This window comes from Litorivivens sp. (assembly GCF_041624475.1).
GTDB lineage: Bacteria > Pseudomonadota > Gammaproteobacteria > Pseudomonadales > Spongiibacteraceae > Litorivivens.
This window is the reverse complement of sequence record NZ_JBFJUX010000005.1, coordinates 57,672-172,183: the sequence shown is the minus strand read 5'-3', so window position 1 is coordinate 172,183 and position 114,512 is coordinate 57,672. Positions and strand designations below refer to the sequence as shown.

The following is a 114,512-nucleotide window of genomic DNA, read 5'->3' as shown; positions in this document are numbered from 1 at the left end:
TCATAGACCCAGGCTTCGTCGTTGTTTGCCCGCCCGCGCAACAGTTCGACGTTTTCGTTGGGTTTGTCGGCATTGAGTTGAGTTAACAGTTCGCGGGTATAGGTGGCAATGTCGGCGGATTCAAGGCGAACGTCGTCGAGAATGGCCTTGATAGCAGAATTGTAGGGTTCGGGATAAAAGGGCGCCTGGGGAAAGGGCGGTGTAGAACCGGCCAGTTCATTGCTGTTCTGGTCGCGGGCAATACTGATACGGTAGTACAGGGTTTGCGGACCGTTGGCGCGCCTTACTGCCCAGTTGGCCCAGCGGTTTTCGCGGTTATCTTCTGTGGCCAGCCCGTAATTGCCGGAAATAAAGTCTTCGTCCAGCGTCACAAAGCCGGGGGTCTGATGCGGTACGGCAAATTGCACCTTGGTGGGCTTGCCGGAACCTTTGAACGAGATGCGAGCCTGAACCGTCCAGACTTCTTCATCCTGTCCTGGTTGCAGCGGCAGGCCGAACACGTTGACTTTGTAGATGCAAAGGCCAAGCCCTAGGGCAAACAGCACAGCGGCCACTACTCGTAACTTTAAATCTCGCATCAGTTATCCCCAGAGCGACGACATGGATTCAGTCGTCTTTGTCAGCTGTCGCGTCGCGACAGTGGTCTTTGGTCAGGTAGGTCTCGTCGGGGTCAATGACCGCGACGCCTTTCATAAAGCGGCGACCCAGCAGAATACGGTAATTGAAACCGCTGCGATCACTTAAGGTGAACTGGGTTTTGTGTACGCGACCATCAAAACACATATCCAATTCAATCACAGGACGCCGGTCAGCGCCGCCGCCAAGATCCTTGATCTTCACGCCACGGACCATGGCTCGCTCCAGCTCCTTTTTGGCGCCATCCTTATCGACAAAGGTAAAACGCACCCAGTCGTCGCCGTCTTGTTCAAACTGCTCGACATCAATGGCGTGAATCGACGAGGTGTTGGCGCCGCTGTCCAGCTTGGCTTTGATGGGCTCGTCGCGAATCAGTGGCACCGTGACCTTTTCTATCCAGCCCGCGATGACTTTGCCACCAGCGTCCATGTCTTTGTCTTTCTTGCCCGCATAAGTTGTGGCGGGCGCTACCGCGATAATCAATAGACTCAGTATGGCTGATTTCAGGCGCATGCCTATCCTCCTGTGGTTATTCCGGGTGTTCGTCGGGTTCCGAGATACGCTGTTCCTGCTCGGAAGTATCCTCGCCTTTGGCATCGACGGGTAGTTCTCTGGAGATAACGGATTGGGTGGCTTCCTCGGCGGCCTTGCGCGCCGCCTCATTCACGGCCTGTGGGTCATCGCCGCTCTGGCTGGCACTCTCAGCGGCTTCCTTGGCCACTTCCTGTACCGCCTTGCGAACGGTTTCGAGAGCCGCATTGGCGGCGCCTTCGGCGGCTTTTTCAACGGCGGCACCCTCGGCCTTGGCCAGCCCCAGGTGGTAAGCCGCGAAACCGGGCATCACCATCTGGTTGAGCGCCATACCGATAATCGTGCCTTTTGCGCTGGAGCGAATCAGCGTACTGCGGTTGGTAATGGGGTCGGTAACCGAGCCCAGAATATCGCCTTTTTCGACCGCATCGCCGATTTTGACCTCACTGAACAGGACCCCGCCCTGATCGGCGCGCAACCAGACGGATTCATAAAACACCTGCTGTTCACTGGCAATCTTGTTGGCGTCGCCCATCAGGCCAAAACCGCGCAGGGCAGAGAGCACCCCGCGAACGCCCTGTGCTACCTCTTCCGGCTGCAGGTACAGAGGCTCGCCGGCCTCCAGTGTTACTGCGGGGATTCCGGCCTCAACCGCTGCTCGACGCAGCGTGCCCACCGCGCCGAGACTGTGCAGCACGACAAAATCGTCGAACAACTGGCTGAGTCTGGCGACGCTGGCGTTGCTGAGGTCGGCCCGCAGCTGCGGCAGATTGGTGCGATGAAAAGAGCCGGTGTGAATATCAATCAGGGCGTCGCAGTGACTGATCACGTCCTGAAAAAAATGGTGGGCGATTCGGGCGGCCGAACTGCCCCGAGGGTTGCCGGGGAAGTAGCGGTTCAGATCCCGGCGATCGGGCAGGTAGCGGGAGTTTCGCTGAAAGCCGTAGAGATTGACGATGGGCACGGCGATCACCGTGCCGGTGAGGGTTTCCGTGTCCAGGGCGAACATGATGCGGCGGATGATCTCCACGCCGTTGAGTTCGTCGCCGTGCACAGCGCCGGTAAGGCACATGGTCGGTCCGGGCGCATTGCCGGCGGCGATCAGTACCGGCGTGGGCAGGGCCAGCCCGGACAGTGGCTGGCCGGCGGACCAGGCGCGACGGTCGAGAATACCGCGTTTGATCGACTTGCCCAGAAAGCGCTCAACCGGAGGGCGCTCGGCGGGCAGTTCCGTCTTTAGCGGCGCGACATCGCGCACGCGCTCGGTGGCATTGGCCAGACTGCCGGCCAGCAGACAGGCTCCGAAAATGGCAAGCATCGAACGACTCTGTGGCAGTGACATAAACCTGTCGGTGCTCCTTTTGCCCGGGTTCCCTGTGGATGCGCAATGAGTGCGCACTTTATCTTAAGTGTTATAGGCTTGCTGTGAAGAATTTGGGAAATTATCCCAAGCTGGACGGGAACTTTCGCGATCTCGCAGCGATAATCACCCCCGGCTACTCTGAGTGTGCCTGTACTCTGATTTGTCGGCAATCTGTGTGAGAATAGGCCACATTCAGGATGTGGAATTCAGGAGTCCCCCCATGGCTAAGGACCAGCTGGTCATTTTTGATACAACCCTGCGCGACGGCGAGCAGAGCCCGGGCGCGTCCATGACCCGTGACGAGAAGGTCCGTATCGCCAAAATGCTGGAAAAAATGGGCGTGGATGTGATCGAGGCGGGCTTCGCTATTGCCAGTCAGGGCGACTTTGAGTCGGTGCGGGCGGTGGCCGAGGCGGTGAAGCACAGCCGTATCTGTTCGCTGGCGCGCTCGTCGAAGAAGGATATCGAGCGGGCGGGGGAAGCGCTGAAGCCGGCGGCGCTGTCACGCATTCATACCTTTATTGCCACCTCGCCGATCCACATGGATTACAAATTGCGGATGAAGCCCGACCAGGTGGTCGATGAAGCCGTGCGAGCGGTGACCACAGCCCGCAGCCTGGCCGACGATGTGGAGTTCTCCTGCGAAGACGCCTCGCGCTCGGAATTCGACTTTCTCTGTCGCATTATTGAGCAGGTCATCAAGGCCGGCGCCACCACCATCAATCTGCCGGACACGGTGGGTTATGCCGAGCCGCAGGAATACGGCGCACTGATTTATCGCCTGATGAACACCATTCCCAACGCCGACAAGGCGGTATTTTCGGTGCACTGCCACAATGACCTGGGGCTGGCGGTAGCCAATTCCCTGGCGGCCGTCCTGCAGGGTGCCCGGCAGGTGGAATGCACCATCAACGGCTTGGGAGAGCGCGCCGGCAATGCCTCGCTGGAAGAGATCGTGATGGCCGTGCGCACCCGCGCCGACGTATTCCCGGTAGAAACCAGCATTGATGCCACCCAGATCGTGCCCACCTCGCGGCTGGTGTCTACGGTGACCGGTTTTCCGGTGCAGCCCAACAAGGCCATTGTCGGTGCCAATGCCTTTGCCCACGAGTCCGGCATTCACCAGGACGGCGTGCTCAAATACCGCGAAACCTACGAAATCATGCGTGCCGAAGATGTGGGCTGGAACACCAACAAGCTGGTGTTGGGCAAGCACTCCGGCCGCGCGGCCTTCAAGGCGCGCTTGACCGAACTGGGTATCAGCTTTGACAGTGACGAGGCCTTTCACGACGCCTTTACCCGCTTCAAGGATCTGGCGGACAAGAAACACGAAATCTTCGACGAGGACCTGCAGGCGCTGGTGAGTGACGTGGTTGCGCCGGATTCAAACGAAAAATACCGCTTGTTGGATTTGGAATCCCACTCCCAAACCGGACGCAAACCCAAGGCCCGATTGCGGCTGCAGGTTGATGGCGAGGAGCGATTCGTAGAGGCTGAAGGTGATGGCCCGGTGGATGCGGCTTTTACTGCGGTTGAGCAGGTCGCGAACAGCGGCGCTACTCTCAAACTGTATTCGGTCAATGCCATTACCCAGGGCACGGATTCTCAGGGTGAGGTGACGGTGCGGTTGGAAAAAGACAATGTCATCGTCAATGGCAACGGGGCGGATACCGATATCATCGTCGCGTCGGTTAAGGCCTACCTGAATGCCCTGAATCTGTTGGCTTCCGGCGCCATGCGCACCCACCCTCAGAAAGAAGGCGTTTAAATGTTTGAGGCGTTGCCCGAGGCCAAACGACTGGCCTACCTGCAGGCGATGGGGGTGGAAAGTTTCTTTCCGCGTTTTCGCCTGCCCGGTGCGCCGGAGCCGGTATTGTGTCGGACTCTGCCCGAACCTGAGGTTGTGTCGACGCCAGCGGCAGACAGTGAGATGCAGAGCCAGCCGCGCACCGCCAGAGAAGCGCCTGAGTCGGCCCGCAATCTGCTGCGTGATCTGGTTGGCACGCCTGCTAAATCGGAATCACCCAAACCGGCACCTGCCGCCGAGACTCAGCCCAAGCCGGAAAAACTGCAGTTTATTCTGCGCTTTTATCTGGTGCCGGGGCTGGCCCTGCTGGTGGATGCCTCTCCCGAGCAGGTGCCGGAAACGGCCTTGAAACAATTTGCCGCCAACCTGATGCTGGCCCTGTCGCGACGCCAGGAAGGCTGGCAGGGCAGTATCAAGCAAAGCCTGCAGCAGCACCTGTTCCGCTGGCCGGTGGTGGGAAATCAGGCCCTGGCTCAGGGAGAAACCGAGGCGCGTGAGGCTGTGAACGCGGCAATTCTCGCCAACTGTGAACGCAATGCCCTGCCGCAGGTTCTGTTGATGGGTGAACAGGCACAGCGCTTTGCCGGTGAGCTGGGCGAACTGAGCAGCATCGCGACCGAGTCGATGGCGCATTACCTGCAAACACCTCTGGCCAAGCGGACCTTGTGGGCACAACTGACAAAACAACAATGAGGGTTGAGCGTCTCCCGGGCGAGGCCCTGGATCGGGTGCTCGCCCTGGAGGCCGAATCCGGCCCCTACTGCTGGAGTCGTGCCGACTGGCAGAGTAGCCTGAAGTCCGACGACTGTTTTGAATTGCTGTATGAAGGGCAGACAATGGCGGTGGTGGCTTTCTCTGTGGTTTTCGACGAAGCCAATCTGCTCAATATCGCGGTGCCGGTGCAGACGCAAAGACGAGGTTATGCTCGGCAATTACTGCAATACTGCCTGAATCACTATGCAAAAAACGGTATCAAACACTGCTTTCTGGAAGTGCGACGCTCCAATGTGGCAGCTATCGCCCTCTATGAAAAACTGGGTTTCAGTGTGATCGGCGAACGTAAAAATTATTATCCGGTGGCGGGCGGTCGCGAAGACGCGCTGGTCTATATTTGCCGGTTGCAGCAAGGGGAAAGTGAAGATGCGTGAACTGGAAACGGACTGGTGGTTTCTGTCTCTGCCGGAAGACTGGCTGGTTGACCAGGATGACGACAGCATTGTGATCACCGACCCCGATGAAGTGGGGGTTATCACATTGACCTCGCTGATTACCGAGAGTGAGCGCGATATCGAGGCCGGGTTGGGCGAACTCATGGAAACGCTTGGCGTTGATAAAAGCCAGTTGGAAGCGACGGTGCTGGGCGACTTCGATGGTTATTATCAGGAATTTCAGGACGGCGAAGACTGGGTGCGCGAGTGGTACCTGGGCAGCGAACACTGTCTGCTACTGGTCAGCTACGACTGCGACCCCGAAAATAAAATGATGGACCGGGAATTGATTGACGACATTCTCGATACCCTCTCGCTGAAAGGTTAGTGCCGATGCCGACAGCCAAAACCTTTAAGGTTGAAATAAGTGATCAGGCGATAGTCGATCTGCAGCAGCGCCTGGATATGACGCGCTGGCCTGATCAGCTGACGGACGCCGGCTGGCAGCAGGGCACCGAGATTGGTTACCTGAAAGAACTCGTGGACTACTGGCGTCATGAGTTTGACTGGCGTGCGCAGGAGCTCAAGCTTAACGCGCTGGATCAGTTTACGCTGGAGTTTGACGGCCTGCGCACCCACTTTATCCATCAGCGTTCGCCCCATGCCGATGCGCAGCCCCTGTTGCTCAACCACGGCTGGCCGGGGTCTGTGGTCGAGTTTCTGAAGCTGATCCCCCGTCTGGTCGAGCCGGAAAAGTTTGGTGGTCGAAAAGAAGATGCGTTTCATGTGGTGGCGCCGTCACTGCCCGGTTACGGGTTTTCCGAACCGGCCCACGAAACCGGCATGCACACCCGCGCCATCGCCGCCCGCCATATCGAATTAATGCGGCTGCTTGGTTACGAGCGCTTTATCTGCCAGGGCGGCGACTGGGGCGCCATGATTACCCGTCAGCTAGCCGATCTTGCGCCGGAGCGTTGTGAGGCCATACATCTGAATATGGTGCTTGCGGCACCGGCTGATCCCAGCGAGCCCTACGCTAATGTCACTGCGGCGGAGCAGCAGCGGCTGGAAGAAGACGCAAAGATTTCCCGCGACGGCATGGGCTACTACAAAATTCAGGCGACCAAACCCCAGTCGCTCGGTTATGCCCTGCACGATTCCCCGGTGGGGCTTTGCGCGTGGATTGCCGAAAAGTTTCAACGCTGGACCGATTGTGACGGTGAAATCCGCAATGCGGTGAGCTGGGATACCCTGCTCACCAATATATCCTGGTACTGGTTCAGCGGCTCGATTACCTCGTCGATGCGCCTGTACTACGAGCACCGCCAGCACAAGGATCCGGTGCGCCGTATTGAGGTGCCAACCGGTGCGGCGATCTATCCCGTTGAATTGCTGCGTCCACCCAGGGCATGGGTGGAAGCGTCCTACAATCTGGTGCACTGGTACGAGGCAGGCAGCGGTGGGCATTTTGCGGCGCTGGAAAAGCCGCAGGATTTCGCCGAAGATCTGTGGCGTTTTCGACAGGCACTGATCGGTTAGCAACGGCTGTGTGTTCTTGCGTTATGTCTTCACGATAAGTCGTTCGGGCGAGTCTCTTTCCGCTCACAATCCACAGGCAGTTAAATTACACTAGCCGGGTAGGAGGGCCAATGGACAAGCCGGCTAAAATCATGGCGAGTATTTTTTCGCCGTTACAGCACGCCACGTTCCGCAATATGTGGCTCAGCAATACCGGATCGGGGTAACGAGGCGCTCAATGTACAGGGGCAGGGTAATACCGCCTGAATTTGGGTTGGGGAGGTAGTCAGCGATTCGCTTGCAGAAAGTTTCTGGCGCCGCAGCCTGCGGCCATTCCGCTGGCGAAACAGGCGGTGAGAAGATAGCCGCCGGTGGGCGCTTCCCAATCCAGCATCTCTCCCGCGCAGAACAAGCCGGGATATTGGTGGCACATCAGGGTGTCATCAAGTTCCGAAAAACAGACACCCCCAGCGGTGCTGATAGCCTCGTCCAGTGGGCGTGTCGAGTGAAAGGTTTGTGGCAGTGCTTTTATCAGCGCCGGCAACTGGCGGCGATTCAGCATCTGCCGTTTTTCGCTCAGAGCCTTTAGTAGCGCCAGCTTGCCGTCGGCAACGCCCAGTTTTCGCAGGATGTTGCCGACGGAGTCGCCTTTGCGGGCGTTGATAATCGATGTCAGCTCGCTTGTGCTCCGATCGGGCAGTAAATCCCAGTAAACCGTGCAGGCGCCGTGTTGCTCAATGGCGTCGCGCAGCAGGTGTGAGGCGGCGTAGATCAGGCCGCCTTCAATTCCGTAGCGGCTGATCAGTGCATCACCGCATCGCTGCCAGCCCCCCAAACTAAGCCCGATATGTTTGAGTGGGCTGCCGAAGCTCGCGCTTGGCATGTGGGCGGGCCAGGGGTAGTTAAAACCACAGTTGCTTGGGCGCAGCGGCGCGCAGCGAATGCCGCGAGCGTGCAGTAGTGCCTGCCAGGCGCCGTCCGAGCCCAGTGAGCGCCAGCTGCCGCCGCCAAGGGCAAGCACCGTTACGTCGGCGCTGACTTTGAGTAAATTCGCCCGGTTTTCAAAAACCGCGTTGCCGAATTCATCCCAGCCGAGCCAGCGCTGTCGGGTATGAAAACTAACCCCATTTTGTTTTAAGCGCTCAAGCCAGCGACGCAGCAGCGGTGCTGCTTTCATCTGTTCCGGGAAGACGCGGCCGGAGCTTCCGACAAAGGTTGCTATCCCAAGCTCTTCACACCACTGACGCAGATTAGCGGGCCCAAAGTGGCGCAGAAGCGGCTCTATGTCGCGGTTGCGCTGGTAGTAGCGCTCTGTGAAAGTCTCGTAGGCTTCGCTGTGAGTAATATTCAGGCCGCCAATACCGGCGCGAAGGAACTTGCGGCCTACCGTGGGCATCCGCTCGAACACAGCGACGCTGAAACCGTTGCCGGAAAGTTGTTCCGCCGCCATCAATCCGGCGGGGCCGCCCCCAATGATCAGGGCATCGTACTGTTGGGTGGAAGTCACGGGCAGCGTTACCGGAGTTTCACGTTAGTTGGGAAAAGGTTCACTATCATACCCGTCTACGCAATAAGACGCAGGAGAAAGCGCTATGACTGCCGGACGAATAATCGGGCTTCAGCATCTGGCTATAAATGTGATCAATCTTGATGCAGCCAAAACATTTTATGCGGAAATGCTGGGTTTGCCGGAACTGCCACGTCCTGCTGCGGTAGCTGATCAGTTTCGCAGCGTTTGGTATCTGCTGGGCAACGCAGAATTACATGTTGTCGAGAACCCTGAATTCAAACCACTAAAGTCGCCGCTGGGGCCACATTTTGCGGTGGCCTGTGACGATTTCAATCAGGCCTGTGAGCGCATCAGCAAGCAGACTGACGCGATTGTTTTTGGTCCGGCTCGCGGCGTCGATGGCATTGAACGCATGGTGGTGCGCGATCCAACGGGCAATATCGTTGAAATTATTGACCTTCCCCTGCACGGAAACGGATCTTCCGTCACGGCTCGTTAGGCGCCGAATGTCACATTTTTATCGAGAAATATAGGCAATTTTGACTTTATGCCGGGCAGATGCTGGTCATGTCCTGCTGCCCTGCGTAGCCTCCGCGCTAATGGTTGTGCAACTTCTCGTCTGACTGTTGTCGGAGTGAGTTGAGACACTTATTCAAACGGAGAAGGAGGATTATCGTGAGCTTTACACTGCCAGACCTTCCGTACGAAAAAAACGCGCTTGAGCCCCATATCTCAAAAGAGACTTTGGAATTTCACTATGGGAAACATCATCAGAAATACGTCGATACCCTGAATGATCTGGTGAAAGACACAGACGATGAAAAGCGCGATCTTGAAGATATTGTTAAAAGTGCCGATGGAAAATTGTTCAATCAGGCGGCTCAGGTCTGGAACCATACTTTTTATTGGCACTGTCTTAGCCCGGAAGCTGGGAGCGGGCCGAGTGGCGAACTGAAATCGTGTATCGAGCACTGCTTCGGTTCTATTGAGAAATTCAAGGAAGAGTTCAACGCCAAGGCTGCGGCCAATTTCGGTTCGGGCTGGACCTGGCTGGTGAAAGTTAATAGTCAGGACAAAAAGCTCGAAATCATCAATACCGACGATGCAGATACGCCGATAGCCGGTGACCGATATGTACCTCTGCTGACCGTTGATGTCTGGGAGCATGCCTACTACATAGACTACCGCAATGCGCGGCCGAAATATCTCGAGGCCATCTGGAATATCGTCAACTGGAAATTTGTAGAAGAAAACTTTGCCAACCCCGAGCGGGCGGCGACTCAGTTTAAGTTTGCGGCCTGATGGGCGATCGGTAGCATAGGTCAGTAAAGGGGAGCGTGACTCCCCTTTTTTTTTGGATGTGTTTCTAGCGCATCTTTCGTGGGGTAATTCACAAGGAGGACAAAGGACCAAATTGTAAGGAGAAACTATGCAAGATGCTTACCCTACGCGGCGCGGAGAGCCGCTGGAACCTTTTCCCAGGCTTGACCCGGTCGTACATTCAAGTGCACGTTTTCGCTGGCACGGCCCTTTGGATGAATGCGCACTGTCGCGCTACGAGCGCGATGGGTTTTTGTGGTTTGAAGGCTTTTTTGGACGCGAGCGAGTAGAACCGTTTTTTGATGAGCTGGCGGCGTTAGCACGTGACAGCGAGGCGATGAATTCTGATCGCGTAATCGCCGATCCCGCCAATGGCGAACTGCGCTCCGTTTTTTCCATGCACACTCTTTCCCAGCGTTTTTCCAATCTGACACGCGACCCTCGTATTCTAGGCATGGTGCAGCAATTGCTGGGCAGTGATGTCTATCTGCATCAGTCGAGAATCAACGACAAGTTTGGTTTTCAGGGAGGTGGCTTTGACTGGCATTCGGATTTCGAAACCTGGCATTCTGAAGACGGGATGCCGCGGATGCGTGCCGTGTCGGCGTCTATTCTGCTTACAGAGAACAACGAATTTAATGGTCCGCTTATGCTGATTCCTGGGTCGCATCAGTTCTTTGTGCCTTGCATTGATAGAACACCGGAAGATAATTGGAAAGACTCTCTTAAAAAACAGCGCCTCGGTGTGCCGGAAAAATCAGCGCTTCGGTGGTTGGCAAATCGAGGCGGGATACAGGCACCGAAAGGTCCACCTGGTTCGTTGTTGCTGTTCGAGTGCAATACCCTGCATGCCTCCAATATGAATATGTCGCCCTGGAGTCGGGCGAATCTGTTTTTTGTCTACAACAGCGTAGAAAACCAGATGCAAAAACCTTACTGCGGGTTGCAGCCGCGGCCGGAATTTCTGGCGACCCGTAACCGCGCCAGCCCCCTGACAATGCGTGACGACGCAGTGGAGCCAGCGGTGCCAGCGCCAATAAACGGTGAGGCGCCGTACGAACCAGAGATGGAGCACAACGTTTTCACAAACTGAATCTGAAGGAGAACTGAATGTTGCCTCGGACGATGAAAGCCGTGTTGCTGAAAGGGCACGGCGAACTGGATCAGCTGGAATACCGTGACGACGTCGCCGTGCCGGCGCCGGAGGCGGGTGAAGTGCTTGTAGAGGTCAGTGCCTGTGGTATGAACAATACCGATGTGTGGGTGCGCAAGGGGGCTTACGGTACGGAAACCGATCCCAATTCGGTTTCTACCTGGCGTCGGGGCCGTTCTACCCTGACCTTTCCCCGGATACAAGGAACTGACACGGTCGGTTACATCGCTGCCGTGGGTGATGGAGTGCCTGAGTCCAGAATCGGCCAGCGGGTTGTTGTAGATTTCAGCCTGTATAACAGGCCGGAAGGCGATGACAGCCTTGCTGATATTGACTATATCGGACATGGCCGGGACGGCGGCTATGCTGAGTACACGACGGTGCCAGCGGAAAATGCCCACACCATCGACAGTGATCTGGATGATGCGCAGTTGGCGACCTTTTGCTGTGCTTACCTGACTGCAGAGCACATGCTGGATCGGGCCCGGGTTGCTGAGAATGAGCGAGTACTGATTACAGGCGCTTCCGGCGGTGTTGGCTCCGGGCTGATCCAGCTGTGCCGGGCACGCGGCGCTATCCCCTACGCGGTTACCGCATTGGGTAAAGAAAAGGCCATGACGGCGATTGGCGCGGAGGGGGTTATTACCCGCAATGGCGGCGACTTGGTTGATGCGGCAAACGAAGTAAGTCAAGGAAAGCCCATTGATGTGGTTGCCGATCTGGTGGGCGGTGATATGTTCAACGACCTGCTGAGAATTCTGCGGCCGGAAGGGCGCTATACCACTGCCGGGGCCATTGCGGGGCCGGTAGTACCACTGGATTTGCGTACCATGTATCTAAAGCAGCTGGAGTTGCACGGATCATCGCAGGGTACTCGCAAGGCCTTTCGGCGCTTGCTCAAATACATTGAAAGCGGCGAGATAAAGCCGCTGTTGCATCGCACCTATCGGTTGTCTGAATTCCATCAGGCGCAGAAAGATTTCATGGCAAAAGGTTTTATCGGCAATCTGGTTGTCGTACCCGATTCAAAATGGGAACGAATAGGAGCGCCCTATGCAGCAGAGTCGGATTAGAACGCTTGAGTTAATCGATATGCACAGTGGCGGCGATGTGAGTCGCATCGTGGTTGGCGGCGTCGGTGACTTGCCGGGGCAGTCGGTGCGAGAGCAGATGCGCTATATCGAGAGTCACGGCGATGGCTTGCGCCGGCTGTTGTTGTCGGAGCCCTATGGCGATCCGCATATGTCTGTCAATTTGGTGACGCGCCCTTGTTCTCCCAAGGCAGCTGCCGGCTACATCATCATGGAAGCGATGGGTTACCCCATGTACTCCGGGTCCAACACCATATGCACTGCTACCGCAGTGCTGGAAAGTGGCTTAGTACCCATGAAGGGCGATGGCGAGCAGCCTCTGGTGCTGGAGTCCCCGGCAGGCCTTGCCCATATCAAGGCGCGGATAAGAAACAGCAGAGTGGACTCGATTACGACTCAGGGCGAACCGGCCTTTGTAGCTGAACGTGATTGCAGGGTTAAGCTGCCGCACTTTGGCGAGATTCGCTACGACCTGGTATGGAGCGGTGCGTTTTATGCGCTGGTGGATTCCGAGCCGCTAGGATTTGAACTCCAGCGCGAAGAGGAGGTGGAGCTGGCAGCCTTTGGTGATCGCTTTGTTAAAACGGTGAATCAGGATTTTCAGCTGGCCCACCCGGACTTTGACGATAACCCGACGCTTTCCTTTTTACACTTCTGCGGCCCGACCCGTGCTAAGGGCAAGGAGGGTTTCGAATCGCCCTCAGCTACCTATGTGCATCCGGGTGTTATCTGTCGCAGCCCAACCGGTACTGGCACATCGGCCCGACTAGCGCAGTTGGACGATCGTGGCGAAATCGCGCAGGGGCAGTGGCTGGAAACGTGCTCGCCGCGGGGCAGTGTTTTTTGTGGCACGGTGTTGGGCGAAGCCAGAGTTGGTTCGAACAAAGGTTTGCACAGCCATATCACCGGCAGGGCAAGAACCCTGGCACATTCGAGAATTGTGGTGGATCTGGATGATCCCCTGATTGAAGAGGGCGATCTGGGGCTGGTGTTGTCGACCGAGGCCGCGTGAGGCGGCCTCTTGGCAGTTTGAGCTAGCTGATATTGCCGGTAACCCGCACTCGGCGGCTCTCCTTGGGTTGCCCTGCGGTACGCGCCGCTTCGCGCTTTTTGATACCGTCGTCGATCATGTTTTTTACGGCGATAATAAGCCCGGTAACGATAAAGGCACCGGGCGGCAGAATGGCCACCAGAAACTGGTTGTAGTCTTTGAAGAAAACAATTTTCCAGCTTTTAGCGCCTTCACCGAACAGCAGATCCATATTGGCAAACAGTGCCCCGGTACCGACCAGCTCGCGCAGGGCACCCAGTACCACGAGAATAACGCCAAAGCCCAGCCCCATCATCAGCCCGTCTACCATCGCCGGGCCAAGGCTGTTCTTGCTGGCGAAGGCATCGGCGCGGCCCAGAATCAAACAGTTGGTTGTGATCAGTGGCAGAAAAATCCCGAGGATCTGAAACAGCTCGTAGGTATAGGCTTGCATCAGCAGTTCGGTGCAGGTCACTGCCGAGGCGATGATCATGACGAAGGCAGGCAGACGCACGGCATCCGACACAAAGCCGCGAATCAGCGAGACCGAGGTGCTGGAGGCCAGCAACACAAACAGCGTTGCCAGCGCCATACCGAGTGAGTTCACCACCGTGCCGGTGACCGCCAGCAGGGGGCACAGGCCCAGCAGTTGAACGATGGCCGGGTTGTTTTTCCACAAGCCGTTCAGGGACAGGTCGCGGTAGTTTGTGTCACTCATCGCCGCTTATCTCCTTTTCCGCGCTCGCAATCAGATGGTCGCGGTTTTGATCGAAATACTGCAAGGCTTTATATACTGCGCCAGTCACCGCACGCGGAGTAATGGTGGCGCCGGTAAAGGTATCGAATACACCGCCGTCTTTCGTCACACCCCACTGAGCCGGTTGTGGATTGTTCAGACTTTTGCCGATAAAGCTGTCAACCCAATCGCTTTTCTTGCGCTCCACCGCGTCGCCCAGCCCGGGCGTTTCACGGTGGGATAATACCCGCACGCCGGCGATGCTGCCGTCGCGATTGACGCCGACAATCAGGTCGATATCGCCGGTGTAGCCCTCACGGGAGGTAGCGGGAATGATCGCGCCGACGAACTGGCCGTCTTGTGTTGCGAGGTAGATGTCCTTGCTTTCACGCAGACCCAGCAGCTCGACATTGTCGGTAGCGACCGTATTGTCGAGCATGGAATTATCGTGGCGATCTTCGGAAATAATCTGCAGCAGAGCTTTTTCTTCGGCGGCGCGAATGTTGGCCTTGATCTGGTCGCGGCTGCCGAGGTAGGTGCTTGCAATAATGGCACTGGTAAAGGCCGCGAAAAGACCCAGCAGAAGGCTGTTGCGGCTAATTGATTGTCCTAACATCAGTCAGCCTCCTTCTGCAGGTTTTTCTTCTTGTGTCCATAGGTGCGCGGCTGGGTGTAGTGATCCAGCAGCGGAGCGGCGAAGTTCATCAGCAGCACCGAGAAGGCGATGGCGTCGGGGTAGTTGCCCCAGACGCGAATCAGGTAGACCAGAATACCGATACAGGCACCGTAGATAATTCGGCCTTTGTTCGATACGGCAGACGTTACCGGGTCGGTGACAATAAAAAAGGCGCCGAGCATCGTTGCACCGCTGAACAGGTGAAACAGGGGCGAACCGCCGGAGGCGGAGCTGCCGCCGTCGTAAAACAGGGCCGACAGCAGGGTAAGCGACATCAGCATGCTGATCGGCGCGTGCCAGGTAAAAACCCGGCGATACAGCAGGTATAGCCCGCCCAGAAGGAAGCCGACATTGGCCCACTCCCAACCGACACCGGCCAGTGTGCCAAACTGGCTGTTGCTCGCCCACAGGTCTTCAACCAGCAGCGAGTTATTCTGTTTGAGCACATCGAGCGGTGTTGCCATGGTGACCGCATCGACCCCACTGAAACTGAAGGTGCGCATCAGCGCGTCGATGGGGCCGAGCACTTCTCCGTTAAAGGTGCCGATGGGCGCGACCCAGCTGGTCATTTGCACCGGGAAGGAAATCAGCAAGACCACATAGCCGACCATCGCCGGATTAAAGGGGTTATAGCCCATGCCGCCGTAGAGGTGCTTGGCAAAGACGATGGCAAACAGTATGCCGACGGCTAGAATCCACCAGGGCGAGGCCGGGGGCAGGGCAATGCCCAGCAGCACGGCGGTCACCAGTGCGCTGCAGTCGTTCAGGTAAAAACCGATGGGACGTTTGCGAATTTTCAGTATCAGCGCTTCCATGCCCAGTGCGAGCAAGGAGGCCAGCAAAATATTGCTGAGGGTGCCGAAGCCGAAAAAATACGTGAGAGCGAAGACGCCGGGCAGGGTTGAGAGCAGCACCAGTCGCATGACGGTGGCCGTACTCATGGGCCCGTGGGCGTGGGGTGAGCTGACGGTTAACAAGGCCATATTTTATCCCTCAACTCCTGCATCCTTGCGCGCCTCGGCCAGCTTGTCTTCGAGCTTGGCGAGGGTATCGCGCAGTACTTCAACGGTGTCGGCACCACTTTCTTCGGCTTCTGCCAGTTTGGCGCGGGTTTTTTCCACGCGTGCTTCAAGCGACTCCAGTGCCTTTCGGGCTTTGTCTTCCGGGCTCAGCTTGGCGGCCGCTTCCCGCGCGGCCATGGCTTTTTCGATGGCGAGCTGGGCCGGATCGTTGGTGGAGGCCGCTGCGGCCACCGGTGCTTCGCTTTCGGATATCTGCGCCAGCTCGGCGCGGGCGGCATCGAGTTTTTCGCGCAGTTTGGCGGTGGATTGCTCCAGCACCTCGGCGGTGTCGGAGCCGCTTTCCTTGGCTTCAGCCAGTTTCTGCTCGGATTTGGTGAGGCGTTTTTCCAGCGACGCCACCTGCTCCTGGGCTTTTTCCAGCGGGCTTTTGTCTTCCTTGCTGGCGCGGGCTGCCTGGGCACGGGCAATGGCTGCAGCCGCAGGATCGTTAGTGTCCGAAGCGCCGGAGGAGACCTGCTGGTGCTGTTGCAGTTCTTCTTTTGCCTTGGCCAGCTTTTCGGTCATGCGTTCATGGGCGGTTTGCAGGGCACCCAGGTTCGGCGCGTCGGCGGCTTCTGCTTCCTTGAGTTTAGCGCTGGCGCTTTCGAGGCGCTTTTCGGCAGTTTCTACGGCTTTTTGCAGGCGCGCCAGTGTTTCCTCACTGCTTTCCTGCGGAGCCTCGCCGCTGCGCTTGGCCATGGCTTTCTCAATAGCAGCTTGTGCCGGGTCGACCGCAGGCGCGGCAGCTTTTTCCTGTGCTGCCTTGATCGGGTCTTTGCCAGCGGCGGCTTTTTTCTTGGCGGCTTCCTGGCGGGCTTTGCGGCGGGCTTCTTTTTCCGCCTCTTCGCGTTCGATGCGCAGCTGCCGTGCTTCAAAGCGCGCCTTGGCGTGTTCGGATTTCACCTTTTCCTGCTGCTGCTTGCGAATTTCCGCTTTGGAAGCGCGGTAGTACTGCACCAGCGGAATATTGCTGGGGCAGGCGTAGGAGCAGGCGCCGCATTCGATGCAATCAAACAGGTTGTGGTCTTCGAGCTTTTCGTATTCCTTGCCACGGGCGAACCAGTACATCTGCTGGGGCAGCAGTGAAACCGGGCAGGCCTCTGCGCACAGGCCGCAGCGAATACAGGCCTGTGCCGGCGGTGGTGGCGGCAGCTCTTCTGTTGTCGGCGCCAGCAGACAGTTAGTGGTTTTCACCACTGGCACTGAGGTGTCTTTCAGGGTGAAGCCCATCATCGGCCCGCCCATCACTAGGCGAAGACACTGCTGCTGGTTAAAACCGCCGAGTTTGAGCAGGTAATCTACGGGGGTGCCCAGCAGCACTTCAAAGTTACCGGGAGCGCTGCACGCCTCTCCGGTTACCGTGGTGATGCGGGAAATCAGCGGCTCGCCGAACTGTACCGCCCGATGAATGGCGACGGTGGTGCCGATGTTCTGGCAAACAATGCCCACGTCTGCCGGCAGGCCGCCGGAAGGTACTTCACGGCCCGTCAGGATCTGGATCAGCTGCTTTTCGCCGCCCGAGGGATATTTGGTGGGAAACACCACGATTTCAATATTGCTGTCTTCGGCCGCTTGGCGCAGTGCGGCGATGCCTTCCGGCTTGTTGTCCTCGACGCCTATCAGCGTTTGCTCGGTGGGCTGAATCAGATGCTGGAGGATTTTAATGCCGGCAATGATCTGATCCGCGCGCTCACGCATCAGCATGTCGTCGGCAGTGATATAGGGCTCGCACTCTGTGCCATTGATAATCAGCGTATCGATCACCGCATCATCGCGGGTGCTGAGTTTTACTGCAGAGGGAAAGCCGGCGCCGCCCATGCCGGCAATGCCGCAATCGCGAATCCGGTGCAGCAGGTCGGCTTTCTCCAGCGCAGTGTAGTCGTCTACCGGATCGAGTTCGATCCACTCGTCTTTGCCGTCAGTGTCTATTACGATGCAGGGCGCAAGCAGACCCGAAGGATGTGGAATTTCCCGATGCTCAATGGCGCTGACGGTGCCGGAACTGGCGGCGTGCACGGGTACGCTAACAAAGCCCTTGGCTTCGGCGATCATCTGGCCTTTCAGCACGCTCTGGCCCACTTCAACGATGGGCGCTGCCGGTGCGCCGATATGTTGGGACAGCGGGTGTACCAGAACGGGTGGAATGCCCGCATTTTCAATGCCGCGCTGCAGCGATTGTGTCTTGTTTTCCGGCGGGTGAACGCCGCCGTGAATATCCCAGATTTTTCTCATGCGGCCTGATCTCTATCCTTGCTGTCTTCACCGGAATTGCCGCGGTCAGTCGCAATCAGGTCTTCGGTAATGGCTTCTTCGGCAGAGGGGGGCAGTTCCCAGCTCCAGTTCTGCACGGTGGTGGGCAGCGGAATCATGTCGATGCAATCCACCGGGCAGGGCTCCACGCAGAGATCGCAGCCGGTGCATTCGCTGGCGACCACGGTATGCATGTGTTTGGCGGCGCCAACAATGGCGTCTACCGGGCAGGCCTGAATGCACTTGGTGCAGCCGATGCACTCGTCTTCGCGGATATAAGCGACCGAGGGCACGCTTTCTTCTTCGGCGTCCAGCGGCAGAGCTTCCACATCCAGCAGGTCGGCCAGCGCGTTGATCGTCGTTTCGCCGCCGGGGGGGCATTTGTTTATAGCGTCGCCTTGAGCAATGGCCTCGGCGTAGGGGCGGCAGCCGGGGTAGCCGCACTGGCCGCACTGGGTCTGCGGCAGCAGGGCTTCAACCTGGTCGGCAATCGGGTCGCCTTCGGTCTTGAATTTGACCGCAGCAAACCCGAGCAGGGAGCCAAAGGCGAGGCCGAGCAAGGCCAATGAACCGAGGGCGGCGATAAAGGGGTGTTGGGACAGCAGTTCAATCATCACAGCCTCCTACACCAGACCCGCAAAGCCCATAAAGGCCAGCGACATCAGGCCAGCCGTTACCATGCCGATGGCAGGGCCTTGAAAGGGTTGGGGCACGTCAGCTACCGCTAGGCGCTCGCGCATGGCGGCAAACAGCACGAGAACCAGCGAAAAACCGGCGGCAGCGCCAAAGCCGTAGAGGGCAGACTCGACGAAGCTGTGTTCTTTGTTGATGTTGAGCAGGGCGACACCCAGCACCGCGCAGTTGGTGGTGATCAGGGGCAGAAAGACGCCGAGCACTTTGTAGAGCAGGGGGCTGGTTTTGCGGACCACCATTTCGGTGAACTGCACCACTACCGCGATAACGAGAATGAAGGAGATGGTGCGCAGGTATTCCAGCCCCAGCGGCACCAGCAGCCATTCATAGGTCAGCCAGCTGCAGATGGAGGCCAGCGTGAGCACGAAGGTGGTGGCGCTGGACATGCCGATGGCGGTTTCCAGTTTGTTGGAAACGCCCATGAAGGGGCACAGTCCCAGGAACTGTACCAGTACGAAATTGTTGACCAGAATGGCGCTGATCAACAGAACAGAATAGTCCGCCAACATCGTGGGCCTCGACGATGAGTGTGTAAGTTGTGCGCGCGGTGGGTAAATACCCGTAGAGGCACCGCAGACCAAGTGGGCAGCATCTCAGCGAAACCCAGCCACACGCTGGCAAGGCGCGCAGCGAAGTGCAAGGCTGGGTGCCCTTGCCAAGCTGCGCAACGCAGCCAGCGTGTGGCTGGGGTTCGCCCGAAGGGGCATTGCGTGTGATGCCCCTGCTTCGTTGCTGTCGCTGGAAAGGCAACCAGCCTTCCTGCACAACAGCGTCTCGCAGGTGAATCACACGCAATGCCTGAGATGCCGCCCACTTGATCTGTGGTGCCTCCAGTGAGCAAAGCTCAAAAAACAGGCGGTTAGTCTATTTTATTTCGAACAAGCGTTCAATTTAAAAGTCCTTGAAAGGACTGGCAAAATCGGCCGTTTGGGGAGTGTTAAAGCGCTTCTGGCGTAAAAACTCCCTCACCCTGTCCCTCTCCCAGAGGGAGAGGGTACCCTCCTTGTTGAATCGGTGGCCCCCTCTCCCTCTGGGAGAGGGTTGGGGTGAGGGCCTACTTCACCTGCATCCCCGGCTTGGCGCCCTCGTGCGGCTCCAGCAAGTATATATCTTTCCCACCCGGCCCGGCTGCCAGCACCATACCCTCTGAGATGCCAAAACGCATTTTACGGGGTTTCAGGTTGGCGACCAGCACGGTGAGCTTGCCGATCAGCTGCTCGGGCTCATAAGCGCCGCGAATGCCGGAAAACACCTGACGGGTCTCGTTGCCCACATTCAGGGTCAGTTTCAGCAGCTTGTCTGCGCCTTCAACGTATTCGGCATTGGCGATTTCAGCGATGCGCAGGTCCACTTTGGCAAAGTCGTCGAACTCAATTTCTGCGCTGGCTGACTCGGTTTTCCTGGGCGCTTTTTTCGGGGCGGCCTGCTGGACGGCGGCTGCTTCTTCGCGGCTCTCTTCCAGCATTTTATCGACGGTGTCACTGTCGACCCGGGTCATCATCGCCTTGAATTTTTCGATCTTGTGATCCAGCAGCGGCGCAAATTCGCCGTCCCAGCGCAGTTCGCAATTCAGGAAGGCTTCGGCCTGCTCGGCCAGTGCCGGCACCACCGGTTTCAGATAGGTCATCAGAACCCTGAACAGGTTCACGCACTGGGAGCTGACGGCGACCGCCTGCTGAGCGGTATCTTCGCTTTTCGCCGTTTTCCAGGGCTCTTCGGCGTCGAAGTACTCGTTTACCGCATCAGCCAGCGCCATGATCTCGCGCACGGCCCGGCTGTACTCGCGCTGGTCAAAAAAGCCTGCAATTTCGTCACTCTTGCCGGTGACGCGCTGCCAGAGCTCGGGATTATGCAGCTCGCTGCTCAGTTTGCCGTCGTTGCCCTTGTGAATAAATTTGGCGCTGCGGCTGGCGATATTGACCAGCTTGCCCACCAGGTCGGCGTTTACGCGCTGGGTAAAGTCTTCCAGGCTCAGATCGATGTCGTCGACCCCGCCGGACAGTTTGGCGGCAAAGTAGTAGCGCAGGTATTCCGGCTGAAAGTGCTTGAGATAAGTGGCTGCCTTGATAAAGGTGCCCCGACTCTTCGACATTTTCTTGCCGTTGACCGTCAGAAAGCCGTGTACATAGACTGAGGTCGGTGTTCTGAAACCTGCCGACTCCAGCATTGCCGGCCAGAACAGGCCGTGGAAGTTGATGATGTCCTTGCCGATAAAGTGATAAAGCTCGGCCTTGGAGTCCTTGGCCCAGAACTCGTCAAAGCTGCGACCGTTCTGCTGACACCAGTTGGCGCAGCTGGCCATATAGCCGATGGGGGCGTCCAGCCACACGTAAAAATATTTGCCGGGCGCGCCGGGTATCTCAAAGCCGAAGTAGGGGGCGTCGCGGGAGATATCCCAGGATTGCAGGCCGGCTTCCAGCCATTCGCCCAGCTTGTTGGCTATCTGCGGCTGGAGGCTGTCGGAGCGGGTCCACTGTTTCAGAAAATCGGTGAATTCACCCAGTTTGAAGAAGTAATGGGTGGAGGCCTTTTCAATCGGCGTGGCGCCGGAGATTACCGAGCGCGGGTTGATCAGGTCGGCCGGGGTATAGGTGGCGCCGCAGGCCTCACAGTTGTCGCCGTACTGATCGTCAGTTTTGCACTTGGGGCAGGCGCCCTTGATATAGCGATCGGCCAGAAACAGGTTTTTCTCGGGGTCGAACAGCTGGGTGATTTCCCGCTTTTCGATATGGCCGTTGGCGTCCAGGCGTTGATAGATTTCCTGAGCGTAGTGCTCGCACTCGGGGGAGTGGGTGGTGTAGTAATTGTCGAAGTTGATCAGAAAACCATCGAAATCCCGCTGGTGATCCGCCTGAACACGCTTGATCTGCTCTTCGGGCGTAATGCCCAGCTTCTCGGCTGTCAGCATGATGGCCGTGCCGTGGGCGTCGTCGGCGCACAGGTAGGTGCAGTCGTGGCCGCGCAGTTTCTGGAAGCGCACCCAGATATCGGTCTGGATGGTTTCCAGCAAGTGGCCGAGGTGGAGCGGGCCATTGGCGTAGGGCAGTGCGCTGGTGACCAGTATCTGACGTTTCGACATTTTTACCTGACATTGGCGGTTTTCGGGGCGGCGTACTATAGCCTTTTTGCGGCGTCCCTGCATCTCGTGTGCGTTGAGGGGGCTGGCGTGAGGGCGTATACTCGCCCTCCAATTTTGACCTCCTGACACGCAACCATGCCTGATATAGAACAAAGTACGCGCGAGCAGCTGCTTGCCTGCCATCTGCCCGGCATCAATCTGCCGCTGAGTCTGGTGGGGGCGGTGGAAGCCTTGGGCCTGTCTGCCAGTCGTGCTGAGGCGGTGGTCGCCCTGCATTTTCCGGCCCGCTCACGGATGGAAGCTATTGAGATGGCGCTCAACGAGTGCCTGCAGGCGGCGTCTGGGGTAAATAAGTGCAAACTTACCGTGAAAACTGCGATTCAGGCGACCGCTGCAGTGGGCGAAACCCAGAATCTGGAGCGGGTGAAGAACGTTATTGCCGTGGCCTCGGGCAAGGGCGGGGTCGGCAAATCCACTACCTCGGTCAATTTGGCGCTGGCGCTGGCGGCTGAGGGGGCGAAGGTCGGTATTCTGGATGCGGATATCTACGGCCCCAGCCAGCAATTGATGTTGGGTGTGAAAGAGGGGCAGCGCCCGGAGCAGCACGGCACCAACTATTTAAAGCCCATCGTCGCTCACGGCCTGCAGTCCATGTCGATGGGTTATCTGGTCACAGAGAAAACGCCGATGGTGTGGCGCGGCCCAATGGCCAGTGGCGCCCTGCAGCAGCTCTTGTATCAGACCTATTGGGATGAGCTGGATTATCTTGTGATTGATATGCCGCCGGGTACCGGTGATATCCAGTTGACCCTGTCGCAGAAAGTGCCGGTAACGGGGGCCGTGATCGTGACCACACCGCAGGATATTGCGCTGCTGGATGCCCGCAAAGGTATCGAGATGTTCCAGAAAGTGGATGTGCCTGTGCTGGGTATTGTCGAAAATATGTCAGTGCATGTGTGTACTAACTGTGGGCACGTTGAGCATATCTTTGGCGAAAAGGGCGGTGACAATATCGCAGCCGACTATAAAGTGCCGATGCTCGGCGCGCTGCCTCTGACCCTGAAAATTCGGGAGCAGGCTGACAAGGGCCTGCCGGTGGTCGCCGAAGCGCCGGAGTCAGAGACGGCGATGATTTACCGCGATGTAGCCATTCGTCTGGGCGCTGAATTGGCCCGGCGTCAGGCCAGCGGGGCGAACAAGGCTTTTCCGAATATTGTGATCAAGAACGATTGAAAACGGGGCGGACGTCTGACGCTGGACGTCTGACGCTAGCAGCGATTATCTAAGGAAGTCTGACAATGAGTATAAAAGCCGACAAATGGATTCGCCGGATGGCGGAAAGTGAGGGCATGATTGAGCCCTTTGAAGCGGGCCAGGTTAGAGAAAACGAAGGCGGAAAAATTATTTCCTACGGCACCTCAAGCTACGGCTATGATGTGCGTTGCTCGGATGAGTTCAAGGTCTTTACCAATATCCATTCAGCGACGGTTGATCCTAAAAATTTCGATGAAAAAAGCTTTGTCGATATCCGCGGTGAGTACTGCATTATTCCTCCTAACTCTTTTGCTCTGGCGCGAACCGTCGAATACTTCCGCATTCCGCGCAATGTCCTGACAGTGTGTCTGGGTAAGTCCACCTACGCCCGCTGCGGCATTATCGTTAATGTCACGCCGCTGGAGCCGGAGTGGGAAGGCCACGTGACATTGGAGTTCTCCAATACCACTAACCTGCCGGCGAAAATCTACGCCAACGAAGGGGTGGCGCAGATGCTGTTCTTTGAGTCGGATGAAATCTGCGAGGTGAGCTACAAGGATCGTGGCGGCAAGTATCAGGGGCAGCGCGGGGTTACCTTGCCGAAAACCTGATGGGCTTCCTGATCAGGAGCCTATTTTCAGTGATTCAGGTTTGAGCTGCATTTCTATGCGCTCATCGTCGTCATCCTGCTCCATTTTGATAATCAGGTAATCCAGATCCGGGGCGACCCAGATAAAGGTCTCCCGGTCTTTGCCCTCTCTTGTCTGGCGCAGTTTGACGGTCTGCATCTGGCGCTGACCAAGGGTTAGAATTTCTTCCCCTACTTTTTCGACCCGGTATTGCTTGTGACGGCCTCGGTCCACCAGCTTGTAGGTGCGCGGCTGCTGCAGCCGCCCGGCCAGCAGATCCAGCCGCAACTGCAGTTGATAGCTGAGTTTGTCAAAGGTGTCGGGCTCCAGTTCGGCGCGGCGCTGGCCATCGTCCAAATCAAACGTCGCCTGCTTTTTCTTCCAGTTGTAGCGAATGGTCTGGTCTTTGCTTTTGCCGGGGTTCTGGCGATAGCGGTACTTAACGGGTTGTATATTTTCCCCGTCAAAATCGACAACGGCGGTTTCTTCGAGGCTGAAGAAGAGAATCCGTGCGGAGTCGTGGAGCTGCCAGCGCGACTCGCCGCTGCGCTCCAGATGGCGTTCAACTTCCGCCGCCAGTCCGCCTTTAACCAGGTGGTAGGTGGCGCTGTAGGGTGTGAGCAGTGGTGCGGGTTCGCCTAGAAGGGCCTGCGACGGGAAGGCGCTAGCCAGAAGTGCCGTTAAAAGGAAAGCCTGTAGCCGAAAGTGCTTTGCCATCAAGTTCTGCTCGGTTGCCGTTGAGAATCAGTCGCCCCTGGGCATACCACTGGGCCGCCAGCGGGTAAATGCGGTGTTCCAGTTCGAGTACGCGGGCGGCGAGAAGTTCCGCCGTATCTCCCGCCTCTATAGGCACGCGAGCGTGGATTACTGGTGGTCCGCCGTCAAGCTCTTCGGTCACAAAATGCACAGTCGCGCCGGCTTCGGCATCGCCCGCATCCAGCGCGCGCTGGTGGGTGTGCAGACCAGGATATTTGGGCAGCAGCGAGGGGTGGATATTGAGCATGCGGCCGCGATAGTGGCGCACAAAGTCGGCGCCGAGAATGCGCATAAAGCCGGCGAGAATCACGAGGTCGGGTTGATAGCTGTCGATAACTTCCCGCAGAGCGGCGTCAAAGTCATCGCGACTGGCATAGGCGGTATGGTCTACGGCGGCCGTTGCAATGCCCGCTTCCCGTGCGCGCTCTAAGCCCTTGGCGGCTGGCCGGTTGCTGATAACGGCACTGAGGGTGGCATCGAGCTCGCCGTTCTGGGCGCTGTCGATAAAGGCCTGCAGATTGGACCCACTGCCGGAGATCAGGATGACGGTATTGCAGGGCATTTACAGCCCCTGCAATACGACGCGCTCGCCGTCCTCGGGGCAGGACTGAATTTCGCCGATCAGGGCGGCAGTTTCGCCCTGCTGCTTGAGCATATCCATAACGGATTCGGTCTGTGAGGCATCGACGCACAGCACAAAGCCGATGCCGCAGTTGAAGGTGCGGAACATTTCGCGGGTTTCGACATTGCCCTGCTGCTGCAGCCAGTCGAAGATTTCCGGGCGCTGCCAGCTGTTCAGGTCAATCGTGGCGCGGGTGCCTTTGGGCAGTACCCGGGGAACGTTTTCCAGTAGGCCGCCACCGGTAATATGAGCCATGGCCTTGATCGGGTACTCCTTGATCAGGCGCAGCACCTGTTTGGCGTAGATGCGAGTGGGTGTCAGCAGAGTCTCACCGAGGGTGCTGTCGCCAAAAGGCTGAGACAGGTCGGCACCGGAGACCTCAATGATTTTGCGAATCAGTGAGTAGCCGTTGGAGTGGGGGCCGGAGGAGCTGATGCCAATCAGCTGGTCACCCACTCTGACGGTGAAACCGTCGACAATCTTGGATTTTTCCACAACGCCAACGCAGAAACCCGCCAGATCGTAGTCTTCACCTTCGTACATGCCGGGCATTTCAGCGGTTTCGCCGCCAACCAGTGCGCAACCGGAGAGCTCGCAGCCGGCGCCGATGCCTTCAACCACCTGTGCGGCGACATCCACATTGAGCGCGCCGGTGGCGTAATAATCCAGGAAAAACAGGGGTTCGGCGCCGGTTACCAGCAGATCATTGGCGCACATGGCCACCAGGTCGATGCCGATGGTGTTGTGAATGCCGAGATCCATGGCCAGGCGCAACTTAGTGCCCACGCCGTCGGTGCCGGACACCAGAACCGGTTCCTTGTAACCACTGGGAATCTGACACAGTGCGCCGAAACCGCCGAGGCCGGACATCACTTCCGAGCGGCGGGTTTTCTTGGCGACATGTTTGATTCGCTCAACCAGCGCATCTCCCGCGTCGATATCGACACCGGCATCTTTATAGCTGAGGGGGCGGGAGGATTCGGTCATGTTGGGGCACCTTAATTCGAGGGCGGCTATTCTAGCGTGAATAAACGTCAAATTCAGCAGTAAATTGGCGTGAGCGCGCCTGAATATTCTCCGGCTGATTCGCCGGGCTGGCCTTGCTACAATGCCACGCTGCTATCTTGCGGGTCTGCGGGAAGATGATGAAAAGAATGCTGGTGCTTCTGGTGTTTGGCCTGATGTGTTCGGGGCTGTATGCGGAAGTGATGAAGACGCTGTACGACGTGCGGGTGCCGGTTAGCCAGCGCGGTGAGGCGGAGCTGTCCGGGGCGGTGGTCGAAGGCCTGAATACCGTGCTGGTGCGGGTAAGCGGTCGGGCCGATATAGGACAGTTTGATTCCGTTCGCCAGGCGCTGCGGCAGGCGCGGAACCTGTTGCTGCAGTACCGCTATGACCGGGAATTCGTGGATGGCGAGGAGCAGCTGCTGGTGGCGCTGAGTTTCAGTGAGCCGGAAGTGAATCGTCTGTTGCTCCAATCCGGCCTGCCGGTGTGGGATAAAAACCGCCCGCAAACGCTGGTCTGGCTGGTGGTCGACGATGTCAGTGGTCGGCAGTTTGTCAGCGAGGAAACGCATCCGGAGATCGTGGCGGCACTGCGCGAAGCGGCGGCGGCACGTGGCTTGCCGCTGGCTTTTCCGGTACTCGATATCGACGATCGGATTCAGCTCAATATCGATCAGGTCTGGTCCATGCAGCTGGATGCGGTGCGTCGCGCCGCCGAGCGTTATCGCACCTCACACGTCCTTACCGGGCGCATTACACGCCTGTCGACTCGCTGGTTGGGCAATTTCGTTTATCTCAGGGCAGGCGACGAGGCCTTTGTTGATCATCAGGCGCCGATGGTTGCGGAGATTCTGACGCCGACTGTCAATACGATTGCCGATGAGCTGGGTGCGCGCTACGCGGTGCTGCGCTCGGAAGGGGGCTCGCTGAATGCCAATATTGTGGTCAGCGGAGTCGATGATTTTCGCGATTACGCTCGTCTGCTGACCTACCTTGAAGGCGTTGCGGTCATCGAGCACGCTAACCCTGTCTGGGTGGACGGGTCACAACTGATTGTGCAGCTTCACCTGCAAGGCAGCATCGACAAAGCCCGTCAGTTTTTTCAGCTGGATAAAAAATTGCTGGAAGATGAAAATCCCGGCCTGGCGTTCTCGGATTCACAGCTGCCACTTGATCAGATACACAGTTATTACCGGTGGCAAAACCTGCCATGAACCCGTTGAACGAAGCTCCGAACACGCGTCTTTTGTTACTGGCGGCAGCAGTGTTTGCGCTGGCGCTGCTGATCCACCTGCTGAAACCTATTCTGGCGCCCTTTCTGGTCGGAGCCTTGCTCGCCTACCTGGGCGATCCGCTGGTTGATCGGCTGGAGGCCCGCAAACTTGGCCGTACCTCGGCGGTGTGCGTGGTCTTTCTGGGCTTGAGCCTGATGGGCCTGGTCGCACTGTTGATTGCGCTGCCGCTGTTGATCGACCAGTTTCAGCTGCTGAATGTGCGCCTGCAATCGCTGGTGCAGTGGTTGCAGGGTAATGTGCTGCCGGAATTGAAAGCGCGGTTCGGCGATGGCGCCTCCCTGTCGCAGGCCGGGCAGGCCTTGGGCCAGAATATCGGTACTGCGGGGGATGTCATTCTGCGGCTGTGGTCGCGCATTACCGGCTCAAGCCTGGCCATTGTCGGCTGGCTCAGCACCTTGGTATTGATTCCTGTGGTGACGTTTTATCTGCTGCGTGACTGGGACATTCTGGTTGCGAAGATCGGCGATTTACTGCCGCGCCGGGTAGAGGGTCGGGCGACTCTCATTGCCCGCGAGTGCGACGAGATTCTGGGCGCCTTTATTCGCGGTCAGCTACTGGTGATGGCGGCACTAGCGGTTATTTATACGGCCGGGTTGTGGCTGGTTGGGCTTGAACTGGCGCTGGTACTGGGTTTGCTTGCCGGCCTGGCGAGTATCGTACCCTACATGGGCTTTGTGGTCGGTATCGTTGCGGCCGTGATTGCGGCCTGGTTTCAGTTTCACGATATCTGGGTGCTGCTGCAGGTGGGGGTGGTGTTCGGCATTGGGCAAATGCTGGAAGGTATGGTCTTGACCCCTCTGCTGGTTGGTGACCGCATTGGCCTGCATCCTGTAGCGGTGATATTCGCCCTGCTGGCGGGCGGGCAGCTGTTTGGTTTTGTTGGAATACTGCTGGCTTTGCCAACCGCAGCCGTGGTTATGGTGATGCTGCGGCACGTGCACACCAGTTACCTCGGTAGTGATTTTTACTCGGCGGGCCGCCAGCTGCCGGAGCAGCCGTCGCCGGAAACTTCGCGAGACAGTACACCGAATGAGTGAGCAGCTGGCGCTGGGGCTCGGCCCCGACAAATTTTTGACCTTTGAAAACTTCTACGTCATTGGCTCCAATCGCTTGCTGGTCAATCAGCTGGGCCTGCAGGCCCGTGGCGAGGGTGAGCAGTGGGTTATGGTGCACGGTGGCGCGGAGAGTGGCCGCAGCCACCTGTTGCAGGCCAGCTGTCAGGCGGCGGCCGCCGCCGGTCGTGTCGCGTCCTATCTTCCACTGAAGGAGATGGGCGATTATTCGCCGGCAGACGTGCTGGCCGGAGCGGAAAGTCTCGACCTGTTATGCCTGGATGATGTGGATCTTGTTATGGGGCGGGCCGACTGGGAAGAGGCTCTGTTTCATCTTTATAACCGGGCAGTGTTGAGCGGCACGGCGCTGTTGCTGTCGTCCCTGCGGCCTGCCAGCGGTATGGACTGTGCATTGCCAGACCTGCGGTCGCGTTTGGCCAGCTTCAGCGTCTACCAGCTGCACGCTTTGAGTGATGAGGAGCGTTTGCAGGCGCTTGTTTTCCGCGCGGAAGGTCTGGGCATGGAATTGACCGCCGAGGTGGCGGATTATCTGTATCATCGGGCGGCAAGAAACCTCGCTGCTCTGTTTCAGATTCTGGAGCAGCTTGACCGGGAGTCTCTGCGTCATCAGCGCGCTCTGACCAAGCCCTTTGTGAAATCGGTGTTGGGCTGGTAATTCCGGTAGATCAATTGTTAATTTATTCACTTAAGCCTTTAATTAGACTGGCTTTACCAGTTTTTTTGCGCTATACGTATGCCAGTTGAAAAAAATAACGACTGAGCGCGAGAAAAGCTCGCCACTGTCAGAGTGAAAACTCAGGTCTCAGTTATTCAAAATCCAGTTACTGGATCAAAGTAAGGCGTTCACGCAAGGGGAGTTAATAATGAACAAAACTATTGCCGTATCGATTCTGGCTGCCGCGGCAGCAGGTCTTTCGACAACGGCCGCAGCAGAAGGCCCATGGCGGGCCAGTCTGTCCGTCGGTCAGCAAACTTTCGGTTCCGACCGCGACCTGGATGATGCCACTACCGGCATTTTGGGTATCGAGCGGCAGCTGTCTGAAGACTGGGGTGTCGAATTCCGCTACATGAATTCAGCTCCGGATCACAAATATCTCAGCAACGTAGACGCTGACCTGAACCAGGGAAGCCTGGATCTGCTGCGCTACTTCGGTGGCGAGCGCTGGAAGCCCTACGCGGCTATCGGCCTGGGTCACGCTGAGTTCAATTTCGACGGCGCAGCCAACAGCACAGAAACCCAGGCCAACATCGGCGGCGGGGTGCGTTACCTGTTCGATCAGAACTGGTCTGCGCGTCTCGACGCCCGTGTCATTAACGGCCTGGACGTTGAGCAGACTGACGGCCTGATCAGTTTGGGTGTGGCTTATGCCTTCGGTGAGTCGAAGTCTAAACCCGAGCCCAAGCGCACGCCGATGAAGCCAATGGAAAAAGACACTGACGGCGACGGTGTGGGTGACACCACTGACCGTTGTGCCAATACGCCCGTTGGCGTGGTAGTCAATGCCGCAGGTTGCCCGCTCGATACCGACGGTGACGGCGTAGCTGACTACAAAGACAAGTGTCCGCAGACTCCAGCCGGCCGTCAGGTTGACGAAACCGGTTGTAAATTCGTGCTGACCCGCACCGAGCAGGTCCGCATGGAAGTGAACTTTGCGTCCAACTCAGCGGACATTCCTGCGCAGTACATGCCGGAAATCGCGAAAGTTGCCGAGTTCCTGAAGAAGTTTGGCGGTGTCAGTGCAGTGATCGAAGGTCACTCTGACAGCTCCGGTGCTGACGCTTACAACAAGACCTTGTCTCAGCGTCGCGCTGATGCAGTGAAAGCTGCACTGGTAACTCGCTACGGCATTGATGCCTCACGCCTGACTGCTATCGGTTACGGTGAAGAGCGTCCGATCGCTTCCAACGATACCCGTGAAGGGCGTCGTGAGAACCGTCGCGTTGTTGCTGTACTGAAGGCTGAAGTTTCCGAGTAAACCAAGCGCTTCTTTAAAAGGCCTCCCACGCGGAGGCCTTTTTTTTGGTTAAATATCCCTGATGACAAAAATAATCAGGTGAACAGTGAATTCCAGTTACCCTCGCCCTGCCACCGCCAACTATGTTCTTGTCATGTTGGTGCTGGCCTACATATTGTCCTTTATCGATCGCAATATCCTGGCTTTGCTGGTCGGGCCGATACGGGCTGAATTCGAGCTGAGTGATTTTCAGTTCAGTATTCTGCACGGCTGGGCGTTTACGCTGTTTTATATTTTCCTCGGGCTGCCCATTGGCTGGTTGGCCGATCGCTTTTCCCGCAAGTGGATTATTACCAGTGGGATTTTTCTGTGGAGCCTGATGACTTGTCTGTGCGGTTTCGCCAAAAACTTCGGCTCACTGTTCGCGACTCGCATTGGTGTTGGGGTGGGTGAGGCGGCCTTGTCACCGCCGGCCTATTCGCTGATGAGTGACTACTTCGAGCCGAAGCGGCTGCGTTTTGCCACCGCTATTTATACCGCAGGAATAACGGTGGGTAGCGGTACCTCCTACATGATTGGCGGTTGGCTCTATGAAAAGTTCGACGCCATGGGCGGCTGGCAGGTGCCGGCACTGGGCTGGGAGTTCAAGGCCTGGCAGCTGACCTTTATTACCGTTGGTCTGCCGGGCGTGCTGGTGGCTGCCCTGTTTTTACTGGTGCGCGAGCCGGTCAGGCAGAAAACGGCGCTCGACAAGGATGAAGGCGCGGATTTGGCTGATGTCGGCCAGCATTTGCGAAACCATTGGCAGGCCTATACCTCACTGATTATGGGAATGTCGATGATGGCGGTGATTGGCTACGGCATGCTCACCTGGCTGCCCGAATTTTTGCTGAGAACCTACGGGATGGACAAGACCAGTGGCGGCGCCTGGCTCGGCGGCATTTTTATTATCGGAGGCACTGCAGGGACATTTTCCGGTGCCGTCTTTGCCGAATTGCTACAACGCCGCGGTTATGAGGATGCCAATATGCGGCTTATCGGTCTGGTGGCTGCCATCGTGGCGATCCCGGCCGCCCTTGCGGCGCTTATGCCGGAGGCCGGGCTTGCTCTGGCTCTCTACGCGCTGGTGACCTACCTGCAGTACACCCACTTCGGGGTGGGGATTGCGGCCCTGCAGCTGATTACGCCCAATCAAATGCGCGCCCAGGTTTCGGCCCTGATGCTGTTCGCTACCAATCTGTTCGGGCTGGCTCTGGGAGGGAGCTTTGTTGCTTTCTTTACCGACTTTGTCTACCAGAGCGATAGCGCCTTGAATCTGTCGCTGGCTTCGGTGGCGGCCATTGTTTATCCGGTGGCTGCGCTGGCTATTTTCTGGGGTTTGCGCCATTACAGGGCGGCCCAACAAGCCATTGAATAATAAGGATAAAAAATCCTTGAAGTCATTCAGGCTCGATTGGCACAGATATTGAATTGTCTTCCATGGCAAGCGGGCTTTTACTGGTGCAACCCTGTTTTGGTGCACATCTTCCAGTAAAGCCTGATTTTGCCCGCACCAAGGTGGTGCTTACGCATTATTGGGAGACATTTCATGCTGTTCGGGCGCAAAGACCGCAAACCGATCAAAATCACCGACAAGAAAGTGGTGGACTGGAAGTACGCCGTGTGTGGCTACTGCTCCACCGGTTGCTCGATAGAGGTCGGGTTGAATGCGGACGGCAAACCCGTCGCCAGCCGGGGCAAAGGCAGCGCCCCGGTCAATCAGGGCAAGCTGTGCATCAAGGGCATTTTCGAACACGAGCTGGTGACCACGGCGGGCCGGGGCACCGAGCCCTTAATGCGCGACAAGATTTATAACCCCTATCGGAGTGCAAGCTGGGACGAGGCTCTGGACCGCACGGCCAGCGAATTCATGCGCATCCAGGAAAAATACGGTCGCGACAGCGTCGCCGTCGTCTCCACCGGTCAGCTGCTAACCGAAGAGTTCTATACCCTGGGCAAGCTGGTGCGGGGGGTGTTGGGCACCAACAACTACGACGGCAACACGACCTTGTGCATGGCGTCGGCCGTGTCCGGCTACAAGCGCTCCTTCGGGTCTGACGGCCCGCCCGGCTGCTACGAAGATTTTGAAGAAACCCACTGCCTGATGGCCTTCGGTTCCAATTTGCCGGAGCAGCATCCGATTATTTACTGGCGTTTGAAAGAAGCGCTGGAAAAGCGCAAGTTCCCGCTGATTGTGGTGGACCCCCGGGTAACCATGATGGCCCAGTTTGCCGACATCCACCTGCCTATCACGCCGGGGACCGATCTGGTGCTGCTGAACGCCATGGCTCACGTGATCCTGAAGGAAGGGCTGCAGAAGCAGGACTACATTGACGCCCACTGCAACGGCTGCGACGAGCTGAAAGCCACGGTTGAAAAATACGACCCGGAATCCGCTTCTCGGATCTGCGGAATAGATGCCGATACCATTCGCCACGTCGCCCGGCTTTACGCCAAAGCCCCTTCGGCCATGAGTATCTGGACCATGGGTATCAATCAGAGCACCCACGGCAGCGACGGTGTCTGCGGTATCAATAACCTGAACCTGATTACCGGCAATATCGGTATTCCCGGCGGCACTTCGCTCTCCATTACCGGTCAGTGCAATGCTATGGGCACCCGGGAATGGTCCTCCTGTTCCGGCTTGCCAGGCTACCGCATGCTGGAAAAAGAAGAGCACCGCAATGAGGTCGGCGCCTTCTGGGGCGTCGACCCGGAGTTTTTCCCGAAGAAGCGCGGCCTGCAGCAGACCGATATTTTTCCGGCCATCGAATCCGGCGAGATCAAGGCATTGTGGATCGTGGCGACCAACCCCTTGACCTCCATGCCCAATCAGCCGCGTATCAAAAAAGCGCTGGAAAAGCTGGAGTTCATGGTGGTGCAGGACGGCTACGCTGATTGCGAAACCGCCAAATATGCCCATGTTTATTTGCCCGGCGCGGTCTGGGGTGAGAAAGAAGGCGTGCAGACCAACACCGAGCGGCGGGTTAATCTGGTGCGCAAATTTGTCGAGCCGCCGGGCCAGGCCAAGCCGGATTTCTGGGTATTTAACGAGCTGGCGAAACGCTTTGAGCAGGGTCGAAAAATCCGTTTTCCCGAAACGACCTCGGAAATCTTTGATGAAATGAAGCAGCTCTCCAAAGGTGAGGGCAGAACGCTGGATATTTCCGGTATGAGTCACGATGCCATTGAAGCCCAGCGCGGCATTCAGTGGCCCATGCGTGAAGGCGAGGCGACGGGTAATCCGCGTCTGTACAGCGACGGCAAGTTCCAGACCCCGAGTGGCAAAGCCAACCTGCTGGCGATGGATTATATCGAGAACAATGAGGTTCCCGACAACCAGTTCCCCTTCTGGTTGAACAGCGGTCGTGTGGTAGAGCATTTTCACACCCGCACCAAGACCGGCAAGATCGGCAATCTGAATAAATTCAGCCCAACCCCTTATATGGAGATGAATCCCGACGCGGCGCGCGAACTGGGGGTGCAGCATATGAGTTACGTGCGGCTTGTGTCTCGACGCGGTGATGCGGTGGTGATGGTGCAAACCACCCAGCGGGTGCCGCGCAATATGGTGTTTATTCCCATGCACTACCACGACTGTGTAAATCGCTTGTCGCTTGGCCTGCTCGATCCGTATTCGCGGCAGCCGGCCTTCAAGCAGTGCGCGGTGCGTATTGAACACGTAGATCAGAAAGAAGCAGCGCGTTTGAACGTTGAGCGCAGGGCGTTTTAAGAGACAAAGGTTTTCAATATGTGGCAAGTAAGAGACGACGAACCCGGATACGCTTTCCTGAAAGAGCCGAAAGCGCCCGAGGTTAATTATTACGAAGCGCCGATCGACCTGATTGCGCGCTCGGGTGGTGCGGCTGAGCCTGGCCGGGAAATGTTTATCAACGATGAGCCCGGTGTGGGCAGCAATCCCAATCGCAACAAGCAGCATGCCTTTCATTTTACAGCGGACAACTGCATTGGTTGTCACGCCTGTGAAGCAGCCTGTTCCGAGAAGAACGATAACCCCGCGCATATCAGTTTTCGCAGTGTCGGTTACGTGGAGGGAGGAACCTATCCGGATTTTCGCCGGATGAATATCTCCATGGCCTGTAATCACTGCGACAACCCGGTATGCCTGAAGGGCTGCCCAACCCGGGCCTATACCAAGCACGCGGAGTATGGCGCGGTGCTGCAGGATCCGGAAACCTGCTTTGGTTGCGGCTACTGCACCTGGGTGTGCCCCTACAACGCGCCGCAGCTCGACCCGATCAAAGGTCAGGTGTCCAAGTGCAATATGTGTGTGGATCGGCTCGAAGTGAATCTGAAGCCGGCGTGCGTGTCGGCCTGTCTGGGTAATGCCCTGAACTTTGGGGTGGTGGAAGACCTGCCTGAGAACCGCGAGCAGGGCAAGGTATCTATCCCCGGATTCCCCGACCCGGAGATCACTCACCCGAATATCCGTTTCCAGCAGGTCCAACATATGCCGGATGAGGTGACCCGTCCGGACGGCATGCCGGTGAAGTATCACAAGGATGAGGACGGCCAGTACCGGCCGGTGGTGGATCAGAAAAAAGGTGTGGAGCGGCACTGGAATATCAAGCGGCTGAGCTCGCGGGAGAATCCGCTGGTTATCTTCACTCTTTCAAGTCAGGCGGCGCTGGGTTTGTTCTTCAGCCTGTTTCTGGGCACTCAGGCGGGTATCGAGCCGCTTCAAATACTGCGCGACTCCGTGATGTATGTGCCGCTGGTAGCCTTGGCTGTTGCCTTTGCCGGACTGGGCATGCTGATGTCTGCGACTCACCTGGGCAAGCCACTGCGTTTTTACCGAGGCTTTAACAACCTGCGGCACTCTCCGGTGTGTCGCGAGGGTTTGGGGGTTCTGCTGTTTATGGTGTTTGGCGGCTTGCATCTGTTGGCGGCGCTGCCGGAAAACAGTGTATTCCAGTCGCTGCTGGGTGATTGGGGGCGCTATCCCACGCTCGCCAATGTATTTGGCTGGTTGGCGATTCCCTGCGGTGCAGTAGGGCTCTACTACATGTACCGCTGCTACCGAATCCCGGCGCGCCCCTTCTGGGACCACTGGCAGACAGGCAGCAGTTTTGCCGGCACCAGCCTGGTATTTGGCGGTCTGCTGCTGGGGCTGATCGGCGTGCCGACGCTGCTGTGGCTGGCGCAGCCTGCTGACTCGCTTATTGTACTGTGCGCTGCCCTGGTCTGTGTGGGCACGGTACTGGAAGCCGTTGGTTTGTGGCGCCATGCTACTGATATGAACGTGGGCAATAACGAGGGGAGTGCGTCGCACTATGTGCAGAGCACCGTGTTTGGCAAGAGCTACACACTGCGTAACGCCCTACTGGGTATTAACCTGGCGCTTTCAGTAGCTCTGCTTAGTGGCGCGGTCAGTGGTTGGGCTGTTCTGCCGCTGGCCTTGCTGTTGGGCGTTACCGCTCTGACCGTCGCGTTGATAGGCAGAGCCCTGTTCTATGTGCTGGTCATACCCACTACCATGCCCGGCGCCTTTTTCTGGAAGAACAAGGATTTTGAAGAGCATGCCCGTGAGATCGGGCTGGCCCATATGCCGCAGGTGGGGGTGGTTTACCACAACCACTGAGTATCAGGCGTCTTGGCAAAAGTGCCTCAGGCGTAATCGCGCAGTCTCGTTGTCGTTGCTGCGCGATCTTGTTTTAGCTCGTCATAAACCATTGCGGATTTCTCCGCGCGCATACGTTCGATAATGGTGTTGAGTACCTGTTGTTTGCGGGCGCGAAAAGCACTGGCTTGCTTTGGGTTCGACGCAGGCTGGCTATCGACGTGTTCGCGAGGGATATAGTCACCTTGCAACACGGTTTGTCGTGCGATCCGGGTTATTTTTCTATTCATGCGGCTGATACCTGATTTTATTATTTTGTTTTTTTAATGGTACAGCAAAATAGAGCGAAAATGCCTTCGCGGCTAAAATGGCTTGGTTAGTTAAAAACAAAAAACCCGGGCAAGCCCGGGTTTTTAAAGCAAATTATGGCTTATACAAATTGCAGCAGAGCCAGAATTACCACAGTCAGACCAATGCTGCAGTGAATAACACCTTTCACTGTCGTCATTGGTCCGGTTTTGCCGAAGATGGCGTTCAGCTGGAGGGCGGCAATCAATGCCAGTGCGATCCACAAGCCCAGCGGCAGGCTGCTTGCGCCGTAGCTGGCAGCGCCAGTGCCGTGGAAAGAACCCATCATGCCAAGCAACATCGGGCCGGAGAACAGGGTGTTGGTGCGCGAAGCCAGGCCGGCTTTCGGCGCTGCAGTCGCTGCGTCACCTTCGGTGATGCCACAAACAATCTTCTGGTTCGGCCAGATGATCAGCCAGACGTTGAGGAACATCAGCGTGCCCAGGGTAGCGCCTACAATAATGTAGGAATCCCAGCCGTGGGCCTGACGAACCAGCTCGAGCAGCACAACACCGGTCAGGAAGGTAAACATGGCGCCCCAGCGGAACCACCACAGCGCACGCGGCGCCAGCTTTTTAACGGCGTCGGCTTTGGCGCCCGCTTCGGCTTCCTTGAAGTACTCGGTCTGAACAAAGTTGAAGTAGTAGAGCAGGCCGATCCACGTAATGCCGAACAGCACGTGCAGCCAACGGAACAGAAGGTCGGTGGTAATAACGTTTTCCATAGCGGTCCCTATCAATTGTGGCAAATTGAACTTTTATGACTCCTCGCCCTCTGACGATCTGCGAGGAAAGCTTGTTGTGGCCGCAGTATAGCAAAAAGATTGAAAAGCTAGAAATATCGATGGTTTGCGTTTGCCTCTAAGTGTTCGATGTAAACGCTAACTGCAGCACTTTTGTCTGTGACAGGCAACTGTCATAATGCTGGCCGCGCACTGCATCCAGGAGTAGCCATGACCCACCCCAGTAGACCCGACGGAATCAAGCCGGACGCCGACGATATTCAGGCCTTTCAGCGCGAGCGCCGGACCCGTATTGTGGATCGGATTGGGGATGTGCCAGACGTCAAAGGCGGCGGTGGCGGGGCCATCGGCGGCGGCTGGTTGCAATGGCTGCTTATTCTGCTGTTACTGGGTGGCGCCTACTACCTCTACCAGCAGCTGGATCTGGCGAAAGCCCAGCTGGTGCTGGATGAGCAGCGCATTATGCGCCTTGAAAAGCAGCTCAATATCACCGACGAGAGCGTCTCGGAGTCCAGTGATCAGTTTCAGAAGCAGATGGAGTTCCTCGATACCGAAATTCGCAAGCTGTGGGACAATGTCTGGAAACGCAGCAAGGAACAGCTGGCCGAGCACGAGACCAAGATTGGCAAGCTGGAAACCAGTCTGGCATCGATCAACAAGCAGTTTGAAAGCCTGAACGCCAAGGTGGCCGCGGTAGAAAAAAACACGGCCGCAGACAAGAAAGAGTTGGCTTCGCTGAAGGTGCAGCTGCAGAAAACCCGCGATATGGCAGAGACCAACTGGAGCGAAATTGCCGACCTGAAGGCGGGTGGTAATGTGGCAGAGAAAGTGGCGAAGCTGGAATCGCGGGTCAAGGCCAACGAAGAGTGGCTGGAGTCAGTCAACGCCTTTCGCAAGCAGGTGAATCGCGACATTACCAATCTGCGCACCGCCATGCAGGGCTATCATGGCAGCAGCGCGCCCTAAGCGGCAGCAAGCGATGAAAGCCGCTCCACACTGAGGTATACTGCCGCCCCCGATTCTCGCGGGTGGGGCGGCTGGTGACGATTACCGGAACGCTCGGCTCGCAGTACAGTGAGGCAGCCGATGACCGTAATCCGTAAAGACGACCTGATCAGCACCGTGGCTGATGCCCTTCAATATATCTCCTATTATCACCCCGTCGATTTTATCCAGGGCGTTTACCAGGCCTACCAGCGCGAGCAGAACCCCGGCGCCAAAGACGCCATGGCGCAGATTCTGATCAATTCCCGTATGTGCGCCGAGGGCCATCGCCCGATCTGCCAGGACACCGGTATTGTCACTGTCTTCCTGAAAGTGGGCATGAACGTGCAGTGGGAGAGTGATATCTCGGTGACTGACATGGTCAACGAAGGGGTGCGCCGCGCCTACAACCATCCGGATAACGTGCTGCGGGCGTCCATCCTGTCCGACCCAGACGGCGCCCGTCAGAACACCAAGGACAATACCCCGGCGGTAATTCACTACGAAATCGTGCCAGGCGACAAAGTCGAGGTCTATGTAGCGGCCAAGGGCGGCGGCAGTGAAGCCAAATCCAAGTTCGCCATGCTTAACCCCTCAGATTCAGTGGTGGACTGGGTGCTGGAGCAGGTGCCGAAGATGGGCGCCGGCTGGTGTCCACCCGGCATGCTGGGTATCGGTATCGGCGGTACTGCCGAGAAAGCAATGCTGGTCGCCAAGGAAGCTCTGCTCGACCCCATCGATATCCACGAGCTGCGTGAGCGCGGCCCGTCCAATCGCTCTGAAGAGCTGCGGCTGGAGCTGATGGAGAAAGTTAACAAGCTGGGTATCGGCGCCCAGGGTCTGGGCGGCCTGACCACCGTGCTGGATGTGAAAGTTAAAGACTATCCGACCCATGCCGCAAACAAGGCTGTTGCCATTATCCCGAACTGTGCAGCAACCCGTCACGCCCATGTCACCCTCGATGGTTCAGGCCCGGCTTCGCTGGCGCCGCCGTCGCTGGAAGACTGGCCGGAAATTACCTGGGAAGTCGGCGAAGGCGTTCGCCGTGTCGATCTGAACACCGTAACGGCAGAAGACGTAAAAGCCTGGAAGCCCGGTGAAACCATCCTGTTGAACGGCAAAATGCTGACCGGTCGCGATGCCGCTCACAAGAAAATGGTCGACATGCTGGCCAAGGGCGAAAAACTGCCGGTGGATATGACCGGCCGCTTCATCTATTACGTGGGCCCGGTTGATCCGGTACGTGACGAAGTGGTTGGCCCGGCTGGCCCCACCACCGCGACCCGCATGGACAAATTTACCCGCACCATGCTGGAAGAAACCGGTCTGCTGGGCATGATCGGCAAGGCCGAGCGCGGTGACATTGCCATCGACGCGATTCGCGATAGCGAGGCGGTCTACCTGATGGCGGTGGGTGGCGCGGCTTATCTGGTCGCTCAGGCCATTAAACACGCCGAAGTGGTTGCCTTCCCCGAATTGGGTATGGAAGCGATCTACGAGTTCGACGTGGTGGACATGCCGGTAACCGTTGCGGTGGATGCCCATGGTGATTCGGTCCACAAATCCGGCCCGGCCAAGTGGTCGAAGATTATTGAAGAGCAGGCGATAGAGGTAGTTTGACCTGGGGGCGGTAGGGTTTTTCGGTCGGACGTCGGATGTCGAACGTCTGACGCTAAACCCTCTATTGCAGCATCGCGCGGCAAAGCCGCGCCCGCTTTTACGTCGGGTGTCCAGCGTCCGACGTCAGACCGCCGCCCAATACCGGCCAAAGTCAGGTGCCCCAGCTATCTCCGCCAAGCGTCACCCCATTTGCATTCCACTCCCCACCCATGTGAAATACCGCAAACCCCAAGCGGATACCTGAGCCTTGCCCAATCACACCTTCTACTGGCACGACTACGAAACCTGGGGTGCCAACCCTGCCGTTGATCGCGCCTCTCAGTTCGCTGGAGTGCGCACAGATGCCGAGCTGAACATTATCGGCGAGCCGTTGGTGATTTATAACCGGCCGACCCCGGATATCGTGCCCCACCCGGAAGCCTGTCTGGTGACCGGCATTACCCCGCAGGAAGCCCTTGAAAAGGGTGCCAGTGAGCGGGAGTTTATCGGCGCTATTCACCGCGAGCTTTCACAGCCCGGAACGATTGGTGTGGGTTACAACAGTATTCGCTTTGACGACGAAGTTACCCGCCATACCTTATATCGCAATTTTCTCGACCCCTATGCCCGCGAGTGGCAGAACGGCAACGCGCGCTGGGATCTGATTGATGTGGTGCGGCTGTGCTGCGCTTTGCGCCCGGAGGGGATTGAGTGGCCGCGCCGTGACGACGGTGAGGTCAGTTTCAAGCTGGAGCTACTCACTGCGGCCAATGGTCTGTCCCATGAGTCGGCTCACGATGCCTTTTCCGATGTGCTGGCGACTATTGAGTTGGCCAGAATCGTAAAAACCCGTAAACCGAAGCTGTTTGACTACGCCCTTTCCCTGCGCAAAAAGCAGAACGTTGCTCAGTTGCTCGATCTGAACAAACAAAAGCCTCTGCTGCATATCTCGTCGCGCTACCCCGCCAGCCGGTTTTGCGCGGCGCTGGTGATGCCACTGGCGATGCACCCGGTGAACAAGAACAGCGTTATCGTGGTGGACCTGATGGCGGACCCGGAGCCGCTGCTGGAACTGCCGGCGGCGCAGGTGGCTGAGCGGATTTTCTCGCGCAGTGAGGATCTCGGCGAGGGGGTGGAGCGCATCCCTATAAAGGAAGTACATATCAATCGCTCACCGATGCTGGCGACCTCGAACCTGCTGGATCAGGCGGCACAAGACCGCTTGCAGATCGATATGGCGCGCTGCGAGGCCAACTGGCAGAAACTCAGCCGGGTGGATTTGCGCAGTAAACTGAACGATATCTTCACCCTGCGTGAATTTGATGAGCACACCGACCCGGAGCGGATGCTCTACAACGGCGGTTTTTTCAGCAATGAAGACCGGCGGCTGATGAATGATGTTGCCAGTGCCTCGGGTGAGCAGTTGGCAGAGCGCACCTTTCCCTTTGCCGATAATCGGTTGCCCGAACTGTTGTTTCGCTATCGGGCGCGCAATTTTCCGCATACCCTGACTGCGGATGAGCAATCCCATTGGCGGGAATTCTGCCAGTTGCGGCGCCATTCCGAGGACGAAGGAGGGCTGACGGTTGAGCAGTGCCTGGAACGCATAGAGACGCTTCGCCCCGAGCAGGATGCCGACAAACAGACGGTACTGGACGCCCTGGCGAGCTATGTGAAAGGGCTGTCGTGAGCGCGTGGTGGGTTTACATCATTCGCGCGGAGAGCGGCAAGCTCTACACTGGCATCAGTACCGATGTGGAAAGGCGCTTTCGCGAACACGCCGGCGAACTGGGTAACGGCGCGCGTTTCTTTCGGGGCGACCCACCGGCAGCCATTGAATACCGCGAAAGGGCAGACGATCGCGCCAGCGCCTCCCGGCGCGAGGCCGAAATCAAAAAATTGCGGCGGGCAGACAAACTGCTACTGATCGCCCGCCACCAACAGGAAGTATCTCTTGGCTGAAGTAACTGAAAACCGCGACCCCAGTAAAAATATTGGGGTACTTAAAGCCATGCTGCGGTTTCTGCGGCCCTACCGGGCCCAGGTCATTGGCGCGAGTATTGCGCTGGTCTTTACCGCCGGCATCACGCTCTCCATAGGACAGGGCATTCGCCTGCTGGTGGATCAGGGCTTTGCCAGCGGCACCCCGGCAATGCTCAATCACGCCCTGCTGGTGTTTATGGGCCTGGTGTTTTTGCTGGCAGTGGGCACCTTTACCCGTTTTTATCTGGTGTCGTGGATTGGCGAGCGGGTGAGTGCGGATTTGCGCAAAGCGGTGTTCGACCACGTGGTCACGCTGCATCCGGGTTTTTTTGAAACCAACCTCTCCGGTGAAATTCAGTCGCGCATTACGACGGATACCACCTTGTTGCAGACGGTCATCGGTTCGTCGGTATCCATCGCCCTGCGCAATGCACTGATGTTTGTCGGCGGGATTATCTGGCTGATTATCACCAACCCAAAATTGACCGGTATGGTACTGCTCAGCGTGCCGCTGATCGTAATTCCTATTCTGGTATTTGGCCGCCGTGTGCGGGCGCTGTCACGCAGCTCCCAGGACAGCATCGCCAGTGTCGGCAGCTTTGTTGGCGAGGCGCTGAAAAATATCAAGGTGCTGCAGGCCTTTAACTATCAGGAGCGGGACAAGGCCCTGTTCGGTCGACACGTAGAAGACGCCTTCCGCATTGCCATTCGACGGATCAATCAGCGGGCCTGGTTGTCGACGGCGGTCATTCTACTGGTGCTCGGCGCCATTGCCGCCATGCTCTGGGTGGGTGGTCACGATGTGCTGGCTGGGCGGATCAGCAGCGGCGAGCTGGCGGCCTTTGTGTTTTATGCCCTGATGGTGGCGGCTTCGGTCGGAGCAATCTCCGAAGTCTACGGCGATTTGCAGCGGGCGGCAGGCGCAACGGAGCGATTGTTGGAGCTGCTTTCCGCGCGCAGCCTGATTGTCTCGCCGGAAAATCCCCAGGCGCTGCCCGCAACGGTGCAGGGCGAACTGAAGCTCGATGGCGTGTGTTTTGCCTACCCATCACGGCCAAACTATCTGGCGATCAATGAGCTTACCCTGCACGTTCCAGCCGGGACGAGTATGGCGTTGGTGGGCAGCTCCGGTGCGGGAAAGTCAACGCTGGTGGATCTGCTGCTGCGTTTTTACGATGTGCAGTCGGGCAGCATTACTTTTGACGGCGTTGAACTGCGGGATCTCGCGCCGGAAACCCTGCGCGCCCAGATCGCGCTGGTGCCGCAGCAACCCGTGCTGTTTACCGGAACCGTGGCCGACAATATCCGCTACGGCAACCCGGAAGCCAGCGAAGCTCAGCTGATTGAAGCGGCAAAAGCCGCCTACGCCCACGAATTTATTGAGCGCCTGCCAGAAGGCTATGACAGTTTTGTCGGTGAAGGCGGAGTGCGCTTGTCTGGTGGTCAGCGCCAGCGCGTGGCCATTGCCAGGGCCATCCTCAAGGATCCAAAACTGTTATTGCTCGACGAAGCCACCAGCGCACTGGATGCGGAAAGCGAATTTCAGGTGCAGCAGGCCCTGCAGCGACTGATGAAAGGGCGAACCACCATTGTTATCGCCCATCGCTTGGCCACGGTGGTGAAGGTGGATAAGATAGCGGTGCTTGATCACGGCCAGCTCGCGGCGCTGGGTACGCACGGTGAATTGATTAAAAACTCGCCGCTGTACGCCCGCTGGGCCAGCCTGCAGTTTGATCAGGCCGACGATACAACCAACTCCGAGGAAACCCCGTGACGTTTACCGGTAGCCATATTCTGTCCATCACCCAGTTTGAGCGGGAGCAGATTGAACAGCTGTTTTCGGTGGCGGACCGGATGGAGCCTTATGCCCATCGGCAGCGGGTTACCCGGGTGCTGGACGGCGCCATTCTCGGCAATATGTTTTTTGAGCCTTCCACCCGAACGCGGGTCAGTTTTGGCTGTGCCTTTAACCTGCTGGGTGGCGAGGTGCGGGAAACCACTGGCTTTGAAAGTTCGGCCCTGGCCAAGGGTGAATCCCTTTATGACACCGCCCGGGTGCTGAGCGGTTACAGTGACGTGATTGTTATGCGCCACCCTACATCGGGCTCGGTTGCCGAATTTGCCCGCGCCAGCCGGGTGCCGGTGATCAACGGTGGCGATGGTTCCAATGAGCACCCCAGTCAGGCCCTGCTCGATCTTTACACTATCCAGAAAGAACTGCGGCACAAGGGGCGTGAAGGCATCGATGGTCTACGCATCGCATTGATTGGCGATCTGAAATACGGCCGCACGGTGCATTCTCTGTGCAAACTGCTTTGTCTGTTTAAAAACGTAACGGTCACGCTGATATCGCCGGACGAGCTGCGCATGCCCGGCGATATTGTCGAGAACCTGCGCGCTGCGGGTGCGACGGTGGTGGAAAGCGACGCCATGGAAGCCAGTATCAGTCATGTGGATATTGCCTATTCCACCCGTATTCAGGAAGAGCGCTTTGCCAGTAAGGAAGAGGCCAATCTCTATCGCGGGCGCTACCGTTTGAATCAAACGATTTACACCCGCTACTGCGAGCCCAATACGGTGATCATGCACCCTTTGCCGCGGGATTCGCGCGCCGAAGCCAACGAGCTCGACAACGACCTTAACGAGAATCCCAATCTCGCCATTTTCCGGCAGGCCGACAATGGCGTGCTGGTGCGTATGGCGCTGTTTGCCCTGATATTGGATGTGGCTGACCAGGTAGATCGGCACGCCCGCGACGTTAACTGGTATACCGAGCGTCGATTCTGATGAGTTTTTCCCGCGACGATTTTACGATTGAATCGGAAAAACGCCTGTGGAAAGGCTTTTTCGAGGTGGTTGATGTCAGTCTGCGCCACCGGCTGTTTAGCGGAAAGTGGAGCGGTGAGGTCCGCCGGGTGGTGGCGCGGCGTCGCGAAGCGGTCGGTGTGCTCATCTACGACCCGGCAATGGATGCACTGGCGGTAGCTGAACAGTTTCGTATTGGCGCACTGAATCGCCATCCTTCCCCTTGGTTGATGGAGTTGATCGCCGGCTTGATGGAGCCGGGAGAGTCGCCGGAGGATGTGGCGTACCGGGAAAGTATCGAAGAAGCCGGGGCGCAGCTCACGGCTCTGGAGAAAGTCGCCTCCTATTATTCGTCGCCGGGCGGCAGCGATGAGTATTTTCATCTCTACTGCGGCTGCGCCGATCTCTCCCGTTCCTCTGGCATTCACGGCTTGCCCGAAGAAAACGAAGACATCCGTTTGCACGTGCTGCCGGTTGACGAAGTGCTGGCGATGATGGATGCCGGCGTTATCGACAACGCCCACTCGCTGGTGGCATTGAACTGGTTTGCCCGTCACCACGCGCGTCTGCGCGAACACTGGGGTTAAATCTTGAGCGCAACTCCTCCCAAGGCCAGCGGTCTGTTGCGATCCAGTGCGGTGGTGGCCGTGATGACCCTGCTGTCGCGGGTGCTGGGTCTGGCGCGGGATATCGTGATTGCGGCGATGGTCGGTGCCACGGCCAACGCCGACGCCTTTTTTGTCGCCTTTAAAATCCCCAACTTTCTGCGCCGCCTGTTTGCCGAGGGCGCCTTTTCCCAGGCTTTTGTGCCGGTATTGGCGGAGTACCGGGAAAAGGGCAGCATGGCTGCGGTGCAGCACCTGATCGACCGGGTGGCCGGCGTACTGGGCGGTATCCTGCTGTTGGTGACGACGCTGGCGGTAATCGGTGCCCCAGTGGTGGCGACCCTCTTTGCGCCGGGTTTTTACAATGACCCGCTGAAGTTTGCCCTCACGGCAGACATGATCCGTATAACTTTTCCCTATCTCTTTCTGATTTCCATGACCGGCTTTGCCGGGGCGATTCTCAACAGCTACGGTCGTTTCGCTGTGCCGGCGTTTACCCCGGTACTGCTTAACCTCAGTCTGATCGGGGCGGCGCTGTTTATCTCTCCGCTAATGGAGGAGCCCGCCGTGGGTCTGGCCTGGGGTGTTATGATCGCCGGGGTTTGCCAGCTCACCTTTCAGCTGCCTTTTTTGCAGCGCATCCACTTGCTGCCAAGACCACGCTGGGCCTGGCATGACGAGGGCGTGCAGAAAATCATTACCCTGATGATTCCTGCCCTGTTCGGGGTGTCGGTGAGTCAGATCAATCTGTTGCTGGACACGGTGATTGCGTCCTTCCTGCCCACCGGCAGCGTGTCCTGGCTGTATTACTCGGACCGGCTGGTGGAGCTGCCGCTGGGTGTGTTTGCGATCGCCATCGGCACCGTGATTCTGCCCAGCCTGTCGCGTCATAATATCGGCAGTGACAAATCGGCTTTTGCCGGCACCCTGGATTGGGCCATTCGCGCGGTCCTGTTGTTGGGGGTGCCGGCGGCGGTTGCCCTGTTTATGCTGGCCGAGCCGGTATTGATCACCCTCTTTAAATACGGCGAGCTGGCCATGCGCGACGTGGAAATGGCGGCCTGGAGTCTGCGCGCCTATACCGCCGGCCTGCTGGCTTTTATGCTGATCAAGGTGCTGGCGCCGGGTTATTTCGCCCAGCAGGACACCAAAACCCCGGTCAAGATCGGGGTGATCGCCATGGTCGCCAATATGGGGCTGAATCTGCTGTTTGCCATTCCCCTGCACCACTATTATCAGCTTGGTCATGTCGGGCTGGCACTGGCCACCGCCTGTTCGGCTTGGCTGAATGCGGCTCTGCTGTTTCGGGGCCTATATCGCAGTGGCGCCTATCAGGCTCGCAGCGGCTGGGGGCTCTACGCAGTGCGCCTACTCAGTGCCACGGCGGCCATGGCCGGCCTGTTGTGGCTCTTGTTGGGGCGGGTTGAGGCCTGGGTAGCGCTCAATGCCGCTCAGCGGGCGCTGGAAATGGCTCTGCTCTGCGGGGCAGGCGGTCTGACCTACGCCGGTGTTCTTGGTCTGCTGGGAGTTCGTCTAAGACATTTCAGAGGCCAGACGACTAAGTTATAATCACGCGCTTCTTTATGCAGCGGGCCCCTCATGGAGTTAATCCGAGGTTTTCACAACATTCGCGATCGGCACCGGGGTTGCGTGGCGACCATTGGTGCTTTCGATGGTGTTCACCTCGGCCATCAGGCGGTGTTGAAGCAGTTGATGGCCAAGGGCCGCGAGCTGGGCTTGCCCACGGTTGTGGTGGTCTTTGAGCCGCTGCCGCGCGAGTTTTTCTCGCCGCACGAAGCGCCGCCCCGGCTGATGAGCTTTCGCGAGCGCTTTGTGGAGCTGGATAAGCTGGGTATCGATCGGATCATGCGTATCCGTTTTACTCCCAATTTCCGGCAGCTGGGCGCGATGGAGTTTATCCGCAAGTTGTTTGTGGATGGTCTGGCAGCCAAGTTTATTGTGGTCGGTGACGATCTGCGTTTCGGCCGGGATCGCAGCGGCGGTTTTGGCATGCTGAAAAAGGCCGGCGAAACCTACGGTTTTGAGGTAATGGATACCGCCACTCTGACCCAGAGCGACGAGCGGGTCAGCAGCACTCGAATCCGCGAAGTGCTGGCCGAGGCGGATTTCGCCGAAGCCGAGCGTCTGCTGGGCCGGCCCTACAGCATTGCCGGCCGGGTTATTGTAGGCCAGCAGCTGGGTCGCACGCTGGGGGTGCCCACAGCGAATATGGAGCTGCACCGGCTGCGCTCACCATTGGCGGGCGTGTTTGCGGTGGAAGTGGAGTGCCCGGACGGGGTTACCCGCAAGGGTGTCGCCAATGTTGGCACCCGGCCCACGGTGGATAATCTGCCCAAGGCCATTCTGGAAGTTCATGTGCTGGATTACAGCGGCAATCTGTACCGGCGCAATATCAAAGTCCTGTTCCGCAAGAAGTTGCGCAATGAAATTCGCTTTGACGGTCTCGAAGCCCTGAAAGCGCAGATACACAACGATATTGAAACAGCGCGTCACTATTTCGCTGAGCGCGGCGATGATTGATTTTTGGATGCTATGAGCGACTACAAACACACATTGAATCTGCCTCAGACGGCTTTTCCCATGAAAGCCAACCTGGCTCAGCGCGAGCCGGGCATGCTGAAAAAATGGCAGGAAGGCAAACTCTACGAGGCCATCCGCAAGGCCCGGGCCGGTCGTGAAAAGTTTATCCTGCACGACGGCCCCCCTTACGCCAACGGCGATATTCACCTCGGGCACGCGGTCAATAAAATCCTCAAGGACATGATCGTTAAATCCAAGACGCTGGATGGGTTTGACGCTCCCTATGTGCCCGGTTGGGACTGCCATGGCCTGCCCATTGAGCTGAATGTTGAGAAAAAGGTCGGCAAGCCCGGCCACAAGGTCGACGTGCGTACCTTCCGTCAGAAGTGCCGCGACTACGCCAGCAAGCAGGTCAAAGGTCAGCGCGACAGCTTTGAGCGCCTTGGCGTTCTGGGCGATTGGGATGAGCCCTATCTGACCATGAATTACGCCTTTGAGGCGAATATCATTCGGGCATTGGGCAAGATCGTTGACAACGGCCACGTGCACAAGGGTTTCAAGCCCGTGCACTGGTGTACCGACTGTGGTTCGGCGCTGGCGGAAGCAGAAGTCGAATACCAGGACAAAACCTCGCCGGCCATTGATGTGGCTTTTGCAGTGGTCGATGCGGCGGATTTCTCGCAGCGCAGTGGTGTTGCGGTAAGCGCAGTTGATCTGGTGATCTGGACCACTACGCCCTGGACCTTACCCGCTAACCAGGCGGTGGCCCTGCACCCGGAACTTGAGTATGTGGTGGCCTCTTATAACGGTCGCACTGTGGTACTGGCGCAGGAGCTGCACGAAAAAGCACTGGCTCGTTTCGGTGCGCAGGAGTTTGAATTGCTCGGCAGCTTCAAGGGCGCCGCGCTGGAAGGCTTGAAACTACAGCACCCCTTTTACGATCGGCAGGTGCCGGTGATACTCGGTGACCACGTCACGGTCGATGCGGGTACTGGCGCGGTGCATACCGCGCCCGGCCACGGCGCCGACGACTTTGTGGTGGGCAGCAAATACAATCTGGACGTGCTGAACCCGGTGGGCGGCAACGGGGTGTTTCTCGAAGAAACCGAACTGTTTGCCGGTCAGTTTGTACACAAGGCCAATCAGCCGATTATCGAGCTGCTCGAAGAGCGCGGCCGTCTGCTGCACAACGAAAGCTACGAGCACAGCTACCCCCACTGCTGGCGCCACAAATCCCCGATTATTTTCCGCGCCACACCGCAATGGTTTGTCAGCATGCATCAGAACGGTCTGCTCGATACTGCGCTGAAAGCCGCCGACGAAGTGCAGTGGCTGCCGGAGTGGGGCAAGGCGCGCATTGAATCCATGATGCAGGAGCGCCCGGACTGGTGTATTTCCCGACAGCGAACCTGGGGTGTGCCCATTGCCTTGTTTGTGGATAAGCAAACCGCCGAACTGCATCCCGATACGCCCGCGCTGATTGAGAAAGTGGCTGAGCGCGTAGAAAAAGAGGGCATTGATGCCTGGTTCGAACTCGACGCCAGTGAACTGCTGGGCGCCGACGCCGAGCGCTATGAAAAAGTCACCGATACCTTAGATGTCTGGTTTGATTCCGGGGTGACCCACTACGCGGTGTTGAATCAGCGCGAGCAGCTGCAATACCCGGCGGATCTCTATTTGGAAGGCTCGGATCAGCACCGGGGCTGGTTCCAATCCTCGCTGCTGTCTGCGATTGCCGTAAATGGTAGTGCGCCCTATAAGACCGTGCTGACCCACGGTTTTACCGTGGACACTAACGGTCACAAGATGTCGAAGTCGCTCGGGAATGTGATTGCGCCCCAGGAGGTCATGAACGATCTCGGCGCCGATGTGCTGCGCCTGTGGGTGGCCACTACGGACTACCGCGGCGAGATGACGGTGTCCAAGGAGATTTTCAAGCGCACCGCAGATCTTTATCGCCGTATTCGCAATACCGCCCGCTTTATGCTGTCCAATATGGCAGGCTTTGATCCCGAGAATGATCTGGTGGCCAGCGCCGATATGCTGAGCCTGGATCGCTGGATTGTGCATCACGCCGCGCAATTGCAGGATGAAATTCGCGGCGCCTACGATCGCTATCAGTTCCATCAGGTTTATCAGAAGCTGCATCATTTCTGTGTGGTGGAGTTGGGTGGCTTCTATCTGGACGTCATCAAGGATCGCCAGTACACCACGGGTGCTGACAGCCTGGCCCGTCGCTCGGCCCAGACCGCGCTGTACCATATTGCCCAGGCCATGATTCGCTGGATGGCACCGATTCTCAGCTTTACTGCTGACGAGCTGTGGGACAACCTGCCCGGCGAACAATCCGGCAGCGTGTTTACTGCCGAGTGGTATGAGGGGCTGGAGCGCTTTGACGACCCCGAGCGCGGCGATGCCTTCTGGACCCTGGTTCAGGAAGTGAAAACCGCGGTCAACAAAGCGATGGAAGAAGCCCGGAATAATAAGGTGATCGGCGGCAGCCTGCAGGCCGAAGTTACCCTGTTTTGCGATCAGTCCCTGCGCGGTGAACTGGAAAAGCTGGAGGATGAACTGCGCTTTGTGCTGATTACCTCCAAAGCCCGGGTGGCGGATCTTGCCGATAGCAAAGATGCGGTTGCCACCGAGCTGGATAATCTCGAAGTTTCAATTCGAGCCAGCGAAGGCAGCAAGTGTGTGCGTTGCTGGCACTACCGCGAGGATGTGGGCAGCGTAGAGGCTCACCCCGAGCTGTGCGTGCGTTGCGTAGACAATATAGAAGGTGATGGTGAACAGCGCAGTTATGCATAGTCGCCGGATTGTCCGGAACCTGGTGGAGACCGGAGTCATGCGCTGGTATCTGCTGGCCTTCGCCATGGTCCTGCTGGATCAGTGGACCAAGCACCTGGCCGACACGTACCTGTCCTACGGGCAGCCGGTGTATGTGCTGCCGGTGTTCAATCTCACTCTGCACTACAATACCGGGGCCGCCTTCAGCTTTCTGAGTGACGCCGGTGGCTGGCAGCGCTGGTTTTTTATTGTGGTGTCGCTGGGTGTGAGTCTGGCCCTGATGGTGTGGATGGCACTGATCAAAAACCAGCAGAAATTGCTGACTTTTTCACTTTGCATGATCCTCGCCGGTGCTGTGGGTAATCTGGTTGACCGCGTGGCATTGGGTTACGTGGTGGATTTTATTTCCCTGCACTGGAACAACTATTACTTTCCGGCTTTTAACTGGGCCGATACCTGCATTACCGTCGGTGCCGCCAGCATGCTGCTGGATATGGTGCTGCACCCGGAAAACCGTTGATATGACTATTGATAGCCAATCCCGCATTACGCTGCATTTCGAACTGGCGATGGAGGACGGTTCCGTCGTGGATTCCACTTTCGACCGCAGCCCCGCCACCTTTACCTACGGTGACGGCAGTCTGTTGCCGGGGGTGGAGAAGAAACTGCTTGGTATGCAGGCCGGTGAGAAAAAAGATTTTGAGCTGAAGCCTGAAGATGCCTTTGGTCAGCCCAATCCCGCCAATATCCAGCATTTCAAGTGCGATCAATTTGGCGCCGATATGGAATTGAATGAAGGCATGGTGATTTCCTTTGCCGACGCTCAGCGCGCCGAGCTGCCGGGGGTGGTGCAGTCGGTCAGTGAAGACGAAGTCATTGTGAACTTTAATCACCCGCTGGCGGGGCGTACACTGCGCTTTACTGCAGAAATTCTCAATGTGGAAGTTGCCGGGAAATGAGCGCTATCGAAATCAAAATGGCCAATCCGCGCGGTTTTTGCGCTGGAGTTGATCGCGCCATCGAAATCGTCAATCGCGCCCTGGATGTCTTTGGTGCGCCCATCTACGTGCGCCACGAAGTCGTGCACAACAAATTTGTGGTCGACAACCTGCGCGATCGCGGGGCGGTGTTTGTGGATGAGCTCCACGAAGTACCGGACGATGTGATTGTTATTTTCTCCGCTCACGGTGTTTCCCGTGCAGTGCGGGAAGAGGCCGAGCAGCGTGGCCTGAAAGTGTTTGATGCCACCTGCCCGCTGGTGACCAAGGTGCATATGGAAGTGCTCAAGTACAGTCAGGAGGGCCGCGAGTGTATTCTGATTGGCCACAAAGGCCATCCGGAAGTGGAAGGCACCATGGGTCAGTACGACGAAAGCCAGGGCGGCGCCATTTACCTCGTGGAAGACGCAGAGCAGGTTGCCAGCCTGCAAGTGAACAAGCCCGAACACCTGTCTTTTGTGACCCAGACCACCCTGTCGATGGATGATACCGCAGCGGTTATTGATGCCCTGCGCGCCAGATTCCCGGCCATCGAAGGTCCGCGCAAAGATGACATCTGCTATGCCACCCAGAACCGCCAGGATGCAGTGAAAACTCTGGCCGACCAAGCGGATCTGGTGCTGGTGGTGGGTTCCCCCAATTCCTCCAACTCCAATCGTCTGCGCGAGCTGGCCGAGCGCAAGGGTTGTCAGGCGCATCTGATCGACGCGGCGCAAGACATCCAGCCACAGTGGTTGGAAGGCGTGAAAGCGATTGGTATCACCGCCGGCGCCTCCGCCCCGGAAGTGCTGGTGCAGGACGTAATTGCCAGACTCTGTGAGTTGGGTGCGACCACACCGGTTGAGCTGGACGGGCGCCCGGAAAACATCACCTTCTCTCTGCCGCGTGAACTGCGTTGGGTCGACGCCACCGCTAAGTGATCCCGGTCACGGTTTTTGCATGCCGTGACCGCTTATCCCCTTAATCCTACCGTTTGTCGCAACCCGGCTGCATTTGTGTGCGGTGTGGACGAGTATCTCAGTCATAAATCCGAAAAGAGCGATGGGATACGCCAATGGGCTCAGCGAGGCAGACACAGGGTTTCACCCTCATAGAAATGATGATCGTGGTGGCGATGATTGCGATTATTGCCACCATTGCACTTGGGAGCTATCGCGATAGTACCGTGCGGGCCAATCGAAGTGCCGCCGCGAGTTATACTCTCGAAGTGGCCAATCTACAGGAGCGCTTTCTGCTGGATAACCGTGCTTATGCTGCTGACATGACCGCGCTCGGCGCAACGGCGCCACCCGAAGTGTCTGACAATTACACGGTAACGACTACCAATGACATCAACAATGATGGCACCGTAGATTCACCTCCGGCCTATCAAGTTACGGCGACGCCGACCGGTGCTCAGGCCAGCGACGATACCGATTGTGGCTGGTTGCGCATTAACAACCTCGGTGCCAAAACTTCTCAACATTCAGGTGCACGATGCTGGCGTTAGGTAAAAACAGGGGTTTCACCCTGATGGAAATGCTGGTCACGCTAGCGGTGGTGGCCATTGTTGCGTCGCTGGCGGTGCCCTCATTCCAGAATATGATTGCGACCCAGCGGGTGCGTAGTGCGGCCAATGATCTGGTGGCCTCGTTGAACTTTGCGCGTAGTGAGGCGGTAAAGCGCAATGCTACCGTGACGATGACGCCGGCGGCCGGAGGATGGAGTGATGGCTGGACAGTGGCAAGCGGTGGGAACAATCTGCGCGTACAGGATGGGTTCACCGGTATAACGCTTACCGGTACGCCTTCCGCAACAGCTTTCAGTTTTGGCGGTGATGGCCGCCGCAATGGCGCGGATGTGGAAGTGGAAATTACGCCGCCGAGTGGCTCGGGATCGTCTACTCAATGTGTAAATCTTTCGGCGACAGGCAAGCCTTCTTTGAAATCCGGGAGTTGCTGATGAAGAGGCATCTGAAACAGCGCGGTATCGGGATGATTGAGTTGCTGATCGCCTTGTTGGTGTCGCTGGTGGCATTGATGGGAGCGGCGGGGCTGGTTGTGCGCACAGTGCAGCAGGAAGCTGAATCCTATCAGCGGCTGCAGGCCTTGACCTTGGTCCAGGATATGGTGGACCGAATCAATGTGAATCGTCAGGTGGTTACCTGTTACAGCAACGGGGCGAATGGAGAGGAATTCGGTACAGGGGTAACTTTTGGTACAGACGTTCAGGATTGCGGCAGCAGTGCTCAGCAGAACAGGGCCGACGCCGATATGCTGGCCTGGCATAACGCCCTTCTCGGAGCCTCTGAGAAGGATGCAAGCGACGCGACCGTCAATCTCGGTGCCATGATTGATGCCCGAGGATGCATAGAACAGGTCGATGCTGCGAATCGTTTGTATCGCGTGACAGTCGCGTGGCAAGGTCTTAGTGATACCGTCGTGCCTACTAACAGTTGTGGTCAAAATCAATACGGACCTGAAACCCGTCGTCGTGCGGTAAGTGTTCTGGTCAGACTGGCGAATCTATCATGATGAAACAGACTTTAAATTTGCGTCAGCATGGTCTGACTCTGCTGGAAATCATGATTGCTTTAACGCTCGGCGCGTTTATGCTGGTCGGTATTATTAGTTTAATGGCATCAGTGAGCGCCACTCGGACTGAGTTAAATCGCAGCTCAGAACTTTCTGAAAACGGGCGTTACGCCATACAAATCCTCACTGATGAGATTGCCCTAGCCGGTTATCTTGGGCCTTATTTTAATGCCAGTATTGACTACACATCCCCAAATCCATGTGAGGACGGCACAACGCTCGCTAATCTTGGTATCAGCCTTACAGACTCAGACGGTGACAGCGCAGCGCCTGAATTACCAACGGCCGTTGAGGGTTTTGGCTATTCTTCATCGGCTGCGACGCCGTCCTGTTTCACTACCACCGATGCCAGTATTGTAACTAACGGTGAGGTTTTAGTTGTGCGTCGTGTCAGCGGGGATTCAGTTGCGCAATCGGCGGCTGTCGACGGCGACCCCTACCTGCAGATTTCTTCTTGCTCGCTGGATTCTGACGAATTTCGATTCAATACGGTCAAATCCAGCTTCACTTTGCGTGACGATGACTGCAACACCGCACGGGTGTGGCCCTATCGCGTCAGCTCTTTCTTTGTCTCCAGTTGCGACGAGTGTGACCCCAGCGACGGTATTCCCACGCTCAAAGTGGTTGAGTTTGTTAACGGCGACTTGGTTACACGCTCTCTAGTGGAGGGGATTCAGGATATTCACTTTGAATACGGTATCGATCTGGATGACAACGGAGCCCCCGATTGTTATGTGCCAGACCCGAGGGTAGATGATTTAACGGGTGTCGGCTGTCCTTCGGCAGGATCATCGAGTGACACTGAAAATTTCTCCAATGTTGTTTCTATTGCAGTTGCTGTGCTCGTACGCAGTATCGACCCCTTTCCTGGTTGGAATGACAATAAAACCTATGATCTCGGAGAAGCGGCGCGCGTGGGACCTTTTAACGACGCTTTTAAACGCCGGGTCTTTCGCAGCGTTATATTGATCCAAAACGTATCGGGGGTGCGTGAGTCATGAGGTCCCTAAGCAGAGAACGCGGAGCCACTCTGGTGATTGTTTTGGTCATGGTGGGTATTTTCATGATCATCGTTACCAGTCTGGTGTCGTCCAGCAATATTAATTTCAAAATTGCCGGCAACCAGCAGTATCGCATTGAAGCGAAGCTAGCGGCGCGAAATGGTATGGAGGCTTATATCAGTAACCCTGCCAACTTTGCGCTGCCACTCCCCGTAAACCCGGAAGAAATCGGTACTGATTTTAACGGTGATGGCGTCGATGACATGATTGCCTCCGTAGCCCCACCCAATTGCACCAAATCGACCATTATCAAAGTCCCGGAACTGGATGTCAGTAACCCCAATGAGGCACAGTGTTTAGGTAGTGGTTCAATGGCCTCTACCGGTATTTTCGGTGGTAGTGGCGGCGTGACCTCGGGCAATTCATGGTGTTCGAGAATGAACTGGGATGTGGCTTCAACCGTGGCCGATGGTGTTACTGGTGCCGGAATAGAAATGCATCAGGGTATTTATTTGCTGGCAATTGTTGGTACTAGCTGTCCCTAGGTCAGCAGGAGAGAGTTATGAGCATGAAAAAGTGGTTGTGTGTACTTTTTGCCTTCAGCGGCCTGGTGTCAGCAGAAGATATCGATCTCTTTACCGGTAATAACCCGGCGGGGGGGAACGAACCTACCGTACTGATTGCCTGGCATACCTCGGCCAATGCAAATGCGAATGTCACTCACGGTTGCACATATGACGACGGTACCGGTGCTCCCAGTATGGGGAATTCGGTGGCGGGTATGGAGCAGTGCTCCCTGGTTAATACCATGCTGGCTTTAAAGAACCTTCCTGAACTCTTGGGAAAGGTCAAAGTTGGTTTGATGGTGTTTAATAAAAATGGGATTGAAAATAGTTATCCGAATGGCCTGACCAAAGGCGGCGATGATTGCGGCTATCTTGTGCTCCAGCCAAAACTAATGCATGACGGACTCACGGATCCGGAAACCGGTGAGGTAAGTGAGTCCAGCACTATCGACAGTTTCGTCGCGATGGTGAAATCCTTCCAAGACAGCACGAACAACAGCATTCTGGCGAATCAGGCCCAAACCGGCGATATGGTGGCGGAAACCTGGGCAGCATTGAACGGGTTAAGCACTTCCTGCTCGGGTACCGATTATTCCAGTGTTACAACGGTATCAACTGAGTGTCGGGATGCTGTTGTGGTCTATCTAGGAAATGCGACCAAAGAAAATGCGTCGGTAAAAGACGGAACAGGCAGCCCTGAAACCGTGCTTAGCAATGAGCTGATTAATGCATTTAGCTATGCGCAAGGTTCAGATGAGCACAACTTTTACATGACACCGATAGCGGTTACCAATCTGACCAATTCGGGCAGCGCTAATGGAGGCTATTGGGCTGACGAATGGACACGATTTATGAAGCGCGTCAATGTCAGCGACAGTGCCCAAGCAGACCGCAATATTTCCACCTACACCATAGCGGTCTATGACCCGGACCCCAACCTTGCCAGCAAAATAGACGAAGAGATATTTTTCTACGGTAAGATGGCAAGCATGGGTGGCGGTGATTCCTATGAGGTTGAGTTCGACCAACCTGGAAAATTGACCAATATATTTATCGATATATTCAACGAGGTGCAGGCGGTAAACAGCGTGTTCTCTTCCGCCACGCTGCCGGTAAGCGCCAACACTCAGGGTACCTTCCTTAATCAGATATACATTGCCATGTTTCGGCCGGATGCCTCCGCCGGGCCGCGCTGGCTGGGTAACCTGAAGCAATACCAGCTGGGCTTCGATGCCAGTGGCACGATTGTGTTGACCGATGCGACGCAGGATCCAAGTTCCGGGCCAGTAACCTCTGCGACCAATATCAATACCGGTACGCTCAAAGGAACAGCGGCCAGTTTTTGGACGACAAATACACCGTCGGGCCAGGCTGATTGGCCGACAGAAGCCGATGAGGGTTTCGGTTTTTGGGTGAATAGTCCCAGTGGGGATGCGCGATCTTTCGATAAGCCCGATGGTGATCTGGTGGAAAAAGGCGGTGCAGGTCAGATTGCGCGAGTACAGTATTTAACCAGTCAGGCAGCGCGTAAAGTTTACACCTGTAACAGCACAGCCTGTCCGACCAATGCGACCCTTCCGGAGTTTTCCACGTCAAACAATACTCTGACGAGTAATGCCGATACGTTGTTTGCCTTGTCATCCAGCGGTGCGGGCTCTGCCGCGATCCGAGCTGGTTCAATAGACAAGTTGAACGTAACTTATGCCTGTGAATCTATTAAAGTCCGAGGTGTGAATACCACGTACTGTAATTTTTACGAAGCGGTAGCAGGGACTTTGCCCGCTGTTCGGGCTGAGTCAGGAAATGGACAAAATCAAGTTGCCGCCGATCACGTGGATATCACGCCTACAGATGCCACTTTCCTGCCTCAGACTGATTGTAATAATGCGATGACTGATGCAAATACCTGTGAGGTGCTGGAGACAGGCACCCACTCCGTAAGTGGTTTGAAATACTTCAGGGTCAAAATGCCTTCGATGCCGGCGGGTGCCAATAATGGTGGCAATCAACTCGAGGTTACAGTTTATCGGTACTCGACTGACGCGGTTGTCACTCAGAATAGTCACGGTTTCTCCACAGGTGAGCAGATAACACTAAGTTCCTGCGCGATCTCGGCGAGTGAAACCGTAAACGGCGGCGCTGGTGTAGGTTTGAATCAGATGACGGGTGGTTCATTTGTCACCGAAGCTGCGACCATCAATACAGCCAACTCCTATACGATCGAGTTAAATAATGTTGCCTTGGGCAGTCATGACGTTACCTGTCAGGGCGAAACCTTGCTGAGTGGGACTAACTTGATTCAATGGGTTCGCGGCGAAGATGTGGCAAACAACGAGAACTTAGAGGGGCCGTGTCCGCTGAATAATGATGGCACTCGTAAGTATCCCGATGGCACAACAAGCTGCAATATCAATATTAGGCCATCGATACATGGCGACGTGTTGCATTCGCGCCCTGCCGTTATCAACTTTGGGGATATTAATGGAGACAATCCCTCAGGGGAAACCGATGTCATCGTATTTTATGGCGCAAATGATGGTCTCTACCGCGCGATAAATGGCAACCAGACTCGCTCCATTACGCTGGCAGATGGTCGCGTGATCCCTGCGGGTGGTGAACTTTGGAGTTTTGTCGCGCCGGAGTTCTTCACCAAGTTGCCGCGTTTGTTCAACGACGCTCCTAGGATTGACTATACCGGTGTTGTCGATGATGAAGCGATTCCTCGGGATTACTTCTTTGACGGCATTACGTCCATATTGCAAGACAAGCGCACAACTGGAGCGACGGCTGGTAAGTCCTATATCTTTTTGACAGCGCGACGCGGTGGTGCTGTAGTCTACGCGATGGATGTTACTGACCCGACGCAGCCCCCAAAAATTCTCTGGAAGAAAACCAATGCGGATATACCGGAGCTAGCCCAGACTTGGTCGCAGCCCAAGATTGTTGAGATTAAGGGGCACGCCAATCCGGTTATGATTATGGCTGCCGGGTATGATGCCGATGTAGAGGATTGCGAGCCGGCGGGACAGTGCGTTGACAGTAATGGCAATGCAGTGACGCGTACGACCGATGAAGGTCGCGGTATTATTATTCTAGATGTGACCGATGGTAGTCTGGTGTGGGCTGCATTAGGGGATTGCTCAGGTGTGGCCGGTGCAACCAGTAGCAACTGTTTTGATAACAGTGACTTTACTGTCGATTTTGACAAGTCCTTTGCTGCCGATGTGACAGTGGTAGATCGCAACTTTGACGGTGTTGTCGACAGACTGTATGCGGCCGATGTTGGGGGTGGTATCTGGCGGGTGGATTTGGAGCCCGATGGCTACAGTACGACACCGACGCCTGCTGATTTCCAGCTTATCAAAATTGCCGATATCAGCGGTACTGGCAATGATGCCCGCAAATTTCTGTTTGCCCCCGACGTTGTGCCCACGAATAACTTCGACGCGGTGGTAGCGGTGACCGGCGACCGGGAGCACCCTCTATTTACGAGCGACTCTACGCCTGGTTTGGCTTATAACGTGACGAACCGCTTTTACATGATAAAGGATACGGTGTCCTACGACGGAGACCCAAATCGTTCCGTGGCTCATGAGCAATCCCGGGCGGTGTTAACAGAAGCTGATTTGTTTAACCGTACCGTTGGGCGCTGCCTGGATGCCAATAATGCCCCGGTCGACTGCACGTATAACTCGTCGACCGGAAAGTATGAGGACGCGAATGGCACGGAAGTCACTTTGGTTGATTTCGATGGTAATGGCGATTTGTTCGACGGCTACTACTTCAGTTTCGCCGGTGCTGGTGAAAAGGGGGTTAACGCCCCCGTAGTTGTGGCGGGCAATGTGTTCTTTGCCACCAATCAGCCGGACGCTGTGCCTGAAGATTCCTGTACCGCTAATCTGGGTAAGGCGCGGGGCTATAAGGTTAACTTCCTGACAGGCGATGCGACGACCAACGTGTTTGTCGGTGGCGGTATGCCGCCATCGCCAATCGCTGGGCTGGTCACGATTGGCGATGAAACAGTGCCGTTTATTATTGGTGGTGAAGGACCCTCGGCCTTTGACCCCAGTACGCCGACCCTGAACCTTGATCCGGGCCGCAAGCGCACCTACTGGTACTACAAATAACCCTCAATCCGCCCGTCGCGCACGCGGCGGGCGGGGCTTGCGTTTGGCCTGAGTGTTGTTGCCCGCATTGCCGCCGCGATTCTGAGCAGGCCGCTGTGGGCCGCGTGGTTTGGCCCGTGGCTTTTGCGGTTTGCGAATGGGCTGTGATGCGGGCACTTCATGATTCGGCTCAAAACCATCCACGTATTCCCGTGTCAGACTTTTGCCAATCAGTTGCTCTATCTGTTGCAGTTGCTTGAATTCATCCGCGCTGACCAGTGAGACCGCTTCGCCCTCGGCGCCGGCGCGGCCGGTGCGGCCAATGCGATGTACGTAGTCTTCCGCTACGTTGGGCAGGTCAAAGTTCACCACGTGGGGGAGCTGAGAAATATCCAGTCCGCGCGCGGCAATGTCGGTGGCGACCAATACCTGCACTTTGTTCTTTTTGAATTCGCTCAGCGCCCGTTCGCGGGCCGCCTGGCTTTTATTACCGTGAATGGCCGCAGAGTTAATGCCGGCGCTGTCCAGCTTCTTGGCCAGTTTGTTGGCGCCGTGTTTGGTGCGACTGAACACCAGTACCTGATACCAGCCCTGGGATTTGATCAGCTGAATCAACAGGTCTGGCTTGCGGGCCTTGTCCACTGGGTGAATCACCTGCGTTACCGAGGTTGCAGTGGTGTTGCGCGGCGAAACTGAGATTTCCTCTGGATTATTCATCAAGCCCTTGGCCAGGGTGCGAATATCGCCCGAGAAGGTCGCGGAGAACAGCAGGTTCTGGCGCTGTTTGGGCAGCACGTTCAAAATCTTTTTGATGTCGTGAATAAAACCCATATCCAGCATGCGGTCGGCTTCGTCGAGCACCAGAATTTCCAACTGGTCAAAACGCACGGCGTTTTGCTGGTAGAGGTCGAGCAGGCGGCCGGGGGTAGCGACCAGAATATCGACGCCCTTGCGCAGGGCCATCATCTGCGGGTTGATTTTTACTCCGCCAAACACCACGGCGCTGCGCAGGTTCATATGCTGGCCGTAATCCTGCACGCTCTGGCCAACCTGCGCCGCGAGTTCGCGGGTCGGGGTCAGAATCAGTGCTCTGGCTTTATTGGGCTTGGCGCGCTCGCCACGGCTCAACAGCTCGAGAATGGGCAGGGTAAAGCCTGCCGTTTTGCCGGTGCCAGTTTGTGCTGCCGCCATCAGGTCTTGCTGTTTCAGCACGACGGGAATGGCTTGGGCTTGAATGGGTGACGGCGTTTCGTAGCCTTTCTGGGCAATGGCTTTTAAAAGGGGTTCGGAAAGGCCGAGAGTGGTAAATGACATAGGGGTTACCAGACGTTCGACGATTCAGTCGAGCCCGAGAATAAAGGTAGGTGTCGGTGAATCGTACGAGGATAAATGGTGCCCAGGAGAGGACTTGAACCTCCACGGCCTTGCGGCCACTAGCACCTGAAGCTAGCGTGTCTACCAATTTCACCACCTGGGCATAGATGGGAAAGTGGGGTCATGTGACCCGAGGCGCGCAATTTACTGATACAGGGATGCTTTGTCAATGCCAGTGCGTATAATGGATCCGATTTTTTACGAATTCGCAAATAAGCTGAGGTAAGCACCTTTATATGGCAAAACGCCGTCCACCGGCCGATCCCCATGCCGAGCGGGAAGCAGCCCGCTACGATAATCCCATCCCCAGTCGAGAAGCTATTCTCGAGGTACTGGACAGCAAACCCCTTACTGAAAAGCAGCTGGCCAAAGAGCTTGGCATGCACGATGCCGACGCTGAGGCGGAAGAAGCCCTGCGCCGCCGGGTGCGGGCGATGCTGCGCGACAAGCAGTTGACGGCCAGCAAGTCGGGGCGGCTGGAGCCCGCTGAGCTGGAAATGCTGGAAGGCATTGTTCAGGCCAATAAAGACGGATTTGGTTTTGTTCTGCAGGAAGGCAAGGATATTTTTCTGACTGCCTGGCAGATGCAGCGTGTGTTTGACGGTGACCGTGTGCGCGTAGCGGTTGAAGGTTACGACCGACGCGGCCGGGCCATGGGCAACATTGTGCAGGTGCTTGAGCGCAACACGCGTCAGGTAGTTGGACGCTATGATGTTCGAGACGGCGAGCCCTGTGTAGTCTGTGAGGGCAAAGTATCCCATGTGGTTGGCCTTGAGGATTTGTCGGGCGCCACACCTGAAATCGGCGACTATGTGACAGTGGCCATCACCCGTCAGCCTGAGATTAAAAAGCCGCCGTTGGGCTCAATCGTGGAAGTGCTCGGTGATGTGAATCACCCGGGCGTGGCGACCGACGTTGCCATACGCCAGCACGACATACCTCACGAGTGGCCGGACGAAGTCGAACGCGAGGCGCGGCGCTTTGCGGCCGAGCCTTCCGAAGAGGACAAGAAGGCGCGGGTTGATCTGCGCAAGCTGCCGCTGATTACGATTGACGGTGAAGACGCCCGTGACTTCGATGACGCGGTTTACTGTGAGCCAAAGAAGAACGGCGGTTGGCGCCTGTGGGTGGCAATAGCCGATGTGTCTCACTATGTGTCGATCGGTTCGGCGCTGGATGAAGAGGCACAAAAACGCGCGACCTCGGTGTACTTTCCCGACCGCGTGGTGCCCATGTTGCCGGAGGTGCTGTCGAACGGCTTGTGCTCCCTGAAGCCAGAAGTCGAACGCCTGTGCATGGTCTGTGAAATGACCGTCAGCGCGCAGGGCCGTTTGAGTGGTTACACCTTTTATGAGGGCGTGATGCGCTCTCACGCCCGCTTCACCTATAACGAGGTGGCGGCGCTGTTGAACGGCGAGGCCGACGAAGAGCTGCAGCGTCGTCGCAGGGGCTTTATGCCGCAGCTGCGCGATCTGCATGATCTGTACAAGGCGCTGCGTTTTGCCCGTGACCAGCGTGGTGCCATTGACTTTGAAACGGTCGAAACCAAGGTAGTCTACGACAAGCAGCACCGCATTGCCGAAATCGTGCCGGTGCAGCGCAATGATGCCCACAAGATCATTGAGGAATGCATGTTGTGCGCCAATGTCGCGACCGCCCGCCTGCTGGAAAAAAGTGGTTTGCCTGCGCTGTTCCGAGTGCATGAGGCTCCCGGTGGCGACAAGCTGACCAATCTGCGCACCTTTCTCGGTGAAATAGGCCTGAACCTCGGTGGCGGTGAGGAGCCTTCGCCAACCGATTTTCAAGCGCTGCTGCAATCGGTGGCCGACCGGCCCGACGCCAGTGTGATACAGGTGATGATGCTGCGCTCCCTGAAGCAGGCCATGTATCAGCCGGACAACGGCGGTCATTTTGGGCTTCACTACCAGGCTTACGCCCACTTTACCTCGCCCATTCGCCGTTATCCGGATTTGCTGGTACACCGCTGCATTCGCTATCTGCTGCGCAGTAATGCGGAGCTTACTCAGATTGCGCCGCAAAAGGGCGCAAAGAAGCTCAAGCAGTCAGAGATTTATCCCTACGACACCGGTGCCATGGTGAGCCTCGGTGAGCATTGTTCCATGGCCGAACGTCGCGCTGACGATGCCAGCCGCGATGTGATGGCCTGGCTCAAGTGCGAGTATCTGCACGAGCGGGTAGGGGAGACCTACGATGCCATTATTACCGCCGTGACCGGCTTTGGTTTCTTTGCGGAAATGAAGCCACTTTATATGGAGGGGCTGGTTCACATTGGCGCCCTCGGCAAGGACTTCTACCAGTTTGATGCGGCACGCCAGCGTCTGGTGGGCGAGCGCAATCGGGATGTGTTTGCGCTGGGTGATTCGATCAGCGTGCAGATCCTCAGTGTCGACGTGGAAAACCGCAAGGTAGAGCTGGGGCTGGTGGATGTCGGTACCAGTGCGGCGGGCAAGAAGCGAAAGCTGACCAAGCGCGAACAGATTGCCCGGGGGCAGTTTGATGAAAAACCTGCGGGTAAGGGCGGCGCGAGTAAGGGGCGCTCGGACAAGAAAGCCAAACCGGATGAGCGCAGCGGGCCTCGCAAGCGCCGCAGGAAACGCTAGACAGGGAGTTCGAGCTTGAAGGAAGTGATTTTCGGGCTGCACGCGGTCACAACTGCCCTGGAGAAGCGGTCGGAGGATATTGCCCGGCTGCTGGTGCAGAAAGGTCGGCAGGACAAGCGCCTGCAGGCGCTGCTGGACCTGGCGGCTGAGCGCGGAGTTAGCATTGCGACATTGCCGCGCGAAGAGCTGGACGCGCTGGTGTCCGGTCGGCATCAGGGTGTGATTGCTGAAGTTCATGCCAATGAGGCGCCTCGCTATAGCGAAAAGCAGATTCCAGAGATTCTGGCCGGCCTTGCCTCGCCGGCGCTGATTCTGGTGCTGGACGGTGTGACCGACCCGCATAATCTGGGCGCCTGTCTGCGCAGCGCGGACGCAGCGGGTGTGGGTTTGGTGATTGCGCCCAAGGACAAGGCGGTGGGCCTGACCTCGGTGGCGCGCAAGGTGGCCTGTGGCGCAGCGGAAACTGTGCCCTTTGTGCAGGTCACCAATCTCGCGCGCACCCTTAAACAGCTGCAGGAGGCCGGTATCTGGCTGGTGGGCTTGGCGGGTGAGGCGGAACAGCTGCTTTACGAGATCGACCTCACCGGGCCGGTGGGTATTGTGATGGGGGCCGAGGGCAGCGGGCTGCGGCGCCTGACCCGCGAACACTGCGATTATCTGGCCAAATTACCCATGGCGGGCGCAGTCAGCAGTCTCAATGTGTCAGTGGCAACCGGCGTGACCTTGTTCGAAGCAGTGCGTCAGCGCGCCGGATAGGCCAAATTTCAGCCGATTTTGCTTGCAACTGGGGCGCCACTTGCCTAGAATCCCGCGTCTTAATTTTCTGTCGTCGCCTGCAATGGCGGCGGCCTCCTTGCCACACCGCGCCTGAGTCGGGTGGCTAAATCCACAAGGAGATGCGTATGCGTCACTATGAAGTTGTGTTCATGGTCCATCCGGACCAGAGCGAGCAGGTTCCGGGTATGATCGAGCGTTATACCCAGACGATCGAAAAAGATGGCGGCAAGGTTCACCGTCTTGAAGACTGGGGCCGTCGTCAGCTGGCCTACCCTATCGAAAAAATCCACAAAGCCCACTACGTTCTGATGAACGTCGAAGCCTCCGCTGAAGCCATGGAAGAGCTGCGTACCGGCTTCCGCTTCAACGATGCGGTTCTGCGCGACATGATTATCCGTTGCGAAGAAGCCGTCACTGAAGAGTCGCCCATCATGAAGGCCGAGAAAGAAAGCCGTGACCGTCGTGGTCGTGGCAGCGATCGCCCGCGTCGTGATGACAGCGACAACAGCTCTGATGACAGCAACAATGAGTCTTCAGAAGAAAAATCGACAGCAGAAGCTGACGAGTAACAGCGGACAGGTTTGGGAGAGTAAGACATGGCACGTTTTTTCCGTCGTCGCAAATTTTGCCGCTTTACAGCGGAAGGCGTTGATCAGATCGACTACAAGGATCTGGACACCCTGAAGGCGTATGTTTCAGAGACTGGCAAGATTGTTCCCAGTCGCATTACCGGCACCAAAGCCAAGTATCAGCGCCAGCTGGCCACTGCGGTCAAGCGCGCGCGTTACCTGGCTCTGCTGCCTTACACTGACGGCCATCAGTAAGCGATAGTAAGCCCACTCCATGCGCGCTCTGGCCGAATTCATTATGAGAGGGCGCACACAGGCGGTTGCAGTGTCTGTGTTGGCGGTGGGAACCGTGTTTTTTGCCTGGATAGGCGCTGCAGCTGTTGCTCTGGTGACACTGCGCAAAGGCAGTACCCAAGGCGTTTATCTGTTGGCTTGGACTCTGCTGCCGGCAGCGGTTATTGCCCTTCAGGGCAGTGATCTCGGCCCGCTCACCACGCTGGTGGGTGTGTATATAGCGGCCTGCGCCCTGCGTGCAGGGGGCTGGCCACTGGCGTTGCTGGCTATCAGCGCTACCGGGCTGGTGTTGGCACTGCTGATGAATACGGTCGCTGTGGCCCAGTCGCAGCAGATTGCCGACATGCTGGCCCAGTTGGGTGAGCAGCTGCGGTCAAGCAACCCGCAGATGGTGATGCCGGCGCTGAATGCGACCGACATCGCAGGTATGATCGGAATGATCAATGCCTGGACTGTGGTGCTGGGTCTGGTGCTCGCTCGCTGGTGGCAGGCGATGCTCTACAACCCGGGTGGTTTTCGCAGTGAGTTTCACAGTCTGCGTTTGCCGCAAACCCTTGTGGTTGGCCTGTTACTGGGCGTTCTGTTGCTGGTCAGCAGCGGTCAGTGGGCAAACTGGGCAATGGTGTTGCAGGTGCCGTTGACGGTGGCGGGCTTCGCTCTGGTGCACGCACTGGCTGCGCGATTTGGCCTTGGGGCCGGTGCACTGACGGTAGTTTATGGTTTGTGGGCGATGTTGCTGCCCCTGCGCTGGCTGGTACAACTGCTGGCCGTGACTGACAGTTTTATTGATGTGAGAAAGCGCTTGCCGGTCCGCAACAGCGGCGAGTAAGCGCGAACAGAGGACGAAATCATGCAAGTCATTTTGCTGGAAAACGTAGGCAAGCTGGGCGAACTGGGCGACCAGGTCAATGTGAAGTCCGGCTATGGCCGTAACTTCCTGATTCCCTTCGGCAAAGCGGTTCCCGCCACCGAGGTGAATATCAAGGAATTCGAACAGCGTCGCGCCGAGCTGGAAGCGGCTGCCGCCGAGAAGCGCAGCGCTGCCGAGAAGCGTGCTGAAGCGCTGAACGAACTGGTAGTTACCATCGAAGCCAATGCTGGTGACGAAGGCAAGCTGTTTGGCTCTATCGGTACTCGCGACATCGCTGAAGCGGTCAGCAAGGCCAGCAACAGCGAAGTGGTCAAGGCCGAAGTGCTGCTGCCGGAAGGTGTTATTCGCGAAGTAGGCGAATACGACATCGACCTCAAGCTGCACCCGGAAGTAACGACTTCCATCAAGCTCGTTGTAGTTGCTGAGTAAGCTGCTGAGTAAGCTGCTGAGTAAAACTGCAGCAAGGCTTAGCGCCTGATCTTGAGTGCGGGCTTTCAGAAGCTCGCATTTCGAAAAGCATCCGTCAGCGGGTGCTTTTTTTTTGTGTCGATATCCCCCAGAATGACGGGCCAAGAGCAATAAGCAGCCCATGCAAAGCGAAACCTACGACGACGTCCCACCGCCCTTCGATGAGCTCGATGTGGCCACCCTCAAGCTGCCGCCCCATTCACTGGAAGCGGAACAGTCGGTGCTGGGCGGCCTGCTGATTCGCGGCGAAGCCTGGGACACCGTGGCAGATCTGGTCACGGAATCTGATTTCTTCCAGCCCCGTCATCGTCATATCTACGCCAAAATGGCTGCGCTGGTCGACGCCGAGCAGCCCATCGATGTGGTCACGTTGGCGGAAGCCCTCGACAAGAGCGACCAGCTGGATGATTGCGGGGGTATTGCCTATCTTGCGGAGCTGGCGGGCAATACGCCGGCGGTGGCCAATATCCGGGCCTATGCCGAAGTGGTGCGCGAGCGCGCCACCCTGCGCTCGCTGATTGAGGCGGCCCAGCGCATTGCCGACAGCGGTTTTCACCCAGACGGGCGCAACAGCGCCGACCTGCTGGATGCGGCCGAGCGCGAAATCATGCAGATCAGCGAGGACCGCCCGAAGGAGGGTGGCCCGCAGGCGGTCAATCCGCTGCTGAGCAAGGCGGTAGACCGCATTGATGAGCTGTTCCGCAGCGATGCGGCGCTGACCGGGATCAGTACCGGTTTTAAAGAGTTGGACGATATGACCTCGGGCTTGCAGAAGTCGGATTTGGTTATCGTCGCCGCCAGACCGTCGATGGGTAAAACCACCTTCGCCATGAACCTGGTGGAGCACGCGGTGCTCAATGATGACCGGCCGATGGTCGTATTCAGTATGGAAATGCCTGCCGAGCAGCTGATGATGCGGATGCTGTCCTCCATTGGTCGCATCGATCAGACCAAAGTGCGCACTGGTAAGCTGGATCAGGAAGACTGGCCCAAGCTCAGCGCGGCGGTAAATAAGCTGAAAGACCGGCCGCTGTTTATCGATGACACGCCGGCACTGACACCCACCGAAGTGCGCTCTCGCACCCGCAAGATTGCGCGGGAGCACGGTGATATCGGCATGATCATGCTCGATTACCTGCAGTTGATGCAGGTGGCCGGTCGTGGGGGCGAGGGGCGAACCGCCGAGATTTCGGAAATCTCCCGCTCCCTGAAAGGCATCGCCAAGGAGTTTAATTGCCCGGTGGTAGCGCTGTCGCAGCTGAACCGCGCCCTGGAGCAGCGGCCGAACAAACGCCCGGTAAACTCGGACCTGCGTGAATCCGGCGCCATCGAGCAGGATGCGGACGTGATCATGTTTATCTATCGCGACGAGGTCTACAACGAAGAGACCGATCAGAAAGGGGTGGCAGAGATCATTATCGGCAAGCAGCGGAATGGCCCGATTGGCACAGCGCGTCTGGCCTTTATCGGCAAGTACACCCGCTTCGATAATCTCGCCTTTACCGGTTACGAAAGCGACTACTGATCAGCTTTTGTCTTCAGCCGTGTCATCGTCAGCGCTGTCTTCGCGCTTGCCGAGAAACTGGCTGAAGAAAATCCCCGCCTCAAACAAAAGCCACATGGGCACCGCCAGCAGGCATTGCGAGAAAATGTCGGGCGGTGTCAGCAGCATGGCCACCACAAAGCAACCGACAATCACGAAAGGGCGTTTCTGTTTCAGCGATTCCCGCTCAACCGCTCCGCTCCAGATCAGCAGTACTGTTGCGATCGGAATTTCAAAGGCAATGCCAAAGGCCATAAACAGTTTCAGCGCGGTGTCGAGAAAGCGGGTGATATCCGGGGTGTAGGCAACGCCTTCAGGCACCACGCTGCTGAAAAAACCAAATACCAGCGGGAATACGGCGTAGTAGGCAAAGGCCAGTCCGGCATAGAACAGAATAATGCTCGACACCAAAAGGGGCAGCGCGATGCGTTTTTCATGGCGGTACATGCCTGGGGCCACAAAGCCCCAGATCTGCTGTAGAACCACGGGCATGGCCAGGCAGACGCTCACCACGATCACCAGTTTAAAGGGCGTCAGGAAGGTTGAGGCGACCTCGGTGGCTATCATGCTGCTGCCGTCTGGCAAATAGCGGGTCAGAGGCTGGGCGACAAAGGCATAGATGTCATTGGCAAAGGCCATCAGTGCAACCGCGAATACCAGAACGGCGAGGATGCAGCGCAACAGGCGGTCGCGCAATTCGGTCAGGTGTTGCACCAGCGGTTGGCCGGTATCGTTTTCTGCGCCTGTGCTCATGAGGATTTTCGGTCTGCTTCGCCGGGGTCGGCGCCGTTTGGCTTGTCGGGATCGGGGCTTTCGTCAGCGCCGGGTTTCACCACACCGCTGATATCGTATTCCAGCGATTGAAGATCGCTTTGGGTGGAGCGGAATTCCTTCTCGACGGAGCTGAAGCTGTCTTTCAATGAATCCTCGGTTTCCTTGAGGTTGGCGAGGATGGATTCGTTGTGCAGCTGCTGTTTGATTTCGTCGGCGCCTACTTCGCGCTCGATCTCGTTTTTCAGCGCGGTAAAGCTGCGCCGCAGCCGGCCGAGCCACAGCGAAACGGTGCGCACGGCACCGGGCAGGCGCTCGGGACCAAGCACCAGCAGGCCGACCACAAAGATCAGAACCAGTTCAGCAAAACCGATGTCGAACATAGTGCAGCCTTAGACTGACTTGTCCTTCTGCTCGCTGTTCATCTGCGACGCAGTCGCGTCACTGCGGTTGTCTTCCACCGGCTGCGCTTCGGCATCGGTTTCCGCTTTGTCTTTGTCGTCGTCCGACATGCTTTTCTTGAAGCCCTTGATCGCGCTGCCGAGATCGGTGCCGATGCCCTTGAGCTTTTTGGTACCGAACAGCAGCAGTACGATAATCAGGATAACAACCAGTTCTTTAATGCCAAATCCCATGTTCGATTCCTCACTGCGGATTTATTGCCGGGATGCTTTTTCTTCGTGTCCGGACAGATCAAAACGACGTTCCAGTTCCTCAAGAACCTCGCGATAGCTTAAATTCAGGTGCGACAGCATTACCAGACTGTGAAACCAGAGGTCGGCGGTTTCGCCAACCAGTTCGGTGCGAAGCGCGTTATCTGCAGCGTTGGCGGCAAGGTCTTTTGCGGCGAGGATGGTTTCGGTTGCTTCCTCGCCCACCTTTTCCAGAATCTTGTTCAGACCCTTGGCGTGCAGGCTGGCCACGTAGGATGATTCTGGGTCCGCAGCCCCTTTACGGGCTTCAAGAACCCGGTCAAGCTGCTCGAGTACGCTGTTATTGCTGATCGGTTCAGTCATGATTTCCGGTAAATCTGATTCGGGTCTTTGAGTACGTTTTCGGTGGTGTTCCACTGACCGTCGCTAAGGGTTCGGAAAAAACAGCTTTCGCGTCCGGTATGGCAGGCAATGCCGCCTTGCTGGGTTACGCTCAGTACGATGGTGTCGCCGTCGCAATCGAGCTGGATGTTCTTTACCAATTGCTCGTGACCTGACGATTCGCCCTTACGCCAAAGCTTTCCGCGCGAGCGCGACCAGTAAACGGCCTTGCCACTTTCGGCGGTCAGCGCCAGCGATTCGCGGTTCATCCAGGCCATCATCAGGATTCTGCCGGATGCTGCGTCTTGCGCGATGGCGGGTACCAGGCCGTCGCTGTTGAAAGCCACGCTGTCCAGCCATTGATCTGCATCTGTACTCGTCATACTTCACCTTCACTGTCAGCGCATTATGACACGCCAGGGCCTGCGGACACTACTTGTGGTGCTGCCGTGGCGCTACTTCAGGCACAGTATCAACAGGCCGGCGGCGCCGAGTGCCAGCGACAGGGGTGGCAGGCCGGCCAGGGCCGGTTGCGCGATTGCTGCGCCGAGCAGTACCAGCCCGGTGACGCGCCAGCGCTGATTGTGTTTTTCCTGGTCGAGGCGCCGCTCCAGCCGCTCAATGTCAGCGCTGTTGCTGCGCGGTTCAAATACCGGGCGCGGCCCTTCCAGCAGCTGCTCCGGCAGGTTGGGCAGCTGCTCCAGCCAGCCCGGCAGGCGGTGGCTTACCCGCTTGAGCATGCTCTGGGGCGAGTAGCGGTCGCGCAGCCAGTGTTCGAGAAAGGGTTTGGCGGTATCCCAGAGGTTGAGCTCCGGGTAAAGCTGGCGGCCGAGCCCTTCGATATTGAGCAGGGTTTTCTGCAGCAGCACCAGTGAGGGCTGCACTTCCATATCGAAACGGCGCGCGGTGGAGAACAGGTAGACGAGCAGCTGGCCAAAGGAGATTTCTGCCAGCGGTTTTTCAAATACCGGCTCGCAGACACTGCGAATGGCTGACTCGAATTCATGCACCCGGGTGTTGGGCGGTACCCAGCCACATTCGATATGCAACTCGGCCACGTCGCGGTAGTTGCGCTGGAAGATGGCAAGCAGGTTGCGAGCCAGATAATACTGGTCGGAATCACTGAGGCTGCCGATGATGGCGCAGTCGATGGCAATATACTGGGGTGATTCCGGGTGTTTGCGCGACACGAAGATGTTGCCGGGGTGCATGTCGGCGTGAAAGAAACTGTCGCGGAAGACCTGGGTAAAAAAGATCTCGACACCGCGCTCGGCAAGCTTTTTCATGTCGGTATTCTGGGCGTTGAGGGCGCCGACATCGGTGACCGGGATGCCTTCGATGCGCTCCATCACCAGCACTGTGCGGCGGGTGTAGTCCCAGTAAACCTCGGGCACATAGAGCAGTTCCGACTCAGCGAAGTTGCGTCGCAGCTGAGAGGTGTTGGCGCCTTCGCGTTGCAGGTCCAGTTCGTCGAGAATGGTCAGTTCGTAGTCTTCGACCACTTCCAGCGGACGCAGCCGGCGACCATCGGGCACATAGTTATGCACCAGTCGAGCGATGGTGTAGAGCAGCAGGATGTCTTTTTCGATGGTGCGCTGAATGCCGGGGCGGATGACCTTGACCACAACCTCGCGACCGTCTTTCAGCTGGGCACCGTGAACCTGGGCGACGGAGGCCGAGGCCAGAGGCTCGGTGTCAAAGCGAGCGAACAGTTCGGCCACCGGTTTGCCGAGGGCGGTTTCGATAATTTCCCGGGCCTGCTCGTTGTCAAAGGGCGGCACCTGATCCTGCAGTTTGGCCAGTTCCTCGGCGATATCTTCGGGTAGCAGGTCGCGGCGGGTGGAAAGCTGCTGGCCAAATTTGATAAACACGGGGCCCAGTGCCTCCAGCGCGAGGCGCAGGCGCTCACCGCGGCTGGCATTGGGAGCTGGCATCAGACGCCAGGGGCCGAAACGCAACAGAAGGCACAGCCAGGTAGGCAGGCGACTGGTGTCGATCAATTGGTCGAGGCGAAAGCGTACCGCGATTGAGAGAATGGTGAGCAGGCGTCGGAGTCCAAACAAGGGGCGTTACTCAGTGGCTTCGGGTTGCAGGCGTTGGCGCAACTGTCGCAGTTTCGCGTCGAGGCGGTCGGTGCGCAGGGTCAGGTCTTCGAGATCGCGGTAAAAATCTTCTACCTGAATCGGATGCGGCACCCATTGGCTTTCTTCGCGCACAAACTCCGTGGCCTGGCGTCGAAACGCCCCCAGCGCCTGCGCGGCCCAGCGGCCACCCTGGCGCAGGGTGCGGCCAATCTGGTGGGCGGCAACGTCGCCAATCAGGCGGGCAAGGGGCGCTTCCCAATCAATATCCAGCTGGCTCAGGATTTCCCGAAGCTCAACAACCCGGGCGGTATCGCCGTCGACCCGCACATTGCCGTTGATCAGGGCGGCGGCCGGGTCATCGGCGAGCGCAATTTTGCTGAATTCGTCCCAGCTACCGGTAAGGGTGGTTGTGGCGGGTGCCGTACTTTCTTCTACCAGCAAGATGGGCTCGCCGATGCACAGGGTCAGGGAGAAGGCCGGGCTGGTGCAATTCAGGGTAAAGCTTTTGCCGTGCAGCGGCCGCAGTCGCTCGCGAGTGGCCTGATCGAGGTCGAGCGAGCGATTGATCAGGCTTTCCAGCGCGGCGAGGGCCGGGGTGGGCAGTTTCATGCCTTGATGCCCCGGTGCAGGGCGACAATACCGCCGGTCATGTTGTAGTAACTGGTGTTGACGAAGCCGGCCTCATCCATCATGCCTTTCAGGGTTTCCTGATCCGGGTGCATGCGGATGCTTTCCGCCAGATAGCGATAGCTTTCGCTGTCGCCGGCGACGAGCTGTCCCATGCGCGGCAACACCGAGAAAGAATACTGGTCGTAGAGTTTGCTGATGACCTCGCTGGTGGGCTTGGAAAACTCCAGTACCAGGCAGCGACCGCCTGGTTTTAATACCCGGTACATGGAGCGCAGAGCCGCATCCTTGTCGGTCACGTTGCGCAGGCCAAAGGCGATGGTCAGGCAGTCAAAGTGATTGTCGGGAAAGGGCAGGCATTCGGCGTTGGCCTGAACGTAGCGCATATTGCCGACGATGCCTTTGTCGGTCAGTTTTTCGCGGCCCACTTCCAGCATGGAGCTGTTGATGTCGGCCAGTACGACTTCACCGGTGTCGCCGACAATGCGGCTGAACTTGGCCGCCAGATCGCCGGTACCGCCGGCAATATCCAGAACACGATGGCCCCGGCGCACGCCGGACAGCTCAATGGTGAAGCGTTTCCAGACCCGGTGAATACCGCCGGACATCAGATCGTTCATCAGATCGTAGCGGGCGGCGACGGAGTGAAAGACGCCGGCTACCAGCCCGGCTTTTTCCGTGGGGTCTACCGAGCGAAATCCGAAGTGGGTCTTGTTGTCCTCTGCCATGGGCCATCCAGCGATTCAATTGAGTGTTTTTCGGGGCGTTATTGTAGCCTCGCCGGGTGCCTATGTATAACGTTCGCTGTTGCGACAACAGGGGCCGAGGCTAGAGATCGAGCTCGCGGCGCAGTTCCCGCAGTTTTTCCCGGCGCTCTTCCAGCGACAGGGGAGTGCTGTGCTCCTGCGGCAGAGCAGGCGTGTCAGGTTGGGTCAGTTCCTCGCCGTCGATCACCTGCTGACAGAGCCGCTGGTAGTGTTCGCGAAACACCGGAAAGGCGCTGCGCTCCGGGTTGTTGGCCAGAAAATACCAGTCGGCGGCGCGCCCGGCGTGATACACCGCCGGATGGCTCCACTCATAAGCGGCTTTGGGTGAGGGTGCGCGACAGGCCTCCAGATAGGCGCTGTGCACGTCGGGCAGGCCGAACTCCTTCAGGCTGGGGCGGCTCATCTCTCGAATGGTGTGCAGGGTCGGCAGGTAGGCGCTTTCCTTGATGCTGCGGCGACCGCCGCGCAAAATTTCTTCCGGGCTCAGGTCGAGCAAGCTGTGCAGCCAAAGCTGTTTCGCGACATTGGTTTTGTCGCCGGGAAAGGCCTTGTGAAACTGGTTGTGGTAGGCCAGCTCCAGCTCGGTAAAAAGTTGGTTGATGGCATCGATATGGGCGTCGGTGATCGGCTGTTCAGCGTCACTTGCCTCTGAGCCCGCTGGCCCAGCTGCGGTCGGTGAGTTTGTGGAAGAGCTTTTCAGCTTCCGACTGAGGCTTTCCGTCAGCGTTTTGCTGTCCCGCATTGTTGTCTCCCATTCGATGGCGCTGCGCCCACTGGTATTTCACGTGCTGCAGAAATTTGCTGTTCCATGAGCGCTGCAACTGGCGACTATCTTGCCAGTAGAGGCGGAATTCGGGCAACAGCTGGCGGGCAAAGTCGTGGTCGATGTTGGCCATGCGCAGAATATCGAACACGGCCTCGTCGGGCTGCCAGTTGGCCGGAATCTGGCGTGGCTCGGTATCGAATTCAATGGCATTGGTGTAGTGCGCCCACTGGCGGCGCACATGTTCGATGAATCTCGTATTCCAGCGGCGGTCGCGGTGGCCGCTCTCGCGCCAGTAGAGCACGAACTCCGGTACCGCGTCTTCGATAAAACTGCGATCAATGTCGGCGCGCTCCAGGATTTCCAGCGCGTCGTGACTGGGTTGCCAGTCCGGAGCGATAGGAGCGGTCTGGGCGAGCTCCTGCTGGTCGTACTGATGCTTTTTCCAGCGCTTGGCTACATGCTGGGTAAAGGTGCTGTTCCAGGAGGCGCGGGCGTTGCCTTTTTCGCGCCAGTGGCTGATAAATTCGGGCACCAGCGCCTCGATAAAAGCGGGCTCGATACCGTGGAATTGGGTCAGATAATTGATGCTTTCCCGGTCTGGGCGCCAGTCGCTGTCGATGGGGCGGGCGCCGCCGTCGTGGCTGTTGAATCCCGCTGCTCTGGTTGGCGGCGCCGGCTCGGCAGTGCGTGCCGGAGCGGGCTCTGACTTGCCCGGCTGACCGGCGTTGAGACTGAAGCGAATATTGCGCACATTGCTGTTAAGCGCACTGCCCAGCGACAGTACGCCCTGCGACTGCAGCTGCAACAGAATTTTCTCGATTTCTGCTTGCTCCCAGAACGGCAGCAATTGTTGCAGCTGGGCTTTATCGATAAGCTGCCAGCTTTCTTCGCCGCCGTGCAGTTGCGCCCATTCCGTCAGCAGTTGCAACACAATGGCTTCGTGCAGGCCAAGCGTGGCGGCGAGGGTGGGCGAGACAATAAGCGGGCGTTCAATCACAGTGGACGGCTGATAATGTGGGAAGTGAGCCGGCTATTGTACGGCCAGGCTTGCGCCAGGGCCAAGCGGGATTTGACTGGAGTCTGCAAAGACCCGCTGGTATGGATGGTTATAGGGAAAAACATGGCAAAACAGAAAAGCGCCTTTGTCTGCAATGAGTGCGGCAGCGAATACAGCAAGTGGCAGGGCCAATGCCACGATTGTGGGGAGTGGAATACCCTCAGCGAGTTCAAGCTGGGGCCGGCTTCCGGCAAAGCGCCGGCGCGGGCGGTAGGCTATGCAGGTGCTGCTGCGACCGAGGTGCAGACCCTCGACTCCATCAATCTGGAAGATCTGCCGCGTATTCACAGCGGCTCGTCGGAGTTCGACCGGGTGCTGGGTGGTGGTCTGGTGCCGGGCTCTGCAGTGTTGATTGGCGGTCATCCGGGGGCGGGCAAAAGCACACTGCTGCTACAGACGCTCTGTAAACTGGCGCAGTCGGTTCCGGCGCTCTATGTGACGGGTGAGGAATCCCTGCAACAGGTGGCGATGCGGGCCAAGCGCCTGGAGCTGAAAGCAGATAAATTGCAGCTCTTGTCGGAAACCCAGCTGGAGTCCATCTTGAATCATGCGGCGCGGCAGAGGCCGCAGGTGATGGTGGTCGATTCGGTGCAGGTGCTGCACAGTGATGGCGTGACCTCGGCGCCGGGCAGTGTATCGCAGGTGCGTGAATGCGCGGCGGCGCTTACCCGTTTCGCCAAACAGAGTAATACCATTGTGCTGCTGGTGGGTCATGTCACCAAGGAAGGCTCACTAGCCGGCCCCAAAGTGCTGGAGCATATGATCGATTGTTCGATCATGCTGGAGGGCAGCAGTGACACCCGCTTTAGAACCCTGCGCGGCCAGAAGAACCGCTTCGGGGCGGTGAATGAGCTGGGTGTGTTCGCCATGACCGAGCTGGGCCTGAAGGAGGTCAAAAACCCTTCGGCGATCTTTCTCAATCGCCAGAGTGAGCCGGCTTCCGGCAGTGTGGTGATGGTGGTGTGGGAAGGTACGCGTCCGCTGCTGGTGGAAATTCAGGCCTTGGTAGACGGCAGCTCGCTGGGTAATCCGCGCCGGGTGGCAGTGGGGCTGGAGCAGAACCGGCTGGCCATGCTGCTCGCGGTATTGCACCGCCACGGCGGTCTGCAGGTAGGGGATCAGGATGTCTTTGTGAATGTGGTGGGCGGCGTCAAGGTGTTGGAAACCAGTGCCGATCTGGCGCTGCTGTCGGCCATCGTTTCCAGTTTCCGCGACCGGCCGTTGGCCGAGGATCTGGTGGTGTTCGGTGAGGTTGGGCTATCCGGCGAGATTCGCCCGGTGCCCAGTGGTCAGGAGCGACTGCAGGAAGCGGCCAAGCACGGCTTCAAACGGGCCATCGTGCCCAGCGGCAATCGACCGCGCAAGGCGCTGGAGGGTATGGAGGTGGTGGCCGTCGATACCCTGGCGCAGGCGCTGGAAGCCCTTTAAATTTGTAAACAGCGTTTAGAAGATTTCTTCCAGGCTGTTGTCACTGGCCCCGTTACCGGGGGTGTAGCCAGGCGATTCGCTGGTTTCCGTGTCCGGTACATTCTCCGCTCGAAAAATCTCAAAGATGGCGTTGCTCTGCCCCGGTGCGGCCTGCTTGCCGGTATCGGGGTCTATGCGCACGGTGGCAATGCCCGCAGGTTGCTTCATGGCTTGCTCGGGTTTGCCTTTCAGTGCCACCTGCATGTAGTCGATCCAGATGGGCAGGGCGGTCGAGCCACCGTATTCCCGTTTGCCCAGGTTCTGGTTGTTGTCAAAACCCACCCAGGCGGTGGTGGCGACACCTGCGCCATAGCCGGAGAACCAGGCGTCCGTGGGGCCGTTGGTGGTGCCGGTTTTGCCGGCCAGATCGCTACGCCCCAGCTTGCGCGCCCGACGCCCGGTGCCGTACCGAATAACATCCTTGAGAATGCTGTCCATGATATAGGCCACGCGCTCCTCGACAATGCGCTCGGCATTGGGGTGCTGGGGACCTTCGGCCTCCATGAGAATCGCTTCGAGATTACTCGCTTCTTCAAAGAAGGGTTCTTCATCGCCGATGTGAATCTGGTCCGGCCCGAGGGCAACTTCTTCTTCGCAGGGGCGGCAGACGACCGGATGCTCGGCCTGATAAAGAATATTGCCGTCCCGATCTTCAATCCGCTCCAGCACAAAGGGTTTGACCCGGTAGCCGCCATTGGCAAAGGCGGTATAGCCGGTCACCACGTCCAGTGGGGTCGCGGAAAGACTGCCCAGCGCTAAAGACAGGTCGCGAGGCAATTGCGACTCGCGAAAGCCAAAGCGGGTAACGTAGTCGATGGTTTTGGCGATGCCGGTAGAGCGCAGCAGGCGAATGGAAACCAGGTTGCGCGAGTTGTATAGGGCCTTGCGCAGGCGGGTCGGGCCGTAGAACTTGCCGCTGTCGTTGGTCGGCCGCCAGGTGCTTTCCAGGGCCTGATCGTCAAACACAATTGGCGCGTCATTGATCACTGTGGCCGGCGTGGCGCCATTCTCCAGCGCGGCGGCATAAACAAAGGGCTTGAAATTGGAGCCGGGTTGGCGATTGGCCTGGGTTACCCGGTTAAAGCTGCTGTGCTGATAGTCGAAGCCGCCCACCAGACTTAGAATGGCGCCGGTATCGGCGTCCATCGAGACGAGCGATGCCTGCACCGCTGGCAGCTGTGACAGCTGCCAGCGTTTACCGGGTTCGGCAGCCACGCGGATCACATCGCCGCGCTTGAGGATATCAGCTGCGGTTTCTGGCGCGTCGCCACGGCTGTCCTCGTTGATATAGGGGCGTGCCTCTGCCAGACCGTCTTCCCATAAAAGCTCGATTTCGGTGCCGTCGCGCATCAGGCAGGTAACGCTCTGGTCTTCAACCTTCAGCACCAGTGCCGGTTCCCAGCGACCGACACTGCCGAGACGCCTTAGCTCTGACTGCCAGTGATCGCGATCAAGCGGCGATGTCAGCTGCCAGTGCTGTTCCGGGCCGCGATAGCCGTGGCGGCGGTCGTATTCGGTAACGCCGTTGATGACGGCCTGATTGGCTGTGTTCTGCAGCTCGCTGTCGATAGTGGCGTAGGCGCGATAGCCTTCAGTGTAGGCGTCGGCGCCAAATCGGCGAATCATGTCGCGGCGGATCATTTCCGAAACGTAGGCGGCCTCGGCCTGCAGTTTGCTGCCGTAGTAGCTGGCCGAGATTTCACTCAGACGCGCGGTTTTGTAGGCTTCCTCGTCGATATAACCGAGGTGCAGCATGCGCGCCAGAATCCAGTCGCGGCGCGACTTCGCCCGGCTCGCGTTCACCAACGGGTTGTAGGCAGAGGGAGCCTTGGGCAGGCCGGCAATCATGGCCATCTGGGCCAGGGTCAGTTCGCCCACATGCTTGTCGTAATAGACCCCGGCGGCCGCCTCAATGCCATAGGCGTGGTTGCCGAGAAAGATTTTGTTCAGGTAGAGTTCCAGGATTTCCTGCTTGTTCAGGGCCCGCTCGATTTTAATCGCCAGAAAAATCTCGTTGAACTTGCGGGAGAAGGTACGCTCCTGGGTCAGGAAGTAGTTTTTCGCCACCTGCATGGTGATGGTGCTGCCGCCAGTCTGGATTTCGCCGCTGACAATCAATTGTGACGCCGCTCGCAGCAAGCCACCGATATCTACGCCATGATGCTCGTAAAAGCGGTCATCTTCGGCAGCGAGGAAGGCCTTTATAAAAAGTGGTGGAATGTCCTCGAAGTCCAGCGGTGTTCTCTTTTTCTCGCCAAATTCGCCTATCAGCTTCTGGTCCCGGCTGTAGATGCGCAGGGGGGTCTGGAGGCGGATATCGCGCAAAGTGTCGACATCCGGCAGTTTTGGGGTGAGATAGATGAAAATAGCGGCAAAACCGGCAATCGCACCGGCTGCGAGTACCAGTAATAGGTGCGTAAGTACTCGCCGTAGCACAATAATTTTTGACATTCTGGCCCTAGTGTTTGGTGATGCTCGGTTCGCGAATCGGCGCCTATGTTAGCGAAATGAGACGCGGTCTACCCAATAATCATTATAACTATTTGCGAAATTGGGTACTCTGGTATTTAATCTAATTATAAAAAGTGTGTTCTAAGTCTCGGATGCAGATAGGAAATCTCTGGTGTTAAAAGAACTGTTTGGCGGCTGGCGACCCAGCCCGGTAGTTGGAGTGGACATCAGTTCCAGCGCTGTGAAGGTGCTGGAACTGAGCCTCAATGACGGCCGTTACCGGGTAGAGAGTTTCGCTGTGGCGGCTCTCCCCCAGAATGCGGTGGTCGAAAAGAATATCGCCGACACCGAGGTGGTGGCTGAAAGTCTGCGGCTGGCGCATACCCGTTCGCGCTCCAAACAGAAGAATGCGGCGGTAGCGGTGTCGGGCGCTGCGGTGATTACCAAGGTGATCGAGATGCCCGCTGATATGGGCGAAGATGTGATGGAATCCCAGATCACTATGGAAGCGGATCAGTACATTCCCTACCCGCTGGAAGAGGTTGCACTGGACTTTGAAATCCTGGGTCCCTCGGAGCGCAACGAGGCGATGATGGAAGTGCTGCTGGCGGCCTCCAGGCAGGAAAATATTGATTCCCGGGTTGAGGCGCTGGAACTGGCGGATCTTGAGGCGAAGGTGGTGGATATCGAAGCTTTCGCCATGGAGCGCACTTTTTCCCTGATTGCCGAACAGTTTGAGCTGAACGAAAACTCGGTGGTGGCCATTATCGATATTGGCGCTACGGTCACTACCTTGAGTGTGATCGTCGATGGCGAAACGATTTATACCCGCGAGCAGCTGTTTGGCGGCCGACAGCTGACCGAAGAAATTCAGCGCCGCTACGGTGTGACCTACGAAGAAGCCGGGCTGGCAAAAAAAGAAGGCGGTATCGCCGACGACTACGAAGATGAAGTGTTGCTGCCGTTTCGCGAGGCCGTGGTGCAGCAGGTCAATCGCGCACTGCAATTCTTTTTCTCCGCCAGCCAGTACAACATGGTTGACCTCGTGGTTCTCGCCGGCGGTGTTGCGTCTACCAGCGGCCTGGCGGATCAGGTGGCCAACGAATTGGGTACCTCGGCCGTGGTCGCCAACCCCTTTGCTAATATGGAGGTGGCACCGGGAGTGGATGTACTGGCGTTGAACGCAGATGCTCCGGCAATGATGATTGCCTGCGGCCTGGCATTGAGGAGCTTTGACTGATGGCAAGAATCAACCTCCTCCCCTGGCGTGAAGAGCGCCGCGCGGCACTGCAGAAGCAGTTCCTGGTGATTCTGGCGGGCATGGCGGTGTTTGGTGCCCTGATTGTTTTTCTGGGTGACCGCTACGTGTCTGCTCTGATTGAGCACCAGAATGGCCGCAATAATTACCTGCAGCAGCATATTGCCGAATTGAATCGGCAGGTGGCGGAAATTCGTGAACTGGAAAAACGCCGCGCCGAACTGCTGGAGCGGATGGAAATCATCCAGGGCTTGCAGGGCAAGCGCCCGGTGATTGTTCGGATCTTCGACGAGGCTGTGCGCACCATGCCGGACGGGGCCTACTTTCTGGATATGACCCGAAGCGGAGAGAATATAAAAGTCTCCGGCAAAGCGGAGTCCAACAACCGGGTATCGAGCCTGATGCGCAAACTGGACAGCTCCCTGTGGTTTAAAGATCCGAATCTTACGTCGGTAAAAGCCGCGCCTGATTTTGGTGAACAGGGCAGCGAGTTCCAGCTGTCCTTCAAGATCACGTCCCCGGACGCTGAAGCCGCAGCGGCGAAGGAGAAATAGTCGTGGCATTTCAGGACGCGCTTAAAGAACTTAAAGATTTCGATATTAACAATATTGATCTGCAGTCCGTTGGCACCTGGCCGATTCTGGTCAAGAGCATCGTCTGGGTTGTGGTCTTTATTGCTGTTTTGGTTGGCGGCTATTTTCAGCTGATTGAGCCGCTGCGCCTAGAGCTGGAAAAGGTTACTGCCAAGGAGCAGGAGCTGCGCGAGGAATTCAAGCGCAAGGCCTTCAAGGCGGCCAATCTGGCGGCTTACCGCAAGCAGATGATTGAAATGGAGGAAACCTTTGGTGCCCTTCTCAGTCAACTGCCGACCGATACCGAAGTGCCGGGGCTGCTGGAAGATATCACCGAAGAAGGGGTATCCAATGGTCTGGAAATTACCTCGATTAAACTGCAGCCGGAAGTTCGCAAGGAGTTTTATGTGGAGCTGCCTATCAGCATCCAGGTGAAGGGCCCTTATCACGATCTGGCGGCCTTCGTCAGCGGTATTGCCGGCTTGCCGCGGATCGTGACCCTGCATGATTTCAAGATTGGCGGAGCCAAAGGCGGCATTGACCTGAATATGTCGATTACGGCGAAGACCTACCGCTACCGTGATCCGGAGGTCGATGGATGAAGACAAAGACACTGATCCCGGTCCTGATGACAAGCCTGCTGGTGGTGGGTTGCGGCGGTAATGCCTCCTACGAGGATATCGACGCCTATATGGCCGAGGTTAAGTCCCGACCGGTACCACAGATTCCGCCGATCCCGCCGTTCAAGGCCTACAAGGCCTTTAACTACAGTGCGTCGGGGATGCGCAGTCCATTTATCAAGCCGGTCGAGGCGAAGCAGGTGGCGCGGCTTTCCGGCAATACGGCGGTGAAGCCTGATTTCAACCGCAAGCAGGAGTTTCTGGAGCAGTTCAGCCTGGACTCGCTGCGGATGGTAGGCTCGCTGGAATTGGATGGCGTGCGTTGGGCCCTGATCAAAGACAGCGAAAACAGCGTGCACCGGGTGCGTCGCGGTAACTTCCTGGGCCGAAATCACGGTCGGGTGGTTGAGTCGACGGAAACCAGTGTGTTGATTATTGAAATTGTTTCGGATGGTGGCGACGGCTGGATCGAAAGACCGCGAACCCTGGAAATAAAAACGAGTGACGGCTAAGCGAGTGGAGAAGTCATGAATACCTTTAAGCCAAATAAATTTCAGCGGTATCTGCTTTGGGCGGCTTGCGCGATCTTCACTCATCCCCTGTTTGCCAGCGAACTCAAGGATATCCAGTTCTCTGCCCTGCAGGGTGGTCGATTTGAGGCCCGTCTAAGCTTTGATTCTGCACCGCCAGAGCCCAAGGGCTACACCATTGAGAAGCCGGCGCGTATCGCGCTCGACTTGCCGGGTGTAAGCAGTTCGCTGTCGCAGAAGAAATACCCCTTGTCCTACGGCAATGCCAGCAGCGCCATTGTGCTGGAGGGCGGTGACCGCACGCGGTTGGTACTCAATCTGATTGAGCTGGTGCCCTACCTCACGCGCGTGGAAGGTAATGACCTGGTGGTAGAAGTCGGCTCGGTGGCGACGGAATACCTGAAGGATGCCGGTGGCACGCTGCAGCAGATTTCCAGTGCGAAGCCTGAGGTCGAAACGGCTCGCGGCAACCAGATCAAGGATATGGATTTCAAGCGCGGCGCCAATGGCGAAGGCATGTTGGTCATGAGCCTTAAAGACCCCAAGGCCGATATTAATGTCTACGAGCAGGGCTCCAAGATCTTTGTCGAGTTTAATGATGTAGCTCTGCCTGAAAAGCTACGTCGCCGCTACGATGTGGGCGACTTTGCCACACCGGTTCAGGTTGTTGATGCCCAGAGCACCAATCGCGGCGCCCGCTTTGAACTCAAATCCAGTGGCGATTACGACTATCTGGCCTACCAGACGGACAACCAGTACGTCGTCAGCGTTAAGCCCCTGACCTCCGAAGAAGTGGAAGAGCGGCGCAAGGAGTTTGCCTACGTCGGCGAGAAGCTGTCGCTGAACTTTCAGGATATCGAAGTGCGCGCGGTGCTGCAGTTGATCGCAGATTTTACCGAACTTAACCTGGTTGCCAGTGACACCGTGTCGGGCAACATTACCCTGCGCCTGAAAAATGTGCCTTGGGATCAGGCGCTGGAACTGGTGCTGAAAACCAAGGGCCTGGACAAGCGCCTGGTCGGCAATGTGCTGATGGTGGCGCCGGCGGCAGAGATCGCCGAGCGCGAGCGCCAGGAAATCGAAGCCCAGAAACAGGTGCGGGAGCTGTCGCCCCTGCGCAGTGAGTTTGTTCGTATTCGCTACGCCGATGCCAAGGACCTGATGGGGCTGTTTGAGCGTTCAGGCAGGGGCGGTCGTGGTGGTAACAACGATAATGAGGGTGAGGACATTCTGTCCGAGCGCGGCCGGGTGGTGCTGGAGTCGCGTACCAACTCCCTGCTGATTACCGAAACCGCAGAAAAACTCGATGAAATTCGCCGTCTGATCAAGCAGATCGACGTGCCGATCCGCCAGGTGCAGATTGAGGCGCGGATTGTTCGAGCCAGCACGGACTTCGACAAGAGTCTGGGTGTGCGCTGGGGTGGTGCCTACTATGACGTGAACAGCGCGGGCAATGTTATCTCTGCAAACGCAACGATTGAGGATAACAATGCAACCACCAGTAATCTGATCGATGCCGCCAATTCTGGTTCAAATTCTTTTGAAGTTATCCCGGGTATGATTTCCGACCTCGGGGTTGCCGGTGCGGCGGGCTCCTTTGCCCTCGGTTTTATTGAGGACGATCACTTCCTCAATCTGGAGCTGTCGGCGCTGGAATCGAAGGGGCGCGGTGAAATTGTCTCCCAGCCGAAAGTCATTACCGGTGACAAGGAGCCGGCGATTATCAAGGCGGGTACTGAAATTCCTTATCCCGAGTCTTCAGCTAACGGTGAAACTACGATTGCCTTTAAAGAGGCGGTGTTGAGCCTGGATGTGACGCCGATTATTACCCCGGACGACCGCATTCTGCTGGACCTACTGATCAATCAGGACACCGTAGGTCAGCTGGTTATTGCCACCGGCCTCGGCGGTCAGGTGCCAACTATCGATACCACCGAGCTGAAAACCAAGGTGCTGGTTGGCAATGGCCAGACCGTAGTGTTGGGCGGTGTTTATGAGACCACGGATATCGAATCTGTAACCAAGGTTCCCTTCTTTGGCGATCTGCCGTACATTGGCCGCCTTTTCCGCCGCAGCACGGTTGATCAGGACAAATCGGAGCTGCTGATCTTCATTACTCCGCGGATTCTGGCTGATACCCTGGTTGAGTAAACGTTATAGCTTATGAAGCATCCTCGCGTGTTCCTTGTCGGCCCGATGGGGGCTGGCAAGAGCACCATTGGTCGGCTGCTGGCCGACGATCTGCAGCTGGACTTTCGTGACGCCGACCGTGAGATAGAAGAGCGCAGCGGCGTCGATATTCCCTGGATTTTCGACAAGGAAGGCGAGGCCGGTTTTCGCGATCGGGAAACGGCCATGATCGAAGCCCTGTCGCAGCTCGACGGCGTGCTCGTCTCTACCGGAGGCGGGGTGGTTGGCCGCGCAGAAAATCGCGAGCTGATGGCTCGCGGCATGGTGGTTTACCTCTATGCCTCAGTCGATGAGCAGGTGCGGCGCACTGCCAAGGACAAGAAACGGCCCTTGCTGCAGAATGCCAATCCGCGCAAAGTGCTGGAAGAATTGATGGCGATTCGCGACCCGCTCTACCGGGACGTGGCTGATATCATCGTTAATACCGACGGCCGCAGTCCGCGCGCGGTCGCAAATGAAATCCGCCGGCAACTGGCCTGAGCTAGCTCGAAAACGCTACAATAGCGCCTTTTCCACACCAGAAATCTTTCATGCGTGAATTGACTCTCGATCTGGGTGAGCGCAGCTACCCCATCCGTATCGCCCCTGCCTTGCTGGCTGAAAACGACTGGCCGGCTTTTATTGCAGGGAATCAGGCCTGCGTGGTCACCAATGAGACCATTGCGCCGCTCTATCTGGAGAGAGTTCTGGCGCGGCTGGATGGTAAACGGGTCAGTGTGGTAACCCTGCCGGATGGCGAAGAGCACAAAACCCTGTCGACGCTGAATCAGATTTTTGACCGGCTTCTGGAAGACAATCACACCCGCAAAACCACGCTGATAGCCCTTGGTGGCGGGGTGGTTGGTGATATGACGGGCTTTGCCGCTGCCTGCTACCAGCGCGGGGTGCCCTTTATTCAGTTGCCGACAACCCTGCTGTCGATGGTGGATTCCTCGGTCGGGGGCAAGACCGGGGTGAACCACGCTCTCGGCAAGAATATGATCGGCGCGTTCTACCAGCCCGAATGCGTCATTATCGACACCAACACCCTGGCGACCCTGCCGGCGCGAGAGTTTGCGGCCGGGCTGGCTGAGGTGCTGAAGTACGGGCTGATTGCGGACCTGCCTTTTTATAACTGGCTTGAAGCAAACTGGGACGGCCTGCTGGCCCGTGACACGGAGCTGCTGGCTGAGGCCATATTGCGTTCCTGTGAGAACAAGGCCCGGGTTGTGGCGGAAGATGAGCGCGAAGGTGGCCGCCGGGCCATTTTGAACCTGGGCCACACCTTCGGCCATGCCATTGAAACCGCCACCGGCTATGGCCGCTGGCTCCACGGCGAAGCGGTAGCAACGGGCATGCTGATGGCGGCGCGCCTGTCGGCAGATTTGGGCTGGATTGCCGAGGAAGAAGTAGAACGCCTGGCGGGCCTGCTCAAACGTGCCCAGTTGCCACTCAAGCCCCCGGCCGATATGAGCGCCGAGCAATTCCTGGGTCTGATGGCCAGGGACAAGAAAGTGCTGGATGGCCGTTTGCGACTGGTGCTGTTGCGTCGACTGGGTGAGGCCATCGTTACCGATGAGGTCGACCAGGCGCAGGTTGTCGGTGCCATTGAGGCCCTGCGCTGAAACCGGTGCTGCTTTATAAGTGACTGTTTGTAAAGCAAAAAACCTGTGTTATTCTGGCTATTCCGCCGGCTAATTTGTCGCTTCTGCGCCAGCCGTGTAGAATGTCCCTCCTTTTTTCCGGCGACTGGGTTTGCCGGGGCGCAGAATTGCTAGCTATCTTTCTGATTTTCTGAGTTTTTTACGAGAGTCGATTTATGAGTACAGGCCTGTACAGACCTGAGGACGTGCGTGATAACTGTGGTTTCGGCCTTATTGCCCACATGCAAGGCGAGCCGAGCCACAAGTTGTTGCAGACGGCCATTGAATCCCTGACGTGCATGACGCATCGCGGGGGTATCGCGGCCGATGGCAAAACCGGTGATGGTTGCGGTCTGTTGCTGAAAAAGCCTGACAGCTTTCTGCGCACACTCGCCCGGGAAACTTTTTCAGTCGAACTCAACAATGTCTACGGCATTGGCCAGATTTTCCTGAGCAAGGACGCCGCCAAGGCGGAAGCGGCGCGCACCGCTGTGGTTGATGCTCTGGTGGAGCAAGGCCTGGAGTGCGTGGGTTGGCGCGAAGTGCCACACGACCCCTCCGTGTGCGGTGAAATCGCCATTGCCAGCCTGCCGCGCATTGAGCAGGTTTTTATCAACAGTGATGCGAGCAGCGACAAGAATCTGGCCACCAAACTCTACGTGGTGCGTCGTCGAGTTGAAAATGCCCTGCAAAACGACCCGGATTTCTACATCTGCAGCCTGTCCTCATCGGTCCTGTCCTACAAGGGCCTGATGATGCCCGTGGACCTGCCCAAGTTTTACCCTGACCTGGGTGATGCGCGTCTGGAAACAGCAATTTGTGTTTTCCACCAGCGCTTCTCCACCAATACGGCGCCGCGTTGGCCGCTGGCCCAGCCCTTCCGCATGCTGGCGCACAACGGTGAGATCAATACCATTGAGGGTAACCGCAACTGGGCTGAGGCGCGTTCGGCCAAATTCTCCAGCCCGTTGCTGCCTGATATTGAGAGCATTGCGCCGCTGGTCAATCGCACCGGCTCAGACTCCTCCAGCCTCGATAACATGCTGGAGTTGCTGGTAGCCGGCGGCATGCCCCTGTTCCGCGCCGTGCGCATGCTGGTGCCGCCGGCCTGGCAGAACATGGAGCATATGGATGCCGACCTGAAGGCTTTCTACGAATACAACTCCATGCACATGGAGCCCTGGGACGGGCCGGCCGGTATTGTACTGACCGACGGTCGCTACGCGGTGTGTATGCTGGACCGCAACGGTCTGCGTCCGGCGCGCTGGGTTACGACCACTGACGGCTTTATTACGCTGGCCTCGGAGATTGGGACCTACAATTACAAACCGGAAGACGTGATTGCCAAAGGGCGTGTTGGCCCCGGCCAGATTCTGGTGGTGGATACCGAAACCGGCGAGGTGATGCACACTCCGGATGTCGACGCCCAGTTGAAAACCCAGCAGCCCTACAAAAAATGGCTGAAAGAACACGCCACTCGTATGGAGTCGACTCTGTCCACCTCGCTGGTGCCCGACTTGGTGGGCAAGGAGCAGCTCAAGGCCTTCCAGAAGTACTTCCAGGTCAGCTTTGAGGAGCGAGAGCAGGTACTGAGCCCGCTGGCGGAGTCCGGCAATGAAGCGGTCGGTTCCATGGGGGACGACACGCCCATGGCGGTGCTGTCCCGGCAGGAGCGCCCGTTGTACGACTATTTCCGGCAGAAATTTGCCCAGGTGACTAACCCGCCGATCGACCCGCTGCGCGAGGCGATCGTTATGAGTCTGGAAACCTGCCTCGGTCGGGAAAAGAATATTTTTGAAGAGACCGCCGATCACGCCGAGCGCCTGATTCTGTCGAGCCCGGTACTGTCTCCAGACAAGTTCCAGCGACTGCTGGAATTGAACAACCCGAATTTTGCGGTGGCGCGTCTTGATCTGACCTACGATCCAGCGATCACTGATCTGCGCAGCGCGATAGACAATCTGTGCGAGCAGGCGGTAGCTGCGGTTAACAATGGCAAAACCCTGCTGCTGTTGAGTGATCGGGGCATCGAGCCCGGCCTGCTGGCGATTCACTCGCTGATGGCGACCGGTGCGGTTCACCATCACCTGATCAAGCAAGGCTTGCGCTGTGACGCCAATATTGTGGTGGAGTCCGGCAGCGCCCGCGACTCGCATCAGCTGGCCTGCCTGTTTGGTTATGGTGCAACCGCGGTCTACCCCTATATGGCCTTCAGTGTCATTAACGACATGCTGCGCACGGGTGAGCTGGTGGGCGACACCAACGAGTGCCACACCGCTTATCGCAAAGGCATCAACAAGGGCTTGATGAAAATCCTCTCGAAAATGGGGATTTCCACCATCGCGTCCTATCGCGGCGCCCAGCTGTTTGAAATTATCGGTCTCGACGACGAGGTGGTTGAGCGCTGCTTCCGCGGCACCGCCAGTCGGATCAAAGGGCCGAACTTTGCCGAGCTGCAGAAAGATCAGGAAGCACTGGCTACCGTCGCCTGGATTCCGCGCAAGCCGATCAGTCCCGGTGGTCAGCTGAAGTTTGTCCACGGTCAGGAATTCCACAGCTTTAACCCGGATGTGGTTAAAGGGCTGCAGGATGCGGTGCAAACCGGCGACTACACCCGCTGGAAGAGTTACAGCAAACTGGTCAACGAGCGCCCGGTGGCGACACTGCGCGACCTGCTGAAACTGAAAGATGCGAAGCCGATTCCGCTGGATGAAGTTGAACCGATCGAAAATATCCTGCCGCGTTTTGATTCGGCCGGGATGTCGCTGGGCGCGCTGAGCCCAGAGGCTCACGAGGCACTGGCGACAGCCATGAACCGTCTCGGGGGTCGTTCAAATTCCGGTGAGGGAGGTGAAGATCCTGCCCGCTACGGTACCGAGCGCAACTCCAAGATCAAGCAGGTTGCTTCGGGCCGCTTTGGTGTTACTCCGCACTATCTGGTGAATGCCGAGGTGCTGCAGATCAAGGTGGCACAGGGCGCCAAGCCCGGCGAGGGCGGTCAGCTGCCCGGCGGCAAGGTCAATGAACTGATCGCGCGTCTGCGTTATTCGGTGCCGGGTGTTACGCTGATTTCGCCGCCGCCGCACCACGATATCTATTCGATTGAGGATCTGGCCCAGCTGATCTTTGACCTGAAGCAGGTCAATCCGGATGCGCTGGTGTCCGTGAAACTGGTCTCCGAGCCTGGCGTCGGCACGATTGCGGCCGGTGTGGCCAAGGCCTATGCGGACCTGATCACCATTTCCGGTTACGACGGCGGTACCGCCGCCAGCCCGATTACCTCCATTCGTTACGCCGGTTCGCCCTGGGAGCTCGGACTTGCCGAAGCCCAGCAGACCCTGCGCGGCAATGGTCTGCGCGGTATGGTGCGGGTGCAGACCGACGGTGGCCTGAAGACCGGTCTGGACGTGGTGAAAGCGGCTATTCTCGGCGCCGAAAGCTTTGGCTTTGGTACCACGCCGATGGTGGCGCTGGGTTGTAAATACCTGCGTATCTGTCACCTGAACAACTGCGCCACCGGGGTAGCTACCCAGGATGGACGTCTGCGCGACGAGCACTTTATCGGCACCGTCGACATGGTGGTCAACTTCTTTACCTTTATGGCCATGGAAACCCGCGAGCTGATGGCCAGCCTCGGTATTCGCACCATAGATGAACTGATTGGCCGCACTGATTTGCTGGAGCAGCACGCCGGCGCTACTGAAAAACACGGTAAGCTCGACCTGTCGCCGATTCTGCATAAAGACGCTGAAGCCGAAGGGCAGCCCGAGTTCTGCCAGGTGGCCCTCAATGCGCCCTTTGACAAGGGTGAGAAAGCCGAGGCCATGGTGGCGGCGACCATCGATGCAATTGAAAACAAGCGCGGCGGTGAGTTTGAATTCACCGTCACCAACTGCGATCGCTCGATTGGTGCGCGTTTGTCCGGCGAGATCGCCAAACGCTACGGCAATGACGGCATGAATGATGCGCCCATTACCCTGCGCCTGACCGGTACCAGTGGCCAGAGCTTTGGGGTGTGGAATGCGGGCGGCCTGAATATGTACCTGGAAGGCGACGCCAACGACTACGTCGGCAAGGGCATGGCCGGCGGCAAACTGGTGATCTATCCGCCCAAGGGCAGCCGCTTTGCGTCCCAGGATACCGCGATTATCGGCAACACCTGCCTCTACGGTGCCACGGGTGGCCGCCTGTTTGCCAGCGGTCGCGCCGGTGAGCGCTTTGGCGTGCGAAACTCGGGCGCCCATGCGGTTGTCGAAGGTACGGGTGACCATTGCTGCGAATACATGACCGGCGGCAACATCACCGTACTCGGCCCGACCGGGGTTAACTTCGGTGCCGGTATGACCGGCGGTTTCGCCTATGTGCTCGATCTTGAACATCGTTTTGTCGATCGTTACAACAGCGAGCTGGTGGAAATCTGCCGGATTACATCCGAGTCGATGGAGGCTTATCGCTCGCATCTGCGCGCCAATATCCAGGAATTTGTAGCCGAAACCGGCTCTGCCTGGGGTGCAGAACTTCTGGAGAACTTCTCCGACTACATTGCCAAATTCTGGATGGTGAAACCCAAGGCGGCCAGTCTGGGCGCCCTGCTGGCCAGCACCCGCCAGCGCCCGGAATAAGTTGAGCGGAGAGGATTGAGGTAATTTTATGACGGAACGTCAGAGTAACAATTTCCAGTTTATCGATGTCGGTCGCGCAGATCCGGACAAGAAAGCCATCGATGTCCGCAAGGCTGAGTTTGTCGAAATTTACGAGCCCTACCGCGAGCAGCAGGTTGCCTCGCAGGCAGACCGCTGTCTGGCCTGTGGTAACCCTTACTGTGAATGGAAGTGCCCGGTACACAATTACATTCCCAACTGGCTGAAGCTGGTCAGCGAGGGCAACCTGTTTGAGGCGGCCGAGCTGGCACACCAGACCAATACCCTGCCGGAAGTCTGCGGCCGGGTGTGCCCGCAGGATCGTCTCTGTGAAGGCGCCTGTACCCTTAATGACGGTTTTGGTGCGGTGACCATCGGCTCCACTGAGAAGTATATCGCCGACACCGCGCTGGCCATGGGCTGGCGTCCGGATCTGTCCGAGCGGGTCTGGACCGACAAAAAAGTCGCGGTTATCGGCGCTGGCCCGGCGGGCCTCGGTTGCGCCGATGTGCTGGTGCGTGCCGGGGTAAAACCGGTGGTCTTCGACAAATACCCGGAAATCGGTGGCCTGCTGACCTTCGGCATTCCCGAGTTCAAGCTGGAAAAATCCGTCATGTCCCGTCGCCGTCAGGTGTTTGAGGAAATGGGAATTGAATTCCGCCTGAACACGGAAGTGGGCAAAGACATCACTGCTCAGGAGTTGATGGACGAATATGACGCCGTTTTTCTGGGCATGGGTACCTACACCTCCATGAAGGGTGGCTTCAGCGGCGAAGACCTGCCGGGTGTCTATGACGCCTTGCCCTTCCTGGTCTCCAACGTGAATCGCAATCAGGGCTGGGAAAAAGACGCGGCTGATTTCATTGATGTGAGAGGGCAACGAGTGGTTGTGCTGGGTGGTGGTGATACCGCAATGGACTGTAACCGTACCTCTATCCGTCAAGGGGCGGAGAGCGTGGTTTGCGCTTACCGCCGCGACGAAGAAAACATGCCTGGCTCACGCCGTGAAGTGGCCAACGCCAAGGAAGAGGGCGTGCAGTTTCTCTACAACCGTCAGCCCGTTGCGATTGTCGGAAGTGACAAGGTGGAGGGCGTTAAAGTCGTGACAACCCGTTTGGGTGAGCCCGATGAAAACGGCCGCCGTCGTCCTGAAGAAATTCCCGGCAGCGAAGAGATTATCCCAGCCGATCTGGTATTGATTGCTTTTGGTTTCCGCCCGAGCCCGCCGAGCTGGTTTGGTGATTTCAGTATTGATCTGAATGACTGGGAGGGCGTTGTCGCCCCGGAAGAGCAGGCCTACAAGTTCCAGACCACGAACGACAAAGTCTTTGCTGGCGGCGATATGGTGCGCGGTTCTGATTTGGTCGTGACCGCGATCTGGGAAGGGCGTCAGGCTGCCGAAGGCATCCTGGATTACCTGAAGGTTTAAGCCTTTTCGTCAGACGTCTGAGGACAGACGTCTGACGCTCTCCAACTCCCATCCAAATCTGCAGGCGGAGCGCCAACCGTGACGAGCACCTTAAAAAACGATACTTTCCTTCGCGCACTGCTGCGTGAGCCCGTCGACTACACCCCGGTCTGGATGATGCGCCAGGCTGGGCGCTATCTGCCCGAGTATCGCGCCACCCGCGGCAAGGCCGGTGATTTCATGTCGCTGTGCATGAACCCGGAGCTGGCCTGCGAAGTGACTCTGCAGCCGCTGGAGCGCTACCCGCTGGATGCGGCGATTCTGTTTTCCGATATTCTGACCATTCCCGACGCCATGGGGCAGGGCCTGTATTTTGAAACGGGTGAAGGCCCGAAATTCAAAAAGGTTATTCGCAGCCAGGCCGATGTGGATGCGTTGCCGGTGCCGGATCCGGAAAAGGATCTGGGTTATGTGATGGATGCGGTGCGCACCATTCGCCGCGAGCTGAACGGGCGAGTGCCGCTGATCGGCTTTTCAGGCAGCCCCTGGACGCTAGCCACTTATATGGTTGAGGGTGGTTCCTCCAAGGATTTCCGCACCACCAAGGCGCTGGCCTATGACCAGCCCGAGCTGATGCACAGCCTGCTGGATAAACTGGCGCAATCGGTGGTGTCTTACCTGAACGGTCAGATCAAGGCCGGCGCTCAAGCGGTGCAGATTTTCGATACCTGGGGCGGTGCCCTGAGTGCGGCGGGCTATCAGGAATTTTCACTGCGCTATATGCAGAAAATTGTGGATGGTCTGATCAAGGAACAGGATGGCCGCAAGGTGCCCTGTATTCTGTTCACCAAAAATGGCGGGCTGTGGCTGGAAAGTATCGCTGCCAGCGGCTGTCAGGCAGTGGGGCTGGACTGGACCATTGATATCGGTGAGGCCCGTCGCCGTATCGGTGACAAGGTGGCTCTGCAGGGCAATATGGATCCGACCATGCTCTACGCCTCGCCGGCGCGAATCCGTCAGGAAGTGGCAAGCATTCTCGAAAGCTTCGGCGAAGGTTCCGGGCACGTATTTAATTTGGGGCACGGTATTACCCCGGAAGTCGACCCGGCCCATGCCGGCGCCTTTATTGAGTGTGTTCGCGAATTGTCAGAGCGCTATCACCGCTAACGATGTTATTTTGCTGAGCGAACATTTTGGCTATTTCGGCGGGTATTCTGCCCAGATAGCCTTGACCGCCTTTTCTATATCGTCTGCAAGATCTTCACTGCCCTGATCCGCATTGATCAGGGCGCTGCCACGCCAGCTTAGCTGCGAGGCTCTGGCGTCGATTACATCTATAATCACTCTGAAATGCCGCTCGGGCTTGCCGCCCGACAGCGGAAAGCCCACCGAAACCCCCACACCAAATCCGCCGCCACCACTGCCAAGGCCAATACTGCCCCGGCTGCCTGAGTTGCGGCCGAAACCCTCGACCTGCTCGGTCAGGTAGTAACGAATCAGAAACTCCGGCGATTCGTTGGCACCGGCTTGCCGGTAGCGCTGTTCATCCAGCAGGCCCTGCAGCGTCGATTTCACCCGCTGCGCGTGAAACGGGCTGATGGAGCTGTCGCTGCCGCTGGTTTCCGTCTGCCAGTGATAGCGCTGAAAGCCGTTGAAATTTGCGTCCGGGTTGTAGTCTGTCTCCACTGGAACGGAAGAGCAGGCCGTCAGCAGGAGCGCGAGCAGAGCGGGAACCGCGGGTAAAGTAAACGTGCGCATAGGAATCTCCTTTCTGCCTCAGACTGTGAAGTTTTCAGCCAGTTCCGCGCAGGCGGCGTGGCGGGGGCAGCTCACAAGGTGATCATTCACCATGCCGGTTGCCTGCATAAAGGCGTAGATGGTTGTGCTGCCGACAAAGGTGAAGCCGCGTTTTTTCAGGTCTTTGGCAAGGGTATCCGATAACGGAGTGGTTGCGGGCACAGATTTCAGTGTTTTATACCGGTTTTGTATAGGGGTGCCGTCGACGAAGTCCCAGAGGTAGCGCCCGAAGCTGCCGTAACTGCTCTGCACTTCGAGAAAGCAGCGAGCGTTGTTGATTGCAGACTCGATCTTCGCCCGATTGCGCACAATCCCTGCATTGGTCAGAAGTTTTTCCACTCGGGACTGACTGAAGCGGGCAACTTTTTGCGGCTCAAAATTACTGAAGGCTTTGCGGTAGTTTTCCCGCTTGCGCAGTATGGTAATCCAGCTCAATCCGGCCTGGGCAGATTCGAGTGCCAGAAATTCAAACAGTTTGCGTTCGTCGTTTAACGGCACACCCCATTCGTGGTCGTGGTAGCTGCAGTAAAGTTCATCGTTTCCACACCAGGGGCAGCGTTCGAGCTGTGTGTTCATACCAAACCTTTCACATAACCATAAAAGAAGCTTGTGATACCATGCGGCGCATTACCGTTATAAGCGCAAGGATAACTCCATGAAGCGACCCCTGATACTGCTTTCTGTGGCACTGCTGGTTGCCGCCTGCACTACCTCGCCAACCGGGCGGCGTCAGTTGGTTATTTTCTCTGATGCTGAAATGTCCAATATGGGTGCGACGGCTTTTGACGAGATGAAGCAGAAGGCGCCCGTCGAGCGGGCTGGGGCGGTCAATCAGTACGTGAGCTGCGTGGCCGATGCCATCACCCGTACGTTGCCGGAGGGCGATCGCACCGGCTGGGAAGTGGTGGTGTTTGACGACAAGAGCGCCAATGCCTTTGCGTTGCCCGGCAAGAAAATCGGCGTTCATACCGGTTTGCTGGATGTGGCCAAGAATCAGGATCAACTGGCTTCGGTCATCGGCCACGAGGTCGGCCACGTGCTGGCAAAACACAGCGCGGAACGCATGTCGATGCAGTTTGTGTCCCAGTCCAGTCAGCAGATTGTCGGCGCGCTTATTGGCGAAGGTGCAGGCCAGCAGGCTGTCATGGCGGCACTGGGCCTAGGCTCTCAATACGGCGTTCTGATGCCCTACGGTCGTCTGCAGGAGTCGGAGTCGGATAATATCGGCGTTCAGTTGATGGCGCAGGCCGGGTTTAATCCGCAGGCGAGCATTGATCTGTGGCGCAACATGGCGGCGGCCGCGAATGGTCAGCCACCGGAATTTCTGTCGACCCACCCTTCCCACGACACCCGCATATCCGACCTGCAGGCGCTGATGCCGGAAATGCAGCAGATTTACAAGCAGGCGCGGTCTGCGGGCTTCCGGCCTAACTGTAAACGCTGAGAGTGAGTGAGGGCTGTGGAGCCTTAATCGTCCCCGCAGCAGACACGGTGATTCATTTCCAGGGCAGGCTGGTCACAGTCCGGCTTGCCGACCACCTTGGCGGGCACGCCGGCCACAGTTGTATGTGGCTCAACGTCTTTCAGTACCACGCTGCCAGCCGCAACCTGGGCGCCCTGGCCGATGCGGATATTGCCGAGGATTTTTGCGCCGGCGCCGATCAGAACGCCGTCGGAAATTTTCGGGTGTCGGTCGCCGTGCTCCTTGCCGGTGCCGCCCAGCGTTACCGATTGCATGATAGACACGTTGTTACCGACAACGGCTGTTTCGCCAATCACCACGCCGGTGGCGTGGTCGAGCATAATGCCTCTGCCGACTTGCGCTGCCGGGTGAATATCGACGCCGAACTCGCAGGAAATGCGGTTCTGGAAAAACAGGGCCAGTGACTCGCGTCCTTGCTTCCACAGCCAGTGGGCGATGCGGTATGACTGCAGGGCGTGAAAGCCTTTGAAGTAAAGAAAGGGGATGGACAGGTTTTCGCAGGCTGAATCGCGTTGTTTTACAGCGGCGATATCGGCGCGCATGGCTTCGCCAATGCTGGGGTCAGCCGCCATTGCGTTCTCAATCACTTCCCGCACCAACAAGGCAGAGGCCGTGGGTGAATCGAGCTTGTTGGCCAAGTGAAAACTCAGCGCAGTTTCCAGCGAATCGTGATTCAGGATGGTGGCGTGCAGAAAGCTGGCCAGCACCGGCTCGTGCTTCACTTCTTCGGCAGTCTCGCTGCGAATGGTATGCCAGATGCTGTCGGTGGTGCTCGCGGTTCTGAACGGTTCGGCGCTCATGATCCCTTCCTCGTGTGTGCCCCTTGGGGCACATCTGTTTAGTCAGCGGTACTCTTGCATTATAGCGGTGATAGCGGGGGTGATGACAATTGCGCTCGAATCTGCCACAGGCTTTGCCCGGCCTCGCTGTACTTTCTTTCGAAAGCAGTAACCGGTTGATCAGCAGAGAGTTTTTTGAGCTCACTGGAAATTCCGGCAATTTTTAACGCTGCGCAGAATTCTTCTGCGTAGATGCGCCAGTTGGTGCGCAACTCCAACTGACCTCCCAGCGCGATCAGGGTGGGGAAGAGCGGAGAGCCGTGGCAACGCCGTTTCAGGTGCTCAGACTTAGGCCAGGGGTTGGGGTAGAACAGGCTGTGTTGCCGGGTTTGCCAGCCTGCGGCCAGTGCGAGTCGCCAAAAATCGTCGGTGTCGGCGCGCACCAGCAGGCAGTTGTCAGGTTGAGTTTGCAGCTTGGTGAGGCGGACCTCGGACTTGTCGATGCCGATAACAGCGCAGTCAGGGTGAGTTTCAGCCAGCCAGCGTGAGCTGGTACCAGTACCGCAGTAAGAATCGAGCAGCAGTGGTTTATCCTGCTGTTCGAGCCAGGCGTTGGCTGATGCAAAAGCCTGTTCAGTGTGGTCGCTGTAGGGTTTGCGGTAGGCGTGGCTCAGATGCTTGCGGACCGTGTGCTCAAGCTTTTCGTGCATACCTGTTTGGTTGGAAGTGACAGCCCGAACCGAGTTGCCCTTTTGGGTCTGGCTTGTCACACTTCCGGTCCCCTGAAACGAGACACAACATGCGCCAGGATCGACGTCCCTACTGGGTCAAAAAACTGTATTTGCGCTACCGGCGCTGGTACACCAACCACTTTCTCAAACCTGCTTGCGATTATCTGGGCGATTATCACACGTGCATGAAGCCTTGGTACATCTCCATTTCCGGCCCCAATATTTCCATCGGTAAATGCGCCACCATCATTGGTGAGCCTGACAACCGTGTAAAAATAGGGGTGTGGGGGCGCGAGCCTGAAACGGGGCGCATAGAGATCGGTGACTACGCCATGATCAGCCCCGGCACCCGGATTTCCGCCAGTGATCAGGTCACCATCGGCCACAGTGTTATGATGGCGAATGGCGTGTATATCACTGACTGTGACTGGCACGGCGTGTATGACCGCACCAAGCGCGACGAGCGCGTGGCGCCTGTCGTTATCAAGGACAACGTCTGGCTGGGTGATCACGCAACGATTTTGAAAGGCGTGACCATAGGCGAAAATTCCGTCGTGGCCGCAGGCGCGGTGGTCAGTCGCGATGTGCCGCCAAACGTGATTGTTGCCGGTAACCCGGCTACCGTTGTGAAAGAGCTGGATACCGAGCGGGAGATGGTGACGCGGGCGGATTATTTCAGCGATCCAGCCGGGTTAGAAAAATTCTTTGATCAGGTGGACCATATGGTGCTGTCGCAGAATGGCATTTTCAGTTGGCTGCGGGCCCTGGTTTGGCCAAACACTCGCGATTGAGTGCTTGCGGCGTCCGACGTATGACGCAAAAGATTAAAATACCTCCAGCGGCGGCTCATTCAATAAAGCCAACTGCTCGCGCAACTCCAGAATATGCTCAGCCCAATAACGCTCGGTATTGAACCAGGGAAAGGTTCGGGGAAAGGCCGGATCTGACCAGCGCCGGGCGAGCCAGGCGCTGTAGTGCATGATGCGCAAACTGCGCAGGGCTTCTACCAGCGGCAGTTCACGGGGGTTGAAGTCACTGAATTCGTTGTAGCCTTCAACCAGTTCCGACAGCTGTCGCTGCTGGGCATCGCGACTGCCGGACAGAAACATCCAGATGTCTTGAATCGCCGGTGCCATGCGGCTGTCGTCCAGATCGACAAAGTGCACCTCGTCACCGCGCCACAGAATATTACCCACATGACAGTCGCCGTGCACCCGCTGCAGTTGGGGCTGGACCTCGTCAAAGCGCTGGCGAATACGGTACAGCAAATCGCGGGTCAGGGTTTCATAGGCATTGCGCAGGGCGCTGGGAATAAAGTGCTGCAGTAGAAACGCAGCGCTGCTATCGCCAAAGGTTTCCGTGGTCAGGGACGGGCGATGCTGAAAGCCTTCCAGTCTGGCAATGCCGTGCAGGCGACCGGTGAGTCGCCCCAGCTGGAACAGGCTGTCCAGGTCATCGAGCGCCGGGGCGTGACCACCTTTTCGCGGGTAAAGGCAAAATCGAAAGCCCTTGTAGGCGAACAGGGTGTCGCCGTCGGCATTCTTTTGCGGGGGCACAACCGGTATGTCGGCGTCGGCCAGCTGCCAGCTGAAACGGTGCTCTTCCAGAATCTGTTCGTCGGTCCAGCGCTCGGGTCGATAAAATTTGGCGATCAGTGGCTCTGCGCCTTCGATACCAACCTGATAGACGCGGTTTTCGTAGCTGTTCAGTGCCAGAATCCGCAGATCACTCAAAAAGCCGGCGCTTTCGACCGCATCGAGGACGGTGTCCGGGGTCAGTGCTTCGTAGGGGTGTGGGTTTACATCTTCACGCATACGAGGGCTCCGACAGCCAGCGGGTTAAAAGATCGATCTCACATCGATTCAGGGAGTTCGCGCCAGACACCACACCATGATTTCGGTGGCGCCAGCCCTGCGCAGTATAGCGGCGAGACTATTGGCTGTCGCGCCAGTCGTTAACACATCGTCGACAATTACAATCCGCTTGCCGTAAACCTGTTCCGCTTTGATCAGGGTGAAAGCCCCTTTCAGATTGCGTTGCCGGGCGCGGGCGCTGAGCCCCTGTTGGGTGGGTGTAGCCACGACGCGTTTCAAAGCCCGCAGTACCGGAATATCCAGCGCAGTGCCCCATTGCGCGGCCAGTAATTCGGTCTGGTTGTAGCCGCGGCGGAGCTGGCGGCGCCAGTGCATGGGTACCGGCAGCAGAGCGTCTGCGGCTTGGTTTTTAAAGGTGGTAAGCGCCAGCTCACCCAGCAGTGCACCACTGGCGCGATCGCCGTGGTATTTGAAGCGACTGATCAGGCCGTCGATGGGAAAGCGGTATTCCCAGCAGGCCAGGCAGCGATCAAAGCGGGGCGGGGTTTTCAGACAGGTGCCGCAGATAGTGTTGGTGGTCAGGGGTAGGGCGCAGCGCTGGCAGCGGGTTCGCAACCAGGGCAGATCCTGTTCGCAGCCCCTGCAGATATCCTTTGGTCGATGGGTGACAGCCAAGCACAGCAGGCATTGCCCGGGAAATAGCTTGTAAGACAGTTGCTTAAGTGAGCTGTTAACCATTTGCGTCCCTGCAGGTTGACAGATAGAATGAGTGGCTTGTTTTGTCTTGAACAACTTAATCTCGGAAACAACAGGATACGCCATGAGCACCCCGATTCGCCACGACTGGACTCACGCTGAAGTCAGCGCCTTGTTTGAGCTGCCCTTTAATGATCTGCTTTTCAAAGCCCAATCGGTTCACCGCGAATTCTTCGATCCGAATCAGGTGCAGGTCAGCACGCTTTTGTCGATCAAGACCGGCGCCTGCCCGGAAGACTGCAAGTACTGCCCCCAGAGCAACCGCTACGACACGGGTCTGGAGCAGGAACAACTGATGGAAGTGGAAAAGGTGCTGGCCGAGGCCCGCGCTGCCAAGGCAACCGGCGCCAGCCGCTTCTGCATGGGCGCCGCCTGGCGCTCGCCGAAAAAGAAAGACATGCCTTATGTGACGGCGATGGTAAAAGGTGTGAAAGAACTGGGTCTGGAAACCTGTATGACCCTGGGTATGCTCAGCGAAGAGCAGGCGGAAGAGCTGGCTGAAGCCGGGCTCGACTACTACAACCACAATCTCGATACCTCGCCCGAGTACTACGGCGAAATCATTACTACCCGCACCTACCAGCACCGACTGGATACCCTGTCCAATGTGCGCAAGGCCGGTCTGAAAGTGTGCAGTGGTGGCATTGTGGGGATGGGTGAAAGCGTGCGCGATCGCGCCGGCCTGTTGATTCAGCTGGCCAATCTGCCCGAGCACCCGGAAAGTGTGCCGATCAATATGCTGGTGCGGGTAGAAGGCACTCCACTGGCCGACGAAGTGGATCTGGACCCCTTCGACTTTATCCGTACCATCGCGGTGGCCCGCATTCTGATGCCGACCTCCCATGTGCGACTGTCGGCGGGCCGTGAAGAAATGAACGAGCAGATGCACGCACTGGCTTACTTTGCGGGCGCTAACTCGATTTTCTACGGCGAGAAACTGCTGACTACGCCGAACCCCGAAGCGAATAAAGATCTCCAATTGTTCGACCGCCTTGGTATTACACCGGAAGAGCGTGATGAACAGTACTGCGAAGATGAGCAGGAAGCTGCGCTGCAGGCGAAAGTTGAGCAGGCGCAGAATGATCGCTTCTTTTACGACGCAACCGCTTAGCTCGCCGGACGTCGAATGTCGGACGTCTGACGCTTAAAACCCCGTGACCCATCCCATGGAATCCGAACTCGCGGCGGCGCTCAATGAGCGCCGTTCACTGCATCGCTATCGTTCGCGCCGGACGCTGGAAAGCGCCACGGGTGCAACCGCGTGTGTCGATGGCAATGAGGTCTTGCTGTTTTGCAGCAACGACTACCTCGGGCTCGCCAATCACCCTGCACTGACCAGAGCCATGCAAGCCGCGGCAGAAGCGGTAGGCGTTGGCAGTGGCGCCTCACATCTGGTCTGTGGGCACTCCCGCTACCATCATCAACTGGAAGCGCGACTGGCAGAAACCACCGGGCGCGATCGCGCCTTGTTGTTTTCTACCGGCTATATGGCAAATATGGGCGTTATTGCCGCTTTAGTAGGGCGCGGCGATGCGGTTTTTGAAGACCGCCTGAATCACGCCTCACTGCTCGATGGCGGCTTGCTCAGCGGCGCCCGCTTTCAGCGCTTTGTCCACAATGATGTGGGCGATCTGACGCGCCGTTTGCAGAAGGCGGAATCCGGACGAAAATTAGTGGTGGTCGATCATGTTTTCAGTATGGACGGCGACCAGGCGCCGCTGTCTGGACTGGCTCAAGCGGCGAGTGACAACAAGGCCTGGTTGATGGCAGATGACGCCCACGGTTTTGGTGTGCTCGGTGAGCGCGGTGCGGGCTGCGCAGAAACACTGTCGCAGGATGAGCTGCCCATTCTGATGGCAACACTGGGCAAGGCCATCGGTGGCTTTGGAGCTTTTGTGGCAGGCAGTGAAGCCTTGATTGAGACGCTGATCCAGTTTGCGCGCCCTTACATTTACACCACGGCCATGCCGCCGGCGGTGGCCGCCGCCAATCTGGCCGCGCTGGACTTGCTGGACACAGAAGCCTGGCGCCGGGAAGCGTTGCAGCGAAATATTCAGCACTTCCGCCGCGGCGCTGAGCAATTATCGTTGCCGCTTATGCCTTCCAGTACGGCCATTCAGCCGCTGCTGATTGGGCCGGATGAGCAGGCGCTGGCCATGAGCAGGTCACTCGAAGCGCGCGGTATTCTGGTGTCCGCCATTCGCCCGCCTACGGTGCCGGAAGGCACTTCCCGATTGCGCATCACCCTCAGCGCTGCGCACAGCGATGAGCAGATTGATCAACTGCTGGAAGCCTTGGCGCAGATTACGGCGGGGCGCTATTGATGCTGTACCGGGAGCGCCTGCCAGCCAGACAGGGGAATGCGGAGCTGGTGCTGCTGCACGGCTGGGGCGCCAGCAGCGATTGCTGGCGCAGCGCTCTGCCGCAGCTGCGCAAGTATTTCAACGTAACGCTGATTGATCTGCCGGGGCACGGGCGCAGTCAGTCCCATCGCGTTTCCTCGGTGGATGAGTTTATTGCAGATATCATGGCTCATACGCCGGCGCGGGCGATTTACTTGGGCTGGTCCTTGGGCGGTATGATTGCTGCGCGCATTGCTGCGCAGTTTCCCGAGCGAGTATCCGCGCTGATTACGGCAGCCGCCAACGCCAGCTTTGTTCAGCGCGAGGACTGGCGGGATGCGATGCCGGTGGCCACCTATGAAGATTTTGTCGAGCGCTTTGCCAGCAATCCCAAGCGCGGTCTTCGTCGCTTTGATGCCTTGCAGGGTGCGCTGACACCGAGCGTGCCCGGTGAGGCGGAGCTCCAGTTGCAACTGCTCGGCTGGCTATCGGAGCTGGATAATCGCGATTGCATTGCGGCGTTGGATGTTCCGATGTTGGCCTTGTTCGGCGCCGACGATGCGCTGGTTCCCAGAGGCACCGCACAGGCTGTTTCCCGTCTCAGTTCGTCGGTCGAGATCTGCGAGTTTAAACATAGTGGTCATCTGCCCTTCGTCACGGAACCGGCGGATTTCTGGCAGACCGTGCTGGATTTTTGTCAGCGCCATGGCGCAGAAAGCAGCGAAATTACGCATTACCTGAACAAGCGCCAGGTGGCGGAGTCCTTCAGCAGGGCGGCCAACAGCTACGATTCGGTGGCTGACCTGCAGCGTCGGGTTGCCGATCAGCTGGCGACGCGCTTGCCGCCTGACAGTGGGCGAGCCCTCGATCTGGGTTCCGGCACCGGCTACAGTCTGCCGGCACTGAATGCTGTCACACAATCGGTTGTGGCGATGGACCTGGCGGAAGGGATGCTGGCTTATGCCCGTTCACAAGCAGATCGGCAGGCCGAGCACTGGGTGTGCGCAGACGCCGAGGATCTGCCGCTGGCGGACGACAGCATGGACTTGGTGTTTTCCTCGCTGGCGGTGCAGTGGTGCGAGAATATCGCGGCGGTGTTTGCCGAGGCCTATCGGGTGCTTAAACCCGGTGGCAAATTCTTGGTCAGTACCCTGGGGCCGGAAACGCTTTTTGAGTTGCGCGAGGCCGGGCGTGCGGCCGACGACGCGACCCATGTAAACCGCTTTCTGCCGCGCGCTGATCTTGAGGATGGCATCACCCGCAGTGGCTTGCAGCTGGTCGAATGGCAGGAAGTCGGTGAGGTGCTGGAATACGACACCCTGCGTGAATTGATGGCCGAGCTGAAGCGCCTCGGTGCCCACAACGTCAACCGCGACCGGGGGATGATGGGTAAACAGGCGCTACGGCGTTTTATCGCCGCCTATGAAAGCTATCGTCAAGCCAATGGATTACTGCCAGCAACTTATCAGGTGTGGTATCTGACGCTGACCAAGCCGCTGGCGTAGAAGAAGGTAGAGTCTCAATGGGTAAGAAGTTTTTCGTCGCCGGAACCGATACCGAAATCGGCAAAACCACAATTGCCTGCGGTTTGCTTGAAGCGGGTAATCAGCGGGGCTGGCGCACCCTTGCCCTTAAGCCTGTGGCGGCTGGCGCAGAGCCGAGCGAGGATGGCCCGCGCAATGATGATGCTATCGCGCTTATGCAAAGTGCCAGCGTTCAACTCAGCTACGAACAGGTTAACCCGGTTCTGTTCGAGCCACCCATTGCCCCTCATATTGCGGCCCAGCAGGCGGGCAGGCGGCTTACCGTATCGCAGTTGGTCGGGTATTGCCGGGGCAGTCTGATGACGCCCAGTGATCTGGCCTTGGTGGAAGGCGCCGGCGGTTGGCGGGTCCCCCTCAGCGGTCGCGAAACGCTGGCTGGCCTTGCCGTGGAGCTGCAATTGCCCGTCATTATGGTGGTCGGCATGAAACTGGGCTGCCTTAACCATGCTCTGCTGACGGCAGAAGCGATTCGTCGCGACGGTCTGCCACTGGCCGGTTGGGTGGCCAATACCGTGGAGAAGGGGATGTCCTGTTTCGATGAAAACGTCGAAACCCTCAGGCAGTTGTTGCCCGCGCCCTGCCTGGGTGTGGTGCCCGGTCTCGCCGACTGTTCTCCGGAAAAGGTGGCCGCGCACCTACAGATCGATCTGCTTTAAAGAGGCATTTTAAGCGTAGGGCTTTACCTTGCGCCGCAGGCAATGTTTACTCTGCATATTTTGCAGCAAAGCATCATTCAGGAGCGGCCATGAGTATCGACGCTACCCAGCCCACCCACGAAGTCCATAACCAGTCCACGCCGCTGGAAAACCACAATCTCTATCTCGGTGATCAGGCCTTGCGCGAGGCGGTTCAGGCGCAATCACCTGCTTCGGAAGAGTCGCTGGTCGACTATGGCGCCCTGTGCGGTCTGCCCGAGTTTATCGAACTGGGTTTTCAGGCCAACGCGCACAAGCCGGTGCTGCATACCCACGACCGCTTTGGTCACCGACTGGATCTGATTGAATTCCACCCCAGTTACCATGCCTTGATGGAGCAGGCCTATCAGGCCGGGCTGCACAGCGACCCCTGGACCGATGGCAGTCACACTGAGCGCGCGGCGAAGTACTACCTGCATGCTCAGGTGGAAGCGGCCCACGGTTGCCCGGTGACGATGACTTTCGCCTCGGTGCCAACCCTCAAGCTCAACCCCGTGCTCGCAGAACAGTTTTTGCCCAAGGTGCTGGCAAAGGCCTATGACCCGCGCAATGTGCACTACAGCGAGAAGTCGGCCCTGACCATTGGCATGGGCATGACTGAAAAACAGGGCGGCTCCGATGTGCGGGCCAATACCACGCAGGCAACCCTTCTAGGCGAGGTGGAGGGCGCTACTGCCTATTCACTGGTAGGGCACAAATGGTTTCTGTCGGCACCGATGTGCGATGCCTTTCTGGTGCTGGCGCAAACAGACAAAGGGATCAGCTGTTTTCTGGTGCCGCGCTGGCATCCGGAAGGCCACAAAAACCCGCTGGAAATTCAGCGACTCAAAGACAAAATGGGCAATGTCGCCAATGCCTCGTCGGAAGTTGAATTCCGCGGCGCCCTCGGCTGGCTGGTGGGTGACATCGGACGCGGCGTGCCGGCCATTATTCAGATGGTGGCGATGACTCGCTTTGACTGCATGATCGGCTCCAGCGCCGGGCAGCGTCAGGCGGTGGTGCAGGCTGCCCACCATGCCAGTCAGCGCGAGGCCTTTGGCAAGCGCCTGATCGATCAGCCCATCATGCGCAATGTGCTGGCGGATCTTCAGCTGGAGGTCGAAGGCTCACTGGCGATGACCTTTCGCATGGCGCAAGCGCTGGACCGCGGCAGCGAACAGGATCAGTTGCTACTGCGTCTGGGCACAGCGGTGGGCAAATACTGGATCTGCAAACGCACGGCCCAGCATGCCTACGAAGCCATGGAATGCATCGGCGGCAATGGGGTGATGGAAAACTGCATCATGCCGCGTCTTTATCGCGAGGCGCCGATCAACGCCATCTGGGAAGGCTCAGGTAACATCCAGGCGTTGGATGTGCGCCGCGCCATGCAGCGCAGCCCTGAGGTGGTGGATGCCTGGATGGCGGAACTGCTGACAACTGCCAATCTTGATCCGCGTCAGGACGCGGTGGTGGACAATCTCAAACACGAACTGTCGGCGGCGGATGAGGCCTCGGCCCGGCGACTGGCGGAGCTGCTTGGTCTGAGCCTGCAGGGCTCGCTGCTACTGCGCGGGCCCAATCCGGCGATTGCCGAAGCCTTTCTGGCGGGGCGATGTCAGTCCCCCAGCCATCATTTCGGCGCTTTGCCGGCTGGATTGAACCTTGATTTGTTGATAAATCGCGCCAATCCGCACGTGTACGAGTAATTGCGTATATTCGTAACACATTGAAAATCAAGGCGTAACACTTCAATCAGGTGAATTTGACGGCAAATCTCTTGCAATGCAGCAAGCGATTTGCCTAATATACTCGCCGTCAACATTGGCGGTTGAGTTGTTCTCCTGCCACGAATATTGAGGTAAGAGCCATGCCCTTATACAAAGCTCCGTTACGCGATATGCATTTTGTGCTGAATGATCTGCTGAAAGTGGATCAGCACTACCCCACGCTGACTGATCGCGAGGAAGTGACTCCTGATTTGCTGGACGCCATTCTGAACGAAGGTGCAAAGTTTGCTGAGGAAGTGATTGCGCCGCTGAACCAGATCGGTGACCAGCAGGGTTGTACCTGGAGTGAAGACGGCGTCACTACGCCGGAAGGCTTCAAGGAAGCTTACCAGCAATACTGCGAATCCGGCTGGACCAGCGTCAGTGCCCGCGCCGAGTTTGGCGGTCAGGGGCTGCCCCCGTCTGTGGGCCTGTTGCTGTCCGACATGATGGGCGGCGCCAACTGGTCCTGGAGCATGTACCCTGGCCTGTCCAGCTCTGCGGCGCGCGTGCTGGAAGAGTACGGCAATGAAATGCAGCAGACCCGCTACCTGCCGAAAATGGTAGACGGTACCTGGACCGGCACCATGTGTCTGACCGAGCCCCACGCCGGTTCTGACGTCGGCCTGTCTCGTACCAAGGCCAAAGACAATGGCGATGGCACCTATGCCATCACTGGTACCAAAATTTTTATCTCCTCCGGCGAGCACGACATGGCGGAGAATATCGTTCACCTGGTGCTGGCCCGTACCGAGGGTGCACCGGAAGGCACCAAAGGTATCTCCCTGTTTCTGGTGCCCAAGTTCATCGCCCATGAAGATTCGTCTCTGGGCGATCGCAACGGCGTTACCTGTGGCTCTATCGAGCACAAAATGGGTATCAAGGGTTCGGCCACGGCGGTACTCAACTTTGACGGCGCGACCGGCTACATGATCGGTGAGGAGAACAAGGGCCTCACCTACATGTTTGTGATGATGAACACCGCTCGTATGGGTACTGCCATGCAGGGCTTGTGTCTCGGTCAGCTGTCTTATCAGGGTGGTCTTGAATACGCTCGCGAGCGCCTGCAAATGCGTTCTCTGTCCGGCCCGAAAAACCCGGATGGTGCTGCGGACCCAATCATCGTTCACCCCGATGTGCGTCGCATGCTGCTGACCCAGAAAGCCTTTACCGAAGGCAGCCGTGCTTTCCTGTACTGGATTCTGATGGTGGTGGACAAGGCCAACTGTGGCGCTTCTGAAGAAGAGCGCAAGGAAGCTGACGACCTGTTGCACCTGCTGACGCCAATCGCCAAAGCCTTTGTGACCGAGACCGGTCTGGAAGTTGCCAACTACGGCATGCAGATCTACGGTGGCCACGGTTATATCGGTGAGTGGGGCATGGAGCAGATTGTCCGTGATCTGCGTATCTCCACCTTGTACGAAGGCACCACAGGCATTCAGGCTCTCGACCTGCTGGGTCGCAAGATCATGGGTACCGGTGGTCAGTCGCTGATGCAGCTGACCAAGGTCATTCACAAGTACTGTGAGTCGCAGAAAGACAACCCGGCCATGGCCGAGTTTGTTGAGCCGCTGGCTGCTTTGAACAAGGAGTGGGGCGAAATCACCATGCAAATCGGTGAGAAAGCCATGCAGAATCCTGACGAAGTCGGCGCTGCCTCAGTTGATTATCTGATGTACTCTGGCTACATTGCGCTCGCCTACATGTGGGCGCAGATGGCCGAACTCGCGCTTGGGGGCAGTGAGGGCGATACCTTTTTGGCGTCCAAACTGAAAACAGCGAAATTCTACTTCCAGCGCCTGTTGCCGCGTACCGAGAGCCACAAGCTGAGCATGCTCAGCGGCGCGGACAACCTGATGGCGATGGATGTAGACGAGTTTGCCTTTTAATTAATTCCAACGGAGGACAACCGTGCCGGATTACAAAGCTCCTGTACGAGACATGCAATTTATATTGCATGAAGTTTTCAACGCTGAATCCATCTGGGCCAAGCTGGGCCTGGATGAAGTCAACCGGGAGCTGGCCGATGCCATTCTCGACGAAGCGGCGAAAATCAGCGAGACCCTGCTCTCGCCGCTCAACCGCAGCGGCGACGAAGAAGGCGTAAGCTGGAACGACACGGTTGTCACAACCCCGAAAGGCTATCCGGAAGCCTTCAAGGAACTGGCTGAAGGCGGCTGGGGCGCGCTTGCGGGCGACCCCGAGTACGGCGGCCAGGTTATCCCCAAAATGCTGGTGCTGATGTTCGAGGAAATGAGCTATGGCTCGAACATCGCTCTCGGCCTCTATCTTTCGCTGACTTCCGGCGCGGCACTTGCCATGGCCAATCACGCCAGCGAGGAGCTGAAACAGAAATACCTGCCCAATATGTACTCCGGCAAATGGGCGGGCAGCATGTGTCTGACCGAGGCCCACGCGGGTACCGATCTTGGCATGATTCGCACCAAGGCCGAACCGCAGGCGGACGGCAGCTACAGCATCACCGGTAACAAGATCTTCATTACCGGTGGTGAGCACGACCTGACCGAAAACATTATCCACCTGGTGCTGGCGAAATTGCCGGATGCACCGGCTGGCTCTAAAGGTATCTCCCTGTTTCTGGTGCCGAAATATCACGTCAATGACGACGGCAGCCTTGGCGAGCGCAATGGCGTCAGCTGTGGCAGCGTCGAGCACAAGATGGGCATTCATGCCTCGGCCACCTGTGTGCTTAACTTTGATGGCGCAAAGGGGTATCTGGTCGGTGAAGTGAACCGCGGCTTGGCGGCCATGTTCACCATGATGAACTACGAACGTCTGTCAGTGGGTGTGCAGGGCCTGGGTCTTGCGGCGGCGTCTTATAACGGCGCCCTGGACTATGCCCGTGAGCGTCTGCAGAGTCGCTCACCAGCTGGCCCGCAGAATGCCGATGGCCCAGCCGATCCGATTATCGTTCACCCCGATGTGCGTCGCATGCTGCTCACGCAGAAAGCCTACGTGGAAGCGGGTCGCGCCTTCGCCGTTTTTGTCGGCCAGCAGCTCGATACCTCCAAGTTTGGTGAAGGCGAAGAAAAAGCCCGCGCCGCAGGCCTGGTGGAATTGCTGACCCCGATTGCAAAAGCCTTCCTCACCGACAAGGGTCTGGAATGTACGGTACTGGGACAGCAGTGCTTCGGCGGTCACGGTTATGTGCGCGAGTGGGGTATGGAGCAGTATGTGCGCGACGTGCGTATTGCCCAGATCTACGAAGGTACCAACGGTATTCAGGCTCTTGACCTGATGGGGCGCAAGGTTGCGGCCAACGGTGGCCAGAACATGGCTGTGTTGATCCAGCAGATGCGCGATTACGCTGCCAGTGCAAAAACCGCGGGGATGGACGAGTTTACGGCGCCGCTGCTGTCAGCCGTCGATACGCTTGAGGCCCTGACCCAGGACGTTTTGAGCGCCGCTAAAAATGATCCTCACGCCGTCGGCGCCGCCTCGGTTGAATATCTCAACGCGGCGGGCTACACCATTTACGCCTATATGTGGGCGCGGATGGCGGAAGCTGCGCTGCAGGCCGGAGACGATGCCTTCTACACATCGAAGCTGCATACGGCGCGATTCTATATGACTCGCCTGCTGCCGCAGCTGGATGCGATGGCAGCCTCCGTGCGCGCGGGTAGCGACGTGTTGATGGCTCTGCCGGAAGACGCGTTCTAAGCTTTGTGACTGCACTTGCGGGGCTGTGAGTCCTGCAAGTGCAAGGCTTGGACTTGCAGGCGTCGAGTGGGATAATGGGCTTTTGCCCTGGCTGAAGTCATTCGCTATGTCTGAACGAAAGCTCTACCCCGAAGACCAGAAACGCGTGGACGAGTACCTGAAGACCGGCTACAACGTCACACCGCGTAAACCCTTCAAACCGATGCGCATGATTATCATGCTGATTACGGTAGTCACTGTGTTCAGTGCGTTCAGTATTTTCCTGGCGCGCACCTCAGGTGTTTACTGAGGTCCTAGTGCTTGCCGCCAGGTAGCTTAATCACCTCGGCTGACACAACCGGACTGACCCCGTCTACCAGTGCGTCGCTGTGCATGGCCCGGTTGCGTCCCGTCTGCTTGGCCTCATAAAGGACCTCGTCAACCCGGTTGAGTGCCATCTCCAGCGTGAGGTTGGCATCGGGCACGCAGTGAAAGATACCTGCACTTGCAGTGACCACGCCTTGCGATGGGTTACCTTCGTGTTCAATGCGCAAATCGCGCAGCTCCTGCAGAGCCCGGTGGGCCAGTACCTGGCACGCGCCCCGGGGAGAGTCCTGGGTCAAGACCAGAAATTCCTCGCCGCCCACCCGGGCAACCACATCACTGGCCCGCTTGAAGATGCCGGCCAACACGCCGGCAAAGGCCTGTATGACCTTGTCGCCCGCCGGATGACCGTAGGTATCGTTATAGCTCTTGAAATGGTCGATATCGAAGGCCAGCAGGGCTACCCGTGTCTCGGCCCGTTCCGCCAGTGGCCAGAAGCGCTGCGACTGAATATCGAAGGCCCGACGGTTGTTCAGATCGGTCAGCGGGTCAGTCAACGACAGGGTTTCGAGCTCAGATGTGTGTCTATCGACCATGTCCAGCAGGCGATTGAAGAAGTGGATCAGACGGCCAAATTCGTCTTTGTGGGCGTACTCCAGGCGGCGAACGTAGTCCTGGTCGTTCATGATCTGTTGCAGGGTGTGGCTGGCCATATTCATAGGCCGAATCAGCGTGCGATAGAGCAGCCAGATGGCTCCGCTCCACATTAACAAGGTAAACAGCAGAGCAATGGCCAGCGTCGGCGTCAGAATCTTGTCATCGTAGCTGCGCGGGGGCAGGTCGACAGAGAAAGTCACGGCTGGCATGCCGCGTGCGTCATTGACGGCCCAGTGCATCGTGTTCGATTCCGAGCGAATACCAGACAGGGCGCGCGGCTCCTGCTGTATGAGGGTGTGTTCTTTAACGCTTGTCAGCCGCAAATCGACCCCGGCAAAGGCTGAAAGCCGTTGGGTAAATGCATTGTTAATCTGGTTGGCAACGATAAACAGCTCCGGCCCTTTGCCATACGGGTGGAGAAGCTGCTGTGCAGCGATCATAGCCGGGCCTTCATCCAGTGCCACGAAATCTACGTACGGATAGCTGTCAGCTGCGCGGGCGCGGGAAATGATCTGTTCTACTTCTTTGCTGGACGGCGCCTCGCCGAGACTAAAGCTGCGTCCGGGGCGGACCTGAGCAAAGTCGCCATTGCGACTGGTACTGATAACAAAGTCGTAGTCGCTGTTCGCGGCCAGGTAGCTGATGGCAACCGAATACTGCTGCCAGTGGTCTTCACGAATGCCAGAGGCGATTTGCCGGGCGCGATTGACCGAGTCAATCAGGTTTACTACAACCAGCTCCTGGACAAGATTCAGTTGGCGCAGGACTTTTTCGTCATTGCTGCGCTCTACTTGGGCGAGTTCCGGGTTGAGAATAAAATTGCGTGCCAGCAGGCCCGCAGCAAAGGTTATAACCACATTGATGAGGATAAGAGCGGCAGCTTTCCAGGCTAGTCTCATTGAGGGAATGAGCTCTCGCGGTTGTGGTCTTTGCGCAAGCGAAGCTGTCTTCCCGCTTCGCATGTAGTACATGGTGCCGATTTTTTGGGAAAGAATACAGTGTGGGTAGAAAAAATCCGAGTGCGTCCCTTTTCCTGATGGTAGGGTGAAGTTGAGTAGAGAAAATGCGGTTGTGCGATATGCTAAAAAAACGTTTAGGGCTGACGGCGACCTTAATAGCAACTGGTGTGGTTGGGTTGGCCGGCTGTAATTCCAGCAGTTCCGATGGCGACGAGGCTTCAGCCACGCCTGTCAGCCGAGAATTTGGTGAACCCTCCAGTCAACAAATACGTCCGGGTGTGGAAATCACCGCCCGTGGTTACGGTACCTGCACCAGTAACTTCCTTTACGCCGCAAATGAGGTGAACTACTACATCGGTGTCGCCGCACACTGTTTCAGCAATGACAGTAATAACGGCGTAAACCCCTGCAATGCCTCCAGCGCGCCTATTGGTTTCAGCGGCATTACCATTGAAAACGCCTCGCGTCCCGGTGAATTGGCATACTCCAGCTGGACTGCCATGCAGGAAAACGGTGAAACCGCCGGTTCTGAGCTGTGCCAGTTCAATGATTTTGCGCTGGTCAGAATCCATGTTGATGACATCGACAATGTCCATCCCTCCGCCATTGCCTATGGCGGTCCCAGGGCCTTGTTCAATGGCGTGGCCAGCGTTGGCGATACGGTCTACAGCTATGGGCGTTCCTCCTTTCATTCCGGGGTGCAGGACTTGCAGGAGAAGGAAGGCCGGATTTCTGAAGTACTGGCGGGTGGCCTGGCGTATCGGGTGTCCTTTGATAATGCAGGGCTGCCAGGCGACAGCGGCAGTGCCATTCTGCACGAAGACGGTCGGGCTCTGGCGGTATTGACCACAGTGGGTGTTAGCCTCGGCCCGTCGACAGTTGGCAATGGTGCCGTCAGTCTGGAGCGAGCCCTGAACTACGGCAAAGCCAGTGGGCATATCCCCGCGTCGACCCAGTTGCTGACCTGGCCAGCTTTTTCTCCCTGAAAGTCCGGTCTTGATCATTTCCGGTTGTGGACGCGCTTGTATTGCGACGGGTAGTGCTGCAGCTTTGCTTTCTACCTGGCTCCAGAAGGTCTATCCTCAAAACAGACAAACCGCGAATAGTCTGCAAAAAGGTGAGCCGTGAGTGAACAAAGTGGCAGTAAATCGCAGCAGGGAAAAGCCGGGAAACCATCGACGAAGGGCGCCGAGAGTGGCGGTCAGAAAGAAAGCCTGCGCAGCTCCCTGATAGATCAGTTACTGGACTACACTGGGCTGATTACCTCCAGCGTGTTTGAGGTGGTCAAAACCGGCTCTGCGATCCCCTTGATGTACACCGACAACTGGCTGAAAGACCTTTACATGAAGTCGCTTGACCCCGAGCGATTGCGGGCGATGGCCGAGGCGGGAGAGTTTCTCAAGGATGCCCGCGAGGTGGCGGGCCTGAACCTTCACGAGCTGGCAGAGATCCTGGGGCTTAAGGACGAAGAGTTACTGCAGGAAGTGGAAAGCGGCCGGGCAACGCTGCCTTTCGATATGATTCTGCGGATTGCCGCGCTGGTGGCCCGGCACGATCCCATTCCTTTTATTCTGAAATTTGTTCGCACTTACAACCCGGCGCTGGAGCAGCGGCTGGATGATCTGGGTATTCTACAGCTGCCCAAGCAGTACGAGCGCGAGCGGCGCTACGTAAATTTGCTGCGTAAACACGATCGATTGCGTGATATGAGCGACAGTGAGTTTGAGCTGTTTATTGGCTTGCAGGAAAAGGCAGTAGACTTCAGTTTGCACGTGCTGGAATCTTCTGAAAAAAAGAAGCCAGCGAAAAAATCAAAGAATTCAGGCGCGAAAAGCCAGAAAAAAAAGGGCGGCTAGAAAAACTTCCGGAATTCCACGCCGGTTTCGGTCAGGCGCAAAACCATCTTGCCATTCTTGCTGCGAAACACCGTGTCCTCAGGCGCATAGCGCACCGGTGTCATCGTCTCCATCAAGCCGGGGCGGCGCCAGTTGCTGCTGAGCGAATGGGGCGAGGCCTTTTTGATCGCAGCCTGAGCGCTGCCCCAGGCCAGCGAGCCTTCGCCGGGAGCATCGGCGAAACAGGGGGACCCCATCATGAGCAGAGCGGCGCTGCCGGCGGCGATCAGTTTCTGTTGCAGGCGCAGAAAGCGGGTCAGTCGCTGCAGGCTGATGCTGCCGCGTTTCAGCAGTACCATCCCCAACGGGGTTTTCGCGGACTTCTGTTGTTCCAGAGCGGCATGGAGTTCCGCGGGATCAATCTGGCCGTCTGAAAGCAGTAATTCGCCCAGCCGACAATGCAGGTCTGCGGCGCGGGGCGAGCCTTGTTTGGCAGCCTGCCGGACACTAGCCTGAAGCTTGAGAAGCGCGTTTTTTTCGAGACGATCGAGGCGTTGCTGGCGTTGCAGTATCTGGCAGAGCGGCAGATGTTGACGTTCTGCAAGCGCGACAGCCACTTCCAGTTCCCGGCGCGAGACAAAGGCTCCAGCGACCAGCAGGTCGCCAATGCGGCTGGGGTCTGCCCCCAAGTCTGCGCGTTGCGTGCCCATGTGCGCTCCTGTTCGCCATACGGCAAGTTGTGGAGCCTACATTTAGTGCATGGAGCCGGAGAGCGGACAATACGTAGTAGTCACAATGGTGACCGCAAAGATAGCCGCAAAGCGCTCCGCACAGCCGCTTGCTATATGTAATTCAAGGGCAGAGCCTGCCGATCAACCACCTTGCGCATAACAAAACTGGAGTGGACTCCGGTGACCCCCGGTATGCGGGTAATCCGGTCCAGCAGCAGCGACTGGTAGCCATCCATATCCGGCACGATGACCTGCAGCAGGTAGTCTGCATCCTGACCGGTTATCAGATAGCAGGATTGCACTTCCGGGTAGGCGGCGACCGTTTTTTCGAAGGTTTCGAAGCGATCGGGGGTGTGGCGGTCCATCCCGATTTGCACCATGGCCGTTAGCGACAGGCCGAGTTTTTTAGCGTCCAGCACCGTAACCTTGCGCAGGATGATACCCGCCTCTTCCAGCAGTCGCACCCGCCTCAGGCAGGGCGAGGGTGAGAGCCCGACCCGTTCGGCCAGCTCGGTATTACTGAGGTCACCGTTTTCCTGCAATTGGGAGAGGATGCTACGGTCGATGCGATCTAGTTTTATCAGGCCTTCACTCATTAGAGGGTATATATTCCAATTAATCTTGATATATTGAAATAGTATGCCTGTTAAATGGGTTTTTAAAGCAATTTCGCAAGAAAATTGCGCGCCAATGGGCGTAGAGTAGTCACCATCTGACAGGGCAAACGCAGCGTTGCAAACATCACCGCTGCGGGCGCAAGGGCCACAAGCCTGCGGCGCCATTGTCACAGAGCCTTTCGCCCGGCCCTCTACCTGCACACAGAAAGG

General features: G+C 57.6%; 105 protein-coding genes and 1 tRNA gene (1 of these 106 only partly in view). 68 read left to right on the top strand and 38 right to left on the bottom strand.

The window, feature by feature from the left end; all coding sequences use genetic code 11:
* The 3 genes in view from ABY734_RS08275 to ABY734_RS08265 are tightly spaced (at most 28 nt apart) and all read right to left on the bottom strand, a layout consistent with a single transcriptional unit that may run on beyond the window.
* Positions 1 to 578, bottom strand: partial view of an inactive transglutaminase family protein gene (locus ABY734_RS08275; RefSeq protein WP_372778505.1) — the start only. 967 nt of this gene lie to the left of the window's left edge; the window shows 578 of its 1,545 coding nt (coding positions 1–578); it begins with the start codon at positions 576 to 578; the stop codon falls past the left edge of the window.
* Between the two features lie 28 nt (positions 579 to 606).
* Positions 607 to 1,149, bottom strand: coding sequence for an ATP-dependent zinc protease (locus tag ABY734_RS08270; RefSeq protein WP_372778504.1), 543 nt, complete (start codon positions 1,147 to 1,149; stop codon positions 607 to 609).
* 16 nt (positions 1,150 to 1,165) lie between these two features.
* On the bottom strand, positions 1,166 to 2,509 hold the full coding sequence (locus ABY734_RS08265) for a succinylglutamate desuccinylase/aspartoacylase family protein (RefSeq protein ID WP_372778503.1): 1,344 nt from the start codon (positions 2,507 to 2,509) through the stop codon (positions 1,166 to 1,168).
* Between the two features lie 241 nt (positions 2,510 to 2,750).
* Here ABY734_RS08265 and ABY734_RS08260 point away from each other — a divergent pair, with 241 nt between their 5' ends.
* From ABY734_RS08260 to ABY734_RS08240, 5 genes are read left to right on the top strand one after another with little or no spacing between them, the layout of a single operon-like run.
* Complete coding sequence (locus ABY734_RS08260) at positions 2,751 to 4,298, top strand: 2-isopropylmalate synthase (RefSeq protein ID WP_372778502.1); 1,548 nt, start codon at positions 2,751 to 2,753, stop codon at positions 4,296 to 4,298.
* Positions 4,299 to 5,030 carry a hypothetical protein gene (locus tag ABY734_RS08255; RefSeq protein ID WP_372778501.1) on the top strand — a complete coding sequence of 244 codons (732 nt, stop codon included), beginning with the start codon at positions 4,299 to 4,301 and terminating at the stop codon, positions 5,028 to 5,030. It abuts the gene before it with no gap.
* Positions 5,027 to 5,485, top strand: coding sequence for a ribosomal protein S18-alanine N-acetyltransferase (gene rimI / locus ABY734_RS08250; RefSeq protein ID WP_372778500.1), 459 nt, complete (start codon positions 5,027 to 5,029; stop codon positions 5,483 to 5,485). The genes ABY734_RS08255 and rimI overlap by 4 nt, the downstream gene beginning before the upstream one ends.
* Positions 5,478 to 5,873: a hypothetical protein gene (locus ABY734_RS08245; RefSeq protein ID WP_372778499.1), complete on the top strand. Its 396-nt coding sequence runs from the start codon at positions 5,478 to 5,480 to the stop codon at positions 5,871 to 5,873. The genes rimI and ABY734_RS08245 overlap by 8 nt, the downstream gene beginning before the upstream one ends.
* Before the next feature lie 5 nt (positions 5,874 to 5,878).
* Positions 5,879 to 7,024, top strand: a complete 1,146-nt coding sequence (locus tag ABY734_RS08240) for an epoxide hydrolase family protein (RefSeq protein ID WP_372778498.1) — start codon at positions 5,879 to 5,881, stop codon at positions 7,022 to 7,024.
* 265 nt (positions 7,025 to 7,289) lie between these two features.
* Here ABY734_RS08240 and ABY734_RS08235 read toward each other — a convergent pair whose 3' ends face one another.
* The gene (locus ABY734_RS08235; protein WP_372778497.1) at positions 7,290 to 8,510 is read right to left on the bottom strand and encodes a TIGR03862 family flavoprotein; all 1,221 of its coding nucleotides are present in this window, start codon (positions 8,508 to 8,510) and stop codon (positions 7,290 to 7,292) included.
* Positions 8,511 to 8,595: 85 nt separating this feature from the next.
* Between ABY734_RS08235 and ABY734_RS08230 the strand changes: the two genes are divergently transcribed.
* The 5 genes from ABY734_RS08230 (at position 8,596) to ABY734_RS08210 (ending at position 13,089) form a co-directional block, all read left to right on the top strand.
* Positions 8,596 to 9,012 (top strand): VOC family protein, encoded by a 417-nt coding sequence (locus ABY734_RS08230; protein ID WP_372778496.1) that lies wholly within the window; start codon positions 8,596 to 8,598, stop codon positions 9,010 to 9,012.
* 176 nt (positions 9,013 to 9,188) lie between these two features.
* Positions 9,189 to 9,815 carry a superoxide dismutase gene (locus ABY734_RS08225; protein WP_372778495.1) on the top strand — a complete coding sequence of 209 codons (627 nt, stop codon included), beginning with the start codon at positions 9,189 to 9,191 and terminating at the stop codon, positions 9,813 to 9,815.
* Positions 9,816 to 9,942: 127 nt separating this feature from the next.
* A complete protein-coding gene (gene thpD / locus ABY734_RS08220; RefSeq protein WP_372778494.1) occupies positions 9,943 to 10,926 on the top strand; it encodes an ectoine hydroxylase in 984 nt (327 codons plus the stop codon).
* Between the two features lie 17 nt (positions 10,927 to 10,943).
* The gene (locus ABY734_RS08215; RefSeq protein ID WP_372778493.1) at positions 10,944 to 12,059 is read left to right on the top strand and encodes an alcohol dehydrogenase family protein; all 1,116 of its coding nucleotides are present in this window, start codon (positions 10,944 to 10,946) and stop codon (positions 12,057 to 12,059) included.
* Entirely contained in the window at positions 12,040 to 13,089 is a 1,050-nt protein-coding gene (locus tag ABY734_RS08210; protein WP_372778492.1) for a proline racemase family protein, read from the top strand. The genes ABY734_RS08215 and ABY734_RS08210 overlap by 20 nt, the downstream gene beginning before the upstream one ends.
* A gap of 22 nt (positions 13,090 to 13,111) precedes the next feature.
* On the opposite strand, the gene ABY734_RS08205 is transcribed toward ABY734_RS08210, so the two are convergent.
* The 7 genes from ABY734_RS08205 to metG all read right to left on the bottom strand — a co-directional run bounded on the left by ABY734_RS08205 (position 13,112) and on the right by metG (position 21,602).
* A complete protein-coding gene (locus ABY734_RS08205; protein ID WP_372778491.1) occupies positions 13,112 to 13,825 on the bottom strand; it encodes an electron transport complex subunit E in 714 nt (237 codons plus the stop codon).
* Positions 13,818 to 14,459 carry an electron transport complex subunit RsxG gene (rsxG, locus tag ABY734_RS08200; protein WP_372778490.1) on the bottom strand — a complete coding sequence of 214 codons (642 nt, stop codon included), beginning with the start codon at positions 14,457 to 14,459 and terminating at the stop codon, positions 13,818 to 13,820. Before rsxG ends, ABY734_RS08205 begins: the two co-directional genes overlap by 8 nt.
* Positions 14,459 to 15,502, bottom strand: coding sequence for an electron transport complex subunit RsxD (gene rsxD, locus ABY734_RS08195; RefSeq protein ID WP_372778489.1), 1,044 nt, complete (start codon positions 15,500 to 15,502; stop codon positions 14,459 to 14,461). The genes rsxG and rsxD overlap by 1 nt, the downstream gene beginning before the upstream one ends.
* A 3-nt stretch (positions 15,503 to 15,505) precedes the next feature.
* Positions 15,506 to 17,812 carry an electron transport complex subunit RsxC gene (gene rsxC, locus ABY734_RS08190; RefSeq protein WP_372778488.1) on the bottom strand — a complete coding sequence of 769 codons (2,307 nt, stop codon included), beginning with the start codon at positions 17,810 to 17,812 and terminating at the stop codon, positions 15,506 to 15,508.
* Positions 17,809 to 18,444: an electron transport complex subunit RsxB gene (rsxB, locus tag ABY734_RS08185; protein ID WP_372778487.1), complete on the bottom strand. Its 636-nt coding sequence runs from the start codon at positions 18,442 to 18,444 to the stop codon at positions 17,809 to 17,811. The genes rsxC and rsxB overlap by 4 nt, the downstream gene beginning before the upstream one ends.
* A gap of 9 nt (positions 18,445 to 18,453) precedes the next feature.
* Positions 18,454 to 19,032 (bottom strand): electron transport complex subunit RsxA, encoded by a 579-nt coding sequence (gene rsxA, locus ABY734_RS08180; protein WP_372778486.1) that lies wholly within the window; start codon positions 19,030 to 19,032, stop codon positions 18,454 to 18,456.
* A gap of 545 nt (positions 19,033 to 19,577) precedes the next feature.
* Entirely contained in the window at positions 19,578 to 21,602 is a 2,025-nt protein-coding gene (gene metG, locus ABY734_RS08175; RefSeq protein WP_372778485.1) for a methionine--tRNA ligase, read from the bottom strand.
* A gap of 135 nt (positions 21,603 to 21,737) precedes the next feature.
* Between metG and apbC the strand changes: the two genes are divergently transcribed.
* Positions 21,738 to 22,835, top strand: coding sequence for an iron-sulfur cluster carrier protein ApbC (gene apbC, locus ABY734_RS08170; protein WP_372778484.1), 1,098 nt, complete (start codon positions 21,738 to 21,740; stop codon positions 22,833 to 22,835).
* Positions 22,836 to 22,900: 65 nt separating this feature from the next.
* Positions 22,901 to 23,467, top strand: coding sequence for a dCTP deaminase (gene dcd / locus ABY734_RS08165; RefSeq protein WP_372778483.1), 567 nt, complete (start codon positions 22,901 to 22,903; stop codon positions 23,465 to 23,467).
* A 12-nt stretch (positions 23,468 to 23,479) separates the two neighbouring features.
* Here dcd and ABY734_RS08160 read toward each other — a convergent pair whose 3' ends face one another.
* The 3 genes from ABY734_RS08160 to purM are packed head-to-tail and all read right to left on the bottom strand — an operon-like array spanning position 23,480 to position 25,850.
* A complete protein-coding gene (locus tag ABY734_RS08160) occupies positions 23,480 to 24,202 on the bottom strand; it encodes a DUF3108 domain-containing protein (protein WP_372778482.1) in 723 nt (240 codons plus the stop codon).
* On the bottom strand, positions 24,150 to 24,803 hold the full coding sequence (gene purN / locus ABY734_RS08155) for a phosphoribosylglycinamide formyltransferase (RefSeq protein WP_372778481.1): 654 nt from the start codon (positions 24,801 to 24,803) through the stop codon (positions 24,150 to 24,152). Before purN ends, ABY734_RS08160 begins: the two co-directional genes overlap by 53 nt.
* Entirely contained in the window at positions 24,804 to 25,850 is a 1,047-nt protein-coding gene (gene purM, locus ABY734_RS08150) for a phosphoribosylformylglycinamidine cyclo-ligase (protein WP_372778480.1), read from the bottom strand. It lies immediately after the preceding gene.
* Between the two features lie 155 nt (positions 25,851 to 26,005).
* Here purM and ABY734_RS08145 point away from each other — a divergent pair, with 155 nt between their 5' ends.
* The 7 genes from ABY734_RS08145 to ABY734_RS08115 all read left to right on the top strand — a co-directional run bounded on the left by ABY734_RS08145 (position 26,006) and on the right by ABY734_RS08115 (position 35,832).
* A complete protein-coding gene (locus tag ABY734_RS08145) occupies positions 26,006 to 27,082 on the top strand; it encodes a DUF2066 domain-containing protein (RefSeq protein ID WP_372778479.1) in 1,077 nt (358 codons plus the stop codon).
* On the top strand, positions 27,079 to 28,200 hold the full coding sequence (locus ABY734_RS08140) for an AI-2E family transporter (RefSeq protein WP_372778478.1): 1,122 nt from the start codon (positions 27,079 to 27,081) through the stop codon (positions 28,198 to 28,200). Before ABY734_RS08145 ends, ABY734_RS08140 begins: the two co-directional genes overlap by 4 nt.
* Positions 28,193 to 28,891: a DnaA regulatory inactivator Hda gene (gene hda / locus ABY734_RS08135; protein ID WP_372778477.1), complete on the top strand. Its 699-nt coding sequence runs from the start codon at positions 28,193 to 28,195 to the stop codon at positions 28,889 to 28,891. Before ABY734_RS08140 ends, hda begins: the two co-directional genes overlap by 8 nt.
* A gap of 208 nt (positions 28,892 to 29,099) precedes the next feature.
* Complete coding sequence (locus tag ABY734_RS08130) at positions 29,100 to 30,212, top strand: OmpA family protein (RefSeq protein WP_372778476.1); 1,113 nt, start codon at positions 29,100 to 29,102, stop codon at positions 30,210 to 30,212.
* Between the two features lie 85 nt (positions 30,213 to 30,297).
* The gene (locus ABY734_RS08125) at positions 30,298 to 31,608 is read left to right on the top strand and encodes a spinster family MFS transporter (protein WP_372778475.1); all 1,311 of its coding nucleotides are present in this window, start codon (positions 30,298 to 30,300) and stop codon (positions 31,606 to 31,608) included.
* Between the two features lie 171 nt (positions 31,609 to 31,779).
* On the top strand, positions 31,780 to 33,963 hold the full coding sequence (locus ABY734_RS08120; protein ID WP_372778474.1) for a molybdopterin oxidoreductase family protein: 2,184 nt from the start codon (positions 31,780 to 31,782) through the stop codon (positions 33,961 to 33,963).
* An 18-nt stretch (positions 33,964 to 33,981) separates the two neighbouring features.
* Positions 33,982 to 35,832 carry a DmsC/YnfH family molybdoenzyme membrane anchor subunit gene (locus tag ABY734_RS08115; protein WP_372778473.1) on the top strand — a complete coding sequence of 617 codons (1,851 nt, stop codon included), beginning with the start codon at positions 33,982 to 33,984 and terminating at the stop codon, positions 35,830 to 35,832.
* A gap of 26 nt (positions 35,833 to 35,858) precedes the next feature.
* On the opposite strand, the gene ABY734_RS08110 is transcribed toward ABY734_RS08115, so the two are convergent.
* Both ABY734_RS08110 and ABY734_RS08105 read right to left on the bottom strand, forming a co-directional pair.
* A complete protein-coding gene (locus ABY734_RS08110; protein WP_372778472.1) occupies positions 35,859 to 36,101 on the bottom strand; it encodes a hypothetical protein in 243 nt (80 codons plus the stop codon).
* Positions 36,102 to 36,241: 140 nt separating this feature from the next.
* Complete coding sequence (locus ABY734_RS08105; protein ID WP_372778471.1) at positions 36,242 to 36,883, bottom strand: urate hydroxylase PuuD; 642 nt, start codon at positions 36,881 to 36,883, stop codon at positions 36,242 to 36,244.
* 228 nt (positions 36,884 to 37,111) lie between these two features.
* Between ABY734_RS08105 and ABY734_RS08100 the strand changes: the two genes are divergently transcribed.
* From ABY734_RS08100 to ABY734_RS08010, 19 genes are all read left to right on the top strand, one after another.
* Entirely contained in the window at positions 37,112 to 37,867 is a 756-nt protein-coding gene (locus ABY734_RS08100; RefSeq protein WP_372778470.1) for a hypothetical protein, read from the top strand.
* 120 nt (positions 37,868 to 37,987) lie between these two features.
* Positions 37,988 to 39,505, top strand: coding sequence for a fumarate hydratase (locus ABY734_RS08095; protein WP_372778469.1), 1,518 nt, complete (start codon positions 37,988 to 37,990; stop codon positions 39,503 to 39,505).
* Between the two features lie 247 nt (positions 39,506 to 39,752).
* A complete protein-coding gene (gene sbcB, locus ABY734_RS08090) occupies positions 39,753 to 41,174 on the top strand; it encodes an exodeoxyribonuclease I (protein WP_372778468.1) in 1,422 nt (473 codons plus the stop codon).
* On the top strand, positions 41,171 to 41,446 hold the full coding sequence (locus ABY734_RS08085; RefSeq protein ID WP_372778467.1) for a GIY-YIG nuclease family protein: 276 nt from the start codon (positions 41,171 to 41,173) through the stop codon (positions 41,444 to 41,446). Before sbcB ends, ABY734_RS08085 begins: the two co-directional genes overlap by 4 nt.
* Positions 41,439 to 43,241: an ABC transporter transmembrane domain-containing protein gene (locus ABY734_RS08080; RefSeq protein WP_372778466.1), complete on the top strand. Its 1,803-nt coding sequence runs from the start codon at positions 41,439 to 41,441 to the stop codon at positions 43,239 to 43,241. The genes ABY734_RS08085 and ABY734_RS08080 overlap by 8 nt, the downstream gene beginning before the upstream one ends.
* Positions 43,238 to 44,254, top strand: a complete 1,017-nt coding sequence (locus tag ABY734_RS08075) for an aspartate carbamoyltransferase (RefSeq protein ID WP_372778465.1) — start codon at positions 43,238 to 43,240, stop codon at positions 44,252 to 44,254. Before ABY734_RS08080 ends, ABY734_RS08075 begins: the two co-directional genes overlap by 4 nt.
* Entirely contained in the window at positions 44,254 to 44,859 is a 606-nt protein-coding gene (locus ABY734_RS08070; protein ID WP_372778464.1) for an NUDIX domain-containing protein, read from the top strand. Before ABY734_RS08075 ends, ABY734_RS08070 begins: the two co-directional genes overlap by 1 nt.
* Before the next feature lie 3 nt (positions 44,860 to 44,862).
* The gene (gene murJ, locus ABY734_RS08065) at positions 44,863 to 46,446 is read left to right on the top strand and encodes a murein biosynthesis integral membrane protein MurJ (RefSeq protein ID WP_372778463.1); all 1,584 of its coding nucleotides are present in this window, start codon (positions 44,863 to 44,865) and stop codon (positions 46,444 to 46,446) included.
* Positions 46,447 to 46,476: 30 nt separating this feature from the next.
* Positions 46,477 to 47,418, top strand: a complete 942-nt coding sequence (gene ribF, locus ABY734_RS08060; RefSeq protein WP_372778462.1) for a bifunctional riboflavin kinase/FAD synthetase — start codon at positions 46,477 to 46,479, stop codon at positions 47,416 to 47,418.
* Between the two features lie 12 nt (positions 47,419 to 47,430).
* On the top strand, positions 47,431 to 50,226 hold the full coding sequence (gene ileS, locus ABY734_RS08055; protein WP_372778461.1) for an isoleucine--tRNA ligase: 2,796 nt from the start codon (positions 47,431 to 47,433) through the stop codon (positions 50,224 to 50,226).
* Positions 50,219 to 50,725 carry a signal peptidase II gene (gene lspA, locus ABY734_RS08050; RefSeq protein WP_372778459.1) on the top strand — a complete coding sequence of 169 codons (507 nt, stop codon included), beginning with the start codon at positions 50,219 to 50,221 and terminating at the stop codon, positions 50,723 to 50,725. Before ileS ends, lspA begins: the two co-directional genes overlap by 8 nt.
* A 1-nt stretch (position 50,726) precedes the next feature.
* On the top strand, positions 50,727 to 51,164 hold the full coding sequence (gene fkpB, locus ABY734_RS08045) for an FKBP-type peptidyl-prolyl cis-trans isomerase (protein WP_372778458.1): 438 nt from the start codon (positions 50,727 to 50,729) through the stop codon (positions 51,162 to 51,164).
* Between the two features lie 5 nt (positions 51,165 to 51,169).
* On the top strand, positions 51,170 to 52,123 hold the full coding sequence (gene ispH, locus ABY734_RS08040) for a 4-hydroxy-3-methylbut-2-enyl diphosphate reductase (protein WP_372778544.1): 954 nt from the start codon (positions 51,170 to 51,172) through the stop codon (positions 52,121 to 52,123).
* Between the two features lie 134 nt (positions 52,124 to 52,257).
* A complete protein-coding gene (locus ABY734_RS08035) occupies positions 52,258 to 52,692 on the top strand; it encodes a type IV pilin protein (protein ID WP_372778457.1) in 435 nt (144 codons plus the stop codon).
* A complete protein-coding gene (locus tag ABY734_RS08030) occupies positions 52,680 to 53,144 on the top strand; it encodes a GspH/FimT family pseudopilin (protein ID WP_372778456.1) in 465 nt (154 codons plus the stop codon). Before ABY734_RS08035 ends, ABY734_RS08030 begins: the two co-directional genes overlap by 13 nt.
* Positions 53,144 to 53,716, top strand: a complete 573-nt coding sequence (gene pilV, locus ABY734_RS08025) for a type IV pilus modification protein PilV (protein ID WP_372778455.1) — start codon at positions 53,144 to 53,146, stop codon at positions 53,714 to 53,716. Before ABY734_RS08030 ends, pilV begins: the two co-directional genes overlap by 1 nt.
* Entirely contained in the window at positions 53,713 to 54,777 is a 1,065-nt protein-coding gene (locus ABY734_RS08020; RefSeq protein WP_372778454.1) for a PilW family protein, read from the top strand. Before pilV ends, ABY734_RS08020 begins: the two co-directional genes overlap by 4 nt.
* A gap of 32 nt (positions 54,778 to 54,809) precedes the next feature.
* On the top strand, positions 54,810 to 55,322 hold the full coding sequence (locus ABY734_RS08015) for a pilus assembly protein (protein WP_372778453.1): 513 nt from the start codon (positions 54,810 to 54,812) through the stop codon (positions 55,320 to 55,322).
* Positions 55,323 to 55,339: 17 nt separating this feature from the next.
* Complete coding sequence (locus ABY734_RS08010; RefSeq protein WP_372778452.1) at positions 55,340 to 59,470, top strand: hypothetical protein; 4,131 nt, start codon at positions 55,340 to 55,342, stop codon at positions 59,468 to 59,470.
* Positions 59,471 to 59,473: 3 nt separating this feature from the next.
* On the opposite strand, the gene ABY734_RS08005 is transcribed toward ABY734_RS08010, so the two are convergent.
* Together ABY734_RS08005 and ABY734_RS08000 are read right to left on the bottom strand one after the other, a co-directional pair.
* Positions 59,474 to 60,763: a DEAD/DEAH box helicase gene (locus ABY734_RS08005; RefSeq protein ID WP_372778451.1), complete on the bottom strand. Its 1,290-nt coding sequence runs from the start codon at positions 60,761 to 60,763 to the stop codon at positions 59,474 to 59,476.
* Between the two features lie 76 nt (positions 60,764 to 60,839).
* Positions 60,840 to 60,926 (bottom strand) — tRNA-Leu (locus tag ABY734_RS08000).
* Between the two features lie 133 nt (positions 60,927 to 61,059).
* On the opposite strand from ABY734_RS08000, the gene rnr reads away from it, so the two are divergent.
* From rnr to dnaB, 7 genes are all read left to right on the top strand, one after another.
* Positions 61,060 to 63,444, top strand: a complete 2,385-nt coding sequence (rnr, locus tag ABY734_RS07995; protein WP_372778450.1) for a ribonuclease R — start codon at positions 61,060 to 61,062, stop codon at positions 63,442 to 63,444.
* Positions 63,445 to 63,459: 15 nt separating this feature from the next.
* Positions 63,460 to 64,200, top strand: a complete 741-nt coding sequence (rlmB, locus tag ABY734_RS07990; RefSeq protein WP_372778449.1) for a 23S rRNA (guanosine(2251)-2'-O)-methyltransferase RlmB — start codon at positions 63,460 to 63,462, stop codon at positions 64,198 to 64,200.
* Positions 64,201 to 64,346: 146 nt separating this feature from the next.
* Entirely contained in the window at positions 64,347 to 64,790 is a 444-nt protein-coding gene (gene rpsF, locus ABY734_RS07985; RefSeq protein ID WP_372778448.1) for a 30S ribosomal protein S6, read from the top strand.
* 27 nt (positions 64,791 to 64,817) lie between these two features.
* Positions 64,818 to 65,045, top strand: a complete 228-nt coding sequence (gene rpsR / locus ABY734_RS07980; RefSeq protein ID WP_372778447.1) for a 30S ribosomal protein S18 — start codon at positions 64,818 to 64,820, stop codon at positions 65,043 to 65,045.
* A gap of 43 nt (positions 65,046 to 65,088) precedes the next feature.
* Positions 65,089 to 65,913 (top strand): hypothetical protein, encoded by an 825-nt coding sequence (locus tag ABY734_RS07975; protein WP_372778446.1) that lies wholly within the window; start codon positions 65,089 to 65,091, stop codon positions 65,911 to 65,913.
* A gap of 21 nt (positions 65,914 to 65,934) precedes the next feature.
* Entirely contained in the window at positions 65,935 to 66,384 is a 450-nt protein-coding gene (gene rplI, locus ABY734_RS07970) for a 50S ribosomal protein L9 (RefSeq protein ID WP_372778445.1), read from the top strand.
* A gap of 160 nt (positions 66,385 to 66,544) precedes the next feature.
* Positions 66,545 to 67,948, top strand: a complete 1,404-nt coding sequence (dnaB, locus tag ABY734_RS07965; protein ID WP_372778444.1) for a replicative DNA helicase — start codon at positions 66,545 to 66,547, stop codon at positions 67,946 to 67,948.
* Here the strand turns inward: dnaB and tatC are convergent, their stop codons facing one another.
* The 10 genes from tatC to ABY734_RS07915 all read right to left on the bottom strand — a co-directional run bounded on the left by tatC (position 67,949) and on the right by ABY734_RS07915 (position 75,012).
* The gene (gene tatC, locus ABY734_RS07960; RefSeq protein WP_372778443.1) at positions 67,949 to 68,719 is read right to left on the bottom strand and encodes a twin-arginine translocase subunit TatC; all 771 of its coding nucleotides are present in this window, start codon (positions 68,717 to 68,719) and stop codon (positions 67,949 to 67,951) included.
* Positions 68,716 to 69,120, bottom strand: coding sequence for a Sec-independent protein translocase protein TatB (gene tatB, locus ABY734_RS07955; RefSeq protein WP_372778442.1), 405 nt, complete (start codon positions 69,118 to 69,120; stop codon positions 68,716 to 68,718). The genes tatC and tatB overlap by 4 nt, the downstream gene beginning before the upstream one ends.
* Before the next feature lie 9 nt (positions 69,121 to 69,129).
* On the bottom strand, positions 69,130 to 69,372 hold the full coding sequence (tatA, locus tag ABY734_RS07950; RefSeq protein ID WP_372778441.1) for a twin-arginine translocase TatA/TatE family subunit: 243 nt from the start codon (positions 69,370 to 69,372) through the stop codon (positions 69,130 to 69,132).
* Between the two features lie 21 nt (positions 69,373 to 69,393).
* A complete protein-coding gene (locus ABY734_RS07945) occupies positions 69,394 to 69,753 on the bottom strand; it encodes a phosphoribosyl-ATP diphosphatase (protein ID WP_372778440.1) in 360 nt (119 codons plus the stop codon).
* On the bottom strand, positions 69,750 to 70,154 hold the full coding sequence (gene hisI, locus ABY734_RS07940) for a phosphoribosyl-AMP cyclohydrolase (RefSeq protein WP_372778439.1): 405 nt from the start codon (positions 70,152 to 70,154) through the stop codon (positions 69,750 to 69,752). The genes ABY734_RS07945 and hisI overlap by 4 nt, the downstream gene beginning before the upstream one ends.
* A gap of 72 nt (positions 70,155 to 70,226) precedes the next feature.
* Positions 70,227 to 71,834: a ubiquinone biosynthesis regulatory protein kinase UbiB gene (gene ubiB / locus ABY734_RS07935; protein ID WP_372778438.1), complete on the bottom strand. Its 1,608-nt coding sequence runs from the start codon at positions 71,832 to 71,834 to the stop codon at positions 70,227 to 70,229.
* Between the two features lie 6 nt (positions 71,835 to 71,840).
* A complete protein-coding gene (locus ABY734_RS07930; RefSeq protein WP_372778437.1) occupies positions 71,841 to 72,464 on the bottom strand; it encodes an SCP2 domain-containing protein in 624 nt (207 codons plus the stop codon).
* Positions 72,461 to 73,210, bottom strand: coding sequence for a bifunctional demethylmenaquinone methyltransferase/2-methoxy-6-polyprenyl-1,4-benzoquinol methylase UbiE (gene ubiE / locus ABY734_RS07925; RefSeq protein WP_372778436.1), 750 nt, complete (start codon positions 73,208 to 73,210; stop codon positions 72,461 to 72,463). Before ubiE ends, ABY734_RS07930 begins: the two co-directional genes overlap by 4 nt.
* Positions 73,211 to 73,310: 100 nt before the next feature.
* The gene (locus tag ABY734_RS07920; RefSeq protein WP_372778435.1) at positions 73,311 to 73,991 is read right to left on the bottom strand and encodes a replication protein P; all 681 of its coding nucleotides are present in this window, start codon (positions 73,989 to 73,991) and stop codon (positions 73,311 to 73,313) included.
* Positions 73,888 to 75,012: a DnaT-like ssDNA-binding domain-containing protein gene (locus ABY734_RS07915; protein WP_372778434.1), complete on the bottom strand. Its 1,125-nt coding sequence runs from the start codon at positions 75,010 to 75,012 to the stop codon at positions 73,888 to 73,890. The genes ABY734_RS07920 and ABY734_RS07915 overlap by 104 nt, the downstream gene beginning before the upstream one ends.
* 123 nt (positions 75,013 to 75,135) lie before the next feature.
* Here ABY734_RS07915 and radA point away from each other — a divergent pair, with 123 nt between their 5' ends.
* Complete coding sequence (gene radA, locus ABY734_RS07910) at positions 75,136 to 76,500, top strand: DNA repair protein RadA (protein WP_372778433.1); 1,365 nt, start codon at positions 75,136 to 75,138, stop codon at positions 76,498 to 76,500.
* A 15-nt stretch (positions 76,501 to 76,515) separates the two neighbouring features.
* Here radA and ABY734_RS07905 read toward each other — a convergent pair whose 3' ends face one another.
* Positions 76,516 to 78,990, bottom strand: a complete 2,475-nt coding sequence (locus tag ABY734_RS07905; RefSeq protein ID WP_372778432.1) for a penicillin-binding protein 1A — start codon at positions 78,988 to 78,990, stop codon at positions 76,516 to 76,518.
* A 172-nt stretch (positions 78,991 to 79,162) separates the two neighbouring features.
* Here ABY734_RS07905 and ABY734_RS07900 point away from each other — a divergent pair, with 172 nt between their 5' ends.
* The 10 genes from ABY734_RS07900 to hemE all read left to right on the top strand — a co-directional run bounded on the left by ABY734_RS07900 (position 79,163) and on the right by hemE (position 92,997).
* On the top strand, positions 79,163 to 80,230 hold the full coding sequence (locus tag ABY734_RS07900; RefSeq protein ID WP_372778431.1) for a pilus assembly protein PilM: 1,068 nt from the start codon (positions 79,163 to 79,165) through the stop codon (positions 80,228 to 80,230).
* Positions 80,230 to 80,802 (top strand): PilN domain-containing protein, encoded by a 573-nt coding sequence (locus ABY734_RS07895; RefSeq protein WP_372778430.1) that lies wholly within the window; start codon positions 80,230 to 80,232, stop codon positions 80,800 to 80,802. Before ABY734_RS07900 ends, ABY734_RS07895 begins: the two co-directional genes overlap by 1 nt.
* Positions 80,803 to 80,804: 2 nt before the next feature.
* The gene (locus tag ABY734_RS07890) at positions 80,805 to 81,422 is read left to right on the top strand and encodes a type 4a pilus biogenesis protein PilO (protein ID WP_372778429.1); all 618 of its coding nucleotides are present in this window, start codon (positions 80,805 to 80,807) and stop codon (positions 81,420 to 81,422) included.
* Complete coding sequence (locus tag ABY734_RS07885) at positions 81,419 to 81,952, top strand: pilus assembly protein PilP (protein ID WP_372778428.1); 534 nt, start codon at positions 81,419 to 81,421, stop codon at positions 81,950 to 81,952. Before ABY734_RS07890 ends, ABY734_RS07885 begins: the two co-directional genes overlap by 4 nt.
* Before the next feature lie 15 nt (positions 81,953 to 81,967).
* Entirely contained in the window at positions 81,968 to 84,121 is a 2,154-nt protein-coding gene (pilQ, locus tag ABY734_RS07880; protein ID WP_372778427.1) for a type IV pilus secretin PilQ, read from the top strand.
* Positions 84,122 to 84,133: 12 nt separating this feature from the next.
* Positions 84,134 to 84,640: a shikimate kinase AroK gene (aroK, locus tag ABY734_RS07875; RefSeq protein WP_372778426.1), complete on the top strand. Its 507-nt coding sequence runs from the start codon at positions 84,134 to 84,136 to the stop codon at positions 84,638 to 84,640.
* Positions 84,641 to 84,690: 50 nt separating this feature from the next.
* A complete protein-coding gene (gene aroB, locus ABY734_RS07870; RefSeq protein ID WP_372778425.1) occupies positions 84,691 to 85,764 on the top strand; it encodes a 3-dehydroquinate synthase in 1,074 nt (357 codons plus the stop codon).
* Between the two features lie 194 nt (positions 85,765 to 85,958).
* Positions 85,959 to 90,404, top strand: a complete 4,446-nt coding sequence (gene gltB / locus ABY734_RS07865; RefSeq protein WP_372778424.1) for a glutamate synthase large subunit — start codon at positions 85,959 to 85,961, stop codon at positions 90,402 to 90,404.
* 28 nt (positions 90,405 to 90,432) lie between these two features.
* Positions 90,433 to 91,851 carry an FAD-dependent oxidoreductase gene (locus ABY734_RS07860; RefSeq protein ID WP_372778423.1) on the top strand — a complete coding sequence of 473 codons (1,419 nt, stop codon included), beginning with the start codon at positions 90,433 to 90,435 and terminating at the stop codon, positions 91,849 to 91,851.
* 78 nt (positions 91,852 to 91,929) lie between these two features.
* The gene (gene hemE, locus ABY734_RS07855) at positions 91,930 to 92,997 is read left to right on the top strand and encodes a uroporphyrinogen decarboxylase (RefSeq protein WP_372778422.1); all 1,068 of its coding nucleotides are present in this window, start codon (positions 91,930 to 91,932) and stop codon (positions 92,995 to 92,997) included.
* Between the two features lie 30 nt (positions 92,998 to 93,027).
* Here hemE and ABY734_RS07850 read toward each other — a convergent pair whose 3' ends face one another.
* Both ABY734_RS07850 and ABY734_RS07845 read right to left on the bottom strand, forming a co-directional pair.
* Positions 93,028 to 93,588, bottom strand: coding sequence for a DUF4136 domain-containing protein (locus ABY734_RS07850; RefSeq protein WP_372778421.1), 561 nt, complete (start codon positions 93,586 to 93,588; stop codon positions 93,028 to 93,030).
* Between the two features lie 18 nt (positions 93,589 to 93,606).
* Positions 93,607 to 94,203 (bottom strand): DNA-3-methyladenine glycosylase I, encoded by a 597-nt coding sequence (locus tag ABY734_RS07845; RefSeq protein WP_372778420.1) that lies wholly within the window; start codon positions 94,201 to 94,203, stop codon positions 93,607 to 93,609.
* A 79-nt stretch (positions 94,204 to 94,282) separates the two neighbouring features.
* Here ABY734_RS07845 and ABY734_RS07840 point away from each other — a divergent pair, with 79 nt between their 5' ends.
* Entirely contained in the window at positions 94,283 to 95,071 is a 789-nt protein-coding gene (locus tag ABY734_RS07840) for a M48 family metallopeptidase (protein ID WP_372778419.1), read from the top strand.
* 23 nt (positions 95,072 to 95,094) lie between these two features.
* Here the strand turns inward: ABY734_RS07840 and cysE are convergent, their stop codons facing one another.
* The gene (gene cysE / locus ABY734_RS07835) at positions 95,095 to 95,910 is read right to left on the bottom strand and encodes a serine O-acetyltransferase (protein WP_372778418.1); all 816 of its coding nucleotides are present in this window, start codon (positions 95,908 to 95,910) and stop codon (positions 95,095 to 95,097) included.
* Positions 95,911 to 95,969: 59 nt separating this feature from the next.
* The gene (locus tag ABY734_RS07830; protein ID WP_372778417.1) at positions 95,970 to 96,599 is read right to left on the bottom strand and encodes a tRNA (guanosine(46)-N(7))-methyltransferase TrmB; all 630 of its coding nucleotides are present in this window, start codon (positions 96,597 to 96,599) and stop codon (positions 95,970 to 95,972) included.
* 89 nt (positions 96,600 to 96,688) lie between these two features.
* Between ABY734_RS07830 and ABY734_RS07825 the strand changes: the two genes are divergently transcribed.
* The gene (locus tag ABY734_RS07825) at positions 96,689 to 97,411 is read left to right on the top strand and encodes a DapH/DapD/GlmU-related protein (RefSeq protein ID WP_372778416.1); all 723 of its coding nucleotides are present in this window, start codon (positions 96,689 to 96,691) and stop codon (positions 97,409 to 97,411) included.
* A 33-nt stretch (positions 97,412 to 97,444) separates the two neighbouring features.
* Here ABY734_RS07825 and ABY734_RS07820 read toward each other — a convergent pair whose 3' ends face one another.
* Together ABY734_RS07820 and ABY734_RS07815 are read right to left on the bottom strand one after the other, a co-directional pair.
* Positions 97,445 to 98,434, bottom strand: a complete 990-nt coding sequence (locus tag ABY734_RS07820) for a serine/threonine protein kinase (protein ID WP_372778415.1) — start codon at positions 98,432 to 98,434, stop codon at positions 97,445 to 97,447.
* 48 nt (positions 98,435 to 98,482) lie between these two features.
* A complete protein-coding gene (locus ABY734_RS07815; RefSeq protein ID WP_372778414.1) occupies positions 98,483 to 99,172 on the bottom strand; it encodes a ComF family protein in 690 nt (229 codons plus the stop codon).
* 82 nt (positions 99,173 to 99,254) lie between these two features.
* Here ABY734_RS07815 and bioB point away from each other — a divergent pair, with 82 nt between their 5' ends.
* From bioB to ABY734_RS07775, 8 genes are all read left to right on the top strand, one after another.
* A complete protein-coding gene (gene bioB / locus ABY734_RS07810; protein ID WP_372778413.1) occupies positions 99,255 to 100,301 on the top strand; it encodes a biotin synthase BioB in 1,047 nt (348 codons plus the stop codon).
* Positions 100,302 to 100,356: 55 nt separating this feature from the next.
* Entirely contained in the window at positions 100,357 to 101,514 is a 1,158-nt protein-coding gene (gene bioF, locus ABY734_RS07805; protein ID WP_372778412.1) for an 8-amino-7-oxononanoate synthase, read from the top strand.
* Positions 101,514 to 103,037, top strand: coding sequence for a malonyl-ACP O-methyltransferase BioC (bioC, locus tag ABY734_RS07800; protein WP_372778411.1), 1,524 nt, complete (start codon positions 101,514 to 101,516; stop codon positions 103,035 to 103,037). The genes bioF and bioC overlap by 1 nt, the downstream gene beginning before the upstream one ends.
* Positions 103,038 to 103,054: 17 nt before the next feature.
* Positions 103,055 to 103,732: a dethiobiotin synthase gene (gene bioD, locus ABY734_RS07795; RefSeq protein ID WP_372778410.1), complete on the top strand. Its 678-nt coding sequence runs from the start codon at positions 103,055 to 103,057 to the stop codon at positions 103,730 to 103,732.
* Positions 103,733 to 103,821: 89 nt separating this feature from the next.
* Positions 103,822 to 105,459: an acyl-CoA dehydrogenase family protein gene (locus ABY734_RS07790; RefSeq protein WP_372778409.1), complete on the top strand. Its 1,638-nt coding sequence runs from the start codon at positions 103,822 to 103,824 to the stop codon at positions 105,457 to 105,459.
* 161 nt (positions 105,460 to 105,620) lie between these two features.
* Positions 105,621 to 107,408, top strand: coding sequence for an acyl-CoA dehydrogenase C-terminal domain-containing protein (locus ABY734_RS07785; protein WP_372778408.1), 1,788 nt, complete (start codon positions 105,621 to 105,623; stop codon positions 107,406 to 107,408).
* 22 nt (positions 107,409 to 107,430) lie between these two features.
* Positions 107,431 to 109,200 carry an acyl-CoA dehydrogenase C-terminal domain-containing protein gene (locus tag ABY734_RS07780; RefSeq protein ID WP_372778407.1) on the top strand — a complete coding sequence of 590 codons (1,770 nt, stop codon included), beginning with the start codon at positions 107,431 to 107,433 and terminating at the stop codon, positions 109,198 to 109,200.
* A gap of 106 nt (positions 109,201 to 109,306) precedes the next feature.
* Entirely contained in the window at positions 109,307 to 109,489 is a 183-nt protein-coding gene (locus tag ABY734_RS07775) for a DUF3094 family protein (RefSeq protein WP_372778406.1), read from the top strand.
* Positions 109,490 to 109,493: 4 nt separating this feature from the next.
* Here the strand turns inward: ABY734_RS07775 and ABY734_RS07770 are convergent, their stop codons facing one another.
* Positions 109,494 to 111,059, bottom strand: coding sequence for a diguanylate cyclase domain-containing protein (locus tag ABY734_RS07770; RefSeq protein ID WP_372778405.1), 1,566 nt, complete (start codon positions 111,057 to 111,059; stop codon positions 109,494 to 109,496).
* A 179-nt stretch (positions 111,060 to 111,238) separates the two neighbouring features.
* On the opposite strand from ABY734_RS07770, the gene ABY734_RS07765 reads away from it, so the two are divergent.
* Together ABY734_RS07765 and ABY734_RS07760 are read left to right on the top strand one after the other, a co-directional pair.
* The gene (locus ABY734_RS07765) at positions 111,239 to 112,105 is read left to right on the top strand and encodes a trypsin-like peptidase domain-containing protein (RefSeq protein WP_372778404.1); all 867 of its coding nucleotides are present in this window, start codon (positions 111,239 to 111,241) and stop codon (positions 112,103 to 112,105) included.
* A 138-nt stretch (positions 112,106 to 112,243) separates the two neighbouring features.
* Positions 112,244 to 112,975, top strand: a complete 732-nt coding sequence (locus tag ABY734_RS07760; RefSeq protein WP_372778403.1) for a multiprotein-bridging factor 1 family protein — start codon at positions 112,244 to 112,246, stop codon at positions 112,973 to 112,975.
* On the opposite strand, the gene ABY734_RS07755 is transcribed toward ABY734_RS07760, so the two are convergent.
* Positions 112,972 to 113,664 (bottom strand): hypothetical protein, encoded by a 693-nt coding sequence (locus ABY734_RS07755; RefSeq protein WP_372778402.1) that lies wholly within the window; start codon positions 113,662 to 113,664, stop codon positions 112,972 to 112,974. The genes ABY734_RS07760 and ABY734_RS07755 overlap by 4 nt on opposite strands.
* Positions 113,665 to 113,795: 131 nt before the next feature.
* Positions 113,796 to 114,281, bottom strand: coding sequence for an Lrp/AsnC family transcriptional regulator (locus ABY734_RS07750; protein WP_372778401.1), 486 nt, complete (start codon positions 114,279 to 114,281; stop codon positions 113,796 to 113,798).
* Positions 114,282 to 114,512 lie beyond the last annotated feature (231 nt).

What these genes read in the sequence shown, in the direction of transcription:
- ABY734_RS08270 (WP_372778504.1), bottom strand. Translation starts at nt 1,149, where the DNA reads ATGCGCCTGAAATCAGCCATACTGAGTCTATTGATTATCGCGGTAGCG.
- ABY734_RS08265 (WP_372778503.1), bottom strand. Translation starts at nt 2,509, where the DNA reads ATGTCACTGCCACAGAGTCGTTCGATGCTTGCCATTTTCGGAGCCTGT.
- ABY734_RS08260 (WP_372778502.1), top strand. Translation starts at nt 2,751, where the DNA reads ATGGCTAAGGACCAGCTGGTCATTTTTGATACAACCCTGCGCGACGGC.
- ABY734_RS08255 (WP_372778501.1), top strand. Translation starts at nt 4,299, where the DNA reads ATGTTTGAGGCGTTGCCCGAGGCCAAACGACTGGCCTACCTGCAGGCG.
- rimI (WP_372778500.1), top strand. Translation starts at nt 5,027, where the DNA reads ATGAGGGTTGAGCGTCTCCCGGGCGAGGCCCTGGATCGGGTGCTCGCC.
- ABY734_RS08245 (WP_372778499.1), top strand. Translation starts at nt 5,478, where the DNA reads ATGCGTGAACTGGAAACGGACTGGTGGTTTCTGTCTCTGCCGGAAGAC.
- ABY734_RS08240 (WP_372778498.1), top strand. Translation starts at nt 5,879, where the DNA reads ATGCCGACAGCCAAAACCTTTAAGGTTGAAATAAGTGATCAGGCGATA.
- ABY734_RS08230 (WP_372778496.1), top strand. Translation starts at nt 8,596, where the DNA reads ATGACTGCCGGACGAATAATCGGGCTTCAGCATCTGGCTATAAATGTG.
- thpD (WP_372778494.1), top strand. Translation starts at nt 9,943, where the DNA reads ATGCAAGATGCTTACCCTACGCGGCGCGGAGAGCCGCTGGAACCTTTT.
- ABY734_RS08215 (WP_372778493.1), top strand. Translation starts at nt 10,944, where the DNA reads ATGTTGCCTCGGACGATGAAAGCCGTGTTGCTGAAAGGGCACGGCGAA.
- ABY734_RS08210 (WP_372778492.1), top strand. Translation starts at nt 12,040, where the DNA reads ATGCAGCAGAGTCGGATTAGAACGCTTGAGTTAATCGATATGCACAGT.
- ABY734_RS08205 (WP_372778491.1), bottom strand. Translation starts at nt 13,825, where the DNA reads ATGAGTGACACAAACTACCGCGACCTGTCCCTGAACGGCTTGTGGAAA.
- rsxG (WP_372778490.1), bottom strand. Translation starts at nt 14,459, where the DNA reads ATGTTAGGACAATCAATTAGCCGCAACAGCCTTCTGCTGGGTCTTTTC.
- rsxD (WP_372778489.1), bottom strand. Translation starts at nt 15,502, where the DNA reads ATGGCCTTGTTAACCGTCAGCTCACCCCACGCCCACGGGCCCATGAGT.
- rsxC (WP_372778488.1), bottom strand. Translation starts at nt 17,812, where the DNA reads ATGAGAAAAATCTGGGATATTCACGGCGGCGTTCACCCGCCGGAAAAC.
- rsxB (WP_372778487.1), bottom strand. Translation starts at nt 18,444, where the DNA reads ATGATTGAACTGCTGTCCCAACACCCCTTTATCGCCGCCCTCGGTTCA.
- rsxA (WP_372778486.1), bottom strand. Translation starts at nt 19,032, where the DNA reads ATGTTGGCGGACTATTCTGTTCTGTTGATCAGCGCCATTCTGGTCAAC.
- metG (WP_372778485.1), bottom strand. Translation starts at nt 21,602, where the DNA reads ATGTCGAAACGTCAGATACTGGTCACCAGCGCACTGCCCTACGCCAAT.
- apbC (WP_372778484.1), top strand. Translation starts at nt 21,738, where the DNA reads ATGCCTGATATAGAACAAAGTACGCGCGAGCAGCTGCTTGCCTGCCAT.
- dcd (WP_372778483.1), top strand. Translation starts at nt 22,901, where the DNA reads ATGAGTATAAAAGCCGACAAATGGATTCGCCGGATGGCGGAAAGTGAG.
- ABY734_RS08160 (WP_372778482.1), bottom strand. Translation starts at nt 24,202, where the DNA reads ATGGCAAAGCACTTTCGGCTACAGGCTTTCCTTTTAACGGCACTTCTG.
- purN (WP_372778481.1), bottom strand. Translation starts at nt 24,803, where the DNA reads ATGCCCTGCAATACCGTCATCCTGATCTCCGGCAGTGGGTCCAATCTG.
- purM (WP_372778480.1), bottom strand. Translation starts at nt 25,850, where the DNA reads ATGACCGAATCCTCCCGCCCCCTCAGCTATAAAGATGCCGGTGTCGAT.
- ABY734_RS08145 (WP_372778479.1), top strand. Translation starts at nt 26,006, where the DNA reads ATGATGAAAAGAATGCTGGTGCTTCTGGTGTTTGGCCTGATGTGTTCG.
- ABY734_RS08140 (WP_372778478.1), top strand. Translation starts at nt 27,079, where the DNA reads ATGAACCCGTTGAACGAAGCTCCGAACACGCGTCTTTTGTTACTGGCG.
- hda (WP_372778477.1), top strand. Translation starts at nt 28,193, where the DNA reads ATGAGTGAGCAGCTGGCGCTGGGGCTCGGCCCCGACAAATTTTTGACC.
- ABY734_RS08130 (WP_372778476.1), top strand. Translation starts at nt 29,100, where the DNA reads ATGAACAAAACTATTGCCGTATCGATTCTGGCTGCCGCGGCAGCAGGT.
- ABY734_RS08120 (WP_372778474.1), top strand. Translation starts at nt 31,780, where the DNA reads ATGCTGTTCGGGCGCAAAGACCGCAAACCGATCAAAATCACCGACAAG.
- ABY734_RS08115 (WP_372778473.1), top strand. Translation starts at nt 33,982, where the DNA reads ATGTGGCAAGTAAGAGACGACGAACCCGGATACGCTTTCCTGAAAGAG.
- ABY734_RS08110 (WP_372778472.1), bottom strand. Translation starts at nt 36,101, where the DNA reads ATGAATAGAAAAATAACCCGGATCGCACGACAAACCGTGTTGCAAGGT.
- ABY734_RS08105 (WP_372778471.1), bottom strand. Translation starts at nt 36,883, where the DNA reads ATGGAAAACGTTATTACCACCGACCTTCTGTTCCGTTGGCTGCACGTG.
- ABY734_RS08100 (WP_372778470.1), top strand. Translation starts at nt 37,112, where the DNA reads ATGACCCACCCCAGTAGACCCGACGGAATCAAGCCGGACGCCGACGAT.
- ABY734_RS08095 (WP_372778469.1), top strand. Translation starts at nt 37,988, where the DNA reads ATGACCGTAATCCGTAAAGACGACCTGATCAGCACCGTGGCTGATGCC.
- ABY734_RS08070 (WP_372778464.1), top strand. Translation starts at nt 44,254, where the DNA reads ATGAGTTTTTCCCGCGACGATTTTACGATTGAATCGGAAAAACGCCTG.
- ribF (WP_372778462.1), top strand. Translation starts at nt 46,477, where the DNA reads ATGGAGTTAATCCGAGGTTTTCACAACATTCGCGATCGGCACCGGGGT.
- ileS (WP_372778461.1), top strand. Translation starts at nt 47,431, where the DNA reads ATGAGCGACTACAAACACACATTGAATCTGCCTCAGACGGCTTTTCCC.
- lspA (WP_372778459.1), top strand. Translation starts at nt 50,219, where the DNA reads ATGCATAGTCGCCGGATTGTCCGGAACCTGGTGGAGACCGGAGTCATG.
- fkpB (WP_372778458.1), top strand. Translation starts at nt 50,727, where the DNA reads ATGACTATTGATAGCCAATCCCGCATTACGCTGCATTTCGAACTGGCG.
- ABY734_RS08035 (WP_372778457.1), top strand. Translation starts at nt 52,258, where the DNA reads ATGGGCTCAGCGAGGCAGACACAGGGTTTCACCCTCATAGAAATGATG.
- ABY734_RS08030 (WP_372778456.1), top strand. Translation starts at nt 52,680, where the DNA reads ATGCTGGCGTTAGGTAAAAACAGGGGTTTCACCCTGATGGAAATGCTG.
- pilV (WP_372778455.1), top strand. Translation starts at nt 53,144, where the DNA reads ATGAAGAGGCATCTGAAACAGCGCGGTATCGGGATGATTGAGTTGCTG.
- ABY734_RS08020 (WP_372778454.1), top strand. Translation starts at nt 53,713, where the DNA reads ATGATGAAACAGACTTTAAATTTGCGTCAGCATGGTCTGACTCTGCTG.
- ABY734_RS08010 (WP_372778452.1), top strand. Translation starts at nt 55,340, where the DNA reads ATGAGCATGAAAAAGTGGTTGTGTGTACTTTTTGCCTTCAGCGGCCTG.
- ABY734_RS08005 (WP_372778451.1), bottom strand. Translation starts at nt 60,763, where the DNA reads ATGTCATTTACCACTCTCGGCCTTTCCGAACCCCTTTTAAAAGCCATT.
- rnr (WP_372778450.1), top strand. Translation starts at nt 61,060, where the DNA reads ATGGCAAAACGCCGTCCACCGGCCGATCCCCATGCCGAGCGGGAAGCA.
- rpsF (WP_372778448.1), top strand. Translation starts at nt 64,347, where the DNA reads ATGCGTCACTATGAAGTTGTGTTCATGGTCCATCCGGACCAGAGCGAG.
- rpsR (WP_372778447.1), top strand. Translation starts at nt 64,818, where the DNA reads ATGGCACGTTTTTTCCGTCGTCGCAAATTTTGCCGCTTTACAGCGGAA.
- ABY734_RS07975 (WP_372778446.1), top strand. Translation starts at nt 65,089, where the DNA reads ATGAGAGGGCGCACACAGGCGGTTGCAGTGTCTGTGTTGGCGGTGGGA.
- rplI (WP_372778445.1), top strand. Translation starts at nt 65,935, where the DNA reads ATGCAAGTCATTTTGCTGGAAAACGTAGGCAAGCTGGGCGAACTGGGC.
- dnaB (WP_372778444.1), top strand. Translation starts at nt 66,545, where the DNA reads ATGCAAAGCGAAACCTACGACGACGTCCCACCGCCCTTCGATGAGCTC.
- tatC (WP_372778443.1), bottom strand. Translation starts at nt 68,719, where the DNA reads ATGAGCACAGGCGCAGAAAACGATACCGGCCAACCGCTGGTGCAACAC.
- tatB (WP_372778442.1), bottom strand. Translation starts at nt 69,120, where the DNA reads ATGTTCGACATCGGTTTTGCTGAACTGGTTCTGATCTTTGTGGTCGGC.
- tatA (WP_372778441.1), bottom strand. Translation starts at nt 69,372, where the DNA reads ATGGGATTTGGCATTAAAGAACTGGTTGTTATCCTGATTATCGTACTG.
- ABY734_RS07945 (WP_372778440.1), bottom strand. Translation starts at nt 69,753, where the DNA reads ATGACTGAACCGATCAGCAATAACAGCGTACTCGAGCAGCTTGACCGG.
- hisI (WP_372778439.1), bottom strand. Translation starts at nt 70,154, where the DNA reads ATGACGAGTACAGATGCAGATCAATGGCTGGACAGCGTGGCTTTCAAC.
- ABY734_RS07930 (WP_372778437.1), bottom strand. Translation starts at nt 72,464, where the DNA reads ATGAAACTGCCCACCCCGGCCCTCGCCGCGCTGGAAAGCCTGATCAAT.
- ubiE (WP_372778436.1), bottom strand. Translation starts at nt 73,210, where the DNA reads ATGGCAGAGGACAACAAGACCCACTTCGGATTTCGCTCGGTAGACCCC.
- ABY734_RS07920 (WP_372778435.1), bottom strand. Translation starts at nt 73,991, where the DNA reads ATGCGGGACAGCAAAACGCTGACGGAAAGCCTCAGTCGGAAGCTGAAA.
- radA (WP_372778433.1), top strand. Translation starts at nt 75,136, where the DNA reads ATGGCAAAACAGAAAAGCGCCTTTGTCTGCAATGAGTGCGGCAGCGAA.
- ABY734_RS07905 (WP_372778432.1), bottom strand. Translation starts at nt 78,990, where the DNA reads ATGTCAAAAATTATTGTGCTACGGCGAGTACTTACGCACCTATTACTG.
- ABY734_RS07895 (WP_372778430.1), top strand. Translation starts at nt 80,230, where the DNA reads ATGGCAAGAATCAACCTCCTCCCCTGGCGTGAAGAGCGCCGCGCGGCA.
- ABY734_RS07885 (WP_372778428.1), top strand. Translation starts at nt 81,419, where the DNA reads ATGAAGACAAAGACACTGATCCCGGTCCTGATGACAAGCCTGCTGGTG.
- pilQ (WP_372778427.1), top strand. Translation starts at nt 81,968, where the DNA reads ATGAATACCTTTAAGCCAAATAAATTTCAGCGGTATCTGCTTTGGGCG.
- aroK (WP_372778426.1), top strand. Translation starts at nt 84,134, where the DNA reads ATGAAGCATCCTCGCGTGTTCCTTGTCGGCCCGATGGGGGCTGGCAAG.
- aroB (WP_372778425.1), top strand. Translation starts at nt 84,691, where the DNA reads ATGCGTGAATTGACTCTCGATCTGGGTGAGCGCAGCTACCCCATCCGT.
- gltB (WP_372778424.1), top strand. Translation starts at nt 85,959, where the DNA reads ATGAGTACAGGCCTGTACAGACCTGAGGACGTGCGTGATAACTGTGGT.
- ABY734_RS07860 (WP_372778423.1), top strand. Translation starts at nt 90,433, where the DNA reads ATGACGGAACGTCAGAGTAACAATTTCCAGTTTATCGATGTCGGTCGC.
- ABY734_RS07850 (WP_372778421.1), bottom strand. Translation starts at nt 93,588, where the DNA reads ATGCGCACGTTTACTTTACCCGCGGTTCCCGCTCTGCTCGCGCTCCTG.
- ABY734_RS07845 (WP_372778420.1), bottom strand. Translation starts at nt 94,203, where the DNA reads ATGAACACACAGCTCGAACGCTGCCCCTGGTGTGGAAACGATGAACTT.
- ABY734_RS07840 (WP_372778419.1), top strand. Translation starts at nt 94,283, where the DNA reads ATGAAGCGACCCCTGATACTGCTTTCTGTGGCACTGCTGGTTGCCGCC.
- cysE (WP_372778418.1), bottom strand. Translation starts at nt 95,910, where the DNA reads ATGAGCGCCGAACCGTTCAGAACCGCGAGCACCACCGACAGCATCTGG.
- ABY734_RS07830 (WP_372778417.1), bottom strand. Translation starts at nt 96,599, where the DNA reads ATGCACGAAAAGCTTGAGCACACGGTCCGCAAGCATCTGAGCCACGCC.
- ABY734_RS07825 (WP_372778416.1), top strand. Translation starts at nt 96,689, where the DNA reads ATGCGCCAGGATCGACGTCCCTACTGGGTCAAAAAACTGTATTTGCGC.
- ABY734_RS07820 (WP_372778415.1), bottom strand. Translation starts at nt 98,434, where the DNA reads ATGCGTGAAGATGTAAACCCACACCCCTACGAAGCACTGACCCCGGAC.
- ABY734_RS07815 (WP_372778414.1), bottom strand. Translation starts at nt 99,172, where the DNA reads ATGGTTAACAGCTCACTTAAGCAACTGTCTTACAAGCTATTTCCCGGG.
- bioB (WP_372778413.1), top strand. Translation starts at nt 99,255, where the DNA reads ATGAGCACCCCGATTCGCCACGACTGGACTCACGCTGAAGTCAGCGCC.
- bioF (WP_372778412.1), top strand. Translation starts at nt 100,357, where the DNA reads ATGGAATCCGAACTCGCGGCGGCGCTCAATGAGCGCCGTTCACTGCAT.
- bioC (WP_372778411.1), top strand. Translation starts at nt 101,514, where the DNA reads ATGCTGTACCGGGAGCGCCTGCCAGCCAGACAGGGGAATGCGGAGCTG.
- bioD (WP_372778410.1), top strand. Translation starts at nt 103,055, where the DNA reads ATGGGTAAGAAGTTTTTCGTCGCCGGAACCGATACCGAAATCGGCAAA.
- ABY734_RS07790 (WP_372778409.1), top strand. Translation starts at nt 103,822, where the DNA reads ATGAGTATCGACGCTACCCAGCCCACCCACGAAGTCCATAACCAGTCC.
- ABY734_RS07785 (WP_372778408.1), top strand. Translation starts at nt 105,621, where the DNA reads ATGCCCTTATACAAAGCTCCGTTACGCGATATGCATTTTGTGCTGAAT.
- ABY734_RS07775 (WP_372778406.1), top strand. Translation starts at nt 109,307, where the DNA reads ATGTCTGAACGAAAGCTCTACCCCGAAGACCAGAAACGCGTGGACGAG.
- ABY734_RS07770 (WP_372778405.1), bottom strand. Translation starts at nt 111,059, where the DNA reads ATGAGACTAGCCTGGAAAGCTGCCGCTCTTATCCTCATCAATGTGGTT.
- ABY734_RS07765 (WP_372778404.1), top strand. Translation starts at nt 111,239, where the DNA reads ATGCTAAAAAAACGTTTAGGGCTGACGGCGACCTTAATAGCAACTGGT.
- ABY734_RS07755 (WP_372778402.1), bottom strand. Translation starts at nt 113,664, where the DNA reads ATGGGCACGCAACGCGCAGACTTGGGGGCAGACCCCAGCCGCATTGGC.
- ABY734_RS07750 (WP_372778401.1), bottom strand. Translation starts at nt 114,281, where the DNA reads ATGAGTGAAGGCCTGATAAAACTAGATCGCATCGACCGTAGCATCCTC.